The organism is Massilia sp. GER05 (genome assembly GCF_052056005.1).
Lineage (GTDB): Bacteria > Pseudomonadota > Gammaproteobacteria > Burkholderiales > Burkholderiaceae_D > Telluria > Telluria orientalis.
In genome coordinates, this window is record NZ_CP178858.1 from 4003656 (window position 1) to 4118998 (window position 115343).

92 protein-coding genes and 2 pseudogenes (2 of these 94 cut by a window edge) are annotated in these 115343 nt (G+C 68.6%); 49 read left to right on the plus strand and 45 right to left on the minus strand.

Going from position 1 to position 115343, the window contains the following annotated elements; translation table 11 throughout:
• The 4 genes from ACL58G_RS17865 to ACL58G_RS17880 form a co-directional block, all read left to right on the plus strand.
• Nucleotides 1-8: the end of a hypothetical protein gene (locus ACL58G_RS17865; protein WP_440962655.1), read on the plus strand. 358 nt of this gene lie to the left of the window's left edge; 8 of the gene's 366 nt are visible here — the last part of the coding sequence; its start codon lies beyond the left edge, outside the window; its stop codon occupies nt 6-8.
• Nucleotides 9-56: 48 nt separating this feature from the next.
• Nucleotides 57-1502 carry an FAD-dependent oxidoreductase gene (locus ACL58G_RS17870; RefSeq protein ID WP_440962656.1) on the plus strand — a complete coding sequence of 482 codons (1446 nt, stop codon included), beginning with the start codon at nt 57-59 and terminating at the stop codon, nt 1500-1502.
• A gap of 249 nt (nt 1503-1751) precedes the next feature.
• Complete coding sequence (locus ACL58G_RS17875; protein WP_371766803.1) at nt 1752-2570, plus strand: formate/nitrite transporter family protein; 819 nt, start codon at nt 1752-1754, stop codon at nt 2568-2570.
• Nucleotides 2571-2603: 33 nt separating this feature from the next.
• Complete coding sequence (locus ACL58G_RS17880) at nt 2604-4337, plus strand: protein kinase domain-containing protein (RefSeq protein WP_440962657.1); 1734 nt, start codon at nt 2604-2606, stop codon at nt 4335-4337.
• Here the strand turns inward: ACL58G_RS17880 and ACL58G_RS17885 are convergent.
• A complete protein-coding gene (locus ACL58G_RS17885; RefSeq protein ID WP_413385818.1) occupies nt 4334-4951 on the minus strand; it encodes a M17 family peptidase N-terminal domain-containing protein in 618 nt (205 codons plus the stop codon). The genes ACL58G_RS17880 and ACL58G_RS17885 overlap by 4 nt on opposite strands.
• A gap of 99 nt (nt 4952-5050) precedes the next feature.
• Between ACL58G_RS17885 and ACL58G_RS17890 the strand changes: the two genes are divergently transcribed.
• Complete coding sequence (locus ACL58G_RS17890; protein WP_413385819.1) at nt 5051-5977, plus strand: bile acid:sodium symporter family protein; 927 nt, start codon at nt 5051-5053, stop codon at nt 5975-5977.
• Nucleotides 5978-5990: 13 nt separating this feature from the next.
• Here ACL58G_RS17890 and ACL58G_RS17895 read toward each other — a convergent pair whose 3' ends face one another.
• On the minus strand, nt 5991-7364 hold the full coding sequence (locus ACL58G_RS17895; RefSeq protein WP_413385820.1) for an apolipoprotein N-acyltransferase: 1374 nt from the start codon (nt 7362-7364) through the stop codon (nt 5991-5993).
• Nucleotides 7361-7945 (minus strand): TetR/AcrR family transcriptional regulator, encoded by a 585-nt coding sequence (locus tag ACL58G_RS17900; protein WP_413385821.1) that lies wholly within the window; start codon nt 7943-7945, stop codon nt 7361-7363. Before ACL58G_RS17900 ends, ACL58G_RS17895 begins: the two co-directional genes overlap by 4 nt.
• A gap of 182 nt (nt 7946-8127) precedes the next feature.
• Between ACL58G_RS17900 and ACL58G_RS17905 the strand changes: the two genes are divergently transcribed.
• Both ACL58G_RS17905 and ACL58G_RS17910 read left to right on the plus strand, forming a co-directional pair.
• Nucleotides 8128-9375, plus strand: coding sequence for a b-glycosidase (locus ACL58G_RS17905; RefSeq protein WP_440962658.1), 1248 nt, complete (start codon nt 8128-8130; stop codon nt 9373-9375).
• Nucleotides 9376-9614: 239 nt separating this feature from the next.
• Nucleotides 9615-9899 (plus strand): annotated as a pseudogene (locus ACL58G_RS17910) (SDR family NAD(P)-dependent oxidoreductase); the annotation flags it as partial.
• Nucleotides 9900-10058: 159 nt separating this feature from the next.
• Here ACL58G_RS17910 and ACL58G_RS17915 read toward each other — a convergent pair.
• From ACL58G_RS17915 to ACL58G_RS17960, 10 genes are all read right to left on the minus strand, one after another.
• Entirely contained in the window at nt 10059-11057 is a 999-nt protein-coding gene (locus ACL58G_RS17915) for an aldo/keto reductase (RefSeq protein WP_413385824.1), read from the minus strand.
• Entirely contained in the window at nt 11054-12229 is a 1176-nt protein-coding gene (gene galK / locus ACL58G_RS17920) for a galactokinase (RefSeq protein ID WP_440962659.1), read from the minus strand. Before galK ends, ACL58G_RS17915 begins: the two co-directional genes overlap by 4 nt.
• Before the next feature lies 1 nt (nt 12230).
• On the minus strand, nt 12231-13289 hold the full coding sequence (locus ACL58G_RS17925) for a UDP-glucose--hexose-1-phosphate uridylyltransferase (protein ID WP_440962660.1): 1059 nt from the start codon (nt 13287-13289) through the stop codon (nt 12231-12233).
• Between the two features lie 238 nt (nt 13290-13527).
• Nucleotides 13528-14538 (minus strand): transporter, encoded by a 1011-nt coding sequence (locus ACL58G_RS17930; protein ID WP_440968062.1) that lies wholly within the window; start codon nt 14536-14538, stop codon nt 13528-13530.
• A 161-nt stretch (nt 14539-14699) separates the two neighbouring features.
• Nucleotides 14700-16550 (minus strand): glycoside hydrolase family 28 protein, encoded by a 1851-nt coding sequence (locus tag ACL58G_RS17935; protein ID WP_413385827.1) that lies wholly within the window; start codon nt 16548-16550, stop codon nt 14700-14702.
• A gap of 10 nt (nt 16551-16560) precedes the next feature.
• On the minus strand, nt 16561-19161 hold the full coding sequence (locus ACL58G_RS17940; RefSeq protein WP_413385828.1) for a pectinesterase family protein: 2601 nt from the start codon (nt 19159-19161) through the stop codon (nt 16561-16563).
• Complete coding sequence (locus ACL58G_RS17945; protein ID WP_413385829.1) at nt 19158-19943, minus strand: rhamnogalacturonan acetylesterase; 786 nt, start codon at nt 19941-19943, stop codon at nt 19158-19160. Before ACL58G_RS17945 ends, ACL58G_RS17940 begins: the two co-directional genes overlap by 4 nt.
• A gap of 5 nt (nt 19944-19948) precedes the next feature.
• The gene (locus tag ACL58G_RS17950; protein ID WP_413385830.1) at nt 19949-22663 is read right to left on the minus strand and encodes a TonB-dependent receptor plug domain-containing protein; all 2715 of its coding nucleotides are present in this window, start codon (nt 22661-22663) and stop codon (nt 19949-19951) included.
• Between the two features lie 238 nt (nt 22664-22901).
• Nucleotides 22902-24119, minus strand: coding sequence for a DUF4861 family protein (locus ACL58G_RS17955; protein ID WP_413385831.1), 1218 nt, complete (start codon nt 24117-24119; stop codon nt 22902-22904).
• Nucleotides 24120-24144: 25 nt separating this feature from the next.
• The gene (locus tag ACL58G_RS17960) at nt 24145-25359 is read right to left on the minus strand and encodes a glycoside hydrolase family 88/105 protein (protein ID WP_440962661.1); all 1215 of its coding nucleotides are present in this window, start codon (nt 25357-25359) and stop codon (nt 24145-24147) included.
• Between the two features lie 367 nt (nt 25360-25726).
• Here ACL58G_RS17960 and ACL58G_RS17965 point away from each other — a divergent pair, with 367 nt between their 5' ends.
• The gene (locus tag ACL58G_RS17965; protein WP_413385833.1) at nt 25727-26722 is read left to right on the plus strand and encodes an alpha/beta hydrolase fold domain-containing protein; all 996 of its coding nucleotides are present in this window, start codon (nt 25727-25729) and stop codon (nt 26720-26722) included.
• On the opposite strand, the gene ACL58G_RS17970 is transcribed toward ACL58G_RS17965, so the two are convergent.
• The 5 genes from ACL58G_RS17970 to ACL58G_RS17990 are packed head-to-tail and all read right to left on the minus strand — an operon-like array spanning nt 26676 to nt 31415.
• Nucleotides 26676-27884 (minus strand): M24 family metallopeptidase, encoded by a 1209-nt coding sequence (locus tag ACL58G_RS17970; RefSeq protein ID WP_413385834.1) that lies wholly within the window; start codon nt 27882-27884, stop codon nt 26676-26678. The two genes, ACL58G_RS17965 and ACL58G_RS17970, sit on opposite strands and share 47 nt — an antisense overlap.
• 13 nt (nt 27885-27897) lie before the next feature.
• Nucleotides 27898-29145, minus strand: coding sequence for an FAD-dependent oxidoreductase (locus tag ACL58G_RS17975; protein WP_440962662.1), 1248 nt, complete (start codon nt 29143-29145; stop codon nt 27898-27900).
• Entirely contained in the window at nt 29142-29405 is a 264-nt protein-coding gene (locus ACL58G_RS17980) for a 2Fe-2S iron-sulfur cluster-binding protein (protein ID WP_440962663.1), read from the minus strand. The genes ACL58G_RS17975 and ACL58G_RS17980 overlap by 4 nt, the downstream gene beginning before the upstream one ends.
• Nucleotides 29392-30522, minus strand: coding sequence for an NAD(P)/FAD-dependent oxidoreductase (locus ACL58G_RS17985; RefSeq protein WP_440962664.1), 1131 nt, complete (start codon nt 30520-30522; stop codon nt 29392-29394). Before ACL58G_RS17985 ends, ACL58G_RS17980 begins: the two co-directional genes overlap by 14 nt.
• Nucleotides 30519-31415 carry a dihydrodipicolinate synthase family protein gene (locus tag ACL58G_RS17990; protein ID WP_440962665.1) on the minus strand — a complete coding sequence of 299 codons (897 nt, stop codon included), beginning with the start codon at nt 31413-31415 and terminating at the stop codon, nt 30519-30521. Before ACL58G_RS17990 ends, ACL58G_RS17985 begins: the two co-directional genes overlap by 4 nt.
• Before the next feature lie 158 nt (nt 31416-31573).
• Here ACL58G_RS17990 and ACL58G_RS17995 point away from each other — a divergent pair, with 158 nt between their 5' ends.
• On the plus strand, nt 31574-32317 hold the full coding sequence (locus tag ACL58G_RS17995) for a helix-turn-helix domain-containing protein (protein ID WP_440962666.1): 744 nt from the start codon (nt 31574-31576) through the stop codon (nt 32315-32317).
• Here the strand turns inward: ACL58G_RS17995 and ACL58G_RS18000 are convergent.
• Nucleotides 32314-33246 carry a 4-hydroxyproline epimerase gene (locus ACL58G_RS18000; protein ID WP_440962667.1) on the minus strand — a complete coding sequence of 311 codons (933 nt, stop codon included), beginning with the start codon at nt 33244-33246 and terminating at the stop codon, nt 32314-32316. The genes ACL58G_RS17995 and ACL58G_RS18000 overlap by 4 nt on opposite strands.
• Nucleotides 33247-33454: 208 nt before the next feature.
• Here ACL58G_RS18000 and ACL58G_RS18005 point away from each other — a divergent pair, with 208 nt between their 5' ends.
• Together ACL58G_RS18005 and ACL58G_RS18010 are read left to right on the plus strand one after the other, a co-directional pair.
• Nucleotides 33455-34804 carry a methyl-accepting chemotaxis protein gene (locus ACL58G_RS18005; RefSeq protein WP_440962668.1) on the plus strand — a complete coding sequence of 450 codons (1350 nt, stop codon included), beginning with the start codon at nt 33455-33457 and terminating at the stop codon, nt 34802-34804.
• Nucleotides 34805-34874: 70 nt separating this feature from the next.
• Entirely contained in the window at nt 34875-35606 is a 732-nt protein-coding gene (locus tag ACL58G_RS18010; RefSeq protein ID WP_440962669.1) for a suppressor of fused domain protein, read from the plus strand.
• On the opposite strand, the gene ACL58G_RS18015 is transcribed toward ACL58G_RS18010, so the two are convergent.
• Together ACL58G_RS18015 and ACL58G_RS18020 are read right to left on the minus strand one after the other, a co-directional pair.
• Entirely contained in the window at nt 35601-36065 is a 465-nt protein-coding gene (locus tag ACL58G_RS18015; RefSeq protein WP_440962670.1) for a YaiI/YqxD family protein, read from the minus strand. The two genes, ACL58G_RS18010 and ACL58G_RS18015, sit on opposite strands and share 6 nt — an antisense overlap.
• A gap of 2 nt (nt 36066-36067) precedes the next feature.
• Nucleotides 36068-36757 carry a FadR/GntR family transcriptional regulator gene (locus tag ACL58G_RS18020; protein WP_413385849.1) on the minus strand — a complete coding sequence of 230 codons (690 nt, stop codon included), beginning with the start codon at nt 36755-36757 and terminating at the stop codon, nt 36068-36070.
• Between the two features lie 231 nt (nt 36758-36988).
• Here ACL58G_RS18020 and ACL58G_RS18025 point away from each other — a divergent pair, with 231 nt between their 5' ends.
• From ACL58G_RS18025 to ACL58G_RS18045, 5 genes are all read left to right on the plus strand, one after another.
• Nucleotides 36989-38305, plus strand: a complete 1317-nt coding sequence (locus tag ACL58G_RS18025; protein ID WP_413345120.1) for a DUF3422 family protein — start codon at nt 36989-36991, stop codon at nt 38303-38305.
• Nucleotides 38306-38308: 3 nt separating this feature from the next.
• Entirely contained in the window at nt 38309-39190 is an 882-nt protein-coding gene (locus ACL58G_RS18030) for a lysostaphin resistance A-like protein (protein ID WP_440962671.1), read from the plus strand.
• Nucleotides 39191-39288: 98 nt separating this feature from the next.
• A complete protein-coding gene (locus ACL58G_RS18035) occupies nt 39289-41484 on the plus strand; it encodes a DUF6600 domain-containing protein (protein WP_440962672.1) in 2196 nt (731 codons plus the stop codon).
• Nucleotides 41485-41591: 107 nt separating this feature from the next.
• Nucleotides 41592-42332: a sulfite exporter TauE/SafE family protein gene (locus ACL58G_RS18040; protein WP_413386004.1), complete on the plus strand. Its 741-nt coding sequence runs from the start codon at nt 41592-41594 to the stop codon at nt 42330-42332.
• A gap of 224 nt (nt 42333-42556) precedes the next feature.
• Nucleotides 42557-42736 (plus strand): hypothetical protein, encoded by a 180-nt coding sequence (locus ACL58G_RS18045; RefSeq protein ID WP_413385852.1) that lies wholly within the window; start codon nt 42557-42559, stop codon nt 42734-42736.
• An 11-nt stretch (nt 42737-42747) separates the two neighbouring features.
• Here ACL58G_RS18045 and ACL58G_RS18050 read toward each other — a convergent pair whose 3' ends face one another.
• The 6 genes from ACL58G_RS18050 to ACL58G_RS18075 form a co-directional block, all read right to left on the minus strand.
• Entirely contained in the window at nt 42748-45012 is a 2265-nt protein-coding gene (locus ACL58G_RS18050; protein ID WP_413385853.1) for an ATP-binding protein, read from the minus strand.
• Nucleotides 45013-45086: 74 nt separating this feature from the next.
• Nucleotides 45087-46502, minus strand: coding sequence for a sulfatase family protein (locus tag ACL58G_RS18055; protein WP_440962673.1), 1416 nt, complete (start codon nt 46500-46502; stop codon nt 45087-45089).
• A gap of 13 nt (nt 46503-46515) precedes the next feature.
• Entirely contained in the window at nt 46516-48897 is a 2382-nt protein-coding gene (locus tag ACL58G_RS18060) for a TonB-dependent receptor (RefSeq protein ID WP_440962674.1), read from the minus strand.
• A 93-nt stretch (nt 48898-48990) separates the two neighbouring features.
• A complete protein-coding gene (locus ACL58G_RS18065) occupies nt 48991-50418 on the minus strand; it encodes an arylsulfotransferase family protein (protein ID WP_440962675.1) in 1428 nt (475 codons plus the stop codon).
• Between the two features lie 308 nt (nt 50419-50726).
• On the minus strand, nt 50727-53003 hold the full coding sequence (locus ACL58G_RS18070; protein WP_440962676.1) for an ATP-binding protein: 2277 nt from the start codon (nt 53001-53003) through the stop codon (nt 50727-50729).
• Entirely contained in the window at nt 53000-55288 is a 2289-nt protein-coding gene (locus tag ACL58G_RS18075; protein WP_440962677.1) for an ATP-binding protein, read from the minus strand. Before ACL58G_RS18075 ends, ACL58G_RS18070 begins: the two co-directional genes overlap by 4 nt.
• Before the next feature lie 307 nt (nt 55289-55595).
• Here ACL58G_RS18075 and ACL58G_RS18080 point away from each other — a divergent pair, with 307 nt between their 5' ends.
• Together ACL58G_RS18080 and ACL58G_RS18085 are read left to right on the plus strand one after the other, a co-directional pair.
• Entirely contained in the window at nt 55596-56642 is a 1047-nt protein-coding gene (locus ACL58G_RS18080) for a hypothetical protein (RefSeq protein ID WP_440962678.1), read from the plus strand.
• Nucleotides 56643-56652: 10 nt separating this feature from the next.
• A complete protein-coding gene (locus ACL58G_RS18085) occupies nt 56653-57060 on the plus strand; it encodes a hypothetical protein (protein WP_440962679.1) in 408 nt (135 codons plus the stop codon).
• 15 nt (nt 57061-57075) lie between these two features.
• Here the strand turns inward: ACL58G_RS18085 and pcaCD are convergent, their stop codons facing one another.
• The 4 genes from pcaCD to pcaH all read right to left on the minus strand — a co-directional run bounded on the left by pcaCD (nt 57076) and on the right by pcaH (nt 61037).
• A complete protein-coding gene (gene pcaCD / locus ACL58G_RS18090; RefSeq protein WP_440962680.1) occupies nt 57076-58338 on the minus strand; it encodes a bifunctional 4-carboxymuconolactone decarboxylase/3-oxoadipate enol-lactonase PcaCD in 1263 nt (420 codons plus the stop codon).
• Entirely contained in the window at nt 58335-59696 is a 1362-nt protein-coding gene (gene pcaB / locus ACL58G_RS18095; protein ID WP_440962681.1) for a 3-carboxy-cis,cis-muconate cycloisomerase, read from the minus strand. Before pcaB ends, pcaCD begins: the two co-directional genes overlap by 4 nt.
• 106 nt (nt 59697-59802) lie before the next feature.
• A complete protein-coding gene (locus ACL58G_RS18100; protein WP_440962682.1) occupies nt 59803-60333 on the minus strand; it encodes a protocatechuate 3,4-dioxygenase in 531 nt (176 codons plus the stop codon).
• 11 nt (nt 60334-60344) lie between these two features.
• A complete protein-coding gene (gene pcaH, locus ACL58G_RS18105; protein WP_440962683.1) occupies nt 60345-61037 on the minus strand; it encodes a protocatechuate 3,4-dioxygenase subunit beta in 693 nt (230 codons plus the stop codon).
• Nucleotides 61038-61179: 142 nt separating this feature from the next.
• Here pcaH and ACL58G_RS18110 point away from each other — a divergent pair, with 142 nt between their 5' ends.
• A complete protein-coding gene (locus tag ACL58G_RS18110) occupies nt 61180-61944 on the plus strand; it encodes an IclR family transcriptional regulator domain-containing protein (protein ID WP_413385865.1) in 765 nt (254 codons plus the stop codon).
• Here the strand turns inward: ACL58G_RS18110 and ACL58G_RS18115 are convergent.
• Nucleotides 61941-62801, minus strand: coding sequence for a helix-turn-helix domain-containing protein (locus tag ACL58G_RS18115; protein WP_413385866.1), 861 nt, complete (start codon nt 62799-62801; stop codon nt 61941-61943). The two genes, ACL58G_RS18110 and ACL58G_RS18115, sit on opposite strands and share 4 nt — an antisense overlap.
• Before the next feature lie 99 nt (nt 62802-62900).
• Between ACL58G_RS18115 and ACL58G_RS18120 the strand changes: the two genes are divergently transcribed.
• A complete protein-coding gene (locus ACL58G_RS18120; protein ID WP_440962684.1) occupies nt 62901-64067 on the plus strand; it encodes a 4-hydroxybenzoate 3-monooxygenase in 1167 nt (388 codons plus the stop codon).
• Nucleotides 64068-64070: 3 nt separating this feature from the next.
• On the opposite strand, the gene ACL58G_RS18125 is transcribed toward ACL58G_RS18120, so the two are convergent.
• The 4 genes from ACL58G_RS18125 to ACL58G_RS18140 form a co-directional block, all read right to left on the minus strand.
• Nucleotides 64071-64202: a hypothetical protein gene (locus ACL58G_RS18125; RefSeq protein ID WP_440962685.1), complete on the minus strand. Its 132-nt coding sequence runs from the start codon at nt 64200-64202 to the stop codon at nt 64071-64073.
• A gap of 21 nt (nt 64203-64223) precedes the next feature.
• Nucleotides 64224-65105, minus strand: a complete 882-nt coding sequence (locus ACL58G_RS18130) for a nucleoside hydrolase (protein ID WP_440962686.1) — start codon at nt 65103-65105, stop codon at nt 64224-64226.
• Nucleotides 65102-68449, minus strand: coding sequence for a glycosyl hydrolase (locus ACL58G_RS18135; protein ID WP_440962687.1), 3348 nt, complete (start codon nt 68447-68449; stop codon nt 65102-65104). Before ACL58G_RS18135 ends, ACL58G_RS18130 begins: the two co-directional genes overlap by 4 nt.
• 80 nt (nt 68450-68529) lie before the next feature.
• Complete coding sequence (locus ACL58G_RS18140) at nt 68530-70839, minus strand: TonB-dependent receptor (protein WP_440962688.1); 2310 nt, start codon at nt 70837-70839, stop codon at nt 68530-68532.
• Nucleotides 70840-71077: 238 nt separating this feature from the next.
• Here ACL58G_RS18140 and ACL58G_RS18145 point away from each other — a divergent pair, with 238 nt between their 5' ends.
• From ACL58G_RS18145 to ACL58G_RS18195, 11 genes are all read left to right on the plus strand, one after another.
• Nucleotides 71078-72223 carry an MFS transporter gene (locus tag ACL58G_RS18145; protein WP_440962689.1) on the plus strand — a complete coding sequence of 382 codons (1146 nt, stop codon included), beginning with the start codon at nt 71078-71080 and terminating at the stop codon, nt 72221-72223.
• Nucleotides 72220-72654, plus strand: a complete 435-nt coding sequence (locus ACL58G_RS18150; RefSeq protein WP_440962690.1) for a GlcG/HbpS family heme-binding protein — start codon at nt 72220-72222, stop codon at nt 72652-72654. Before ACL58G_RS18145 ends, ACL58G_RS18150 begins: the two co-directional genes overlap by 4 nt.
• Complete coding sequence (locus ACL58G_RS18155) at nt 72651-73670, plus strand: amidohydrolase family protein (protein WP_440962691.1); 1020 nt, start codon at nt 72651-72653, stop codon at nt 73668-73670. The genes ACL58G_RS18150 and ACL58G_RS18155 overlap by 4 nt, the downstream gene beginning before the upstream one ends.
• A 12-nt stretch (nt 73671-73682) precedes the next feature.
• Nucleotides 73683-74576, plus strand: coding sequence for a VOC family protein (locus tag ACL58G_RS18160; protein ID WP_413385875.1), 894 nt, complete (start codon nt 73683-73685; stop codon nt 74574-74576).
• Between the two features lie 9 nt (nt 74577-74585).
• A complete protein-coding gene (locus ACL58G_RS18165) occupies nt 74586-75449 on the plus strand; it encodes a fumarylacetoacetate hydrolase family protein (RefSeq protein ID WP_440962692.1) in 864 nt (287 codons plus the stop codon).
• Nucleotides 75446-77002 (plus strand): bifunctional 3-(3-hydroxy-phenyl)propionate/3-hydroxycinnamic acid hydroxylase, encoded by a 1557-nt coding sequence (locus ACL58G_RS18170; RefSeq protein ID WP_440962693.1) that lies wholly within the window; start codon nt 75446-75448, stop codon nt 77000-77002. The genes ACL58G_RS18165 and ACL58G_RS18170 overlap by 4 nt, the downstream gene beginning before the upstream one ends.
• Before the next feature lie 20 nt (nt 77003-77022).
• The gene (locus ACL58G_RS18175; protein ID WP_440962694.1) at nt 77023-78360 is read left to right on the plus strand and encodes a glycoside hydrolase family 1 protein; all 1338 of its coding nucleotides are present in this window, start codon (nt 77023-77025) and stop codon (nt 78358-78360) included.
• Nucleotides 78361-78454: 94 nt separating this feature from the next.
• Nucleotides 78455-79696, plus strand: coding sequence for an amidohydrolase family protein (locus ACL58G_RS18180; protein ID WP_440962695.1), 1242 nt, complete (start codon nt 78455-78457; stop codon nt 79694-79696).
• 9 nt (nt 79697-79705) lie between these two features.
• Nucleotides 79706-80611 (plus strand): alpha/beta hydrolase, encoded by a 906-nt coding sequence (locus ACL58G_RS18185; protein ID WP_440962696.1) that lies wholly within the window; start codon nt 79706-79708, stop codon nt 80609-80611.
• A gap of 51 nt (nt 80612-80662) precedes the next feature.
• Nucleotides 80663-81637: a LysR family transcriptional regulator gene (locus ACL58G_RS18190; RefSeq protein WP_413385881.1), complete on the plus strand. Its 975-nt coding sequence runs from the start codon at nt 80663-80665 to the stop codon at nt 81635-81637.
• A 35-nt stretch (nt 81638-81672) separates the two neighbouring features.
• The gene (locus tag ACL58G_RS18195) at nt 81673-81972 is read left to right on the plus strand and encodes an antibiotic biosynthesis monooxygenase family protein (RefSeq protein WP_259449296.1); all 300 of its coding nucleotides are present in this window, start codon (nt 81673-81675) and stop codon (nt 81970-81972) included.
• A gap of 6 nt (nt 81973-81978) precedes the next feature.
• Here the strand turns inward: ACL58G_RS18195 and ACL58G_RS18200 are convergent, their stop codons facing one another.
• Nucleotides 81979-82794, minus strand: coding sequence for an IclR family transcriptional regulator domain-containing protein (locus ACL58G_RS18200; RefSeq protein ID WP_440962697.1), 816 nt, complete (start codon nt 82792-82794; stop codon nt 81979-81981).
• A 120-nt stretch (nt 82795-82914) separates the two neighbouring features.
• On the opposite strand from ACL58G_RS18200, the gene ACL58G_RS18205 reads away from it, so the two are divergent.
• The 3 genes and pseudogenes from ACL58G_RS18205 to pcaF all read left to right on the plus strand — a co-directional run bounded on the left by ACL58G_RS18205 (nt 82915) and on the right by pcaF (nt 85456).
• On the plus strand, nt 82915-83580 hold the full coding sequence (locus ACL58G_RS18205; RefSeq protein WP_440962698.1) for a 3-oxoacid CoA-transferase subunit A: 666 nt from the start codon (nt 82915-82917) through the stop codon (nt 83578-83580).
• Nucleotides 83577-84225, plus strand: a pseudogene (locus tag ACL58G_RS18210) (CoA transferase subunit B). Before ACL58G_RS18205 ends, ACL58G_RS18210 begins: the two are co-directional and overlap by 4 nt.
• 13 nt (nt 84226-84238) lie before the next feature.
• Entirely contained in the window at nt 84239-85456 is a 1218-nt protein-coding gene (gene pcaF, locus ACL58G_RS18215) for a 3-oxoadipyl-CoA thiolase (RefSeq protein ID WP_440962699.1), read from the plus strand.
• A gap of 219 nt (nt 85457-85675) precedes the next feature.
• Here the strand turns inward: pcaF and ACL58G_RS18220 are convergent, their stop codons facing one another.
• The 3 genes from ACL58G_RS18220 to ACL58G_RS18230 all read right to left on the minus strand — a co-directional run bounded on the left by ACL58G_RS18220 (nt 85676) and on the right by ACL58G_RS18230 (nt 90165).
• Nucleotides 85676-86803: an alpha/beta hydrolase-fold protein gene (locus ACL58G_RS18220; protein ID WP_440962700.1), complete on the minus strand. Its 1128-nt coding sequence runs from the start codon at nt 86801-86803 to the stop codon at nt 85676-85678.
• A gap of 17 nt (nt 86804-86820) precedes the next feature.
• Nucleotides 86821-89529, minus strand: a complete 2709-nt coding sequence (locus ACL58G_RS18225; protein WP_440962701.1) for a TonB-dependent receptor plug domain-containing protein — start codon at nt 89527-89529, stop codon at nt 86821-86823.
• A 132-nt stretch (nt 89530-89661) separates the two neighbouring features.
• Nucleotides 89662-90165 (minus strand): MarR family winged helix-turn-helix transcriptional regulator, encoded by a 504-nt coding sequence (locus ACL58G_RS18230; protein ID WP_413385889.1) that lies wholly within the window; start codon nt 90163-90165, stop codon nt 89662-89664.
• Between the two features lie 127 nt (nt 90166-90292).
• Between ACL58G_RS18230 and ACL58G_RS18235 the strand changes: the two genes are divergently transcribed.
• From ACL58G_RS18235 to ACL58G_RS18245, 3 genes are all read left to right on the plus strand, one after another.
• A complete protein-coding gene (locus ACL58G_RS18235; protein ID WP_440962702.1) occupies nt 90293-91324 on the plus strand; it encodes a Rieske 2Fe-2S domain-containing protein in 1032 nt (343 codons plus the stop codon).
• Complete coding sequence (locus ACL58G_RS18240; protein WP_440962703.1) at nt 91321-92268, plus strand: PDR/VanB family oxidoreductase; 948 nt, start codon at nt 91321-91323, stop codon at nt 92266-92268. The genes ACL58G_RS18235 and ACL58G_RS18240 overlap by 4 nt, the downstream gene beginning before the upstream one ends.
• Before the next feature lie 76 nt (nt 92269-92344).
• Nucleotides 92345-92848 carry a MarR family winged helix-turn-helix transcriptional regulator gene (locus ACL58G_RS18245; protein WP_413385892.1) on the plus strand — a complete coding sequence of 168 codons (504 nt, stop codon included), beginning with the start codon at nt 92345-92347 and terminating at the stop codon, nt 92846-92848.
• Between the two features lie 21 nt (nt 92849-92869).
• On the opposite strand, the gene ACL58G_RS18250 is transcribed toward ACL58G_RS18245, so the two are convergent.
• A complete protein-coding gene (locus ACL58G_RS18250) occupies nt 92870-94429 on the minus strand; it encodes an acyl CoA:acetate/3-ketoacid CoA transferase (RefSeq protein WP_440962704.1) in 1560 nt (519 codons plus the stop codon).
• 127 nt (nt 94430-94556) lie between these two features.
• Here ACL58G_RS18250 and ACL58G_RS18255 point away from each other — a divergent pair, with 127 nt between their 5' ends.
• From ACL58G_RS18255 to ACL58G_RS18270, 4 genes are read left to right on the plus strand one after another with little or no spacing between them, the layout of a single operon-like run.
• A complete protein-coding gene (locus ACL58G_RS18255) occupies nt 94557-95345 on the plus strand; it encodes a crotonase/enoyl-CoA hydratase family protein (RefSeq protein WP_413385894.1) in 789 nt (262 codons plus the stop codon).
• Nucleotides 95346-95373: 28 nt separating this feature from the next.
• Nucleotides 95374-97230: a feruloyl-CoA synthase gene (locus ACL58G_RS18260; RefSeq protein ID WP_440962705.1), complete on the plus strand. Its 1857-nt coding sequence runs from the start codon at nt 95374-95376 to the stop codon at nt 97228-97230.
• A complete protein-coding gene (locus ACL58G_RS18265) occupies nt 97227-98471 on the plus strand; it encodes a thiolase family protein (RefSeq protein WP_440962706.1) in 1245 nt (414 codons plus the stop codon). The genes ACL58G_RS18260 and ACL58G_RS18265 overlap by 4 nt, the downstream gene beginning before the upstream one ends.
• Before the next feature lie 10 nt (nt 98472-98481).
• Nucleotides 98482-99246 carry an SDR family NAD(P)-dependent oxidoreductase gene (locus tag ACL58G_RS18270; RefSeq protein ID WP_413385897.1) on the plus strand — a complete coding sequence of 255 codons (765 nt, stop codon included), beginning with the start codon at nt 98482-98484 and terminating at the stop codon, nt 99244-99246.
• On the opposite strand, the gene ACL58G_RS18275 is transcribed toward ACL58G_RS18270, so the two are convergent.
• On the minus strand, nt 99194-100156 hold the full coding sequence (locus ACL58G_RS18275) for a LysR family transcriptional regulator (RefSeq protein ID WP_440962707.1): 963 nt from the start codon (nt 100154-100156) through the stop codon (nt 99194-99196). The genes ACL58G_RS18270 and ACL58G_RS18275 overlap by 53 nt on opposite strands.
• 143 nt (nt 100157-100299) lie before the next feature.
• On the opposite strand from ACL58G_RS18275, the gene ACL58G_RS18280 reads away from it, so the two are divergent.
• The 8 genes from ACL58G_RS18280 (at nt 100300) to ACL58G_RS18315 (ending at nt 112338) form a co-directional block, all read left to right on the plus strand.
• Nucleotides 100300-102018 (plus strand): CocE/NonD family hydrolase, encoded by a 1719-nt coding sequence (locus tag ACL58G_RS18280; RefSeq protein WP_440962708.1) that lies wholly within the window; start codon nt 100300-100302, stop codon nt 102016-102018.
• Nucleotides 102015-103169 carry a CapA family protein gene (locus tag ACL58G_RS18285; protein ID WP_413385900.1) on the plus strand — a complete coding sequence of 385 codons (1155 nt, stop codon included), beginning with the start codon at nt 102015-102017 and terminating at the stop codon, nt 103167-103169. The genes ACL58G_RS18280 and ACL58G_RS18285 overlap by 4 nt, the downstream gene beginning before the upstream one ends.
• Nucleotides 103166-104257, plus strand: coding sequence for a 2-hydroxyacyl-CoA dehydratase (locus tag ACL58G_RS18290; RefSeq protein WP_440962709.1), 1092 nt, complete (start codon nt 103166-103168; stop codon nt 104255-104257). Before ACL58G_RS18285 ends, ACL58G_RS18290 begins: the two co-directional genes overlap by 4 nt.
• On the plus strand, nt 104254-105564 hold the full coding sequence (locus tag ACL58G_RS18295) for a 2-hydroxyacyl-CoA dehydratase (RefSeq protein WP_440962710.1): 1311 nt from the start codon (nt 104254-104256) through the stop codon (nt 105562-105564). Before ACL58G_RS18290 ends, ACL58G_RS18295 begins: the two co-directional genes overlap by 4 nt.
• Complete coding sequence (locus ACL58G_RS18300) at nt 105561-106811, plus strand: CaiB/BaiF CoA transferase family protein (RefSeq protein ID WP_440962711.1); 1251 nt, start codon at nt 105561-105563, stop codon at nt 106809-106811. The genes ACL58G_RS18295 and ACL58G_RS18300 overlap by 4 nt, the downstream gene beginning before the upstream one ends.
• A 25-nt stretch (nt 106812-106836) precedes the next feature.
• Nucleotides 106837-108084 (plus strand): MFS transporter, encoded by a 1248-nt coding sequence (locus tag ACL58G_RS18305; protein ID WP_413385904.1) that lies wholly within the window; start codon nt 106837-106839, stop codon nt 108082-108084.
• Nucleotides 108081-109460 carry a hypothetical protein gene (locus ACL58G_RS18310; protein WP_413385905.1) on the plus strand — a complete coding sequence of 460 codons (1380 nt, stop codon included), beginning with the start codon at nt 108081-108083 and terminating at the stop codon, nt 109458-109460. Before ACL58G_RS18305 ends, ACL58G_RS18310 begins: the two co-directional genes overlap by 4 nt.
• A 196-nt stretch (nt 109461-109656) precedes the next feature.
• A complete protein-coding gene (locus ACL58G_RS18315; protein ID WP_440962712.1) occupies nt 109657-112338 on the plus strand; it encodes a TonB-dependent receptor plug domain-containing protein in 2682 nt (893 codons plus the stop codon).
• A 54-nt stretch (nt 112339-112392) separates the two neighbouring features.
• Here ACL58G_RS18315 and ACL58G_RS18320 read toward each other — a convergent pair whose 3' ends face one another.
• The 3 genes from ACL58G_RS18320 to ACL58G_RS18330 form a co-directional block, all read right to left on the minus strand.
• A complete protein-coding gene (locus tag ACL58G_RS18320) occupies nt 112393-113502 on the minus strand; it encodes an alpha/beta fold hydrolase (protein WP_440962713.1) in 1110 nt (369 codons plus the stop codon).
• A gap of 187 nt (nt 113503-113689) precedes the next feature.
• On the minus strand, nt 113690-115159 hold the full coding sequence (gene zwf / locus ACL58G_RS18325; RefSeq protein WP_413385908.1) for a glucose-6-phosphate dehydrogenase: 1470 nt from the start codon (nt 115157-115159) through the stop codon (nt 113690-113692).
• A 50-nt stretch (nt 115160-115209) separates the two neighbouring features.
• On the minus strand, nt 115210-115343 hold the 3' portion of the coding sequence (locus tag ACL58G_RS18330) for a hypothetical protein (protein WP_413385909.1). Its footprint extends 13 nt past the window's final position; the window shows 134 of its 147 coding nt (coding positions 14-147); its start codon lies beyond the right edge, outside the window; it ends in the stop codon at nt 115210-115212.

Below are 115343 nucleotides of genomic sequence, written 5' to 3' on the forward strand. Positions count from 1 at the left end.
CGCATTGAAGAGGAAAAGAGCGCATTAACGGTCTCCATCGGAATACAGGTGAACCAATGCAGGCAAGCGACCACGACATCATCATCGTCGGCGCCGGCCCCACGGGCCTGATGCTGGCTGCCGAACTGGCATTGGCCGGCGTCGACGCCGCCATCGTCGAACGCAAGCCGGCGCAGGCCCGCGTGGGCGGCCGCGCCGGCGGGCTGCACGCGCGCACGCTCGAACTGCTCGACCAGCGCGGCATCGTCGACCGCTTCCTGGCCGCGGGCAAGACGCACCCGCGCGTCAGTTTCCACGCCGCCCTCGACATCAGCGATTTCCCGACGCGCCACAACTATCTGCTCGCGCTGGCGCAGGAACAGACCGAACGGCTGCTCGCCGCATGGGCCGATGAACTGGACGTGCGGATCTACCGCGACCGGGACGTGGACGGTATCGCATGCGACGACGACGGCGTCGACGTCACGACGGCGCAGGGCACGCGCCTGCGTGCGCGCTGGCTGGTCGGCTGCGACGGCGGCCGCAGCCGCATCCGCAAGCTGGCCGGCATCGGCTTCCCCGGCTGGGACGCGTCGACGAGCTGGATCATCGCAGAAGTGAAAATGCGCGAAAAGCCGGTGCTCGGCTTCCACGAGGACGCGTCCGGCCGCCATGCGATGTCCATGCTCGAAGATGGCGAGACGGTCGGCGTCGTGCTGGCCGGACGCGATCCGCAGGCGGCCGGCGAGCCGACGCTCGACGAACTCGCCGCGGGCCTGAACGCCATCTACGGGACCGATTTCGGCGTCCATTCTCCCACGTGGCTGTCCCGCTTCAACGACGCCGTGCGCCAGGCGGACGCCTATCGCAAGGACCGCATCCTGCTCGCGGGCGACGCCGCGCACATCCATCCGCCGCTGGGCGGGCAGGGCCTCAATCTCGGCGTGCAGGATGCCGTCAACCTCGGGTGGAAGCTGGCGCAGGTCGTGAAGGGTGTATCGCCGGCGGCGCTGCTCGATACCTATCAGGCCGAACGCCATCCCGCCGCAGCGCGCGTGCTGCGCAACACGATCGCGCAAGGTGTGCTGCGGCGCCCGGACGACCGCACGCCCGTGCTGGGCGAATTCGTCGCGGAGATGCTCGCGATGGACGAGCCGCGCAGGCGTTTCGGCGCGATGATCGCCGGCCTGGACATCCGCTACGACCTGGGCGCCGGCCACCCGCTGCTCGGGCGGCGCATGCCGGACCTGGACATCGTTACGGCGGCGGGACCGACCCGCGTCTACGCGCTGCTGCATGACGGGCGGCCGGTGCTGCTCGATTTCGGACTGTGCGCGATGGTCCACGGCGGCCGCGTGAAACGGATCGAGGCGACGTTCGATGGCGTGTGCGAACTGCCCGTCGTCGGCGCGGTGCCGCTGCCGGCCGCGATGCTGATCCGGCCCGATGGGTATGTGGCGTGGGCCGGCGATGGCGGCGCGGACGGCCTGCGCGCCGCGTGCGCGGCCTGGTTCGGCGCCTGACCGGGGCAAGGGCGCGCATCGCGCCACACGGCCTGCATCGTTCGTGTGCACGCACGGGGGTGTCCTCTCCAACAATGGTGCGCCACCGCACCAGCAGGCAGCACCGGCACGGTCGCGGTGCGCAGGTCCGTGAGAATCGCCCCGGTCTGATGCGGGCCCGCTTCTTGCATAACTCCCCATGACGGCGCAATCGACGCCGGATTACCGATCAACATTGCCGCGTCATCGCGGTTCCCTGGGGAGTATTTCATGGCGTACCTGGTGCCTTCAGAATTCGTGACCAAGATGGTCGACGCGGGCGAATCCAAGATCTATATGTCGACGCGCGATGCGCTGATCCGCGCCTACATGGCCGGCGCCATCCTCGCCCTGTCGGCGGTGTTCGCCGTCAGCTGCTCGGTGGCGACCGGCGTGCCGCTGATCGGCGCGCTGCTGTTCCCGGTGGGTTTCTGCATGCTGTACCTGCTCGGCTTCGACCTGCTGACCGGCGTGTTCGTCCTGACGCCGCTGGCGCTGATCGACCGGCGGCCCGGCGTCACGCTGCCGCGCGTGATCAAGCACTGGGGCATCGTCTTCGCCGGTAACTTCCTCGGCGCGTTCACGGTGGCCTTCCTGATGGCGTATATCTTCACGTTCGGCTTCCACACGGACGGCGGCGTGCTGGCCAAGACGATCGGCACCATCGGCGAAAAGCGCACGCTGGGCTATGCGGAATACGGCTTCGCCGGCATGGTCACCCTGTTCATCCGCGGCATGCTGTGCAACTGGATGGTGTCGACGGGCGTCGTGGGCGCCATGATCTCGACGACGGTCGGCGGCAAGGTCATCGCCATGTGGATGCCCGTGATGCTGTTCTTCGCGATGGCGTTCGAACACTCGGTCGTGAACATGTTCCTGTTCCCGTTCGGGATCCTGACGGGCGCGCACTTCACCTTCCTCGACTACCTGGTCTGGAACGAGATCCCGACCGTGCTGGGCAACCTCGTCGGCGGCCTCGCGTTCACCGGGCTGACGCTGTACTCGACGCACGTGAAGACGGCGCCGAAGCGCTCGTTCAACAAAGTCTGACGGCGCGCGCGCCGGCGTCCCGCTTTGCAGCCCATGATGCAGCCTTTGACGCTCTCCGTCGGCCAGCACAGTGACCGGGGCCGCAAGGCCGTCAACCAGGACTGCCACGGCGTGGTGATCCCGCGCGCGCCGCTCGCCTCGACGAAGGGGGCGGCGCTCGCGCTGGCGGACGGCATCAGCAGCAGCGCTGTGAGCCACGTCGCCAGCGCCACCGCCGTCGCGGCCTTCCTCGACGATTACTACGCGACGGCGGACGCCTGGTCGGTCCGGACGTCGGCCGAGAAGGTGCTCGCTGCCGTGAATGCGTGGCTGTATGCCCATACGCGGCAGGGCCAGGACCGCGCCGACCAGGACTGCGGCCATGTCTGCACGTTTTCCGCGCTCGTCATCAAGTCGAACACCGCCCACCTGTTCCACGTGGGCGACGCGCGCATCTACCGCGTCCACGCGGGCGCGCAGGGCGCCAGCCTGGAACAGCTGACGACCGACCATCGCGTGTGGGTGTCGCCCGAGCGCAGCTACCTGAGCCGCGCGCTGGGCGTGCAGGACCGTATCGAGATCGACTACCGCGCCGTGGCGCTGGAAGCCGGCGACCTGTTCATGCTGGCGACGGACGGCGTGTACGAGCACGTGTCGGGCGCCGACGTCCACGCCGCGTTGCAGGACGCGCCGGACCTGGACGCGGCCGCGAGCCGCCTCGTGCAGCGCGCGCTCGCCAACGGCAGCGCGGACAATCTCACCGTGCAGCTGGTGCGCATCGAATCGCTGCAGGCGCGCGAAGCCTCCGAACTGCTGCGCCAGATGGCGGACCTGCCGCTGCCGCCGCTGCTGGCCCCGCGCGCGGAACTCGACGGCTACCGCATCGTGCGCGAGGTGCACGGCAGCAGCCGCAGCCACGTGTACCTGGCCGAGGATCCGGACAGCGGCGCGCACGTCATCCTCAAGATGCCCTCCATCGATCTCGCCGGCGACCGCGCCTACATGGAGCGGTTCGTGATGGAAGAGTGGATCATGGGACGCGTGCGCAGCCCGCACGTCGTCAAGCCGGCGCCGGCGCGGCGCCGCAGCCATGTCTACGTCGCCGCCGAATACATCGAAGGCGTCACGCTGGCGCAGTGGCTGCGCAGCCAGCCGCGTCCCGGCCTGGACGCCGTGCGCCGCATCGTCGACCAGGTGGCGAAAGGCTTGCGCGCGTTCCACCGGCTCGAGATGCTGCACCAGGACGTCCGGCCGGAAAACGTCATGATCGATGCAGCCGGCAACGCGCGCATCATCGATTTTGGCTCGGTGAGCGTGGCCGGCGTCGTCGAGATGGCCTCCCATGACGAGGACTGGACGCTGCAGGGCGCCGCGCTGTACGCCGCACCGGAGTACTTCCTCGGCGAACGCGGCACCGTGCGCTCGGACGTGTTCGCGCTGGGCGTGCTCACGTACTTCATGCTGACGGGAGAGCTGCCGTACGGCGTCGGGATCCCGCGCGCGGCGGGGCGCGCGGCGCAGCGCCGGCTCGCGTACACGCCCGCGCGCGAGCACGATCCGTCGATTCCGGCCTGGGTCGACGCGGCGCTGCACAAGGCGCTGCAGATCGATCCGCGCCGGCGCTACGAGGACGTCGCCGAATTCGTGTACGACCTGCACCATCCGAACAGCGCCTTTGCCGAGCGGCGGCGCACCCCGCTGATCGAACGGAGTCCGCTGCTGTTCTGGAAGGCGGTGTCGTTCGGGCTGGGGGTGGCGCTGGTGGCGGACCTGGCGTTGCGGGGCTAGTGGCGGGCCAGCCGCGCGAACGCCTCCGCGAATGCCCGCCCCGCCGCCTCGGCACGTGGCGCCCCGACATCGAACGTGCAATGCCGCAGCGACGGTGCCGCCGCGAGGCCGGCCTGCGCCAGCATGTGCTCGGCCCGCAGCGCGCCCAGCATCCCGTCCAGCATGACGTTCTGCATGTCGAGCGACGCATTGTCCGTGTGGCCCGCATCGAGCACGCTGGGCGCGAACGCCATCGACACGGCGCCGTAGCGGATCGCCTCGCGCATCGCGACGCGGCAGGCGCGCCGCAGCATCTCGCCGTCCAGCCGCCCCGGATCGCCCATCCCGATCACCAGCACCGCGCGCGCCACCACGGCGGGCGGCGGCGACGTGATGAGCAGGGTCTCCAGCGGCTGGGCGCGGAATGCGCCCGTTGCGCGCAGGCGCGACAACTGGCCGCCGAGCGCCTGGTCCAGCGCGAGCAGGCCGCCGGCCATGCCGCCGCCGAGTTCATGCTCGAACATGCAGGCGACGCTGAAGTCGACGTCGGCGTGGGATGGGCCCCAGGCGACGACGTCGAACTGGACGCCGTCGGCGGTGCCGATCGGCAGGCGGGTGGGTGAGGTGTCGGTCACGATGGGGCCATGCTAACGCGATTCGCGCCGCCATGCACCGGCCAATGGTCAGGGTGGCGGACATATAATGGCGGGCCCATCAGATCAGGAGACCCCCGCGTGAACGCCATCGAAAAAGCCAGCGCCTTCGTCGGCAAGACCTTCTCGTTGTGGGTGCTCCTGTTCGCCGCCCTCGGTTTCTTCGCGCCGCAGCTGTTCGTAGGTTATAAAGGCTGGATCGCGCCGCTGCTGGGCATTGTCATGTTCGGCATGGGCCTGACCCTGTCGACGGAAGATTTTCGCGACGTGTTCCGGCGGCCGAAGGACGTCGCGATCGGCGTCGTCGGCCACTACCTCATCATGCCCGGCATCGCGTACGTGCTGGCCATCGCGCTGCGCCTGCCGCCGGAGATCGCGGTCGGCGTGATCCTCGTCGGCTGCTGCCCCAGCGGCACCGCGTCCAATGTGATGACGTTCCTGGCGCGCGGCGACGTGGCGCTGGGCGTATCGATTGGCGCGGTGTCCACCCTGATCGCGCCGTTCGCGACGCCGGCGCTCGTGTCGCTGCTGGCGGGCGCGTGGATGCACATTAATGCGGCCTCGCTGTTCATGGACATCGTGCAGGTCGTGATCGTGCCGATCGCGCTGGGCATCGTCGCCAGGACGCTGTTCCGCCGCCAGGCCGCGGCCAGCGTGAAGGCGCTGCCGCTCGTGTCCACGGTGGCGATCGTGCTGATCATCGCGATCATCGTCGCCCTGAACCAGAGCAAGCTGCTGACGAACGGCCTCTTGATGTTCGCCGCCGTCATCCTGCACAACCTGCTCGGCTTCGCGCTCGGCTATCTGTTCGCGCGGCTGTTCGGCATGGACCTCGCCAAGCGCAAGGCGGTGATGTTCGAGACCGGCATGCAGAACTCCGGCCTCGGCGCGGCGCTGGCGGCGGCGCATTTCAGCCCGCTGGCGGCCGTGCCGAGTGCCTTGTTCAGCGTGTGGCACAACCTGTCCGGCTCCGCGCTCGCCACGTGGTTTGCGCGCAGGAAAGAGTGACCCGGCGGTGCCGTCAGGCCGGCTTCCGCAGTGCGCCAGCACGAGCCGGTGTTCGTGGTCGTGCGCCGGCAACGATGACAAGCATTCCCGTGCCGGCGGCCAGTGCGACGCACAACCAGGCAAACCAGTCGCCCAGCCGTGTGTACGGCGTCGGTCCGGTTCCGAGCGGGACGTCCGCCGAGGCGACCGCTTTGCCGGGAGCGCCAACCTCTGCCACGGCGCGGACGCGGCCCCGATCATCGGACACCGTCGCGAGGCCGTGCGACGCGACGCGCAGCATGGCGAAGCCATTCTCGACGCCGCGCATGATCGCCTGCCGCGCGTGGATCCAGCCGTCGAGTGAAAAGTCGTTGGCCGGGACGATCATCAGGCGGATGCCGTCCCGGGCGTCGGCGCGGATCGTGCGCGGGAAATCCAGGTCTTTGCAAATCGCGGTCGCCAGGCCATTGCCGAGGATGCCGGGACCTTGGCCCGGCGTGAATACGGCTTCGCCCGGGAGGAGCAGATGCCGTTTTTCATAGACAATCGACGGCTTGCCGGGTACGAATGTGACAGCCATGTTGCGTTGTGGGTTTTGGTTGTGGGTGCCGGCTACGACGACTGTCGCGGTGTCGCGCGCCGCCAGCCGGACCGGTTCCAGCGCTTCGCTTTCGATGCCGGTTTCGGGCGTCACGATGACCTTGGCGCCGCGTGCGGCCAGTTCCCGGATCGCCGTCGCATACCGCGGGGCGATGTCCTCGTCGTTCGCACCGGCCGCCGGGACGATCCCCACGGCGGCAACGCGCACCGGCGTCGTCTGCGATGACGCGAGGCGCACATAACCGCTGGCGACGACCGCGATCGCCAGGGCCGTCCCGATCGTACCCGCGATACGTTCGCCCCGCAGTGCCAGGGCGATGGCATTCGCAAACAGGTACAGGACGAATGTGACTCCGTAGACGCCGGCAACCGACGCGACCTGGATCGCCGCAGGCCAGTGGACTTGCGTATATCCGATTGCACCCCAGGCGCCATGGGGCGAGATCGCGCCTGCGAGGAATTCGCAACTGGTCCAGAGCGCCGGAAAGGCGAATCCGATGGCCGCACCCGGCAATACATGCCGCGCCCGTCGCGCCAGGAGGATGGATGCACCCAGCAGCAGACCATTCCCGATCGCCATCACAACACCGTCGACGAGCACATAGGTGCCGTAAACCTGGAAGATGTAGACGGTTCCCATGGTGGATGCGAACAGTGACGCGGCCATCACCTGCCAGCGTGGCGCTTCGCGATACGCCAGCCACAGGAGCGGCGTCGGCGCGATCCAGGCCAGCATCCAGGTGTCGGCAATGCCGTAGGTGAAGTAATACAGGGCGCCGCTGAGCAGGGCGCAGGCGAAAGCAGTCATTCGTGGGTCTCCGGAGAATAGGAAAGGATGCAGTGATCAACGGCGCGCGCATAAGCCGCGCGGAATTCGTCTTCCGACACGAAGCGTCCCGCGCGGTACATGTCCACGAGACCCTGGCAAAGCGCGGACAGGGCAAGCACGATGTCCTCGGCCGAGGGCGCGTGCCGCCCGCGCGCGCGCATCCGTTCTGCCTGCTGGCGCGCCAGGTGTACCACCGGCGACCGGCCCTCGGCGAAGTCGTTCGGATATTGCCTGGCCCCGCTGGCGCGGAGCAGGAACGCGGCTTCGTAGCGGCGGGGTTCCGTCACTGCGAATTCGAGAAAGGCGGTGCTCAGCTGGCGTAGCCACGCCGCGGGATCCGGCTCGGCGATATGGGCGACACGCGCCTCCCATGCGACAAAGCCGTCGAGCATGAGTGCGTTCAGCAACGCGTCCTTGTCGGCAAAATGCTTGTAGATCGCCATCGGGGTGATGCCGACGGCGGCGGCGATACGGCGCATCGACAGACCGGCTTCGCCTTCTTCGTCGAAGAGCGCGCGGGCGGCCTGGAACAACCGGGTTTTCGTGGATTCGGAAGTCATGGTATACAGCGTATACCTCGATGCCAGCCCAGTCAATACGGGTGGTTAAAACAATTTATCCGCGCTCAAGAACGATGCTGTTTGCCCACAGGGACGACAAGTCGTCCCTCGGCAAGCGTGCACGGCCGGTTTGCGAGACCGGGATATACTCGCCTCCGCCCGAGAAACGAAAGGAGAGCGGCGTGGCACAGCGTCCCGGCATCTTTCCCACCTTCTTCCTGTCCGGTTTCGAATGCTCCACCTTCCTGTGGGGAAAGGAGCGCGTGCGCCGCAACCTGGTGGCGGAAACAGGCCATGACCGCCATGCGGCCGAAGACTACGAACGGCTGGCGCACCTCGGCATCGCCGTGGCGCGCGAAGGCATCCCGTGGCCGCTGGTCGACCAGGGCGGCCGCTACGATTTTTCGGGTCTCGACCCGTACATCGCCGCGATGAATGCATCCAAGGTCATCCCGATCTGGGACCTGTGCCACTACGGCTTCCCGGACGATCTCGATCCGTTCTCCGATGCCTTCGTCGACCGGTTCGCGGCGTATTGCCGGGCTGCGGCCGCATACGTCGTGCCGAAGGTGCGCGGCCCGCACTTCTTCACGCCCATCAACGAGATCACCTTCTTTTCGTTTTGCGCCGGCGAATGGGGCTGGGCCGCGCCGTACCGTTGTTCGCGCGATGACCGCATGCAGTTGCGGCTGGCGCTGTGCCGCGCCGCGATCGCGGGCGTGAAGGCGATCCGGGAGGTCGATCCGGACGCGCGCATGGTGCACGTGGATCCGCTGGTGCGCGTCGTCGCCCCGCGCGACCGTCCCGACCAGATCGAGGCTGCACGCCATGAGACGGAAGTCGACACCTTCCTCGCGTGGGATATTCTGTACGGCCGCGAGCATCCCGAGTTCGGCGGCGCGCCCGAGGTGCTGGACATCGTCGGCGCGAACTCGTATTCGTTCGGGCAGATGGAGTACCGCGAGCACGGCCCGCACGCGCCGCTGGCCCCGGACGACGACCGCATCGCGCCCCTGTGCGACATGCTGGAAACAGTGTGGCAACGCTACCGGCGGCCGATGATCATCGGCGAGACGAGCGGCCTTGGTCGCGGACGCGCGAGCTGGCTGCACGACGTGATGTGCGAATCGCTGGCGGCCGTGCGGCGCGGGATGGACCTGCAGGGCATCTGCCTGTTCCCGGGCATCGACATGCCCGACTGGCATACCGGCGAGTGGGTGCACAACGGAATCCACGACCTCGTCCCGAAAGACGGCGACCTGGAACGGGTGCCCGACCAGGCCTACGTCGACGAGTTGCGGCGTTGGCAGAAGGAGCTGAACCGGGTCACCGTGCTGGACGAGGATCCGTTCAGCGACCCGGTGGAACTGCAGGACGTGATCGACGCGGCGCACCGCCTCGACCTGAAGCCCGATAAGAATTGGTGCTGAGGATCGGGTGCCGAGGCGTCCGCCGCGACACCTGTCGAGCGCGATACGGATGGTGCTGCGACACGTGTCGCACGCGCGGCCCGCGATTCTTCGTTCTTCTCCCTGATGTTCCCGCCCGTGCCGGCACTGGCACGCTAGTTGCGTTCAGTCCGGCGGCAACATCGTTCGGGACCAACCAACAATGAGGAGACGGATATGTCGAATTCACTTCCGCTGGCCGGCCGCGCCGCCATCGTGACGGGCGGTGCGCGCTCACCCGGCGCGTGGACGTCACCGACGCCGCGCAGGTGCAGGCCATGGTCGACGAGGCCGTCGCGGCGTTCGGCGCGCTGGGCATCCTCGTCGACTGCGCAGGGGTCATCAATATCCGCCCGGTGGCGGACCTGACGGAGAAGGACTGGGTCGTCGTCATGGACGTCAACGCCCAAGGGACGTTCCTCGGATGCCGGGCCGCGCTGGGGCCAATGCGCACGCAGGGGTGGGGCCGCATCATCAACGTGGCGTCGATCGCGGGCAAGGAAGGTGGAGAACGTGACCGGCCAGTCCGTCAACGTCGACGGCGGCTTCACCTTCCACTAGCCGCCTCGCACCGCTTTCAGGAAGCCGGGACGGTACGGCGGTGCCGTCCTGTCGTTACCGCCGGCACGCCGTCGTCCCTGTGGCGGCGTGCCGTTTTTTTTCGGCTACTGCGAGGCCAGGATCGCCTCGACCGCCGCGATCTCGTCGCCCGCCAGCGGTGCCATCTCCACCGCGCGCACGGCATCCAGCACCTGCTGCGGCCTGCTGGCGCCGATCAGCACGGAGGCAATCGAAGGCTGGCGCCTTACCCAGCCCAGTGCGAGCTGCGCGAGCGTGCGCCCGCCCGCCTGCGCGACCTGGTTCAGCGCCTCGATGATGCGCAGGCGCTCCGGCGTGATGTGCTCCGGCTTCAGGAAGCCGACCTTGCCGGCCGCGCGCGAATCGGCCGGCAGCGTGCCGCCGAGGTAGCGGTCCGTCAGCAGGCCCTGGGCCAGCGGCGAGAACGCGATGCCGCCGATGCCTTCGCGCTCCAGCACGGGAAGCAGGTCCGCCTCCGGCTGGCGCACCAGCATGTTGTAGCGCATCTGGTGGATCACGAACGGCGTGCCCAGGCGGCGCAGTTCCGCCGCCGCGGCGGCCGTGCGCTCGCCGTTGTAGTTCGAGATGCCCGCATACAGCGCGCGGCCGCTGCGCACGATGTAGTCGAGCGCCGCCATCGTCTCTTCCAGCGGCGTGTCGGGATCGGGACGGTGGTGATAGAAGATGTCGACGTAGTCCAGGCCCATGCGCTTGAGGCTCTGGTCCAGGCTCGCGACGAGGTATTTGCGGCTGCCCCAGTCGCCGTACGGTCCGGGCCACATCGTGTAGCCGGCCTTCGTGCACACGACCATTTCGTCGCGGTACGGCTTCAGGTCCCGCGCGAGCAGGCGGCCGAAGTTTTCCTCGGCCGACCCGGGCGGCGGGCCATAGTTGTTGGCGAGGTCGAAGCACGTGACGCCGTTGTCGAACGCCGCGCGCACGATCCAGCGCTGGCGGTCGAAATCGTCATTGCCGCCGAAGTTGTGCCACAACCCCAGCGACACGGCGGACAGCCGCAGGCCGCTGCGGCCGCAATGCGGGTAGGGCATCGAACCATAGCGTCCGGCCGCCGCCTCGTACATCATGGATTGACTTTGCCCGCGCCGGCGGCCGGCTTGCAGACGTAGATCGTGGCCGGCTTGCCGTCCGGCGAGCGGTACTCGCGCTCGACGGCGGCACGGGCCGCGTCGACCAGCGCGTGCGGCACGACGGCCACCACGCAGCCGCCGAAGCCGCCGCCCGTCATGCGCACGCCGCCCTGGGTGCCGATGACGTTCTTGACGATGTCGACGAGGTTGTCGATGGCGGGCACGGTGATCTCGAAATCGTCGCGCATCGACGCGTGCGATGCCGCCATCAGTTCGCCCAGGCGTACCAGGTCGCCGGCCTGCAGCGCGTCGGCGGCGGCCAGCACGCGGTCGTCTTCCGTCACCACGTGGCGTGCGCGGCGCAGCACGACGGGGTCCAGTTCGCCCGCGCGGGCTTCCAGCGTGGCGAGGTCGAGGTCGCGCAGGGCCGGGATGCCGAAGTGGCGGGCGGCCGCTTCGCACTGCTCGCGGCGCACGTTGTAGGCGCTGTCCACGAGGCCGCGCGTCACGTTCGAATTGAAGATCATGATGGCGGCGTTGTCCGGCACCGGCACGGGCTTCACCTCCAGCGAGCGGCAGTCGATCATCAGGGCGTGGCCTTCGACGCCGCACGCGGAACTGATCTGGTCCATGTTGCCGCACTTGGTGCCGACGAAGTCGTTTTCCGACGCCTGCGCGATCAGCGCGATGTCGATCGGCGACAGCGCCTCGAAGCCGGGCAGGCTCGCGAACAGGCGGCCCACGGCGACCGACAGCGAGGCCGACGACGACAGGCCGGCGCCCTGCGGCACGTCGCCCGCGATCGCCATGTCCATGCCCTGCACGGGCAGGCCGCGCTTCACGAACTGCTCGACGACGCCGCGCACGTAGTTGGCCCACATCGGCTGGTCCACGCGGCCGATCGGGGCGTCGAGGTCGTATTCGTCGAGAGCGTCGCCGTAGTCGGCCGCCACGACGCGCACCTTGCGGTCGCCGCGCGGCTTGGCGGCGATGGCGGTGCGGTAGTCGATGGCGCACGGGAGCACGAGGCCGTCGTTGTAGTCGGTGTGCTCGCCGATCAGGTTGACGCGGCCCGGGGCCTGGACGAACAGCGTAGGGGCGGTGCCGAATGCGGTTTCGAAGGCGGCGGCGGTGCGGCTATTGCGTGAAATGAGGCGGTTATCTTGCATGTCAGGTCGTTTGGTTGGATTCGGTGTCGAGGTAGTGCACTTCGGATTGCGCGCGCAGGCGTTCGGCCGCCTGTTCGGGGGTCAGGTCGCGCTGGGCTTCGGCCAGCATCTCGAAGCCGACCATGAACTTGCGCACCGACGCGGAGCGGAGCAGCGGCGGGTAGAAGTGGGCGTGCAGCTGCCAGCCTTCCGCCTCTTCGTCTGGAATACCGTACGGGGCGCCGTGCCAGCCCATCGAGTACGGGAACGAGGTCTGGAACAGGTTGTCGTAGCGGGTGGTCAGGCGCTTCAGCAGCACGGCCAGGTCGGCGCGCTGGGCCGGCTGCAGCTCTTCCAGGCGGCGCACGGCGAAGCGGGGCAGGACCAGCGTCTCGAACGGCCACGCGGCCCAGTATGGGACGATGGCGACCCAGTGCTCGGTCTGGACGACCACGCGTTCCTGTGCGGCGATCTCGCGCTCGGCCACGTCCAGCAGCAGGCGGCGGCCCTGTTCGGCGTGGTAGGCCTTCTGCTGGCGGTCTTCGGCGGCCGGCAGGTTCGGGACATAGCTGGTCGCCCAGATCTGGCCGTGCGGGTGCGGGTTCGAGCAGCCCATCACGGCGCCCTTGTTCTCGAACACCTGGACCCAGCGGTATTTGGCGCCCAGCTCGGCGGCCTGTTCGCACCACGTGTCGATGACGCCTTCCAGCGCCGGCAGCGACAGCTGCGGCAGCGACTTCGCATGGTCGGGCGAGAAGCAGATCACGCGGCTCCTGCCGCGCGCGCTCATCGTCTGGAACAGCGGGTCCGTGCCCTCCGCGGCTTCCGGGGTGTCCGGCATCAGCGCGGCGAAGTCGTTCTCGAACACATAGGTGCCCGTGTAGTCGGGGTTCTTTTCGCCGTTGACGCGGGTATTGCCCGGGCACAGGTAGCAGGTCGGGTCGTGCGACGGCTTGGCCGAGCGGTCGACGGCTTCCTGTTGCCCCTGCCACGGACGCTTGGCGCGGTGCGGGGACACGAGGACCCAGTCGCCCTGCAGCGGGTTGTAACGGCGGTGCGGATGGTCGGATGGATTGAACATGGTCTTCTTCTGCGATTCGGAAATAGGATGCTCGAAAAGCCACGACCGGGCGGCGCGGCGCGCGTACCGGTGGAAGCAGAGGCTGGCGCCGGTGTCTGGGGCCATTCTACCGTCGGTCGCGCCGCGCACGGCTGCACAGGCGTGTGGGCTTTTCCTGAGGCAAGAAGCTTAACGTGATGCCGGGAAAGGAGTTATACCCAATGCAAGGGCAAATATCCTGTTTTTATATGGCAAAGGCTCAATGCGGCCGTTGCAATCGAAGCAACAGCCAGGCGATGGCCCCCGTGACGAGGGCGGTAAAGCCCAGCACGAGCCAGAACCCGTGCGGATGCTGGGACAGCGGCACGCCGCCCACGTTCATGCCCAGCAGGCCTGCGATCAGGTTGATCGGGAGGGCCATCACCGTCACGATGGTCAACAGGAACAGGCTGCGGTTATTGTCCTCGTTGACCCGGGCCGCGATCTCTTCCTGCAGCAGTTTGATTCGTTCGTGCAGTGCGGCCAGGTCGGACAGCACGACCGTGAATTCCTCGGTCGACTGGCGCAGCTCCTGGCGGTCTTCCGGCGCCACCCAGGCCGGAGGGCGCTGCAGCAGGCGGAAGAGGGCGGCCGGTTCCGGCGCCAGCAGCCGCTGCAGCCGGACGAGCACCCGCCGTAGCGCGCCCAGGTCTTCGCGCCGGCGCGTGAGGCGGCCGGCCAGCAGCTGGTCCTCGGCGGTGTCGACCCGCGCGACGGCATCGCGCACGATGTTGACGAGGACGTCGGCCTGGTCGCGCAGCAAATGCACCAGCAGCTCGACGCTCGACCGCAGCGGCGCGCCGTTCAGCACATCCTGGCGCAGGCGCTCGATGGATTCCAGCGGCTTGCGCCGGGCCGTGATCACGCCGTGCGGCGTCACGTGGACCCACAGCGTGGAGATCTCGGCCGTGTCGACCGAAAAATTATGCAGGACGTCGTTGACGACGGCGATCAGGGCGCCGTCCGCCATTTCGATGCGGGTGGAGCGCGAGCCCTGGTGCAGCGTCTCGTAGAATTCCTCGGGCAGGCCGGCGTGGGCGCGCAGCCAGCGCTCGCTGGCCGCATTCGACAGGTTGAAGTGCAGCCAGACGAACTGCCCGGGGACGGGGGCGTGCAACCAGGTCTCGGCGTCCTTCGCGTCGACGGACACCGCTTGCGCGGCGTCCTGCAACAGGAAGCCCCAGACCAGCCCCGTCACGTCGGAGCCGTAGTTGAACGCCGGTGTCGCCATCATCCATCCCATGCAAGCCAGAGGTGACGGCATTGTAGAGCATCTCGCTCCGTCGTTCCCGCGAAGGCGGGAACCCAAGTCGTACGCACGCCGCTTACGTTCAACGCGGGTGGTGCGCATGAAAAATTGGGCTCCCGCCTGCGCGGGAGCGACGATGGATATTACGCGGACAAGGTCGTGTCGTACCGCTTCCCGCCGATCATGACGTTCGCCAGCTTCAGCCCCCGCACGTTATATGTGTACCACGGATGCGCCGCGTTGACGGGCGTGCCGAAGTCGCAGTCCGTGATCGTCACATCGCGCACCGGCAGCACGGCCGGCGCCGGCGCCGGCCCGTTGTAGTCGGACGCCACCGGACCGAGGATGACGAACGCCTGGAAGCACGACGCGAGCGACCCGTCCTTCGTCTTCACGTTGCCCACCTTGACCTTCGAGATGTGCACGTTGCGCACCTCGGGCGGGCGCACGCGCACGTTGTCCGCGCGCGGCGTGTAGTCGCAGTCGAACGTGACGACGGCCCCGGCGGCCGTGGCCACCGTCCTCGAGGCGATCGGGGAGCCGGGCAGCGACGCATAGAACGACGGCGACGTCTGCACGCCGTTCGGGATGCTCACGTTGCGGACATAAAAATTGCGCAGGAAGCCGCCGCGGTTCATGTTGGTCTTCAGGCGGATCGCCGTGTTCAGCGGGTTCGTCGCCCAGTTCATGTTCTCGAACACGAGGTCCTGCGCGTACACGTTCTGGATGCCGCCCGCCATCTCGCTGCCCAGCGTGACGGCGCCGTGGCCGCTCTGCATCGTGCATTTCTGGATGACGATGTTCTGCGACGGGCCGTACTGCGTGTCGAGGTTCTTGCCCGCCTTGATGGCGATGCAGTCGTCGCCCGTGTTGAACTGGCAGCCTTCCACGAGCACCGTGTCGCACGCTTCCGGATCGAAGCCGTCGCTGTTCGGCCCCAGGCTGTTCGCATGCACCTTGCGGATCGTGAGGTTGCGGCACGCGACCGGGTGGTGCTGCCAGAACGGCGTGTGGATGACCTGGTAGCCTTCCAGCAGCACGTTCGTGCACCCGATCAGCTGGATCATCGGCGGACGCAGGTAGTGGCCCACGCCGAACACGCGCTTCGCCAAGGGCACGCCCGCTTCCGACAACGCGGGCAGGTACGCGTCGTCCGCGCGCCACTTGTCGCCTTCGCCCTGGATCAGCCGGCGCCTTTCCTCCGACAGCCCAGGGGCCACGTCGGCCAGCGACTTCGGATTCAGTTCGTTGACCTGGTTCTGCGCCAGTTTGCCGGGCACGTAGTTCGGCGACTTGTCCTGGGCGACGGAGTTGATCGTCGCGTTCTTGCCCTTCCACGTCCACCAGCAGTCGGCGCGGCCGGGGAACGGCACGCCGCCCTGGCCGTCGAGGATGGCCGTCCAGTCGTCGCCGGTGAGGGCGATGTTGTCCTGGTTGCGCGCATAGACCATGGGCGAATAGTTCAGGCAGTCGTTGCTCTGCCAGCGCGAGACGACCAGCTTGCCGTTCGGGCCGCAGTCGACGTCGCCGTATTTCGCGTAGTCGGCCGGATCGTTGCTGAAATAGACGTGCGCGCCGCTCGCGAGGTGCACGTTCACGTTCGACAGCAGCACGATCGGGCCCGCGCAGAACCAGTCGCCCTTCGGGATCACGACGCGGCCGCCGCCCTCGGCGTGGCATTTCTCGATGGCCGCCCTGAACGCGGCGTAGCAGTCGTGCGCGCCCGGCGCGGGCGTTGGCAGGTCGGCCTGGTCCTCGAACGACACCCACGCCTTCACGGGCACGAGCTTGCACGGCGCGGCGCCGAAATCGGTGACGAGATACTCCGCCTTGCGGAACTTGACGGGGTTGGCGAGGCGCTGCGCGATGCCGGCCGCTGCCTTCCACGGATCGGGAACGGCCGCCGCCAGCGCCCGCCCGGGCCCCGACAGTGCGAGTCCGGCGACGGTCGCGGTTTTCAAAAAGCCGCGGCGGGCGTCGAATGATTGCTTCATGGTGTCTCCGTCATTCAAGGATGTTGTCATATTCGCCGAGGTAGACGTCGGCGGGGACGGGCCGTTGGCCTGGCGGTGCGAACGGCGTGCCGGCCAGGTTGTCCCAGTAATCGTCCGAGCTGAATTGCGCGGGGCGGTGCGCCAGCGTGCCGTTGCGGTTCCATTCCGACCACGGCGTCGTCTTCTCGAAATGCGGGCCGATGCGCGAGCGCAGGATCACGGCCTTGCCGACCGTCTCCAGCGTGCGCCGGCGGATCGTGCCGTTCGGCGCCTTGTACACGTCCACGTCGCCCAGCCGGCACGTATAGCCCTCGACGGGGATGAAGCCGTACGGCGTGCAGCGCTCGTTATGGAACCATTGGCGGGCAAAGTAGAACTGCGTGTTCGCCGCGCCCGGCGCATCGCTCGTGAAGCGGCAGCCGTCGAACACGAAACCGTACTTCGCGCGGCGGTTCGTGTCCGGCGCGGCCACGTACGACGCGGCGCGGCCGCCGATGGCGTGGATGTCGCAGTCCTTGAAGACCGCGATGGTGTCGCCGAAGATGAAGTCGACGTCGCCTTCGATGTGCGTGTCGTGGAAAAAGCTGCGCACCGTTGCCGTGCCGTCCTGCGAGCTGAGGAACAGCGTGTCCTGCAGGCCGAGCAGGCGCACGCGCTCGAACTGCGCCTTGTCGGCGCCGTCGACGCGCAGCGCGACGGCCTGGTGGTGCACGCGGCTGCCGCCCGTCGTGTCGGGGCAGTTGTCGCCTTTGCACTCCGCATGCGCGACCGCACCGTCGCGGTTGTACGCGTTCTCGATCGTCAGGTTGCGGGCCTGGAAGCCGTTCGCGCGCACCCACACGGTCGCCGAGCCCGTCGTCTGCAGGGCGGGCAAATCCTTCAGCGCGTCGACCATCGCCCGCACGCCTGGCGCCGCGTGCTCGAATTCGGCGGCGTAGCGGCTGCGGTAGGCAGCGCCCGTCGTCGAGGCGTCCAGCGCGGCGCTGATGCGCACGGCCTGCGGGTCGGCGCCGGCGCCATCCAGGGTAATCGGCGGGGCGCCCGGCGGCACGTAGACGAGTTCCTGGTACGTGCCGGGGGCGATGCGGATGACGATGCGGCGCGTACCGCCCGCCGCCACGGCGCGGTCGACGGCCGCTTGCACGGTGGCGAAACGGGTCGCTCCGTCCGCCGGTGCGCGCGCATCGACCGTGTAGTCGGCATGCAGTGGCGCGCCGGTCGCGAGCGGATCGGCCAGCGGATCCCACGGCTCGATGCGTTCGTCGCCGACGGGGCCCACGTACTTCAGCACCTCGCGGTAGTCGTAGGCGCGCGCCTGCTCGGCCGTCAGCTGCGGGCGCCCGGAACGGACCGCCGGCTCGGGAAACGGCAGGAACCGCCCGGCGCAATCGGCGGCGGCGCCGAACGCGCCCTGCACGCGCGCATGTTCCCGTTTGATGTCCGACCCGGCGGCGATCGCCACGTCCTTCAAGTCCAGCACGAGCGGATGCGCGTCGTCATATCCCTGCAGCAGGATGCGCCCCGGGGTCGTGCTGCGCACCCGCTCCATGCGGATGGCGGCGTAGTCGGGGATGAGCGCACCCGGTTGCGCCGGCTGTTCGTAATGCGTCGTGATCTCGATGGGAGAGCGGATGCCGCGCAGGCACACGTCGCGGTAGACGATGCCGTGGACTCTACCGCCGCGCATGTCGTTGCTCTTGATACGCAGGCCGGACGTGGTTCCGTCCATCGCCAGGTCGTCGACGAGGACGCGGCGCACGCCGCCGTTCGTCTCGCTGCCGATGGACATGCCGTGGCCGCTGTAGAAGCGGTTGTGCAGGATCGAGACGTTCTCGGTCGGCCCGTTGCCGCCGGCCTTGATCGCCACGTTGTCGTCGCCGGTGCGGATGATGCTGTGCGCGATGGTCACGTTGCGCGACGAGATCGGGTCGATGCCGTCCGTGTTGCGCGCGTCGTGGGGCGTGTCGATGACGACGCCCCACGCGGTGAAGCCGTCCACGTTGTTCAGCGTGACGTGGAAGTTTGGGGAATTTTTCAGCGTGATGCGATACAGGGTGACGTCGCGCGCCTTGTCGGCCTGGATCAGGCGCGGCACGTTCTGGCGGGTCTTCTCCTTTTGCGCGCGGCGGGCGATCTGCCACCAGGTCTCGTCCTTGCCCGCGATGCGCTGTCCGCCCTGGCCGTCGATGGTGCCGGTGCCCATGATGCCGGCGCCGCGCACGCCGTCGAGCAGGATGAACGGCCGGCAGCCGCGGCCCGATGCATCGTTCGTGCCGCACGTGCCGGCGCCGCGGTCGAACAGGCGCGGGTCCGTGCTGGCGTACAGCGTGGCGCCTTTGTCGACGAGCAGTGTGACGCCGTCGCGCAGTTGCAGTGGCCCGGCCACGAAGCTGCGCTTGTCGTTACTGGCCGCGAGCACCACGGCGTGGCCGGGCGCGCACTTGTCGATGGCCGCCTGGATGCGCGCGGCATCGTCGCGGCCCGCGTTCGTGGTCGCGCCGATCAGGACCGCGCAGGCCGGCGGGACGACCGGCTCGCGCACGTCGCGCGTGTCCTGTGCGTGCGCCTGCGCGCCGGCGAGCGCGCAGGCGAGCAGGGCGAAGCGCCTCAACGCTTGCCCCCGTCCCTGAAGTAGGCCGCCGTCTCCGGCCGCGCCGCCACCAGCTCGCGCTCGACCATCCGCGCAAAGAAGTCCGCGCCCTTGGTGCCGAGGTGCGTGCGGTCGAACGCCGTCTTCGCGGCGCCGGCCGGTTCGACCTTGTTCGGATCCGCAGGCATCCCGTAGCCCGGCGGACGCGGAACGACCGCCAGCGTATCCGCTTCATCCTGGCCCATGGCCTGGACGGCGGCCACGCTATCCCGGTTCAGGTCCAGCAGCACGGCGTGTTCCTGCGCGGCCGCGCGCCGAGTCGCCTCGGCCCACGGCGCCAGGTCATTGCCGAGATACGCGCCCTTGAACGTGCGCCGGGTCAGCGGCGTGACGAGCACCGGCACGCCGCCCAGGTCCCGCGTCTCCCGCGCATAGCGCGCCATGTTGACGGGGAACTGGGTGACGAGGTCGGTCGAGCGCCCCGGCTTGCCCGGCTGGTCGTTGTGGCCGAACTGCACGAGCACGTAGGTGGCCTTGAACGACGCGCCGTCCTTCAGCATGCGCTGGACTTCGTCCCAGCGGCCCTCGGCGCGGAAGCTGCTGGTACTGCGGCCGCCCCGCGCGAGGTTCACGCAAGTGACGTCCGGCGTGAAGCGCGCGCAGAAGGCGTCGCCGTAGCCGCTCTTCGTGGCCATCGTGGAGTCGCCGACGAGGATCACGCGGATAGGCGCGTCGGCGGCGCTGGCCTGGCCGGCCAGGATGAGGCCGGCCAGGACGATACGTTTCAGTAGTGTCGCTTGCATTGCGATTACTCGAAATCGTAGCTGACGCGCAGGTTCCACGAGCGACCGATCGGATTCGCGACGCTGCTCAGGTAACCGCTGCTGTAGATCGTGTTGTTGGTGATGGGCGGGGCCTTGTCGAACAGGTTGGTGACGCCGGCCGTGATGCGCACCTGCTTCTGCACGCGGATCGAGCCGGTCAGGTTCCACGTCGAGAACGACGGGATATCGCGGTAGTACGCCGACGTGACGGCGGTGTTGGCGTCGCGGTAATGGCTGTTGAAGTTGTTCGTCAGCTGCGCCGAGTAATCGCCGCTCTGCCACGACAGGCGCAGGTTGTGCTTCCAGCGGAACGTGATGATCGGGTAGCTCGACGTGGTGCCGTTGCTGGCCCAGCCGAACTGGCCGACGTTGGACATCCACGGGCCGTTCGGCACGAGCTGGTTGTCGAAGCGGGTCAGGTAGGTGCCGTCGATGGCGGCGCCGAACGTTCCGAAGCGGTTGCGCGCGATCTCCCAGTGGGCCGACACGTCGACGCCGCCCGCGATCTGGCCACCCAGGTTCATCGTCGTGTTGTTGATGTAGGCGAGCGAGCCGTCCGCATTACGCACGAACAGGTTCTTGTAGTCGGCGTAGTTCGTGAAGTAGACGTTCTCCGGCAGGTTGGCCAGCATGTCCTTCATGTTAACCTGCCAGTAGTCGAGCGACGCGGTGAACGAGTGGGACGGTTCGAACACGACGCCCAGCGTGCCTCCCTTGGAGCGCTCCGGCTTCAGCTGCGAGTTCGAACCGGTCAGCTTGTTCAACTTGGCGTTGCAGACATCGGCGGCATCCACGCCGGGCACCGCCGTGCCGGTACCCGGCATGGTGATGGACGGGCCCGGGCACAGGACCGGATCGTCCCAGCGTCCCGCCGTCGTCGTGTTGGCGACGGTGGTGCGGTAGCCATAGCGGTCGAACAGTGTCGGCGCGCGGAAGCCCGTGTTGGCCGAGCCCCGGAACATGATGGTCTTGGTCGGCTGCCAGCGGAAGCTGATCTTGGGCGTGAAGGTCGAGCCGACGTCGCTGTATTTGTCGACCCGCACGGCGCCGTTCAGCGTCAGGGTCTTGGTGACGGGGGCGTCCACCTCGCTGTACACGCCGATGATGTTGCGTGCGCTTTCTCCGTGCGCCGGGACGACCTTCGCATAGGTGATGTCGGCGGCCGGTGCCAGCTTGGTGTCCTCGTTGGTATCGCGGTGGATGTCGGCGCCGATCGCGATCGCGAGGTCGCCGCCGGCGAGGGCCATCAGCGATTTGCTGATGTTGCCGTCGATGCCATAGTAAGAGCTCTTCGAGCTGCGGTTCTGCATGCCGTCCGCGGCGATCGAGTCGAGATAGTCGAGGCCCGCCTGATCCTGCAGGCCGAACGGGTTCAGCGTTCCGTTCGCCAGGCCGTTGATCAGGCCGATGCCCGAGAAGTAGCCCGACTGGAAATAGCCTTTGCGCTGGGACAGCCCGTAGCTCATGCCGGCCCGGTAGTCCCAGGTGCCGACATGGCCGTCGGCGGAAACCAGCAGCCGCTGGTTGATCTGGTTGTCCCGGGTCACGGCCGGCCCGCGGTCGGCCACCGCCCAGGACACGGTCAGCGGCTGGTTGGTGATGCCGGCGACGGCCGGCACTCCGCCGCTGCCGCCCGGATACCATTTGCTGCTCGATGGCAGGATCGCCTTTGCGCTCCCGACGGCGACCGCCTGCGTCGGGTTCTTGTAGCCGAAGATCGATTCGTCGCCGCGGGTGTATTCGACGGTAACGGTGTTGTCGGCGTCGATCCGCTTGGTCGCTCGCGCGTACATCGTCAGCTGTTTGTTCGGGTGCAGGGCCGAGCCATAGGTGTCGTCGTCCAGTACACACGTGCTCTTCGCGCCCTGGACCGAATAGGGGCTCAGGCAGCCGCTCGCGTAATACGGGTTGGCGGCGTTCTTGTTGGCCGAACTCGTGAAGTTGGCGGGTGTCGCGTACCCGCCGGAGGCGGCGCTGCGCGGCAGGCCGATCGCCGCCATCGCCGCGTCGTCCGGAATGAAGCCGGTGCGGTCCGACAGCTTCAGGCGGCTGCGCTGGTGGAAGTCGACGGTGCCGTAGATGTTCCAGCCGTCGCGCGCGAGGTTGCCCTTGCCGAACGTGGCCTGGATGCGCTGCTCGTCGCCGCCGCCGCGGCGCTGCGGCTGCACGAGCTGCACGGTGACGTTGCCGCCCTCGACTTCGCGCTTGGTGATGAAGTTGACGACGCCGCCGATCGCGTCCGAACCGTAGATCGACGACGCGCCGTCGCGCAGGATCTCGACGCGTTGCAGCGCGCTGATCGGGATGACGTCGAGGTTGGCGTAGCCGTCGGCGATGGCCTCGTTGGCGAGGCGGCGGCCGTTCAGCAGCACGAGGGTGCGGTTCACGCCCAGGCCGCGCAGGTTGATGTTGGTGCCCGAGCCGGCGTTGGACGGCTGCAGCGACGCCGACTGCGGCAGCGCCATCATCACGTCGGCCAGCGTGGTCATGCCCTGCTTGACCAGTTCCTCGGCCTTGATGGTCGTGACGGGCAGCGCTTCCTCAGTGGCCATGCGCTTGATGCTGGAGCCGGTGACTTCGACGCGCTGGATCGGCGCGTCGCTTTGCTGTGCCTGCGCCTGCTGGGCGAGCGAGAGGACCGCGAGCGCGATCGAGGACATGACGAAATGGCGGGGCGGGGTGCTGCGGGGGTATTTCATGAAGCTGTCTCCTGTTTTTATGTCGATGACGTGTCGGCGTCCGCAGGGGGGAGCGGCGCCGATGGTTGCTTCTTACAAAACCAGCCTGGCGAGGTCGAGCCACATGTGCGTTGCGTGCGGCCCTGTGTTGGAATCAATTCTAGATTGGTCTGACCACAAGATCAATGTGGCCAGACCAGATTATGAGGAGTATGTGCTGGAAAAGCAACACATATGATGACTGATCTCGGTTTCGATCTCAGTTTGCGCCGGCTTTCAGCGCGATGCGGACGGGGTGCGCGGCACGGTTGGCCTCTGCCGCCACGTAGGCCTGCCACGCCGCCTTGGACGTGATGCGGCCGGCGCGGTCCCACGCGGCGCCGACCCAGTAGCGCAGCGGCTTGCCCGATTCCACGCGGGCCAGCACGAGGTCGTTCAGCGCGTCCTGCGCGAAGCCGGTCGACGCGGGCAGCACGACGGCCGTGCCGAACGCGCCGTTCGAGGCCTGCTCGACCCATTGCAGCAGCGCGTGGTTCGCATCGTCTTTCACGAGCGCGATGCGCGGTTCCTGCTTCCGGTCGGACGGCGTCTTGTTGAGACCCACGGCGACCGTCAGCGCGGACGGTCCGCTGAACGTGAACGTGCTGTCGATCTGGTCGAGCTGGTGGCCGGCGTCGACGGTGAAGCGCTTGGTTTCCGTGATCTGGGTGCCGGCCGCATTCCACGCGGCGTACGACAACTCGAACACGGCGCGGATCGGGCCATTGGCCAGCACCTTCCAGCCGGCCCAGTTGCCGCTCGTATAAAGCTGTTTGCCGTCCCACACGCCCGTACCGCCGGCCCCGCGCGAGCGGCCGACGTTGTACATGTCCATGCCTTCGCCTTCGTCCTTGTGGTAGTGGTCGTGGCCCTTGTTGTACCAGCGGTCGACGATGGGATAGTCCACGCGCTTGAACCAGATATCGAGGCCGCTCGTCTCCAGCACTTCCTTGCCGCTGCCCGGCGCGGCCGGTGCGGCGAGGGCGGGGCCGTAGGTGCGGTGGCCGATGACGTCGTTCTCCCACGCGAAATCGTCCAGGCGTTCCGGCACGTAGCGCGCGAACGCCTTCGGTGCGAACGGCGGCGTGAGCGCGTCGTTCTTTTCGACGACGAACGTCGCCGTCTTTTCGCCGGGCTTGAAGTCGTGCTGGAACAGCAGTTCGCCGTACGCCGCGCCGACGCCGTGCGGGTCCTTGGCCAGCGGCGCCACGTTCGTCACCTGGTAGGGCAGCAGGTGGCCGGCCGCGTCCTTCACGGCGAGGTGCTGGATCAGCGCGCCGGGCAGCGCGGCGTTCACGTCCTGCCACGGGATGACGATCGTCTCGGATGGACGCGCGGCGTCGAGGTCGTGGGTCACGGTAACGGTGAGGCGGTCGGCAGCGCCGGCGCTCGCGGACAGCACGAGGCCTGCGGCGCAAAACATTGTTTTCGCTTGCATGTTCCAGGCTTTCATCGAAGAGGTGTCAGGGATGTTCGCGGTAGCTGGTCTGCCCGCCGTCCTTCGGCACGTAGTGATACGTGCGGACGCGGAACTGGATGTCGATTGCCGGGTTGTTCAGCAGCCGGATCATCTCCGCGCCGGCCAGCAGCATCGGACCGTAGCCGTGCATCGCCGCCGTGCTGGTGGGGCGGTTGTAATAATAGACCTGGTCGCTCGCGAACGTCGTGCCCACGCATGTGCCTTCCACGCGGCCCTGGGCATCGATGCGCGCGGACAGCGCGTTCCAGCCGGCCTGCGCGATCGAGCCGTACGTCGTCGGGCTGATCCAGCCTTCGTTGACGGCATGCGCGAGCACGTACACGAACATGGCGCTGGCCGACGTCTCCAGGTACGAGTCGTCGCGGTCGATCATCTGGTGCCACATGCCCGCGCCGGACTGGCGTTCGGCGATGCCGCGCAGCGTTCTTTTCAGCTGCGCCATCACCTTCGGATAGCCCGGGTGGTCCTTCGGCAGCACGTCGAGGACGTCCGACATGGCCAGCACCGCCCAGCCGTTCGCGCGCGCCCAGTAGAAGCGCGGGGCGTCGGGATTGTTGGCGTTCCAGCCGTGCGTGTACAGGTTGCGCTGCGGGTCGAACAGGTAGTCCGTCATCTGCAGGACGTTCTTCACGGCGTCGTCGAAGTACGCGCGGTCGCCCGTCATGCGGCCCAGTTCGGCCAGCGCGGGGATCCCCATGTACATGTCGTCGGCCCACAGCGACGCGGCCTGCGGGCGCTGGCGCGCGAGGGTGCCGTCCGGGAGGCGGAACTGGCGCTTGGCCACCCAGTCGCCGCACACCTTGATCTGCGCGGAGAGGTCGGGGCCGATGCCGGCCTGGCGCGCGCGCATCATCGCGGCGCACATCGAACCGGCGTCGTCGAGCGCGCGCGGATCGAGGAAGTGCGCGAAGCTGTTGGCGCGCTCGAGGTGGAAGCGCTGTTCCTGCGCGCGGAAGTAGGGGAGGCGGTCGGCGAAGAATTGCAGGTGGCGCTGCGTGAGGGCGGCATAGCGCCTGTCGCCCGTCGCGGCCGTGGCCTTCAGCAGGCCGGCATGCACGACGCCCATCTCGTAGGCCTGCAGGCCGAAGTCGGCGTCGCCCTTTTCGACGACGGCGTCCGCGACGGGCGTGCGGAAATCCGTGACCGGCGCGCCGCTGCCCTTGTGCACGATGCGGGTCGGCGTTCTGGCTGTCGACATAGCCGCGGATGCGCTGCAGCGACGCCGCGATCTCGGCGACGACCGGCTTCTTGTACGGCACCGGATACGTGCCTTCGGCCGCGTCGTTCGGGTTCTTGTTGTCTGGGTTACGATAAGGCCCCTCGGCATGCGCAGGGGCGGCAAGGCACGCGAAAGCGGCCAGGAAGGCGAGCAATCTGGATGGCGGCACCGTGTAGTCTCCGGTCGTTTTTTATATGGTGGACGTTTTCCGTCCTTTATTTGGCCAGACCATTCTAGGTTGGTCTGGCCACTTTTGCAAGGTGGACTAGCCGGGGTGTGTTGTTGGGTGGCATACTGGACTTCCCACGACGAGGCGGAGGCCAGGATGCGCAGGACGATACGTTGGATGGGTACGGCGTTGCTGCTGGCCGCATGCGCGGCGCGGCCCGTGAACACGCCCTTGCCGGAGAGCTACACGGCCGAGACGACGTACGCGAAGCTGGCGCCTCGATATCCGTTCATCCGCATCGCGAGCCGCGCGGTGCCGCCTTCAGTGCGGGCCGTCACGGACGTCACCTATGTACGCCGCAGACATGGCGACCTGAGGCACGACCTGAAACTGGACCTGTACCTGCCCGCGGCGGCGGGCACGGCGCCGCGCCCGGCCATCGTCTTCGTGCACGGCGGCGGCTGGCGCGCGGGCGTGCGCGCGAACTTCGCGCCGATGGCGATCCGCATGGCGGAGCGGGGCTATGCGGCGGCCACCATCAGCTATCGCCTGGCGCCGGAAGCGCCATACCCGGCCGCGATCCACGACGCAAAGGCAGCCGTGCGCTGGGTGCGCGCGCACGCGGCGGACTACGGCATCGATCCGGGCCGCATCGCCATCGCGGGCGGCTCGGCCGGTGGCCAGATCGCGGCGCTGACGGGCGTGACGAACGGAGAATCCCGCTTCGATCCGGACGGAGGAAAGGTGTCGAGCGACGTGCAGGCGATCGTCAACATCGACGGCCTGTCGGATTTCACATCGGAAGAAGCGCGCAAATACGAAGACGACCCGGCGAAGCAGCCTTCGTCCGCCGGCGCGTGGTTCGGCGGCCGCTACGCGGAGAAGGCGGCGCTGTGGCGCGACGCGTCGCCGCTGTATCACGTGAAGGCGGGCACGCCGCCCATGCTGTTCATCGTCAGCGCGCAGCGGCGTTTCAGCCTCGGGCGGGAAGAGATGGCCGGGAAACTGCGGGTGCTGGGCGTGCCGAACCGGGTCGTGCCCGTGCCCGACACGCCCCACAGCTTTTGGCTGTTCGATCCGTGGCTGGCGCCGACGGTGGAGGCGGCGGATGCGTTCCTGAAGGAGGTCATCCCGCCCCGAACGGATTCTCCAGGCTCGCCGCCGGCTGCGTGAACCACTTCGGTCCGTTCGCCGTCATGTAGAAATGGTCTTCCAGGCGGACGCCGAATTCGCCCGGCACGCAGATCATCGGCTCATTGGAGAAGCACATGCCCGGCTCCAGCGCCCGGGTCTCGCCGCCGACGAGGTAGGGGCCTTCGTGGATGTCGAGACCGATGCCGTGGCCCGTGCGGTGCGGCAGGCCGGGCAGCTTGTAGCCGGGGCCGAAGCCGTTGGCCTCGAGCGCGCGGCGCGCGGCCTTGTCGACCTCTTCGCACGGCATGCCCGGCTGGGCCGCATCGAACGCCGCCCGCTGCGCCGCCTTTTCCGCGTTCCAGACGAAGCGCTGGCGCTCGGACGGTTCGCCGAACACGTACGTGCGCGTGATGTCGGAGATGTAGTTGTGGACCTTGCAGCCCGTGTCGATCAGCACCGTGTCGCCCCGTTGCAGGGTCTGCACGTAGCTGACGCCGTGCGGGTACGCCGTCGCCGCGCCGAACAGCACGATGCAGAAATAGGAGCCGCTCGCGCCGACCTTGCGGTGCGCGAGATGGATGAATTCCTCGACTTCCTGCGTCGTGATCCCTTCGTGCAGGATGGACGCCGCCGCCACGTGCACGGCCATCGTCATGTCCATCGCGCGCTGGATCAGCGCGATCTCCGCGTCCGACTTGCGGCTGCGGCAGTGCGACGTGACCGGGTGCGCGTTCCGCAGGGTGTAGCCATCGGTCGCGGCGCGGATCGCGTCGAACAGGAACAGCGGCGTGCCGTCGTCGATGGCGAGCACGCTGCCGGCCCCGATCCCGCGCTGTTCCAGCACGGCGCGCAGGCGCGCGGCGGGACGCTCGTGCTCGTCCCAGACGGCGATGTCGCCGTCGACGACCATGAAATCGCGGATCGTGCTTTCCTCGAACGCGGGCGCGATGTAGACGGGGCCGCCCTGCGCCGGCAGGATGGCGCCCACCATGCGTTCGCTGGGGCTCCATCTCGTGCCCGTGAAATAGGTCAGGTTGCTGCCGGCGTTGAGGTAGACGGCGTCGACGCCTTGCGCCGCCATGAACGCCTGCGCACGTTCGATGCGCCCCCGGTGCTCGGCCAGCGCGATGGGCACGGCGCCCGCGGTCATGTCGTCCAAGGCGTCGAGCGCTGCCTGCTTGTCGGTGCCACCAATATTCATGTTTTTCATTACCTCATTCAAAGTCCGACAGCGCCCGCGCGGTCGCGGGCATGATGGGTGTCCGGGCATCCTCGTGGGACCACCCGAACAGGAAGGCGCACGCCGCGCCGCAGGTCTTGCCCTGGCATGGCCCCATGCCGACGCGGGTCGCCAGTTTCGCTTCGCGCCAGTCGCGGTGCGGCAGCAGGCGGGCCTGGGTCACGTCCTCGCAGCGGCACACGATCGTCTCCGGGCCGCACATCGCCCGCAGCGACTCGTCCGGCGCGAACGTGCGCGCCAGCAGCGCCGCGAACGCGTGCGATGCGCGCCGCAGCGGCAGGTCGCGCCCGGACGGGGGCAGGCCCAGCGCGGCCAGCGCCGCGATGCGGCCCTCGGCGACGGCCTTGTCGACGCCGCCGATGCCCGTGCATTCGCCCGCGGCCCAGACGTCCGTGCGGCTCGTCCGCTGCGCATCGTCGACGCGGATCGCGCCGTCGACGACGTCGCACCGGAGTGCGCGCGCGAGGTCCGTGTTCGGGACGAGGCCGAAACCCGCAGCGAGGAAGTCGCAGGCATACTCGACTTCCTTGCCGCCGGCCCGGACGACCGCCGAGCGCACCGTGCCTTCTCCGTGCGCCGCGACGAGCGTGGCGCCCGTCACGTACGGGATGCCCCGCAGTTCGGCGAACAGCGACGCCGCCTGCAGGAACTTTTTCCCGTGCCGCGGCAGCAGTCCGAGCCCGAAGGCCGACAGGCGCGACCACGGCTGGTGTTCGACGATCGCGGCCACGTGCGCACCCGCGCGCAGCGCCGTCGACGCCGCCGCCAGCAGCAGCGGCCCCGTGCCGGCGACCACGACGCGGCGTCCGCACACCGGCATGCCGCCCTTGATCAGCGCCTGCAGCCCGCCCACGCTCGTGACGCCCGGCAGCGTCCAGCCGGGGAACGGCAGCGACAGTTCGCGGCTGCCCGAACACAGCACGAGGCGCTCGAACGGGACGGCGGCGCCGCGTCCGCCCGTCTCCACGAGCAGCGTGCTGGCGTCCACGCTGCCGATGACCTGGGTCCCCTGCATCACGGTGCAATCCGGGTGGCCGCGCAGGGCAGTCCACGCGCTGCGTGCGCGGGCGTCGGTCCAGCGCGCGGGGCCGCCGCGCCAGATCTGGCCGCCCGGCGCATGATTGTCGTCGATCAGGCAGATCCTTGCGCCGGCGTCGAGGGCGGTCCGTGCCGCGGACAGTCCCGCCGGACCGCTGCCGACGATGTGCAATACGGTCTTCACCAGTCGCCTCCCGTGTCGATGGTCATGCCGTCCGCGCAGATCGTCCTGCACGCCAGCTGGTTGGCGCAGCCGTCGACGGTCACGCGGCATTCCTGGCACTGGCCGATGCCGCAGAACGCGAACCGGGGCTGTCCCGTGACCGAACGCCGCGTGCACAGCGACCGGGCGGCGACGAGCGCCGCGACGACGGTGACGCCGCTCGGGACGGTGACCGCGACGCCGTCGACCAGCACGCGGCTCAGGGAATCAGGCGGGGACATGGGCGAACCTCGACGGTGAATAAGGGGCGGCGGCGATGGAAGCGGGCCGGCCCAGCATCAGGTCCGCCAGCAGTTGCGCGGTGCCGAACGCGGTGGTGACGCCGAGACCTTCGTGGCCCGCGGCAAGCCACACGCGATCAAGCGTCGGATGGCGGCCGATGACGGGCCGCCCGTCGTAGGTCGCGGGCCGCATGCCGGTCCAGCTGCGGATGATTTTCATGTCCGCGAGACAGGGCAGCAGCGCGATGGCCGAACGCAGCACGCGCGCCAGCACGCGCGGATCGACGTCCGCATGCGCGATCCCGTCCTGGCGGCAGGATCCGATCAGCCATTGGCCCGTGATGCGCGGCTGGACATTCGCCGCGACGGCGAGGGCGTCGCCGCCGGCTTCCGTTTGGCCCTCGGTTTGCCCATAATCCATGCTCACGACCTGGTGCGACAGCCGCCGCGGGTAGCGCGCCGTGATGGCGAGATGGCCCTTGCGCGGGAAGATCGGAATGTCCGGCAGCAGCCGCGTGACGGCGGTCCCCGTCGCGACGACGACGTCGCCCGCGGCGATGCGTTCGCCGTCGGCCAGCGTGACGCTGCCGTCGTCGACGCGGGCGACGGCCGTGCCGAAGCGCGTCCGCCCGCCCAGCGCGACGAGCGTGCCGGCGAGGTTGCGCGCGACGGCGGGCGGGTACACGACGCCGTCGCGCGCGACGCGCACGCCGCCCGCGAGGCCCGCGCGCAACGCGGGTTCCGCGCGCGCGAGCTGGACACCGGACAGTTCGGCCGCATCCCAGCCGCGCCGCGCCAGGCGCCCGGCGCGGACGCGCGCCTGGGCCATCTGGGCATCGTCCTCGGCGACCCACAGGGTGCCGCAGCGGACGTGTTCCGCGAGGCCGGCGCGGGTGGACAGGTACTCGTCCCAGCGCGCCAGCGACAGCAGGCACAGGTCGAGTTCATCGTCCGTCTCGTCGAGCGCGACGAGGTGGCCCATGCCGGCCGCCGTCACGCCGTTGCCTGGGTGGTTCGCATCGACGAGCAGCACGTCGCGCCCGAGCGCCTGCAGCTCCGCCGCGCAGGCCGCGCCGACGATGCCGGCGCCGACGACGATCACGTCCGGATGCTTCACGCCAGCGCGGGCAGGGCGGGGCGGTTGGCGATGGCGGCGCGGATCGTCTGCTCCACCTTCGCGCGGCGCTCGCCGGCCAGCGGCAGGCGCGGCGCGCGCACGCGCTCGTTCGAACCGATCGCGATCGCTTCCGCGAGCTTGATGTTCTGGACGAGGTAAGTCGACACGTCCAGGTCCAGCAGGGGGCGGAACCAGCGGTAGATGCGCAGCGCCTCGTCGTAGCGCCTGGCCTGGACCAGGCGCCAGATCGCCACGGTCTCCTCGGGGAACGCGAGGCCCACGCCGGCGACCCAGCCCTGCGCGCCCACCGTCAGCGCTTCGAACGCGAGGTTGTCGACACCGGTCAACAGGTCGAAGCGGTCGCCGAAACGGTTGATGATGTCGGTGCTGCGGCGGATGTCGTCCGACGATTCCTTGACGGCGACGAAACGGGGATCGTCCGCCAGTTCTTCCATGATCTCGACGGTCACGTCGACGCGGTAGGCGAGGCGGTTCGAATAGATCATGACCGGCAGGTCGCCGGCCTGCGCGATGGCGCGCAGCGTGGCTACCGTCTCGCGCGGGTCCGTGTGGTAGATCGTGCTCGGGACGACCATCAGGCCGTCCGCGCCCGCCCTGGCCGCCTTCTGCGCCAGCGCGCATGCATCCCGCGTGGACGCTTCCGCGACCGTCAGCAGCGCGGGCTTCGTGCCGGCCGCTTCCTTGCAGAGTTTCAGGACGTCGATGCGTTCGTCGTGCGACAGCATCGGTCCCTCGCCCAGCGAACCGCAGGCGATGAGGCCATCCACGCCGGCGTCCATCTGGATGCGGAAGCAGCGCAGCATTTCGTCATGGTCGAGCGCACCGTCCTCGTCGAACTTGGTGGTGACGGCGGGAAGAACACCTTTCCACATGGGGTTAGTCTCCTTTGCTTGAAAGGTCTCATGCTAGGCCTGTTTGGCGGCGGGGTCTTGCGTGAAGCGCTCGCCGGGGAAGCCGAAATCGGCACAGCGCCCGGCCGCCGTTTGCCATGCCGGCGCAAGCCGCCTATATTGGCGTCGGGGAGGACAATATGATCGACGACACTACCATCCGGGCCATCGACACCATCGGCATGCAGGCCGTGGAAGCGATCTTCGACGCGCTCGGCGACGTCGCATTCTTCGTCAAGGACCGGGACGGCCGTTATGTGAGCATCAACCGCACCATGGTGCGGCGCTGCGGAGTTCGGCACAAGAAGGATGTGCTCGGCAAGACGGCGCTGGAACTGTTCCCGCGCGCGCTGGCCGAGACGTATCTCGCGCAGGACCGGCAAGTCATCGCCAGCGGGACGGCAATCGACAAGCAGCTCGAACTGCACATCTACCCCGGCCGCAGCCGCGGGTGGTGCATCACGAAGAAGATACCGCTGTTCGGCAAGGATGGCGGCGTCGTCGGCCTGATCGGCACGTCGCAGGACCTCGGTTTGCTGGACGACCTGCACCCGGCGTACCGGCAGATCGCGCGGATCGCGCAGCACATCAGCGACAACTATCGGGAGAATATCTCGCTGAAGGCGCTGGCGGAGGAAGCGGGGCTGTCGCTGTCGCGCGTGGAACGGCTGTTCCAGAAAGTGTTCCAGCATTCGCCGCGGCAGCTGCTCGTGCAATGCCGGCTGGCGGCCGCGCGCACCCTGATCGAACAGGATCCGGGCGCGAAGATCGCGGAGATCGCGTACGAATGCGGCTACACGGACCACAGCGCGTTCAGCCGCCAGTTCAAGTCGTACGTGGGCATGAGCCCGACCGAGTACGGGCGGCAGATGAAGCAGGACTAGACGGGAATGCCCCATGCGAATGGGTCGCCTTCGTCGAACAGCAGCGTCGACTCGGCGCTGACCCAGGCCGTGCCGCGGATCGTCGGCGCGACGGTATCGCCCGCGCGGCGGTAGCTGCCTTCGAACACGCTGCCGATGATGCTCTCCTGGCGCCACACGGCGCCCTGTTCCAGATCGCAATCCGCGGCCAGGCAAGCCAGTTTCGCGCTGGTGCCCGTGCCGCAGGGCGAGCGGTCGTACGCCTTGCCGGGGCACAGCACGAAGTTGCGGCTGTCGGCGTTGAGAGATGGGGCGAACAGTTCCACGTGGTCGATCGGCGCGCCGCCGTCTCCCGCGATGCCTTGCGCGGCCAGCGCTGCCATGACGGCTTGCGCGAACGCCTTCAGCGCCGGGATGTTGGCCGGGGCGATGTGGAGCGCATGGTGCTTGATGAGGAAGAACCAGTTGCCGCCCCACGCGACGTCGCCGCGCACGGTGCCATGGCCCGCGACATCGACGTGGACGTCCTTGCGCGTCCGGTACGACGGCACGTTGTCGATGCTCACGGAACCGTCCGCGTGCAGCTCGGCCGTCACGACGCCGACGGGCGTATCGATGCGGTGGCGTCCGGCCGTGATGCGGCCGAGGTAGGCCAGCGACACGACGAGGCCGATCGTGCCATGTCCGCACATGCCCAGGTACCCGACGTTATTGAAAAAGATGACGCCCGCCGCGCAGTCGGGCGCATGCGGTTCGCACAGCAGCGCGCCCACGAGGACGTCCGAACCGCGCGGTTCGCACACGGTGCCCGTGCGGATGTGGTCGTGGTCGGCGCGCATCCGCGCGAGCCGTTCGGACAGCGGGCCGTTGCCCAGGTCCGGGCCGCCGTCGACGATGAGCCGGGTCGGTTCGCCGCCGGTGTGCGAGTCGATGATCGAGATTTTTTTCATGCCTGGAAGGCTAAACCCGGTCCGGCGGCGGGTCTTGTTGTTTTTCCGCGTCTTGATGAGGGAAAGCGGCACATCGTTTGGGGCCAGTCATGGCGTTGTGACAATCTGCAAGAATCCAATAAAAATTTCCCAATATCATTGAACGTTGCTGCGTCAATAGACCAGCAAAATCAATGTGTTACGGATAAATAACTAGGAAAGTCACAAAATGCATCCGACCTCATCCGGCGCCAGGGCCGACCACGCCAACAACGCCGACAAACTGTTCCTCGCCGTCCTGTGGGCGCTTGCCGCCACGTCGCTGGCGCTGGGGCTCGTGTACGACTCGCTGCTACTGGCCGTCGCCGCCGGCCTGCCGCTCGCCCTCGTGCCGAGCGCGCTGATCGCGGCCGCGCCGGGCAGCCTCGCCGCGCGGCTGTCCGTCGCGGTCGCGCTGATGCTGTTCTGCGCGCTGAACATCCACCAGGCACACGGCATGACGGAGCTGCATTTCGGAATCTTCGTCCTGCTCGCCTTCCTCGTCTGCTACCAGGACTGGCGCGTCATCATCGCCGCCGCGGGCACGGCCGCCGTCCACCACCTCACGTTCAACTATCTGCAGGAATGGGGCTATCCGACGCTGTGCTTCACGCATCCGGGCATCGGCATCGTGCTGCTGCACGCCGCGTACGTCGTCGTCGAGGCGGCCGTGTTGTCGTACCTGGCCGTCCGCCTGCAGCGCGAGACGACGGCCGTCGCGGCGAGCGCCGGCACCCTGCACGCCACCTTGCGGGCGATGCGCAGCAGCGCGGACCAGGTGGCGCGCGACATGGACCTGATCACGCAGACGTCCAGCGCGGTGGCGGCGGGCAGCGCCGGCCTGTCCGCGCGCGCTGCGGCGCAGGCCGCGCGGCTGGAACAGGCCGCGGCCGCGGTCGACCACCTGACGGCCACCGTCAAGCGCAACGTCGACCACGCGGCGCTGGCCGACGAGCTGGTGGCGTCGGCCTCCGCGCTGGCCGTGAAGGGCGGCGACGTCGTCGCGGACGTCGTGCAGACGATGGAAGCTATCCGCTCCAGTTCGCGCGAAGTGCAGGACATCGTCAACGTCATCGACGGCATCGCCTTCCAGACCAACATCCTCGCGCTGAACGCGGCCGTCGAGGCGGCGCGCGCGGGCGAGCAGGGGCGCGGTTTCGCCGTCGTGGCGGGCGAAGTGCGGAGCCTCGCCCAGCGCAGCGCGCAGGCGGCCAAGGAAGTCCGCCAACTGATCGGCGACTCCGTCGTGCGCGTGGACGCGGGCGGCCGGCTGGTGGACGAAGCGGGGCAGGCGATGCACCAGATCGTCGGCTCGGTACAGCGCGTGGCCGGCATCATGACCGCGATCTCGGGCGCGAGCCAGGAACAGCGCGACGGCATCGAGCAGGTGCGCGATTCGATCCGCGAAATCGAGCTGACGACGCGGCAGACGGCCGAGCTGGTCGGGCAGAGCGCGGATGCGGCCGAGACGATGTGCGCGCACGCGTCGTCGGTGGCGCGGGCGGTGGACACGCTGCGGCAACCGGAAGCGGCCGCGTAAGTGGAAATGCGCGCATTTTCGCGGCGTCAGCGCTGCTAGACTCGTCGGGTCAGCATTCGAGGGGGCCGCGATGAGCGCATACCGAGCCAGCAACGTCGTGTCCTTGCACGGCGATCCGATCTACCACCACACGGAAAGCACGCCGTGGACGCCGCCGCAGGGCGAGATTTGCCTGCAGCAGATTTCGGACCACATCGACCGCCACCTCGGGCCCGTCGATTGCGTGTTCCATGAACTGGTGTCCGACACGGTGCACATCGACGTCCATATCGTGAAGCCGACGGAGGCCTACCCGTTCATCCGGCTGGTCACGTCCGGCATGAGCGACCTGCCGATGGCGACGCCGCCGGACGCCGACGTCCCGCGCCACGCCGAGCTGATGATCACGCTCCCGCCGGACTGGAAGCTGGACAAGGAATCGTTCGAGGACGAGCGCTGGTACTGGCCCGTCCGGCTGCTCAAGACGCTGGCCCGGCTGCCGCACAAGTACGACACGTGGCTGGGCTGGGGCCACACGGTGCCGAACGGCGACCCGGCGGAGCCGTACGCGGCGGACGTCCGGTTCGACGGCTGCATCCTGCTGCCGTCGATCAGCGTGCCGGACGGCTTCCACCGGCTGCGTATCGACGCCGCCAAGGAGATCGCGTTCTTCGCGGTCATCCCGCTCTACAAGGAGGAACTGGCGCTGAAGCTGCGTGCCGGCGCCGAGAAACTGCTGGAGCGCTTCGACAAGAAGCACATCGACGACATGATCGATGCGCGCCGGCCGAACGCGGGCAAGAAGCTGTTCGGCTTTCTATGAGGCGGGGCCGGGCCGCGCGCGCTTCGCCAGTTCGCGGTCGAGCGCATTCGCGAACCGCTGCCGGTCCGCCTGGCTGAACGCGGCTGGTCCGCCCGTGTCGACGCCGCTGCTGCGCAATTCGTCCATGAACGCGCGCATCGTGAGCTGCTGCGCGATGGTGTCCTTCGTGTACCACTCGCCGCGCGGATTCAATGGCAGGCCGCCCTTGTCCAGCACGAGGGCGGCGAGGGGAATGTCGCCCGTAACCACGATATCGCCGGGCTGCACGCGCGCCACGATTTCGGCGTCGGCCGCGTCCGCGCCGGCAGGCACCTGCAGCGCGCGGATGAAGCGCGAGCCGGGCACGCGGATCAACTGGTTGGCCACGAGCGTGACGTTCAGCTGTACGCGGTCGGCCACGCGGAACAGGATGTCCTTGATGACGGCCGGGCAGGCATCGGCGTCGACCCAGATCTCCATGCTCAGCCGCGCGAGAAGGTGCGCGTCACGCGGTCGAGGTGCGCGCGCATGGCCGAGCGGGCGCCGGCCACGTCGTGCGAGGCGATGGCGGCCAGGATCGCGCGGTGGTCGAGGAGCGTCAGCTGGCGCAGTTCCTCGGTCTGGAAGTGCTCCGTCAGCTTGTGCCAGAGGCTGCCGCGCTGGGCCCACAGGTATTCGATCACGCCGACGAGGGCGCTGTTGCCGGCCGCGCGCGCGATCGCGAGGTGGAAATTGCGGTCGGCCGATTCGTTCTCGCCCAGGTTGTCCTGGTTCTGCTCCATCTGCTCGACGGCGACGAGGATCGCATCGACGGCCGCCGGCGTCGCATTCTTCGCGGCCAGCGCCGCGACCTCGACCTCGATCATGCGGCGCGCGGCGAGCACCTCGAACGGACCGGGACCGGCCGCCGGGCGCGCGGTCGGCAACGCCGCCTGTTCGCTGACGTACACGCCGGAGCCGCCGCGCACTTCGACGACGCCGCCCAGTTCCAGCGCGATCAGCGCTTCGCGCAGCGAGGTGCGCGAGACGCCCAGCTTCGTGGCCAGGTCGCGCTCGGCGGGCAGGCGCTCGCCCGGCTTGACGTTCTCTTCCCGGATCAGCGCTTCGATCCGGCTCGACACCACGCGATACAGTCGCGGCTCGGTCGCAATCGCATCGGGTGGCGCGGGCATTTTTCTCATTGTGTCAGTCCAGGAAAAAGTGGAGGCGATTGCCAAGATCGCATCTTAGTTTGGTCGGGATAATGTTGCAAGTGGTCGGACCAAAACGGTCATTTGGGCTGACTGCGTTGGTGGTTTTGCCGCGTGCTGAACTTTATTCGGTCAAGGTTGGGGTCGGCGCCGTTCCAGCGCTGTGCATACGCATGTACAATGGGAAATATTGCCGAGCCGACGAATCGAACCATGACGACCGCATATCCAAGCCTGAGCCACGCCCAGCGCATTCCGCTGGCCGCCGAAATCCATTCGCGTCCCTTCCTCCGGCTGGAAGCGCCCGAAGCCATCACCCACCTCGCCGTGTACCGCGCCAACGAGGCCGGATCGCGCAGCGAGCACGGTCCCAACCAGCATGCACTGCTCGCCGCGCTGTGCGGGCATTTCGGCGTCGCGGCGCCGAACGTGACGGCCAATCACTTCTATCACGACTTCGGCCGTTTCCGCCTCAAGTGGGAACGCCACACGGAGTTCGCCACGTACACGTTTACGGAAAAGATCGCGCCCGGGCTGCCGCTCGCCGAGGCGTTCGCGCGCATGCCGCTCGCGCACCTGCCGCAGGCGTGGATCCTCGGCCTGCACGGCCGCCTGATGTCCGCCGCGCACGTGCTGCTGGAGCGCGGCGCCGCCGATCCGGCCACGCTGCAGGACGGCTTCGCCAGCAACAACCTGGTCGGCTCGCGCGTCATGCAGGGCGGCGAGGTGTGGACGGATTTCGCGATCCAGTCCGACGGCTTCTCGCGCTTCGTGCTGCGCGACGTGGAGATGCGCGCGCAGCAGGCCGGCCGCCTCGCGCAGCGCGTGCTGGAGATCGACACCTACCGCATGATGGCGCTCCTCGGCCTGCCGGCCGCGCGCACCGTGTCCAACGCGCTGGACGATATCGAGGCCGAACTGGCCACGCTGGCCGAGCGCATGGTCGCGGGCGAGGCGGTCGCCGGCGACCAGGACCTGCTGGCACAGATCACGAAGCTCGCGGCGCGCCTGGAAAAGCTTTCGCTCGACAACGGTTACCGCTTCTCGGCATCGAAAGCGTACTACCGCCTCGTGAAGGCGCGCATCGAGGAATTGCGCGAGGCCCGCATCGAAGGCGTGCCGACCGTGGAGGAATTCATGGACCGCCGCCTGACGCCGGCGATGAACACGTGCGAATCGACGGCCGCGCGCCAGGAAGCGCTGGCGCGCCGCATCGCCAACGTCAACGACCTGCTGCGCACCCGCGTCTCCATCGTCCAGGAAAACCAGAACCGGCAAATCCTGCAATCGATGGACCGCCGCGCCGCCCAGCAACTGCGCCTGCAGCAGGCCGTCGAGGGCTTGTCGGTCGCGGCGATCTCGTACTACGTCGTGGGCCTGCTCGGCTATGCGGGCAAGGGCCTCAAGAGTCTCGGCATGCCGGTCAATCCGGACCTGCTCACGGGCGCGCTGGTGCCCGTCGTGGCGGGCCTCGTATGGCTCAGCCTGCGCCGCATGCACAAGCAGATGCACAAACGTTCGCACGGCTGATCCATGGCGGGCGCTCCCGGTCTCATGGCGGCGTGCGCTGCGCTGGCGTTGGCCGTACTGGCGTTGTGGGTGCCGGCGCCCGCAGTGCGGGGGAATCGCGACTGGGCGTGGTGCGCGGGCGTGCTGCTGGCGTGCGCGGTCGCGAAGGCCGCCGGGGTGCTCGACGCGATCGGCCTCGCCGTCACCTTGTTCTACCTCGCGCTGGCGTTCGGCGCGCGCGCGGCCGGCCGGGCTTCGGTCCGCATCCCGCTGCTCGTGCTGACGGGCGTGTGCGCTCTGCTGCTGGCGCTGCACCGGCTGCCGGGCTTTCACAATCCGCTGCTGGTCGACCATGCGCAGGTGTCGGCCGGCGCGCCGCCGTTCACGCTGTACGCGAACTTCGACAAGGCCATCGCCGGCATCGTGCTGATGGGCGTGTTCTGCGCGCCGATCCGCGCGCGTGCCGACTGGCTGCCGATGCTGCGCCGTACGCTGCCCGTGCTGGCGGCGACGCTCGTCGTCGTCCTCGGTGCGGGCCTGCTGCTCGGCGTGGTGCGGCCGGACGTCAAATGGCTGCCGTGGACCTCCTGGTTCCTCGTCAATAACCTCTTGATCACCTGCGTGACGGAGGAGGCCTTCTTCCGCGGCTACCTGCTCGGCGGCCTGGCGCGCGGCATGGAGGGAAGGCGTTACGGCGTGGCCGTCGCGGTGGTCGTATCGACTTTGCTGTTCGGGCTAGCGCACGCCGCCGGCGGCCCGCTGCTCGTGCTGTTCGCGACGCTGGCGGGCTTCGGCTATGCCGCCGCGTACCTGCGTTCCGGGCGCATCGAAGGCGCGATCCTCACGCACTTCGCGCTGAACGCCGTCCACTTCATCGCGTTCACGTATCCGGCCCTCGTGCGCTGAGCTGCATTGCAACTTCTGTAACACGGTGTGACAGCGTACCGTGCGCGCGCGGCGCCGGGACTATGATCGGGCATCATTCCCACGTTGTACCGACGATCATGAGCGCTTCGAACTTCCTCCGGCCGGCCATCGCCTTCGGCCTGCTCCTCGGCGCGGCGACGGCCTCCGCGCAAACGCAGGATCCGCCCGCGCGCGTGGGCCGCATCGCCTACCTCGCCGGCCCCGTCAGCTTGTCTCCCGCCGGTGCCACCGACTGGGCGCAGGCGCCGCTCAACCGGCCCCTCGTCGCGGGCGACCGCCTGTGGACGGACGCCGGCGGGCGCGACGAAGCCCAGTTCGGCGCCGCCGTCGCGCGCATGGACGCGGGCACCTTGCTGACCGTGCTCGCGGCCGATGAACGCACGACGCAACTGCAGGTGTCGCAGGGCCGCATCGACCTGCATGTGCGCCGCCTGGCGCCGGGCGAGACCGCCGAGGTGGATACGCCGAATCTCGCCTTCGTCGCGCGCGAGGCCGGCGACTACCGGCTCGCCGTCGCGCCGGACGGCAGCACGACGGACGTGACGGTGCTGAACGGCGCCGGCGACGTGTACGGCGACGGCACGTCGCTGTCGCTCGCGCCGGGGCAGGGCTATCGCTTCGGCGGCCAGGACCTGGACAACTACGTGCTGCTCCCGGCCGCGCCGCCGGATGAATTCGACCGCTGGGCGCTGGCGCGCGACCAGCGCTACGAGCGCGCCATCGCACGCCGCTACGTGCCGCAGGGCGTCGTCGGCTTCGAAGACCTCGACGACTACGGCAGCTGGCGCACCATGCCCGACTACGGCACCGTGTGGGTACCGGACCGCGCGCCCCGCAACTGGGCGCCGTATCACGCGGGACACTGGGCGTGGATCGATCCGTGGGGCTGGACGTGGATCGATGACCAGCCTTACGGTTACGCCGTGTCGCACTACGGCCGCTGGATTCGCACGCCCGACACGTGGGCCTGGGTGCCGGCGCCCGCGCGCGCGCAACCCGTGTACGCTCCTGCGCTGGTGGCGTTCGTCGGGACCGTGCTGGCGTTCGGCGGCCGCTCCGATCCCGGCGTCGGCTGGTTCCCGCTCGCGCCGCACGAGCCATACCGGCCGCCGTACCACGCGAGCCCGACGTACATCACGAACGTCAACGTGACCAATACCGTGATCCGGCAGACGACCATCGTCGACAACATCACGAACATCAACTACCGCAACCGCGGCGTGCCCGGCGCGATCGTGGCGATGCCCGCGCGGCAGTTCGCGCAGGCCGCGCCGACGGCGCGCGCCGGCCTGCTGCTGCCGCCCGGCGTGGCCCGTGCCGCGCCGGTGCTGGCGGCGCCGCAGGCGCGGCCTCTGCCGCAAAGCCGGATCGGCACGGCCCCCGGTCGCCTGCCGCCGGGATCCGTGCTGCAGCGCGTCGCGGTGACGCGGGCGTTGCCGGCGCACGGCTTCGGGCACGGGCCTGGCCCGGCGGCGCGTCCGGATGCGCGCGTGGCCGGGCACGGGCCGGTGCCGCTGCGCGTGCTGCGTCCCGCGCTCGGCAAGCCGGTGACGCCGCAGCCGGCGCGTGGTCCCGTGCCTGGCGCCGCGCCGGCCGGGCACCTGATGGCGCAGGGTGGACGGCCGGCTGGCCATGGGCCGCAAACGGCCGCCGTGCCGCTGCCCGGGCCGGCCGGCCGACCCGTCCACGAAGCACCGCCGCTCGCCGTGCGCCCGCCAGTCGCGCCGCCGGATGTGCACGGCCCGCGGAACACCGCGCAACTGGCCGCGCGTGGCGGTAGCGGCGCAGGCGCGACGGCGGCGGAGGCGGGCCGTCCGCAGCCGCCGCACGCGGGCCGGGGCGGGCTCGCGGACGAGCCGCGCGTTGCCGCACATGGCGTGACGGCGCAACCGCAGGCGCCGCGCCCGATGCATGGCGGCGAACCGCAGCAGGCAATCCGGCATGCTCCGCCGGCGCACGGTCCGGCACCGCAACCGGTAGTGCACGACGCGCCGCGCGCGCCCGTGCCGCAGCGGGTGGCGCTGCAGGCGCCGCATCCCCAGCCGGCCGCGCGCCCGCAGCCGCCTGCGCAGCATGCGCAGCCCGCACCGCATCCGCATCCGCAGCCTGCATCCCATCCGCAGCCGGCACCGCGACCGCAGCCGCCAGCGCCGCCCGCACCGAAGCCCTCGCCGCACCAGCAACCGGCGCCGCAGCCGCACGCGGCCCCCGCCCACGGCCCGGACAAGGGCGGCGACCACGGTCACAAGAACGGCGAGAAGGGCGGCCACTGACGTCGGCAAGGGGCGCGGTGTAAGATGGGCTTCCGTCCAGCTCACCGCCGCGCCATGCCGACACCACACCGCCCAGCCAACGACCATCGATACGGAGCCGCACCATGATGCTGCTGCTCGTCTTCCTGGCCGGGCTGTGGGCCGGCGTGCAGAACGCGTTGGCGGGCGGCGGCTCGTTCGTCACCTTGCCGGCGCTGATCGTGTCCGGCATGTCGCCGCTCGCCGCGAACATCACGTCCACCGTCGCGCTGTTCCCCGCGCAGATCACGTCCGGATACGCCGGCCGCAAGCTGGTCAGCGGCGCGGGCGGCCTGCCGTTCTGGGCGCTGTTCGTGTTGAGCATCGCCGGCGGCGCGGCGGGTGGATTGCTGTTGCTGCACACGTCGCCGGCCGTGTTCGCGCGGCTCGTGCCGTGGCTCGTGCTGTTCGCGACGGCCCTGTTCACGTGGGGGAGCTTCTTCCGCAAGCCCGGCGCGGCGGGCGCCGTGCACCTCGGACCCGCGGCGACGGCGGTCGCGCAATTCCTGATCGCCGTCTACGGCGGCTATTTCGGCGGCGGCATCGGCATCCTGATGCTGGCCGCGCTGACGATGGCGGGCCTCGCCGCGCGCAATGCCGGCGCCACGAAAAACGTGCTCGCCGGCGTGATGAATGCGTCGGCCGTCGTCCTGTTCCTGACGTCGGCCGACCTGCACTGGCTGCAGTGCGGCGTGCTGGCGGCGGGGGCCGTCATCGGCGGCTTGCTGGGCGCATGGGCGCTGCACCGCGTGAACGAGAAGGCGTTGCGCGTCGCCATCGTGTGCATCGGCATCGCGCTCACCGTCGGCCTGTTCCTGAAACCCATTTGACAGGCACGTCGAAAAACCCGCTGCGCGTTGCACTGTCGTCCTGCGATGCTCGCTGTACTACTCGTACAGCTGCGCTTCTCGGACAACATTGCTGCCGCTCGCGACGGTTTTTCGAGGTGCCTTGAGCACGCCTTCGGCGTGCGCTGGACACGGCCACCTGCTTGGTCTACAGTGGAATCATGCGGTATCGCCATGAATGATTCCGCCAGGAAGGTAGGTGCGCCATGCTGGATTTACTCTATGGGCTCGAACCGGATCTTGCGTTGCACGCGATCGTGCTGGCATTCGGTTGCGCGACGTTTTTCCTGATCCTGTTGTGGCGGCGTTGCCCCAACTGTACCTGGCAGGAGTGGTCCAGCGAGTTGCTGGGCCGCGACGACAGGGACGATGCCGATCACGAGTGATCGGACCGGCGTCACACCGGCGGCACCGTGTCTTCGGTCCGGTAGCGCGCCACGAAGGCCGCCAGGTTCTTCGAATGGTAGCCCTGCGCCAGCACGTGCAGTCGCGCCGCGAACGGGGCATAGGCCGGATCGAGCGCCTGCAGGTGGTCGGCCCGCTCCCGGACTTCGCGCATGCTGCCGATGCGCACCAGTTGCCACAGGATGTCGATTTCCTCGGCCGGCGGGACGACGAATCCGGCCTGTGCGTCCGGTTCGGGCCCTCGTTGCTCGCTGATCCAGTGCAGCGATAGCAGTGTGCCGATGGTGTCGAGCAGGATCTCGAGGTTCACCGGTTTGCCGAGGAACGCATTGGCGCCGGCCTCGCGGGATTTCCGTTCGTCGTCCGGACTGACGCTGGCCGTCACGGCGACGATCGGTATCTCGCCCCATCCCGGCATCCGACGGATTCGCCGCGTTGTCTCGTTGCCGTCGATGACGGGCATCATGACGTCCATCACGATCAGGTCGGGCTTGAAGCTGTCGAGCAGCACCAGGCACTCCAGTCCGTTCGACGCCGCGGCCACGACGAACCCGGTCTCCTGCAGCAGGTCCACCAGCATCGCGCGGTTCTGCGGCACGTCGTCGACGATCAGCAAGCGCTTGCGCTCGCCCTGGTAACCGACGATGTGGTCCAGCGACGGCACGACGGCCGGGGTGCCGGCCGCGGCCGGTACGGCGAGTTCGAACGAGAACGTGCTGCCCTTGGCGGGCTCGCTGGCCACCTGGATGGTGCCGCCCATCAGGCGCACCAGTTGCTGGCTGATGGCCAGGCCCAGGCCCGTGCCGGCCGCGTGCCGCTGCGCGTCGCCCACTTGTTCGAAGGGCTGGAACAGACGTGCGAGCTGCTGCGCGCTCATGCCGATGCCGCTGTCGGCGACTTCGAAGTGCAGCCGCACGCAGGCATCGTCCCTGGGGACGGAAGGCGCGCGCAGCACCCGCAGCGCGACTGAACCGCGATCGGTGAACTTCACCGCGTTGCCCAGCAGGTTGAGCAGCACCTGGCGCAAGCGTGTCTCGTCGATCGTCACGGCTTCCGGCAGGTCGGCCGCCGGTTCGTAGTGGAACGACAGGCCTTTTTCCTCCGCCTTGACCCGCATGATGTCGACGACCACCTGCAGGAACGCGCCGAGATGCATGGCGGCCGGATGCAGGACCATTTTGCCCGCCTCGACCCGTGCCAGGTCCAGTATGTCGTTGATCAGGGTGAGCAGGTGCTGGCCGCTCTCGTGGATGGTGGCGAGGCCCGCGGCCTGTCGTTCGTTCAGCGGGAGCCGTTCGCGCTTGAGCAATTGCGCGTAGCCGATGATGGCGTTGAGCGGCGTGCGCAGTTCGTGACTCATCTGCGCGAGAAAGTTACTGCGCTGGCGCGCGAGGCCGACCGCCTCGGCCAGCGCCGCCTCGCGGGCCGCCTCCGCCGCCTTGCGTTCGCGGTCGACGGCAGCCAGTTGTTCCAGGCGCAGCCGGGTCACGGAGAGACTGGAGCGGAAGTGCAGCAGGCCGAGCGACAAGCCGAGAATGCCGCACGCGATCCAGGCAATGACCAGCCCCGTCAGCAGGGTTGTCTTGGAGATCCATTTGCCGGTGAACCTGATCGACCGTACCTCGACCGTGATCGTCTGATCCTTCGGAACGTTGTCGGTCGCGACTTCCAGCGCCGTGACATGGTCGAGGCGGACATAGCTCTTGGACAGGGGTATCTCGCGCGAGCTGCGCCACCAGTCCGCCGTGCGCAGCGCATTCATCGGGATCGTAAACCTGGGCTGTGTCGGCAACTGGAGCTGCACTTCGTTGAACCGTTGCGAGTTCCATTCGTTGACCGAGGAAATATCGGGCTCGAAGTTCATCAGATGCACCTTGATGAGATGCCGGCCTCGTCCCGAATAGCGCACGTCGAACGACATCGTGTCGTATCGGGACATGTCGATCCCCTTGACGGGGTCGCCCAACTGGAACTGCAGGCTGCAGAACGGATACATGGCGGCCGATCCCAGGTGGCAGCGCATCACGATGGCGTCCGGGGTGATCGACAGCGAGCCGACCGAATTGCCGTTCGCGTCGATGCCGCGGGTCTTGTCCCTGTCGTCGACCACCTTGACGTCATGCGGATGCTGCGGGGAGATCTCGAGGGTGCTGGTCATGCCGTAGTGCTGCCAGACCAGTAACAGCGGCGTCGCCAGCAACAGCAGGATGACCAGGGAATAACTGATCTTGGTCGGGAACGAGAGCGACAGTTTCATGTGCACACCCCCGGCAGCGGGACGAGACGTTTCAGTATACACCGAAGCATTGTGCGCCTGTCATGATTTTCAGATCAGTCCGAACCGTCCGCGTGGTAGTGGTCGGCCTGCACCTTCCCGTTCACGCCGTGCGTGCGCACGTCGGGCGTGATCGGCAGCATGCTCGCGTTCCAGCTCTCCCATTCCCCCTTCAGCTTGTCGAATACGTCCGGATGGCGCTGCGCCAGGTTGGCGCGCTCGCGCTGGTCATTGGCCACGTCGAACAGGAAGTCGTTGCCGTTCAGGCGCAGGTATTTCCAGTTGCCCGAACGGACGGCGCGCTGGGCGTTCGCCTTGTAGCGCCAGAACAGCGTCCGCTCGCCGGGCGCGCGCTGGCCCGTCAGCACGGGCAGCAGGTCCTGGCCGTCGGGCGGGTAGGCCGGATCGGGCGCGCCGCCGGCCACGGCGAGCAGCGTCGGCAGCCAGTCCATGCTGATCGCGACCTGGTCCGTCGTCTTGCCGGCGCCAAGGCGGCGCGGCCAGCGGACGATCGCGGGCACGCGGATGCCGCCTTCCAGCAGTTCCGTCTTCTGGCCGCTGAACGGCCACGTCTTCGAGAAGCGCTCGCCGCCATTGTCGCTCGTGAAGATGACGATCGTGTCGTCGGCGAGGCCCTTGTGCCGTAGCGCGTCGAGCACGCGGCCGATCGCGGTATCGAGCCCCGTCACCATCTTGCCGTACGTGACCAGGTCGCCGCCGTCGTAGTGGAAGATGTTGCCGATGTCGCGCGACACGGCTTCGTCGCCCGGACCTTCCCACGGCCAGTGCGGCGCCGTGAAGTGCAGCGACAGGAAGAACGGCTGCTTCCCATCCTGCTGGCCGATGTATTCCGTGGCGCGGTCAGCGAGCAGGTCGGTGTAATAGCCGACCTTGTGCACGGGGACTTCGCCTTCGTACAGGTCTTCCGGCACCTCGGGGCCGACGCCCGGCTTGTGCGTGAAGTAGTCGATGGCGCCGCCGTAGTTGCCGAAGAAGACGTCGTAGCCGCTCTTGAGGGGACCGAACACGGGCAGGTAGCCCAGGTGCCACTTGCCGAACAGCGCGGTGCGGTAGCCCGCCTTCTTCAGCAGCGACGGCAGCGTGGGGTGCTGCGGCGGCAGGCCGATGGTCTTCGACGCTCCGGCGATCGGCTCTTCCAGCCCGCCGCGCAGGCGGTACTGGTAGCGGCCCGTGATCAGGCCGAAACGCGTGGCGGAGCACACGGCGGAATTGGCGTAGGCCTGCGTGAAGCGCACGCCCTGCGCGGCCAGGCGGTCGAGGTTCGGCGTGGCGAAATCCGTGTTGCCGTAGACGCCCAGGTCGGCGTAACCCAGGTCGTCCGCGAGGATGAACACGATGTTCGGCTTCCGGTCCTTGCGGTCGGCCGCGAACAGTGCCTGCGGGGCGAGGGCGAGGGCGAGGGCGGGGAGGCCCTTGATGACGGCGCGGCGTTTCTGGTCGGTTTTGCTCATGATGGTTCCTTGCCTAGAAATCGAGACGGGCCGTCGCGCCGATCGTGCGCGGCGTGCCGATGACGGCGTTGTACGAGCCGAACGTGCCGTTCCACATGCTCGTGTAATACTGGCGGTCGAACAGGTTGCGGGCCCACAGCTGCACGTCCCACGCGTGCTCGCCGTTCGAGCGCACGCCGGCGGACAGGTTGGCGAGGCCGTACGCCGGGATGCGCGAATACTTCGACGCGTCCAGCGTGCCGTAGGTCGACGAGCGGTACGACACGTTGCCGTTCACATAGGCGCGCCACACGTCATCCAGCGGAAGCTCCCAGCGCGCGCCCACGTTCGCGGTGCGGCGCGGCGCGTTGACGAGGGCGTCGCGGCCGGACAAATCGCACGACACGGCATTCACTTCCGGTGCGCACGGCGCATTCTTGTACGTCAGGTAGCGCGGGTCGTTGAACGACACGTTCGCCTGGATGTGCAGGGTACGGACGGGAATCGCGAGGGCCTCGAACTCGATGCCGCGGGTGCGCACGTCGCCGGCGTTCGTCAGGTACGACGTCCGTGTCGCCGGGTCGTAGGCATTGCTCTGGTAGCCGTGGACGACGGTCGCGAACAGGTTCGCGTTCAGCTGCAGGCGACGGCTCAGCAGCGTGCTTTTCACGCCCAGTTCGGCCGCGTTGGCGCGTTCGGCGCCGACCAGCAGCGACGCCGCGCCGGCCGCGCCGGGCACCTGCAGGTTGATGCCGCCGGACTTCTCCCCGTGCGACAGGCTGGCGTACAACAGGACGTCGTCCCACGCTTTGTAGCCGGCCGAGAGCAGCGCGCTGGGGCTGGACTGGTGCAGCGCCAGCGGACCGGAATCGTAAGCGCCGTAGCGCGCGTTGCGCACGGTGAGGGCAGGGCCGGTGACCGTCGGGCCGACGGGCGCGTACCGGATGACGCGCACGCGCTTGTCCTCGTACGTGCCGCGCAGGCCGGCCGTCAGGTCCCAGCGGTCGGTCGCATGCCACGTGGCCTGGCCGAACAGCGCGTAGCTGTTCACGCGCAGCGTGCCCGGCGAGTTGCTGGTGACGTCGTTCCACGCGCCGGCCGGATTGCCGTTGAAGCGGTCGGCGAGGGGACCGTTGACGGCGAACGCGTTGTTCTCCAGCTCCTGGTAGTAATAGTAGGCACCGGCGACCGTGTCGACCGCGCCCGGGCTGCTTCCCCAGCGCAGCTCCTGCGTGAACTGGCGGTGCTTCGCGGACTGGCCCACGTTCAGGGTCACCGGCACGTCGAGGCCGTCGTCGTTGTGCGGCACGAAGTTCCAGGTGCGCCACGCGCTGATCGAGGTGATGCGGCCGGCGTTGGCGAGGTTCCAGTTGGCTTCCGCCGATACGCCGCCCTGGTGCACGTTCACGTGCGAGCCGTTGTCGAGGGTGACCGCGCGATCTTCCGGATCCGTGACAGGATGCCCGCCGACGAGGGCCGCCTGCGCGAGATACTTGCCCGTCGCGCCGGCGTTATAAAAAATCAGCGTGCCGTTGTTCGAGTCTTCCTCGTTGTAGTCGGCGATGACGCGCAGGCTGAAGTCCTTGCCCGGTTCATACAGGGCCTGTGCGCGCAGGCCCTGGCGCAGGCCACCCTGCACGCGGGTGCCGTTGTAGCGGTTGCGGATATAGCCGTCGTCCTGCGTGCGGTACACGGACAGGCGCGCCGCCAGGGCGTCCGTCACGGGACGGTTCAGCACCAGCTTGCCCTGCACGTAGCCATAGCTGCCGGCCGAGAGTTCCGCCTGCGATTCGACGTCGTGCGTTGGCTTGCGCGACGAGATGTTCACGACGCCTGCCGTCGTGTTCTTGCCGAACAGCGTGCCCTGCGGACCGCGCAGCAGTTCCAGCTGTTCGATGTCGAGCGCGTCGAACGCCGCCATGCCGGGGCGGGCGAGGTAGACGTTGTCGAGGTACAGGCCCACGCTGCCTTCCAGACCGTCGCTGGCGGGGTTGTTGCCGAGCCCACGCACCGCAAAGCTCATCTGGCGGGCGTGGACGTAGTTGATCGTCGTGCTGGGCAGCAGTTGCTGCAGGTCCTGGGCGCGGTAGACGCGGTTCGCTTCCAGCTCGTCGCCGTTCAGAACCGTCATCGGCGTCGGCACGCTCTGCGCGCTTTCGACGCGGCGGCGGGTGGAGACGAGCACCGTCTGGATCGTGTCGGACAGCGGTTGCGTGGCGGCGGGATCGGGGCCCGCATCGGCGGCGGCGACGAGCACCGGCGCGACGGCGGCATTCGGCCCCGGGTTTGGTCCCGATTCCTGCGCCCACACGCATCCGGCGCACATCATCATGGCCGCCGCCGCGATGGTGGTGCGTGAAACGGCCGGCGCCCCGTGGCGCCTGGTCTTGTGCTGAGCTGCGGATGCGTAAAACACGTAGTTCTCCTTGAACGTCATGAAAATCGGGATGAGCGAAGCCGCTGCGGCGCGCGGGGAACGCGGCGCAGGCGTTACAAAAAGTGAAAGGGGTTAGCGCGTGCTGGCGACGGTGTCGAGCGGACGCTCACTGCGCGGCGTACCGGCTGGCACCCAGTCGTACGGCACCGGCTGGGCGCGATAGACCCAGTTCGTGCGCACCGTGCGTCCGCTGCCGCCGACGGCGGAATCGCCGTAGAACGGGCTGACGTACTCCCACACGATCTCGCCCTGCGGCGTGACCTGGAAGATGCGGCCGTTCATGCCTTCGTCGATGAGGGTGTTCCCGTTCGGCAGGCGGCGCGCGCTGCTGATGAAGGCGCTGTAGAAGCTCCACTGCGTCTGCTTCGAGTCCACCGCGGTGTACTCCCACACGATCTCTTGCTTCACCGGGTCGATCTCCAGCACGCGCGAGTGCGGGAAGATGCCGGGGCTGACGATCGGGTAGCCGGCCTCGCCCTGGTTGTCGAACACGAGCAGGTTGCCGGCGCCGGGCAGGCCGGGCGCGATCAGGTGCGGGTCGTGCTGGCCGATCAGCTGGTCGACGGGCCGCGGCAGCTTGCCGCCCGTGGGCGCGAAATCGGGGCCGAGGCGCCACACGACCTTGCCGGTCTTCCTGTCGATGATGGCGACGATGTTCGCCTGGCGCGAACTGATGATCACGTTGTCCGGCGCGAAGCGCGCGTCGCCGCCGTCGAACCATTTGTTCGGGCCCAGCGCGCGAGCGCTGTTCGTGTGCAGGTAGTCGACCGCTTTGGCGCCTTCGCGCGGCGCGGCGTTGCGCACCTGGTCGAGCGCGGCTTTCGAAAAGCCGAATTCGTCGAGGTGGTCGGACGCCGTCCAGCGCCACACGATCTTCCCTTGCGGGTCGACTTCGTACAGCACGTCGTCCAGCACCTGCGGCGCCTTGAAACCCTTCACGTCATGCACGAGGTTCGCCAGCACGAGCGTGTTGCCGTTGGCGAGACGCTCCCAGTCGTGGTGCTGCTTCGCCGCGCCGCCCGGCGCAGCGTTTGTCGTCGTGTCGGCGCCGCCGTATGCCGCCTGCGCGGCCGCACCCCAGCGCCAGACGACCTTGCCGTCCCAATCCAGCTCGCCGATCGCGGCATTGCCGAGGCCATTGCCCGCGGTCTGCACGCCCGGCAGCTGCGCCAGTTGCAGCAACACGCGGCCGCGCGCGCCGCCGGCTTTGGACGGTTCCACCAGCACGGGCGGAAAGCCTTCCTGCGCCCACTGGTGGACCTCGTTGCCGTTCATGTCGATCAAATGCGTCTTCTTGTCCTGGCCCGAGAACAGCACGTAGCCGTTCCACGCCTTCTGCGGTTCGTAGCGGGTGACGCCCGTCGGGAACACGCTGGGCGCGGCGAAGGCGGCCGCCACCGGCAGCATGCAGAGGGCCAGCAGGGCGCACGTTTGCAGGCGGCGTGCCTGTTGCTGTCGTCGTTGGAGGCGGGCCAGGCGGCGCTTGGTGTTGGCGGTCATGACGTCCCTTTCGTTATGGATGAGTCGAAACATCTTACGAAGGGAAGTCCCGATGCAGAACGAATATGTTGACATATCCATATCCCGGCGAGCGTTCTAACGATATGCGGTTTTTGTAGCAGTCCGCTGCCGCGGAGCCAACAACCTGGTGCATAAGGTTCTGTTCGCGTTAAGTCGACGAACTCGAATCCTCGCTGTCGGTGAAGCCCCGTGCGAGGTCAGTACGATCAGCACGTTCATGATCTTATCCCTTGCTTAAGGGATACAGCAGGTGTCGGGTTGGGCGCGTTCATGCGCACACGGCAACCCTACGCCGACCGGTCGTCCAGTACTTTTTCGGAATTGTTCCGGAAGCGCGCCACGAACGCGACCAGTTGCTTCGAATGGTAGCCCTGCGCCAGCGTGTCCAGGCGGTTCGCGAACGGCGCATAGGCCGGATCGAGCCCGCGCAGGTAGGCAGCCCGTTCGCGGATCTTGCGCATGTTGCCGATCTGTGCCAGCTGCCACAGCGCCTCGATCTCGTCGGCCGGCGGGACGGCCAGCGTGGCGTCCTCGCCGCCCTCGGGCGCCGGCAGTCCGGTGGTCCACTTCAGCGCCAGCAGCGTACCGATGGTCCGCAGCAGGAGGTCGTGGTCGACCGGCTTGGCGAGGAAGGCGCTGGCGCCGGCGTCGCGGCTCTTGCGTTCGTCGTCCGGGCTGGCGCTGGCCGTCACGGCAATGATCGGCACGTCGCCCCAGCCCGGCATGTGACGGATCTGACGCGTCGTCTCGTTCCCGTCCATCGCCGGCATCATGACGTCCATCAGGATCAGGTCCGGCTTGAAGCTGTCGAGCAGGACCAGGCTTTCGAGTCCGGTCGATGCCGCGGCGACGATGAAGCCGGTGTCCTGTAGCAGGTCCAGCAGCATGGCGCGGTTCTGCGGCACGTCGTCCACGACCAGCAGCCGCCTGCGCTCGCCCTCGTAGCCCACCAGGGCCTCGTGCGGTGCCGCGGCGGCCGGAGAGGCGGCGGCCACGGGCACGTCGATCTCGAACGAGAACGTGCTGCCTTTGCCGGGCGCGCTGGCGACGGCTATCCTGCCGCCCATGAGCTGCACCAGTTGCTGGCTGATGGCCAGGCCCAGGCCCGTGCCGCCTTCGCGCCGCTGCGCCGTCGCCACCTGTTCGAAGGGCTGGAAGATGCGCGCCAGCTGTTGGGCGTTCATGCCGATGCCGCTGTCGGCCACCTCGAAGCGCAGCCGCGCCAGGTCCGGCGCACCGGACGGCGCGGCCGGCAGCACCCGCAGCGCGACCTTGCCGTGGTCGGTGAATTTCACCGCATTGCCCAGCAGGTTGAGCAGCACCTGGCGCAAGCGCGTCTCGTCGACCGTCACCGCGGCCGGCAGGCCGGGCGCGAGCTCGCAGTTGAACGCCAGGCCCTTCTCCTCGGCCTTCACGCGCATGATGTTCGCCAGCACCTTGAGAAACGTGTCGAGATGGACGGCGCCCGGGTGCAGCACCATCTTGCCGGCTTCGACCCGCGCGAGGTCGAGGATGTCGTTGATCAGCGTGAGCAGATGCTGGCCGCTCTCGCGGATGGTCGCCAGGCCGGCCGATTGGCGTTCGGTGAGGTCGTGGCAATCGCGTCCCAGCAGCTGGGCGTAGCCGATGATGGCGTTGAGCGGCGTGCGCAATTCGTGGCTCATCTGCGCGAGGAACTGGCTGCGCTGGCGCGCCAGTGCGACGGCCTCCGCCAGCGCGGTCTCGCGCGCGGCCGCGGCTTCCTTGCGTTCCCGGTCGATGGCGGCCAGCTGCTCGAGGCGCGTCCTGCTGGCCTGCATGCCGGACCGGAAATGCAGCAGGCCGAGCGACAGCCCGAGCATGCCGCAGCCCGTCCATGCGGCCATCAGCCAGCCGAGCAGCGTCGTCCTGGAGATCCATTTCCCGCGAAATTCGATCCTGCGGACTTCGACCGTGATGGTGTGGCCGGCGGCGCTGGCGTCGTCGGCCTGCAGTTCCACGGTCGTGACGTGGTCGAGGCGGACAAAGCTCTTCGATAGCGGGATCCGGCGCGCGAAGTGCCACCAGTCGGCGGTGCGCAAGGCATGCAGCGGGATCGTGACTTCGGACTGGGCCGGAATATCGATCAGCGCCTCGTTGAAGCGCTGCGCATCCCACTGGCCCGGCACGTAGAATTCCGGTTCGAAATTCAGCAGGTGAAGCTTGACGACATGCCGGCCGTGGCCCGTATAGCGCACGTCGAGCGTGACCGTATCGTAGCGGGACAGGTCGATGCCCTGGTCCGGGTCGCCCAGCCGGAACCGGATGGCGCAATTCGGATACCTGGCCGCCTTCCCCATCTTGCAACGCAGGATGTAGGCATCCTTCGTGACGGCCAGCGACGCGACCGAATTGCCCGGCGCGGGGTTCCCGCGCGGCAGGACGCGATCGTCGGTCACCGTGGCGTCATACGGATGCTGCGGGGAGATCTCGAGGGCGCGCGTCATGCCATAGTGCTGCCAGGCCAGCAGGACCGGGGTCGCCAGCACCAGGAGGATGACCAGGGCGTAACCGATCCTGGTCGCACGGGAGAGCCACTGGATCATGTTCGCATCGACTGGAAATCGTCCTGCCGGCGGGCCGCGTCCCCGGTCCGGAAGCGCGCCACGAAGGCCGCCAGCTGTTTCGAATGGTAGCCCTGCGCCAGCGTGTCCAGGCGGTTCGCGAACGGCGCATAGGCCGGATCGAGCCCGCGCAGGTAGGCGGCCCGTTCGCGGATCTCGCGCATGCTGCCGATCTGCGCCAGCTGCCACAGCGCCTCGATCTCGTCGGCCGGCGGGACGGTCAGCGCGGCGTCGTCGCCGGCCTCGGGCGCCGGGTGGCCGGCGATCCACTGCAGCGCCAGCAGCCTGCCGATGGTGCGCAGCAGGAGGTCGTGGTCGACCGGCTTGGCGATCAGGGCGTCGGCACCGGCGTCGCGGCTCTTGCGTTCGTCGTCCGGGCTGGCGCTGGCCGTCACCGCGATGATCGGGACGTTGCCCCAGCCCGGCATGTGACGGATCTGCCGCGTCGTTTCGTTCCCGTCCATCACCGGCATCATGACGTCCATCAGGATCAGGTCCGGCTTGAAGCTGTCCAGCAGCACCAGGCATTCGAGGCCGTTCGCCGCGGCGGCGACGAGGAAGCCGGTCTCCTGCAGCAGGTCCTGCAGCATCGCGCGGTTCTGCGGCACGTCGTCCACGACCAGCACCCGCTTGCGCTCGCCCTCGTAGCCGATCACGGTGTCGTGCGGCGCCACGACCACCGGCGCGGCGGCGGCCACCGGCACGTCGATCTCGAACGAGAACGTGCTGCCCTTGCCGGGCGCGCTGACCACGTCGATATGGCCGCCCATGAGCTGCACCAGTTGCTGGCTGATGGCCAAGCCCAGGCCCGTGCCGCCTTCGCGCCGCTGCGCGGCCGCCACCTGTTCGAACGGCTGGAAGATGCGTCCGAGCTGTTGCGTGTCCATGCCGATGCCGCTGTCGGCCACCTCGAAGCGCAGCCGCGCGCTGTCCGGCGCACTGGACGGCGCGGCCGGCAGCACCCGCAGCGACACCTTGCCGGTGTCGGTGAATTTCACGGCATTGCCCAGCAGGTTGAGCAGTACCTGGCGCAACCGCGTCTCGTCGATCGTCACCGCGGCCGGCAGGCCGGGTGCGAGCTCGTAGCTGAATCCCAGGCCTTTCTCTTCCGCCTTGACGCGCATGATGTTCGCCAGCACTTGCAGGAACGTCTCGAGATGGACGGCGGCCGGATGCAGCACCATCTTGCCGGCTTCGACCCGCGCGAGGTCGAGGATGTCGTTGATGAGCGTAAGCAGATGCTGGCCGCTCTCGTGGATCGTGGCCAGGCCCGAGGCCAGCCGTTCGGACAGGTGGTCGCGGTCGCGTCCCAGCAAGTCGGCATAGCCGATGATGGCGTTGAGCGGCGTGCGCAATTCGTGGCTCATCTGCGCGAGGAACTGGCTGCGCTGGCGCGCCAGCGCGACGGCCTCCGCCAGCGCCGTCTCGCGGGCCGCTTCGGCTTCCTTGCGCTCGCGGTCGATGGCGGCCAGTTGCTCCACGCGTGTCTTGTTGGCCCGCAGGCCGGACCGGTAGTGCAGCAGACCCAGCGACAAGCCGATGACGCCGCACACGATCCACACGAATACCAGCCAAGTCATCAGCGTCGCCCGCGAGATCCATTTGCCGCGGAACTCGATCTTCCGCAGCTCGACCGTGACGACTTGTCCCGTGTCCTGATAATTGTCCGTCGCCAATTCCACGGTCGTGACGTGGTCGAGGCGGACATAGCTTTTCGACAGCGGGATCTGGCGCGAGAAGTGCCACCAGTCGGCGGTGCGCACGGCATTCATCGGCGCCGTGAATTCTGGCTGGGCGGGTACGTTGATCAGCAGTTCGTTGAACCGCTGCGAATTCCAGTCCTCCAGCGTGGAAAACTCCGGTTCGAAGTTCATCAGGTGGAGCTTGAGGACGTGCCAGCCCCGGCCCGTATAGCGCAGGTCGAACGCGATCGTGTCGTAGCCGGACATGTCGATGCCCTTGACCGGGTCGCCCATCTGGAATTGCAGCTTGCAGAACGGGTAGGTCGCGGCGGCGCCCAGATAGCAGCGCATGACGAACGCATCCTTCGTGACGGTCAGCGACGCGACCGAATTGCCGTTCGCGCTGTTGCCGCGCGTGTTGTCGCGGTCGTCCGTCACCCTGGCGCCATGCGGATGCTGCGGGGAGATCTCGAGGGTGCGCGTCATCCCGAAATGCTGCCAGACCAGCAGGATGGCTGTCGCCACCACCAGGAGAATGACCAGGACGTAACCGATCCTGGTCGAACGGGAGAGCCACTGAGTCATGTGCGTACCGATTCGAAATCGGACGGGAATGACTCAGTATAGTGCGACGTTATATCTTTGCAACATGTTGACGAATGTCGTTGTCGCGCGCGCGCCGACCTGACCACATGTGTATTGAGCGCAACGTTCTGTGATCAATCCTTTAAGCATTTAACGTGTTTGCAGTGGAATGATGTTTGCCATACAGAAATATGTCGTCAGCATATATCCCGCTACGCGACCTCATCCGCGAGCACGATCCGGTCCTCCCGGCCACCCTCGGGCGCACGCATCGGATATCAACCCAGCAATAACATTCCCAATCATCATGAAAAGCAAACACTTTGCAACCCTGCTGCTCGTGCCGGCGGTCTTGTCGACCGCCCATGCGCAGAACGGCGAGACCTCGCCGGTCCGTGTCAGCGGCTTCGGCACCGGCGCCCTGACGTGGACGGACACCAACGACGCGCAATTCGCGCGCGCCAACCAGGCCAGCGGTGCCGGCACGTCCCCGCGCACGGGCGTGGATTCCAACCTGGGCATCCAGGTCGACGCGAACATCAACGACTGGCTGTCGCTCACGGGCCAGGGGCTGGTGCGGAAATTCGGCGAAGACGACTACGGCGCCGATGCGACGCTCGCCTTCGCCAAATTCAGGCTGTCCGACACGCTGAACGTGCGCGTCGGCCGCGTGCCGCTGGCCATCTTCATGGTCTCGGACTATCGCAACGTGGGCTATGCCAACACGATGGTGCGGCCGTCGCTGGAGGTGTATTCGCAGGTGCCGATGGACAGCCTCGACGGCGCCGACCTGAGCTGGCAGCAGAACATCGGCCCGGCCACGCTGACCACGCAACTCGCGTACGGCGATTCCTCCATCACGATGGCGGGCGGCGACGGCAAGGCCAAGGTCACGAACGGCAGCGTCGTGAACGTCATCTACGAACAGGGGCCGTTCACGCTGCGTGTCGGCCGCAACGACGGCAAACTGACGCTCGACCAGGGTTTCTTCCATTTGCCGAAGACCAAGGTGTCATTCACGGCCGTCGGCTTCGCCATGGATGCGAACAACGTCGTCGTGCAGTCGGAATACACGCAGGCGCGCGGCGTCGGCGAAGGCAGCGACGGCTGGTATGCGATGGGCGGCTACCGGTTCGGCAAACTGTTGCCGTACTACAGCCACGGCAAGCAGACCGGCGCATCCGCGCAGAAGACCGACAGCGTCGGCCTGCGCTGGGACGCGTTCCGCTCGGCCGACATCAAGTTCCAGGTCGACCGCGTCGATCCGGAAGGTCCCGGCCTGTTCATCCAGCCCAGGCGCGGCTTCCGTGGCCCCGTCACCGTCGGCACGGTTGCCGTCGACTTCGTTTTCTGAGGAGACCGCAATGAACCACATGATCCGTTCCTTCGTTCTCGCCGCCGTCCTCGGGACCGCCCTGCCGGCCATGGCCGAAGTCGTCGTCGTCGTGAACCCGTCCGCGCCGCAAGCGTCCATGACCAGGGATGAAGTCGCACAGTACTTCCTCGGCAAATCCACGGCCCTGGCGCCGGTCGACCAGCCGGAAAGCGCGCCGATCCGCGCGGAGTTCTACAAGAAGGTCGCCGACAAGGACATGTCGCAGGTGAAGGCGCTGTGGTCCAAGCTCGTCTTCACCGGCAAGGCGACGATGCCGAAGGAAGTCGGCGGCAGCGCCGACGTCAGGAGGGCCGTGGCCGCGAACCCGAAGGCCATCGGCTACATGGAGAAAAGCGCCGTCGACGCGACCGTGAAGGTCATCTACACGGCGCCTTGAAGCTCACCTGCGACATCACAGACAGTCGACGAACGCGGTGACGGCGGCGGCGAACGCGCCCGCCTGTTCGATGGCACCCAGGTGCGATGCTCCGGTCAGCACCTGCAGGCGCGCATCGGGAATGCCGTCCGCCAGCGTGCGTGCCATCCCGACGGGCGTGCCCTGGTCCAGTTCACCGGCCAGCACGAGCGTCGGCACGGCGATCTGCCCGAGGCGCGCCGTCGTGTCGACGCCGCCCACGGCCGCGCAGCAGCCGATATAGCCCTGGACATCCGTCGTGACGAGGCGCTGGCGGAACCTTGCGACCGTTGCAGGATGGGCCGAACGGAAGCCTTCGTGGAAGTAGCGGCCCATCACGGCGTCCGCGATGGCGTCGATCCCGCGTTCCTGCACGGTCGCGATGCGCTGGCGCCAGAGGTCGCGCGCCGCGTCCGGATAGCCCGACGTCGTATGCGCCAGCACGAGCGCGCCGACGAGCGACGGGTGGCGCAGCGCCAGCTCCTGGCCCGCCATGCCGCCCATCGACAGGCCGATCCACACGACCGGGCCCGTGTCCAGTTCGCGCAGCAGGCGCGCCGCGTCGTCCGCGAGGTCGGCCATCGAATACGCACCCGCCGGCGCATCGGAACTGCCGTGGCCGCGGTGGTCGTAGGCGATGACGCGGCAGTCGGCGGCCAGCCGGTTGGCCAGCGCGTCCCACATCGTCAGGTCGCAGCCGAGCGCGTGGCTCAGCACGACCGTGTGCCGGGGGCGCCTGCCGTTGCGCGGCGCGCGCACGCTGTAGTGCAGGGCGGGGCGGCTGTCCGTGCGGCCTTCGCGGCCGACGCCGGGGTGCACGCTCTCCAGCGGCGCTGCCGGTTCCAGCAAATAGCCGATCTGCGGACCGACGTCGCGCAGGATCGCCGCCGCATGGGCGAACGCCGTGTTCGCGGCGGGCACGCCGGCATAGATCGCGGACTGCATCAGCACTTCCTTCAACTCGTCGGGCGTCAATCGGCTGTCGGCATCGCCCAGCAGCGCGGCGCGCACGTGCAGCTCGTATTCCTCCCAGCGGCCGAGCGCGATGGTGATGGCGAGGACGATCGTGCGGCGGGTCTTGCGCGGCAGGCCGGGACGGTCCCAGATGTCGTGCCACGCATAACGGGTGATGAAATTCTGGAAGTCGGCGGTGAAGGTGTTGGCGTTCGCGAGCGAACGCTCGACCCAGGCGTCGCCGAGGACGGCGCGGCGCTGGTCCAGGCCGCGCAGCAGGTCGTGGTCGAGGGGATCGAAGCTCATGCTATATCTTTCCTGAGTGCGGCCAGGCGTTCGCGCGCGAGGCGTTGGGCGGGTTCGATGGCGGCGACCGGGTCGAACAGGGCGTCGAGCTCATTGATATCGAGTGAGCCGAGCGCCGGATCGGCGGCGATGTCGTCGCGTGCCACGTCGCGCAGGTGGCGGCCATCCGCGACGGCCGTCTGGGTCATCTTCTCGACGGCCGCATGCGCGGCGGGACGGCCGATCGCGCCCGCGAGCCGGATCGACAGCGCTTCGGCGGCGACGAGGCCCCGCAGCGCGTCGATGTTGGCGCGCATGCGGGCCGTGTCCACCGTGAGGCCGGCAAAGGCATCGTTCAGCGCCCGCAGCGCGCCGTGGGCGGACAGGAACAGCGTGGGCCACTCGGCCAGTTCCGCCTGCCAGTTGCCGAGGCCGCGCTCGTGCTGCTGGCCCATGGCGGCGAGGAGCGTCGCGGCATGCTGCGGCGTGCGCGTGGCGGCGGCCAGCGCGATCATCGACGACACCGGGTTGCGCTTGTGCGGCATCGCCGACGAGCCGCCGCGCCCGCCGCCCGACGGTTCCGCCAGTTCTCCCACTTCGCCCTGCGCCATCAGCGCGAGGTCCGCCGCGATCTTGCCGAGGCTGCCGGTCAGCAGCGCGACCTCCAGGCCGAGCCGCACCCATTCGTCGCGCTGCGTGTGCCATGTCGCGGCCGGCGTCTTCAGGTCCAGCGCCTGCGCCATGCGGTGCGCGACGGCGGGACCGCGTTCGCCCATCACGGCCAGCGTGCCGACGGCGCCGCCTAGCTGCAGCTGCAGGGCGTCGCCCGCCGCCGCGCGCAGGCGCGCGCGGGCGCGCACGAGCGGCGCGAGCCAGCCCGCGACCTTGAAGCCGAAGCCCGTCACCTGCGCGGGCTGCAGCAGCGTGCGCGCCAGCACGGGCGTCGCCAGATGCGATTCGCCCAGCGCCAGCAGGCGGCGGCACAGCGCGGCGAGATCGGCGTCGAGCAGGCGCAGCGCGGTGCGCGTGACGAGCACCATGGCGCTGTCCTGCACGTCCTGGCTCGTGCTGCCCCAGTGGACGAGGGTCGACGCGTCCCTGTCCGTCCCGGCCACGAGGCGCGTCAGTTCCTTCACGAGCGGCACGGCCAGGGTGCCGGAGCGGCGGCCGGCCGTGACGAGGGCCGGGATGTCGAAGCGGTCCGCGCGGCACGCGGCGGCGATGGCTTGCGCGGCGGGGCGGGGCAGCAGGCCTTCGTCGGCCTGCGCGGCGGCCAGCGCCGCTTCGAAGTCGAGCATCGCCTGGACGAGGGCCGCGTCGTCGAACGCGGCGATCATGTCCGGGGTGCTCAGCAGGGTGTCGAAGAGTGATACAGCCAAGTTGTCTCCCAGTGGCAGGGTGGGCTCTCCGAGCCCACGGGGGCGTTCGCGCCATGGCGGCGGCGCGCGTGGGCACGGGGTGCCCACCCGACGGTGTCGTCAGCGTTCAGGTGTAGTCGAAGAATACGGTTTCTTTGGCCGTCTGCATCCAGATATCCCACCGATACGTGCCGTCGCCGTCCTTGCGCGCGATGAGCGTGCCGCGCCGTTCGGCCGGCACCTGCGCCAGGATAGCCGATTCCGCCAGCGTCGCGTCGTCTTCGAGGAACACGGCCGTGAACTGGTGCTTCGTGAGTCCGCGCGCGAACACGGTCACGTACGCGACCGGTTCGCCGGCCGGGCGCTCCGGCACCGACAGGCGCAGGCTGAATTCGCCCGCCGTGCCCGTCGGCGTGCGGCGGAAGCCCGGGATCTCCTGCGTGCTTTCCACGGCCGCGGCTTCCGGCAGCCACGCTTCGATCTGCGCGTCGTCGATCGGATTGCCGTCGCCGTCGTACAGGACGCCGTGCAGCACGATCGTCGGCGCGCTCGTCTCCAGACGCCCGGCGGCGCAGAAGTCCACCGCCCACTGCCAGCCTTCGTGCGAGAACGGGCCGATGGTCTGCGAGGTCGTGATTTTGTAAGCGCTGTTGCTCATTGTGGTTCCTTTCAGAGTCCAAACGGCGTGGCGCCGCGGCCGCGCAGGACGATGTCGAATTCGTAGCCCAGCATCTCGTCGCCCACCGTGTGGTCGAGCGAGAAGCGCGAGACGAGGCGCTGGCGCGCCGCGTCGTCGGGGATGCTGTTGAAGATCGGGTCGTACGGGAACAGCGGGTCGTTCGGGAAGTACATCTGCGTGACGAGGCGCTGGGCGTACACGTTGCCGAACAGCGAGAAGTGGATGTGCGCCGGGCGCCACGCCTTGTCGTGGTTCTTCCACGGGTACGGACCGGGTTTGATCGAGACGAACCGGTAGCGGCCGTCGTCGTCCGTCATCATCTTGCCGAAGCCGAAGAAGTTCGGGTCGAGCGGCGCGTCGTGGTTGTCGCGCTGGTGCCAGTAGCGGCCCGCCGAATTGGCCTGCCACACCTCGATCAGCGAATTGCGCACCGGTTTGCCGTCCTCGTCGACGACGCGTCCCGTCACGACGATCTTTTCGCCCAGCGGGGCTGTCCCACCGCGGCGCGTCAGGTCGGCGTCGTGCGGCAGCAGGATGCGCGGGGCAGGGGCGATGTTGCGGCTGGTGGCGACCGGCGCATCGATGCGCAGCGCCGGCTGCCGCGGGCCGCGCTTGACGGTCGATTTATACGCGGGATGGATGAGCTCCGGCCACACGCCGGGTTGCACGTCGTCGAATTTCACGTTATCTCCTGATGTCGGAAGGTTGTGCGAGCCGATCCATCGTAGAAAAACGACCGTCGCCCGACAAGACGGCCACGTCGTCCGGCTTCCGCTATTCGCACGCTTTGTGCGATACTCGCACAAATCCTTGAATTTCTATACGATGGACCAGCAACCCGCCAAACGCGACATGGTCGCGGGCCTCGACAAGGGCCTGCAAGTGATCGAGGCGTTCGACCAGGAGCGTTCGCGCCTGACGATCGCCGAGGTGGCCGAACGCACGGGCCTCACGCGCGCGGCCGCGCGGCGCTATCTGCTCACGCTGACCGCGCTGGGCTATATGCGGCACGAGAACAAGCAGTTCACGCTGACGCCCAAGATCCTGCGCCTCGGCCAGTCCTACCTGCATTCGGCGCGGCTGCCGCGCATCGCGCAACCGCTGCTGTACCGGCTCGCGTACGCGCTGGGCGAGGCGGCGTCCGTCGGGGTGCTGGACCACGATGATCTCGTGTGCGTGGCGGCTGTCAGCGCGGGCCAGCTGATTTCGGCGACCTTGCAGCCGGGCACGCGCGTGCCGGCGTACTGCACGGCGAACGGGCGCATGCTGCTCGCGAGCCTGCCCGAGGACCAGGCCGGGCGCTTCCTCGCGCGCGCGACGCCGGAGCCCATCACGTCGCACACGATCGTCGACCGCGCGCGGCTGGTCGAGGAGATCGCGCGGGCGCGCGAGCGGGGCTATGCGGTCGTCGACCAGGAACTGGAACTGGGCCTGCGCACGATCGCGGTGCCCGTCAGGAACTTCCGCGGCGACGTCGTGGCCGCAATGAACATCAGCGTGCACGCGGGCCGCATGAGCGTGGCGCAGATGGTCGAGCGCTGCCTGCCGACCCTCATCCAGTACCAGGTCGAGCTCAACGCCTTGCTCTAGCCGGCGCGCCGTTCGCGGTATGCCTTCGGCGTCATCCCCGCGTGCCGCTTGAAGGCGCGGCTGAAGTACGCGGGGTCCTGGAACCCCAGTTCGTAGGCGATGCTGGCCACGCTCGACGGCGCATAGGTCAGCTTGCGGCAGGCTTCCAGCATCAGGCGGTCCTGCACGATGTCGAACGCGGATTTGCCCGCCAGCTTCAGGCACAGGCGGTTCAGGCGGACGGGCGTCACGCGCAGCAGGTCGGCGTAGTGCGCGACGGGGGCGCCATCCTTGTAGTGCTGCTCGACGGCCGCGCGGAATGCCGCGAACAGGCGGAACTCGCCGTGCCCGGACATGCTCGCCGCACTCTGTTCCGCATGCGTGCGCGCCAGCAGCAACAGCACGCTGCGCGCCAGCCACTCCAGCATCAGCGCATTGCCATGCTGCGGCCAAGCCGCTTCCTCGACCATGTTGCGCAGCAGCGCCTCGATGCGCGCGCGCGGCTGGCGCGCCAGCGCGAGCGACAAGGGTTCCACGAACAGCGGCGCGAACAACTCGCCGTGGTGGTCCGGCGTGGCGAACAGCACGTTCTGGTCCACGGTCAGCACATAGCCCTGCGCCCCTTCCGCGAAGTCGAAGCCATGCACGACGGACGGGTGCACCGTGATCGCGACGGGTCCTTTACGTTCCCACACCGCTTCGTCGATCGCGGCGCGCACGCTCCCCTTCAGTAGAAAAAGTACCTGGAACAGGCCGGGGTGCGTATGGCGCTCGATGTGCCAGTCGTGCAGGCGGCTGCGCGTCTCGATCAGTTCGACGTGTACGGCTTCCGCGGGCGTCTGCTCGCCGTACAGGGCGAAGCGGGGAAATGTGGCCATGTCAAAAAAGTACAAGGAATCGATAACTTCATCCATTCTAAACGCGGCTGCGCGCCACTAGCATGGACGTCGACAAGAATTTTTTACAAGGAGACGAATATGCGTACCCAGGTCGCCATCATCGGCGCCGGCCCGGCCGGACTGTTGCTCTCTCACCTGCTGCACCAGCAGGGCATCGAATCGGTCGTGCTCGAAACCCGTACCCGCGACGAGATCGAATCGACGATCCGCGCCGGGGTGCTGGAGCAGGGCACGATGGACATCCTCAACGAGACGGGCGTCGGCGCCCGCATGCGCGCGGAGGGCGCGCTGCACCACGGCTTCGAACTCGCGTTCGACGGCCGCCGCCACCGCATCGACCTGACCGAATTGACGGGCAAGGCGATCACCGTCTACGCCCAGCACGAAGTCATCAAGGACCTCGTCGCCGCCCGCCTTGAGGCCGGCGCGCAGATGCTCTTCGGCGTGCGCGACGTGGCGCCGCACGGCGTCGACACGGACCGGCCGTACGTCACGTTCACGCGCGACGGGACGGAAGAACGCATCGAGGCCGATTTCATCGCCGGCTGCGACGGCTTCCACGGCGTGACGCGTCCCGCGCTGCCGCAGGACGGCCGCAACGATTACCAGCGCGTGTATCCGTTCGGCTGGTTCGGCATCCTCGTCGAGGCGCCGCCGTCGGCCCCGGAACTGATCTATGCGCGCCACGAGCGGGGCTTCGCCCTCGTCAGCACGCGCTCGCCGACGGTCCAGCGCATGTACTTCCAGTGCGACCCGAAGGACAACGTCGACAACTGGTCGGACGACCGCATCTGGGCCGAGCTGCATGCGCGCCTGGAAAACCGCGACGGCTGGCAGGTCACGGAAGGGAAGATCTTCCAGAAGAACATCGTCGCGATGCGCAGCTTCGTCTCGACGCCGATGCAGTCGGGCCGGTTGTTCCTGGCCGGCGACGCCGCCCACATCGTTCCGCCGACGGGCGCCAAGGGCATGAACCTCGCCGTGTCCGACGTGCGCCTGCTGGCGGCCGGCCTGGACGCGTTCTACCGCCGGGGCAGCACCGGACTGCTCGACCGCTACACGGACGACGCGCTGAAACGCATCTGGCGCGCCGAATACTTCTCGTGGTGGATGACGAGCATGCTGCACACGTTCGCGGACGCGTCGCCGTTCCAGCGCGAGGTGCAGCGCGCGGAGCTCGAGAACGTCGTGAACTCGCGCGCGCTGGCGACGGCGCTGGCGGAGAACTACGTAGGCGCGTTCTGACGACTAAGGCACCAGCTTCGACGCCCGCACCCACCGGGTGAAATGCTCGATCCGGATGCCGGCACCGGCGCCCGTCGTGCGCATGCCGAAGCCGTAGTCGCCGGCGCCGTGGATAATCGGGGTGGGATGGCGCATCTCGTCGCCCTGTCGTTGGCGTCAGGCGCGTCTTGCGTGCGCCCGCAGCAGGGCGGTGAAATCGGCGAAGTTGAGTTGCGGGTCGAGCGAATGCGCCATGCGGATCTCGCGGCCCCCGACCGTGCGCGTGGTGAAGGGCGTCGCGGCGGGATCGAACGCCGTCGCGGTAACGAGGGGACTGTCGCCGAACGTCAGCGTTCCGCCGAGGCGCACGAACGGCGGCAGGTGGCGGTACTGGTCGACGAGCCAGCGCGCGAGCGGCGACACCGGCGCGACCTCGGCATTCAGGATCGCGACCGATACCTGGAAGCGCCGGTATTCCTCGGCGGGGATCTGCAGGACCGGAATCCGCGTTTCCTCGAGCACGAAGCGGGCCGCGGCGACGTCGGTCGCCAGGTTGTATTCGGCGCCGTCGTCCCCGGCAGCCGTCCCGCCGATCCACACGAGGCGCATGCGTCCCGCGATCGCCGGCTGCAGGCGCAGCGCGGCCGCCACGTTCGTCAGCGGACCGCCGCACGCGAGGACGAGCGGCAGCGGATCGTCGCGCAGGGCCGCGTCGACGATCGCCTGCGCGGCGCCGTCCGCCACGACCGGCGGACGCAGGCCGGGCCCGGCCAGCCGCAGCAGCGCGCGTGCGCGCCGCGCCCCGTTCTGCGCCGTGCGCTCCGGATCGAGACCGGCCATGCGCGCCAGCCTGGGGTCCAGCGCCGACGCCGTCACGAGCACGGTGCGCGTCGCCGGTGCCAGCAACTGGTGCGCCAGCGCGACGAGGCCGTCCGGATCGCCGGCGAAGTCGTTGTCGACGATGACGCGGGCCAGAGGACGCTGGACGATGCCCGGCCGGCCCAGGGCCTGCGCGAGCGGGAGGGCCGCGAGGCAGCCCAGCAGGTGGCGCCGCTTCACTGGCGCACCTTCAGCGTGACGGGCCCGATCAGGCCGGACGGCCGCAGCGGCGCGTCGGCCTTGTACGTGGGCGCGGTCGTGAACGTGACCTTCGTGGCGCCCGGTTGCGCGTCGCCGATCAGGCGGTTCACCCACAGGTTGGCGACGCGGACCTCGACCGTGTTGGCGCCGGCCGCGACGAGGTTGCCCACGTCGACTTCGTACGGCGGCTTCCACGCAATGCCCGCGGGCTTGCCGTTGACGAGGACTTGCGCGACGTCGCCGACCTGCCCCAGGTCGAGCTTGAGCGGCGCGCCCGGCGTCACCCCAGCCGGCAGCGTGAAGGTGTGCGTATAGACCGACGTTCCCGAGAAGTACCTGACTTGCGGATCGGCGCTGGCGGCGAGCGACCCGGTCGTGCCGTGCGTGACCGCGGCCGGCGCCGCGAGGCCGTCGAAGCGGATCGCCCAGTCCCCGGCCAGCGTGGCGGCCTCGGACCACGACGGGGTCTTGATGGTGACGGCCGGCGCGGCGGCTGGCCGGCGGAACACGACGAACACGGAATCGTTCGCGCCCAGCGCCAGCGGCACGACGGTCGCGCCCCGGTCCGTACGGTAGCTCGCGGGTTCCGTACGGCCCGTGTCCGCATGCCAGAATTCGGCCGCCTTGCCGCGCACGTTGAAGCGGGCTTCCGTGTTCACGGTCTTGCCGGAACGGTTGGTGACGAAGTACACGTCGCCGTCGGCCAGCTTGCGGTGGACGAACAGCAGCGGCGTATCGGTGCCCCGGACGCTGAAGTCCGGCTTCCGGCCGGCCTGCGCCAGCGCGGCTTCCACGTCGCGGCCGGCAACGACGCGGCCCTTGCCGACGCGGGTGACGGGCGCGCCGCTCCACATCTGCCTGACGAGCGACGCGAACGCGGCCGGATCGTCGGCCAGGCCGGGCGTGGCGACGGGCGCGGTGCCGACGATCGTCGCGCCCTGCGCCGCCAGCGCGTGCAGCCGGCGCAGCGTGGCGACGGTCATGCGCGCGCTCGACCCGCCCAGGTACAGCACGCGGTAGCGCGCGCCGCTGGCCGACACGAGGTCGCCGTCCTTCACCGACAGCCGCTGCACCAGGGCGTCCGCGTTGACGAAGTCGTAGGCGTAGCGGCGCGGTGCGTCCGCCGGCTGGCCGTGCTTGTACAGTGCGACGAGCGGTGCTTCCTCGCCGTAGAAATAGGCGACGTCCGCGTAGAAACGGCCCTGCTGCAGCATCCAGCTGCTGCGCGCCATGTAGTCGACCCATGGCCGCGCCATGCCGGCCCACGTTTCGTTGCGGTTGAAATACTGGCCGAAGATGGCCAGCGACAGGCCGGGCTTCTGGTCGTCGCCCAGCGGCTGGTGCACCGACGTGTGGATGACCGGGAGATTCACGCCGCTGGCGAATTCCATGTCGATCATCGGGCGCAGGTCGCTCGGCGCGAACGCCCACGGCGCCATCGCGCTCGTCATGGATTCCGCGGCGACGAGGTTCTGGCCGTAGACGTGCGACACCGAGGCGGCGCCGCGCATGTCGGCGACCGCGGTCGGGTTGGGGCCGAACTCGGGGCGGTACGTCCACATCGCGGCCATCGGGACGTTCGCGTGGCTGCGCATCGCCATGTCGTCGCCCAGCGTGACGCGCGCGCTTTCCAGCGCTTCGCCGTACACCTTCAGGCCGTGTTCGCGCGCGACGGCCGCCACGGTGCCATAGTGTTCGCCGGCCATCAGGTCGGCGAGGGTGCGGCGCCAGTCGTACAGGAAGGCGTCGGTGCGGGCGCGGGTGCCGATGACGACGCCCGTCAGCGCCGGCAGCCACGGGCGCGCGTCGTAGCCGCGCAGGCGCTGGAACTGTTCCAGCAGGCGCGGCGTCCAGTTCGACGATCCGACTTCGATCGAGTCCGTCACGATGGCGCGCACGCCTTGCGCGCCGACGAGGTCCTTGCCGGCCGCCTGCTCGTACTTTGCCAGATAGGTGTCCAGGTAGCGTCGCACCGCGTCGCCGTCGTACTTGTCGACCTCGAGGCCCGTCGCTTCCTTCGTGGCCGGGTGGTTTTCGGTCCCCGTGAGCGACCACGCGAGGCGCACGATCTTCCAGGTCCCGGGCGGCGGCGTCCAGTCCAGCGTGCCGTCGGCGCGCACCTTGCCGGTGAGGTCGACGATGGCGGCCGGATCGACGCCGGCCTCGCGCGGGTCGAGACCCGCGTCCAGCGCGAAATAGTCGTCGGCCGTCGCGAAGCCGGCCTTGGCCTCGAACTGATTGACCTTCGGCTCGCCCGACAGGACCAGTTGCGCGAGGCGCAGTCCCTTCGCCTGGCCGATCGCGCCGAACGGCCCCGTGTCGGCGCCCGCCACGGGCATGAACTGGGGATTCGGCACGGGCGGCTTCGCGGCGACCACGACGCGGAAACGGGCCGCCGTCACCGGCGCGAACCCGGCGCTGGCGGGCACCCCGGCCAGCGCCAGGTCCGCGACCTTGCGCCAGCTCGTCCCGTCGGCGCTCGCTTCCAGCGCGGCCTGGTACGCCGAGCCCTCGAACATCGATCCCGCGCCCGGCGCGAAGATCGTGGCGGAGCGGATGGTCTGGGGTGTCGGATAGTCCAACGTGACGATGACCGGGCGGTCGGCCGTGGGCGCCGCGAGTTCGGCCGCCGCCTCTTCGGTCGCCGCCGCCAGCTTGCGCGCGTCGAGGGCCAGGTCGCCGGCGCGGATGGCAGGGAGCGGGAGTGCGGCCGCGTCGGCCGGATACGCATAGACGGCGATGTCGCCGCCCGTGCGCGCGAGCGCCGCGGGGCTCGGCCGCTGGCCCATGATGTCGGGCTGGACGAACAGGTCCTGGAACGGTCCCGTCGTGCGCGGCGCGGCGGGCAGGGGCAATGCCGGCGGCTTGCCGCCGTCGACGGTCATCTCGCTCCATACCAGCTTCTTCATGCCGTCCTCCGGCCGTACCCACGGGCCGCCCGTCTCGCTCCAGCCGGGCGACGCGGCGATGCCGAACTCCAGGCCATGGCGTTCCGCCTCCTGCGCGGCGAAGCGGAACGCGTCCGCCCATTCGGGACTCATGTACGGCAGGCGCTTCGGCACCAGTTGGGGCGTCATCATCTCGGCGTCGAAGTTCTGCAGGCCGCCGAGGCCCGACTTCGCCATCCAGTCGATGTCCTTGGCGATGCCGTCCTTGGTGATGTTCCCGTTCAGCCAGTGCCACCACACGCGGGGGCGGGCGCTTTGCGGGGGATTGTCGAAGCCGGATGCGACCGGGTCGGCGGCCGCCCATGCGGGTGCGGACAGGCAGGCGAGGGCGGCGGCGACGGCGATCAGGCGCAGGGGTTGAATGTGTGCGGACATGGCGTGGTTCGTCGTGGGTCTTCCATCAATGGGAACGCGGCCGGACGCCGGGCGTCGCGGCCGCGCGGGTCATCATGCGGTCAGAAACGGTAGTCCAGCGTCACGCCGACGCGGCGGAACGAATTCTCGCCGAGGCTGTAGGCGAAGCCGGAGCCAGCGCCCTTGCCGGGCAGCGGGTAGATGATGGCGTTCGGCACGCGCTTGTCGCCCAGGTTGCGGTCGTACACCTCGATGCCCCATTTGTCGTCAGGGGAACGCAGCGCGACGCGCAGCGACGCGGTGGAATGGCCGCCGTACGCGCATTCGGCGTCGAGCGAATTGCAGAGCCGCACGCGGCTCTTGTAGACGATGTCGCCGCCCAGCTTGAGTTCATAGTCGCCCGGCAGCGTCCAGCTGTAGTCGCCGTTCAGCGTCGCCTTGTTGCGCGGCGAGTACAGCAGGCGCTGGCCGCCGACGTTGGTGTTGTCGAACGTGAAACCGCCCGGGTACGCGGTGTCGAGGATCATCGCGACCGAGAGACCCAGCTGCAGTTCCGGCAGCGGACGCGCGCGGATGTCGGCCTCGACACCCTTGCTCGTCACGCTCGGCACGTTCAGCGGGATGCAGGAGAGAGCGCCGACGGCCGTCAGGGTGCAGTTCTGCTCCTGGAAATCCTTGATCTTCGTGTGGAACGCGGCCACGTCCACGTCCAGGCGGCGGTTCAGGAACGACATCTTCGAGCCCACTTCGACGCTGGTCGGCAGTTCGGGCCTGACGATGTTGCCGGCGAAGCTGCCGGGCGCCGTCGCGACGTTGATCGGGGTGTCGTTGTCGACCTGCGGGCCCTTGTAGCCGCGGCTCAGGGTCGCATACAGGTTGGTGGTCTTCGACAGCGCGTGCTGCAGGCCGATCTTGCCGGACACGTTGGATTGCCGTGCGCTGCCGCTGGCCGCCTTGACCGTGGCCGGCAACGTGAAGCCGTCGAACGCCACGACGCTGGACTGGGACTCGTCCGCCTTGACGGTGTCGCGGGTGAAGCGCAGGCCGGCGATGATGCCGGTGGCGTCGGTCACGTGGTAGGTCGCCTGGCCGAACAGGGCCTTCGTGGTCAGGCGCGCGTGCTGGACCGCGTCGGTCGCGATCGAGCGCGGCAGGGGCGGCGACGGCAGGAAGGTGCTCGGCAGGATCGCCGTCGTGGAATCCTTGAAGTTGTTCGAATCGGCGTAGAACAGGCCGCCGACATATTCGAGCTGCCGCTTGCCCGGCGACGCGATGCGCAACTCCTGCGAGAACTGGCGGGCATCCTGGTGCGGGGTGAAGTTGTAGACCTTGTCGTAAGTGTTCGACATGCCGATGTTGACGCTGTCCGGGCCCTGCTTGCGCGTGCGGTAGGCGGTGATCGACGTCAGCGTGTCGCCGCTGCCCAGGGTCCAGTCGACCTGGCCGGACAGGCCGCGTACCCGGGTGTGCTGGATTTCCGCGCCGTCCGGGCAGACCTGGTTGTTGGTCTTCGAGACCGTCACGCCGCACGATGCGAATTCCGCGGCCGGGTGGTGGTCGCCCGCCGTGTTGGTGGCGTAGGCCACCGACGGCGCGAAGAACACGGCGTTCTCGTTGCGCTGGTTCGACGCGTCCGCGATCAGGTTGACCGCCACGTCGCGGTTCGGCTTGAGCAGGTAGCGCAGGCGCGCGCCGCCGTTGGTCGTGACGCTGTCCTTGTCCGTGAGGACGTTGTGGTAGACGCCCTTGTTACGCTCGCCGACCGCGGAGATGCGCAGCGCCGAGATGTCGTTCAGCGGGACGTTGCCGGTGGCGCGCAGGGCTTCGCCATGCTTGCCCTTGAACTCGAACTGCACGCTGCCGCCATGGTCGCCGATGATCGGCTCCTGGGTCGACATATTGAGGACGCCGGCCGACGCGTTCTTGCCGAACAGCGTGCCCTGCGGGCCACGCAGCACTTCGACGCGTGCCAGGTCGAACATCAGGCCGCTGGCGGTGGCGCCCTGCGGTACGCCGTCGACGACGACGCCCACCGAGCTCTCGGCCGATTGCGTGAACACGGCGGTGCCGATGCCGCGGATCGACGCGCTGCCGCCCGCGCCGCCGGTCGACTGGTCGCCGAATTCGAGCGATGCGGCCGTCTTGGCGAGGTCGCCGATGTCCTTGACGCCGGCGCGCTCCAGCTGCGCGGCGTTGACGACCGTAATGGCAACGGGGACTTCCTTGATGCTCTGGCTGCGCTTTTGCGCGGTGACGACGACGGTCTCGATGCCTTTCTCGATCTTCGCCGCGGCTACCGGGCTGGCGCCGCTGTCGCCGGTCTGGGCGTGGGCCGGGTTCCAGATCGCGGCCAGGCTCATGGACAGGATGGTCAGCGAACCGATCGCCGACGGAGTACGGGGTGCGTGCATGTTGTCTCCTAGTGTGGCCAGTCGATGCCGGCCATGTTGTATTCAGGCGAATCGAGTATAGGTACGGTCCTCGGCCATTCCAAAGCCGTATTCCGTGATACCTGCTATCGACGTTGGCGGGTGATGATCAAATGGCTGATCGATCGGATTCGCTGATACGTCCTATCGAAACTCTGGTCTTCGGGATGCCCGCGCGCGCTGCTATCGTTTTCATACAAAAAAAGCGAGGAGACATCCCATGCACACTTCCCCCGAGGCGGGCCGCGGCCGCGCCGCGCTCATGCTGTGCCATTTCGCTGGCATGGTCGACCTGGTCGCGCTGCCCGTGTGGGTCGGCACGCTCGCCCAGCATCACGGTTTCGATCTTGAACACGCGGGCATGATCGTCACGGCGTTCCTGCTGGGCGCGGTCGGCGCGAGCCTCGTGGCGGCGCCGCTGTATATAAGGTTGCCGCGCGCCGCCTGCGCATTCGGCGGCTACGCCATCGCGGCGCTGGCCTTTCTCGCCGCGTCGCGGGTGGCCGGTTTCGGCGCGCTCGTGCTGCTCCACCTCGTCGCCGGCATCGCGACGGGCACCGCCTTGTCGGTCACGCACGGCACCATCGGCCGCAGCGCCAATCCGCACCGGCTGTTCGCCATGGCCGGGACGGCGCTGGGCATCGGTGCGGTGATCTTCTATGCCGCCGTGCCACCCGCCGTCGCCGCGCATGGCGGGCCGGCACTGTTCCTCGTGTTCGCCGGCCTGATGGGCGCGGCGGCGCTGGCGTGTGCTTTCGGTTTTCCGAATGTTGCGACCGGCGGTCGTGCGCCGTTGGCGGCGCCGCTGCCCCGCGCGGCCTGGTGCGCGATCCTCGGCGTGGGCTGCCTGGCGCTGAACCAGGCGCTCACGTTCAGCATGCTGGACCGCATCGGCGTACTGCGCGGCTTCGGGCAGGACAAGGTGAACGGCGTGCTCGTCGTGTGCGGCCTCGTCAACCTGCTGCCGGCCGCCGTCGCCGGCATGCTGCAGAAGCGCCTCAATCCCGTGCGGGTGGCCATCGTCGCCGCGCCGCTGCAGGCCGCGCTGGCGCTCGTCGTCACGCTGTCCGCCGACTTCCTGCCGTATGCGCTGGCCGGCGCCATCTACCCCGCCGTGCTGATCTTCACCCACACCTTCCTGTTCGGGCTGATCGCCCGGCTGGACCCGAGCGGCCGCGCGCTCGCATCAACGCCCGCGATGATGATGACCGGTTCCGCGATCGGCCCCGCGCTGGCCGGCTCGGTCGCGATGCGTGCCGGTTTCGGCGGACAGGCGCTGCTCGCGGTGCTGGTCGGTACCGCCGCCACACTGTGCTTCGCCCTCGTCGCGCGCCGCGCCCACCCATCACTGAAGGAGGCAACTTGAACCCAACCGCCCAACTGACCCTGGCCCGCGCGAACGCGATCCTCGAAGCCGCCGTCGCGGCCGCGCGTGCCGACGGCCTGCCGCCGGTGGCCGTCGCCGTGCTCGACGCATCCGGCCACCTGGTCGCCGCGCAGCGTGAAGACGGTGCCACACCGCTGCGCGTCGACATCGCCATCGGCAAGGCCTACGCGGCCGCCGGCATGGGCGTCGCCAGCCGCGTGCTGCACCAGCGCGCGCAGGACAACCCCGTGTTCTTCAACGCGCTCGCATCGTCCAGCCAGGGCCGCTTTATTCCGCAGGCCGGCGCCGTCGCGATCCGCGCCGCGGACGGCACCTTGCTGGGTGCAGTCGGCGCGAGCGGCGGGACCGGTGCGCAGGACGAGGCGATCTGCGCGGCGGGCGTGAACGCGGCGGGACTGGTGGCCGCATGAGGGAAACGCATACCCCAGGCTGCGCGTGCGGGATCGACGTGCACGCGCACGTAATTCCGCACGACCTGCCGCGCTACGTGGGCAACCGCCTGCCGCCCGACTGGCCGTCGATGGCGCCGGCGCATGCGTGCCACCGCCACGTCGTCATCCAGGGCAGCGTGTACCGCACCGTGTCCGAGCGCGCGTGGAGCGCCAGCCGCCGCATCGAGGACATGGAGACGATGGGGCTCGCCGTGCAGGCCATCTCGCCGATGCCGGAACTGCTGTCGTACTGGATGGAGCCGCACGCCGCGGCCCAGCTGCTGCGCTACATGAACGAACAGATCGCGAACATGGCCGCGCTGTCCGGCGGACGCCTCGTCGGCATGGGCGCCGTGCCGCTGCAAGACCTCGACCTCGCGCTGGCGGAACTGGACCACGTCGCCGACAAGCTCGGTTTCAAGGCCATCGAAGTGGGCAGCAATATCAACGGCAAGGCGATCGGCAGCCCGGAATTCGAGCCGTTCTTCGCCGCGTGCGCGGAGAAGGGCGTCGCCGTGTTCGTGCATGCGTTGAAACCGGCCGGCGCCGACCGCCTCGTCGGCCCGGACAAGCTGCTGCCCGCGCTCGCGTATCCGACCGACGTGGGCCTGGCCGCCGCTTCCGTGCTGACCTCGAACCTGATCGGCCGGCATCCGGATTTGAAAATCGCGTTCAGCCACGGCGGCGGCACGCTCGCGTCGCTGCTGCCGCGCCTCGAACAGGCACGCCAGGTGTTTCCCGCGCTACGCGACACGATGCCGGAGAGCCCGTCGGACCAGGCGCGCCGGTTGTTCTACGACACGCTCGTGTTCGATGCGCCCACGCTGCGCCACCTGCTCGACCGCTTCGGCGCCTCGCAACTGATGATCGGCACGGATTACCCGTTCGCTTTCCACGACGCGCGCCCCGTCGACAGCATCGCCGCGGCCGTGGTCGATGCGGACGTGCGCGCCCAACTCGTCACCCATAACGCGGCCCGTTTCCTCGGGCTTTAACAAGGAGTCAACATGCCCGCATCCCCCGCCGGCCAGCTGCGCAGCATCGCCATCGGCGTCACCGACCTCGATGCCGCCGAGCGCTTTTACAACGATACGTGGCATTTGCAGACCGTTGCGAAGACCGCGGATGCCGTCTACCTTCGCGGTGCCGGCCCGTTCCACCACATCCTCGCGCTGCACCGCGGCGACAAGCCCGATGTCCGCAACGTGACGTTCAGCGTGGCGGCGCGCGCCGATCTCGATGCCATCGCGGCGCGCACGCCGGCGGCGGGCGGCAGCGTGCTGTCCGGACCTGCCGACGTCGACGAGCCGGGCGGCGGCACGGCCGTCATGATCGCGGACCCGCAGGGGCGCATCCTGCGCTTCGTGCACGGCGACGAGCGCCAGGCGGCGAACACGCACGCCGACGCTCCGAGCCGCATCACGCACGTCGTGTTCAACAGCGCGGACGTGGCCGCGGCCCAGCGCTTTTACGAAGAGGCGCTCGGCTTCCGGCTGTCCGACCGCACGAAGATCATGGCCTTCATGCGCTGCAACAGCGACCACCACAGCATCGCACTTGCGGACAGCAATGCGGACACGCTGAACCACATCGCTTTCGTCATGCCGGACCTGGACGCCGTCATGCGTGGCGCCGGCCGCATGCGCGACGCCGGCTGGCCCATCGAATGGGGCGTCGGCCGCCATGGCCCGGGCAACAACGTCTTTGCCTACTTCGTCGGCCCGGACGATTTCGTCATCGAATACACGGCCGACGTGCTGCAGGTCGACGACTCGTACAAAGTCGGCGGGCCGTCCGACTGGCAATGGCCGCCGGGCCGCTTCGACCAGTGGGGCGTGTCGCAGCCGCCGTCGGACCGAATCAAGCAGGCGCAGAGAACCATCCGATTCATCGAACAATAAGGAGCAGCAGTGAAATTCATCACCTACCGCAACGGTAAAGAAAACCGCCTGGCCGTCGTCGACGGCGACCAGATCGTCGATATCAACCGCGCCGTGCCGGAGGTCTCCGCCGACGTACGCGCCGCGCTCGCGGACGGCGTGGATCTCGTCGCGTCCGGCCGCCGCGCGCTCGATTCGACCGCCGAGCGCCAGCCGCTGGCCGCCGTCGCGCTGGCGCCCGTCGTGCCGGAACCCGGCAAGACGGTCTGCCTCGGCCTGAACTACTACGACCACGCCGCCGAGAGCGGCCGCGAGAAGCCCGTGTACCCGTGGTTCTTCCTGCGCGGGACGACATCGCTGCTGGCGCATGGCGAAGCGTCGCCGCGCCCGCGCGTGTCGGAAAAATTCGACTACGAGGCCGAGCTGGCCGTCGTCATCGGCAAGCGCGCCCGCCACGTCAGGCGCGAGGATGCGCTGGACCATGTGTTCGGCTACGCGTGCTTCAACGACATCTCCGTGCGCGATTATCAAAAGCGCACGCCGCAGTGGACCATCGGGAAGAACTTCGACCGCACGGGCGCGCTGGGTCCCGTGCTCGTCTCCGCCGACGAACTGCCGGCCGGCGGCGTGGGCCTGTCGATCCAGTCGCGCCTGAACGGCCAGGTCATGCAGGACGCGAACACGAAGGACATGATCTGGGACGTGGCCGAGACCATCGCGCTGCTGACCGAATGCCTGACCCTGGAGCCGGGCGACGTGATCGCGATGGGCACGCCGGCCGGCGTCGGCCAGTCGCGCACGCCGCCAGTGTGGATGAAGGCGGGCGACACGATCGAGGTCGAGATCGAGGGCGTGGGCCTGCTCGTCAACACGATCGAGGACGAGCAGCCATGAACGGCGAGTATGACGTCGTCGTCGTCGGTTTCGGCCCGTCCGGCGCCGTCGCGGCCGCGCTGCTGGGCCAGGCCGGCGTGCGCACGCTCGTCGTGGACCGCAGCATTGACGTCTATCCGAAGCCGCGCGCCATCGCCCTCGACCACGAGATCATGCGCGTGTTCCAGAATCTCGGCCTCGCGGATGCCGTGTCGCCGCACTGCGAGCCGTTCACGCCGTCCGAGTACTACGGCGTCGACGGGCGCCTGATCAAGCGTCTCGCCACCGTGGAACCGCCGTACCCGCTGGGGCACACGCCGTCGATGGTGTTCACGCAGCCGCCCGTGGAAGCGGCGCTGCGCCGCCACGTGCAGGCGCTGCCCGCCGTCGACGTCGTGCTGGGCCGGCGCTTCACCGGCGTCGAGCAGGATGCGATTGGTACCACCGTGCACTTCGACGAGGGCTCGGTGCGCGCCCGCTACGTGATCGGCTGCGACGGCGCCTCGAGCTCCGTGCGCGACGCCATCGGCATCAGGCTGGAAGATCTCGAGTTCGACGAACCGTGGCTGGTCGTCGACGTGCAGGTCAACGAGAGGGGCCTCGCCAAGCTGCCGTCGACCAGCGTGCAGTATTGCGAACCGGCGCGGCCGTGCACGTACGTGATCGGACCGGGCAACCACCGCCGCTGGGAAATCTCGCTGCTGCCGGGCGAGGATCCCGCATACATGGCGACGGAGGAGGGCGCGTGGAGCGTGCTGCAAAGGTGGATCGGCCCGGACGACGCGACCCTGTGGCGCCAGGCCAGCTACCGCTTCCATGCGCTGGTGGCGCGCGAGTGGCGCGCGGGCCGCGTGTTCATCGCGGGCGACGCCGCGCACCAGCAGCCGCCATTCCTGGGACAGGGCATGTGCCAGGGGATTCGCGACGTCGTCAACCTCGCGTGGAAGCTGCGCGCGGTGCTGGGCGGCGACGCGCCGGACAGCCTGCTCGACACTTACACGGTGGAGCGCCGCGAACACGTGCGCCGGCTCACCACGCGCATCAAGGAGATCGGCGCCGTCATCTGCGAACGCGATCCCGCCCGTGCGCAGGCTCGCGACACGGCCCTGATCGACGCGGCCGGCGGCACCATCCGCACCGTGCCGCGCCAGGACATCATCCCGCCGCTGATGGAAGGTCTGCTGGCGTCCGGCGGATACATCGGCTCGGGCACGGGCACGCTGTTCCCGCAGCCGCGCGTGAACGGACCCGCCGGGCCGGCGCTGCTGGACGAGCTGGCGGGCACCGGCTGGCGCATCGTGACCGACTTGCGCACCGCGCAGCTGCCGCCTGGCCTGCTCGCGCTGGCGGAGCGCGTCGGCATGTTGATCAGCATTCCGTCCGACACCGCCGGCTTTTCGAGCGGGCCGCACCGCATGCAGGCGGATGAACTGGACGGCGTGTTGGCGCGCTGGTTCGCGCGCCACGGCTGCCATGCGGCCGTCGTCCGGCCGGACCACTACGTGTACGGTGTCGCGAGCGACGGTGCGGGACTGTACGACCTCGTCGCCGGACTCACGAATACCTTGCAATAAACCATAACAAAGGAGACAACATGAATCACGATGCACGCCGCCGTACTCTGCTTGGACTGGGCACGGCACTCGCCGGCGCCGCGCTGCTACCTTCGGTCGCAAGCGCAGCCACCGCGCGGGGAACGTTCCCCAAAGGCTTCCTGTGGGGCGCCGCCATCGCGGGCCACCAGGCGGAAGGCGACAACGTCGCGAGCGACGCATGGCTGCTGGAAAACATCCAGCCGACGGAGTTCAAGGAGCCGTCGGGTTCCGCCGTGGATCACTACCGCCTGTACGACCAGGACATCGCGACCTTGGCAAGCCTCGGCCTGAACACGTTCCGCTTCTCGATCGAGTGGGCGCGCGTGGAGCCCGTCGAGGGGATGTTCTCGGTGGCCGCGCTGGAGCATTACCGCGACGTGCTGCAATCTTGCCGCAGGCACAAGGTGAAGGCAATGGTCAGCTTCAACCACTTCGTCACGCCCGCATGGTTCGCGGCGCGCGGCGGCTGGGAGGCGGACGGTTCGGCGCAGCTGTACGCCCGCTATTGCGACAAGGTCGCGCGCCACCTGGGTGACCTGATCGACATTGCGACCACGTTCAACGAGCCGAACCTGCCGCGCCTGTTGTTCGGCATTCCCGGACCGCTGTCCGGCATGGCCGACAACCCGCGCATGAAGGAAATGCTGGCGAAGGCCGGCCAGCTGGCGGGCACGGGTAAATGGTCGTCGTGGATCTTCGGCGATTTCGCGAAGATCGAGGCCGGCCTGCTGAAGGGCCATGCGGCGGGTTACCAGGCCATCAAGGCCGTGCGCCCGCAACTGCCCGTCGGCTTCTCGATCGCGATCGCGGACGACCAGGCCGTCGACGGCGGCGAGGCCATGCGTGACCGCAAGCGCGCCATCGCGTACGAGCCGTGGTTCCGCGCGATCGCCGAACACGGGGATTTCATCGGCGTACAGACCTATACGCGCGAATTGATCGGGCCCGACGGCGTGCGGCCGCCGCCGAAGGATGCGACGTTCACGTCGGCGCACATGGAGTATTACCCCGAAGCGCTAGAGGCGACGATCCGCTATACGGCGCAGCACGTGAAAGTTCCGATCTACGTGACGGAAAATGGCATGTCGACGGACGACGACACGCAGCGCATCGCCTACATCCGCACGGCCGTGGGTGGGGTCGCGAACTGTCTCAAGGACGGCATTCCCGTCAAGAGCTACATCCACTGGTCGCTGCTCGACAACTTCGAGTGGATCTTCGGCTACGGGCCGCACTACGGGCTGATCGGCGTCGACCGCGCGACGATGAAGCGCACGGTGAAACCGAGCGCGCGCGTGCTCGGAAAGATCGCGCAGGCGAACGGCGTTTCGGCATGAAAGGGCGATAGCAGGTATCGCCAAAATGGGCTTTGGCCGGATGGGGTCCGGCCGCTACGCTAAGCCTATCGAATGAACTACAGGGAGACAAAACGTGGGCGGTATCATTTTTGAAAACGTAAGGATCTTCGACGGCAGCCAGATGCGCCCGGGGACCGGCGCGGTGCGCGTGGAGGGCAACCGCATCGCCGAAGTGGCGGACGGTACGCGCTGCATCGCGCCGCTTGCCGGCGACCGCGTCATCGACGGCAAGCAGGGCACCTTGATGCCAGGCCTCGTCGAAGCGCATGCGCATCTGTCGTGGCCCAGCTCCGTCGAGCGCTTCGTGCCCGGCATGGCATTGCCGCCGGAAGACCTCGTGCTGACGACGGCCCGCAACGCGCGCATCCTGCTCGACCACGGCTTCACGAGCGCCTATTCGGCCGGGGCGCTCTCCAAGTCCGTCGAGACGGTGCTGAACACCTTCATCACGAGCGGCGGCATGCCGGGGCCCCGGCTCGTCGCGTCGTCGATCGAGCGCGAGCCGCCGACCATCGAGGAACTCGACCCGGGCAAGGTCGCGGAGCACGGCCGCGGGCCCGACGCCGTGCGCGCCTTCGTGAAGGACTGCGCCTCCATCGGCGCCAAGTCCGTCAAGTTCCTGCTGTCCGGCGAGGATGCGCTGAAACCGGGCGCATCGCAACAGCTGATGTACACGCAGGAAGAGGCCGATGCGGCCGGCGAGCAGGCGCGCGAATCCGGCGTGTGGCTCGCATGTCACGCGCAAGCGTCCGACGCCGTCAAGATGGGCCTGCGCGCCGGTTTCCGCGTGCTGTACCACTGCACGTACGCCGACGAGGACGCGCTGGACATGCTCGAAGCGCGCCGCGACGACGTCTTCATCGCGCCGGCCATCGGCATCATCCAGGCGACCCTGGACGCCGCGCCGCCGCCGCACTTCGACATGAGCCACATGAAGAAAAGCGCGGCCGAGGTGCTGGACCTGCAGAGAAAGCTCGTGCCGGAACTGCGCCGGCGCGGCCTGCGCGTGCTGCCGGGCGGCGACTACGGCTTCCCGTTCAACCCGAACGGCCGCAACGCGCGCGACCTGGAATTGTTCGTGAACCTGCTGGGCTATACGCCGGAAGAGGCGCTGTCCGCCGCGACCCTGCTGGGCGGCGAGTTGATGGGCATGGGCGACGAGCTGGGACAGGTGAAACCCGGCTTCCTCGCCGACCTGCTGCTAGTCGACGGCGATCCGACGCAGAACGTGACGATCCTGCAGGACCGCAAGCGCCTGCGCGCCATCATGAAGGATGGGCGCTTCCACAAGGATCCGGCGCTGGCCGCGCTGTAAGGAGGTCGAATGACGTTGAGCGACAAGCATCGGGAGATCCTGCGTGCAGTCCGCGCGGCCGGCCCCGTGATCGATCCGCCGGCCGCGAAGGCCCTGTATGCGCCCCTGCTGGCGGACATGCCGCGCGGCGCGGAACCGCTGCGCGACATCGTCTACGGCGTCGACGAGCGTCACCGGCTGGACGTGTACCCGGCCGTCGGCGCAACGGGGCCGGCGCCCGTCGTCGTGTTCCTGCACGGCGGAGGCTTCATTCGTGGCGACAAGGCGGACCGGGAAGCCGTCGGCCACTATTTTTCCCGGCACGGCGTCGCGGCCGTGTTGCCGAATTACCGGCTCGGCCCGCGCCACCGGTGGCCGGCCGGGGCCGAGGACGTGTCGTCGGTACTGGCCTGGGCGCGGGCCAACGTCGCGCAGTACGGCGGCGATCCCGATCACATCGTGCTCGCGGGTGAATCGGCCGGCGCGGCGCACGTGGCGGCGGCCACCCTCATCAAACGCTTCCACCCGGCCGAAGGCCTGAAGATCGCGGGCGCGTTCCTCGCGTCGGGCGTGTACAACGCCGAGCTGGAATTCCTGGCACGGGCGCAGCTTGGCATCGCGACGCCGGATCCGCGCAACGAGGCCTACTTCGGCACGGATTTCGCGGCGTACCGCGCGATGTCGACCGTGGAGCTGGTCGATGCGGCACCGTTCCCGCTCGCGATCACGTATGCGGAACTGGACCCGATCCAGATGCAGGCGCAGGCGGGCGAGTTGTTCGCGCGGCTCGTCACGCGCCACGGTTTCCAGCCGCGAATCGGGGTCGTCGCGAGCCACAATCACCTCAGCCAGGTCTATGCGATCAACAGCGGCGACGACGCGCTGGCCGCGCCCTTGCTGGCCTTTGTGCGTGACAGGCGCATGAAAACTCCATAAAGTAAAGGATCAAACGGCCGCACGAGCCATACGATAACAAGGAGACAACCGATGCGTTTCAACCGCCTGGACCTGAACCTGCTGCTGGCGCTCGACGCGCTGCTGGAGGAACAGAACATCACCCGCGCGGCGGCGCGCGTGAACGTCAGCCAATCCGCGATGAGCGGCATGCTGGCGCGCCTGCGCGAATTCTTCGAAGACGATTTATTGGCCGCCGTCGGCCGCAACATGGAGCTGACGGTGCTGGGGCGCCAGCTCGTCGGGCCGGTGCGCGACCTGATCCTGCACGTGCACGCGACGGTCGGCATTCGCGTGTCTTTCGATCCGGCGCGCGAGACGCGCTGCATGAAGATCATGGTGTCCGATTATGCGACCGAGGTCTTCCTGAACCAAGTGGTGGCGCGCGTGCTGCGCGACGCGCCCAACATGACGTTGGAACTGGTGCCGCTCGCGGACGACGCGGCGGAAAAGCTGCGCCGCGGCGAAAACGACTTCCTCATCATCCCGCGCAACTTTCTCGACCCCGAGCATCCGCAGCGCACGCTGTTCGAAGACCATTACTGCGCCGTGATCTGGGAAGGAAACACGCATGTCGGCGACGTCCTCGACGCCGCCACGTACGAGCGCCTCTCGCATATCGCGCCGATGCTGGGCCGTCCCCGCTCGCCGACGATGGAGGAGTTGCTGCTGCAGGCGCAGGGCGTCAAGCGCCGCATCCGCGTGATCACCAGCGATTTCTACAGCATGGCGACGGCGCTCGTCGGCACGGATCTCGTCGCGACGATGCACACGCGCCTCGCGCTCGCGTGCGCGCGCCGGCTGCCGATCCGCGTGCTGCCGCTGCCGTACGAGCTGCCGCCGCTGGCGGAATGCCTGCAATGGCACCGCTTCCAGGAAAACGACCCGTGCCACATCTGGCTGCGCGGCGTGATGCTGGAGATCGCGCGCGGCCTGTCGACCAATGCCGAGCTGCCGATGGCGCCGTTCAGCTTCAACGCCATCGAGACGGCGCGCGGAGTGGCATAATCGTCGTCACCCCAACCTCCACCGAAAGGAAGCATATGGTCGTCGAAAGCGCCGAAATCCTGGTCAAGGCCGGCATGGAAGAACAATTCGAGGCAGGCGTGCGCGCCGCCGCGCCGCTGTTCCAGCGGGCCCGCGGCTGTACAAGCATGCGCCTGCAGCGGGGCGTGGAGAATCCGCGCGCCTACCGCCTGCTCGTGGACTGGAACACGGTCGAGGACCACATGGTCCACTTCCGCGAGAGCGACGATTTCCAGGAATGGCGCCGCCTCGTCGGCCACTGCTTCGACGGCGCGCCGGTGGTCACGCACTACGCGGCGGCCGTCGACGGCTTCTGACAGCCGTCAGGGCAGCAGCATCGCGAGTTCCTGCGCGCCGTGGCGCAGCACCGGCAGGAACTCTTCCACCATGCGCTCCGGCGTCACGCGCGCCGCGTGCGCACCCACGTTCAGCGCCGCCAGCACGCGGCCCGACGCGCCGCGCACCGGCACGGCGATCGAGCGCAATCCCATTTCCAGTTCTTCGTTGTTGACGGCATAGCCGTCGCGGCGCACCTGCGCGAGGATGTCGCGCAGCTTGCCGGCATCCGTCACCGTGCGTTCCGTCATCGGCATCAACGTCGTGCGCGCGAGATAGGCGTCCAGCTCGTCCTGCGGCAGGTGCGCCAGGAGTACCCGGCCCAGCGAGCTGCAATACGCCGGCAGGCGGCTGCCGGCGGCGAGCGAGACCGACATCACGCGCGACGTCGCCGCGCGCGCCACGTACAGCACCTGGTCTTCTTCCAGCACGGCGAGCGAGCTCGATTCGCCGAGCGCCTTGCTGACGCCGTTCAGGCACGGTTGCGCGGCGGCCGTCAGCGGCGTCGACGACAGATACGAATACCCCAGGGTCAGCACTTTCGGGCGCAGGCTGAAATTGTTCAGTTCCGCATCCACGTAGCCGAGCTGGCGCAGCGTGTGCAGGCAGCGGCGCACGGCCGCGCGCGGGATGCCCGTCTGCTGGCTGATCTGGGCGATGGTCTGCGGCTTGCGCGAGTCGGCGAACGCGCGCAGCACGGCGAGGCCGCGCGCGAGCGACGTCATGAAGTCGGGATCGGCGAGGGCGTCGATCTCTTCCGCGATGGTGAGCGGGGCGGCTGGGGTGGATGGTGTGGATGACATGCCGGGATTTTAATCGATGAAAGGAAGCGCTTGACTGGCGGCGCGGCCGAGGCGTACACTTTTTGTGCGGTAGACGAGCATGTGTTCGATAATCGCACATCAGAGACAAGGTGACAACCCATGATCGACAAAACCTGTGACTCGCTGGAGCGGGCCGTGGCCGACATCCACGACGGCGCCACCGTCATGATCGGCGGCTTCGGCAACGCCGGCATGCCGTCCGCGCTCATCGACGCGCTGATCGCCCACGGCGCCCGCGAGCTGACCATCGTGAACAACAACGCCGGCAACGGCGACACGGGCCTGGCCGCCCTCATCAAGGAAAAGCGCGTGAAGAAGATCGTGTGCTCGTTCCCGCGCCAAGCCGATTCCTGGCATTTCGACGCGCTGTACCGCGCCGGCGAGATCGAGCTGGAACTGACGCCGCAGGGCAACCTGGCCGAGCGCATCCGCGCCGCCGGCGCCGGCATCGGCGGCTTCTTCACGCCCACCGGCTACGGCACCCTGCTGGCCGAGGGCAAGGAAACCCGCGTCATCGACGGCAGGCACTATGTGTTCGAGACCCCGATCCACGCCGATTTCGCGCTGATCAAGGCCCTGCGCGGCGACCGCTGGGGCAATCTCGTGTACCGCAAGACCGCTCGCAACTTCGGTCCGATCATGGCGATGGCCGCAAAGACCACCATTGCGCAGGTCGCCGAGATCGTGCCGCTCGGCGAACTCGATCCGGAAGCGATCGTCACCCCCGGCATCTTCGTCCAGCGCGTCGTCAAGGAGGCCGCATGAACACCCGATACACCCGCGACCAGATGGCCGCGCGCGTCGCGCAAGACATCCCGGAAGGCGCCTACGTCAACCTGGGCATCGGCCTGCCCACGAAGGTCGCCAACTACCTGCCGGCGGAGAAGGAGATCTTCCTGCACAGCGAGAACGGCCTGCTCGGCATGGGGCCGGCGCCCGCTCCGGGCGAGGAAGACGAGGACCTGATCAACGCCGGCAAGCAGCCGGTGACCTTGCTGACGGGCGGCGCCTATTTCCACCACGCGGACTCGTTCGCGATGATGCGCGGCGGCCACCTGGACATCTGCGTGCTGGGCGCCTTCCAGGTGTCGCACACGGGCGACCTGGCCAACTGGCACACGGGCGCGCCGGACGCGATTCCCGCCGTCGGCGGCGCCATGGACCTCGCGATCGGTGCGAAGCAGGTGTTCGTCATGATGGAACACCAGAACGAAGACGGGCGAAAGCAAGATCGTCGAGCGCTGCACGTATCCGCTGACGGGCATCGGCTGCGTCAGCCGCATCTACACCGATCTCGCCGTGCTGGACGTCACGCCCGAGGGCCTGCGCGTGCGCGAGATGGCGCCGGGCCTGACCCTGGCCGACCTGCAGGCCGTCACCGCCGCGCCGCTGCTGGCGCCCAACGCATAACAGGAGAATGACCATGACCGATGCATTTATCGTCGACGCCATCCGCACCCCCATCGGCCGCTACGGCGGCGCATTGAAGGACGTGCGCGCGGACGACCTGGGCGCCATCCCCATCCGCGAACTCATGCGCCGCAATCCGGACGTCGACTGGTCCGCCGTCGACGACGTGATCTACGGCTGCGCCAACCAGGCCGGCGAGGACAATCGCAACGTGGCGCGCATGGCCGCGCTGCTGGCCGGCTTGCCGCAAGAGGTTCCAGGCTCCACCGTGAACCGCCTGTGCGGTTCGGGCCTGGATGCCGTCGGCAGTGCCGCGCGCGCCATCAAGAGCGGCGAGGCGCGCCTGATGATCGCGGGCGGCGTCGAGTCGATGACGCGCGCGCCGTTCGTGATGGGCAAGGCGGAATCCGCGTTCTCCCGCAACGCGAACATCTACGACACGACGATCGGCTGGCGCTTCCCGAACCCGCTGATGCACAAGCTGTACGGCACGGATGCGATGCCGGAGACGGCGGAAAACGTGGCCGACGACTACAGGATTTCGCGCGCGGACCAGGACGCGTTCGCGCTCGCCAGCCAGGCGAAGGCGGCCCGTGCGCAACAGGACGGGACGTTCGAGCAGGAGATCGTGCCCGTGCCGATCCCTCAAAAGAAGGGTGATCCGGTGCGATTCGCGCGGGACGAGCACCCGCGCGAGACGAGCCTGGAAACGCTGGCGAAGCTGAAACCGGTCGTGCGCCCGGATGGCACGGTCACTGCCGGTAACGCATCCGGTGTGAACGACGGCGCGTGCGCGCTGCTGCTGGCGAATGCGCAAGCGGCCGCGCAGTACGGCTTGACACCGCGCGCCCGCATCGTGGGCATGGCGACGGCCGGCGTGGCGCCCCGCGTGATGGGCATCGGCCCCGCGCCCGCCGTGCGGAAGCTGCTGGCGCAGACGGGCATGACGCTGGACCAGTTCGACGTGATCGAGCTGAACGAAGCGTTCGCGGCGCAGGGCCTCGCCGTGCTGCGCCTGCTCGGCCTGCGCGACGACGACCCGCGCGTGAATCCGAACGGCGGCGCGATCGCCCTCGGCCATCCGCTCGGGATGAGTGGCGCGCGGCTCGTCACCGCGGCCACGTACCAGCTGGAGCGGACCGGCGGCCGCTTTGCCCTGTGCACGATGTGCATCGGCGTGGGGCAGGGCATCGCGCTCGCGATCGAGCGTGTGCAGGCATCGCCCCGGTAGGGTGGGCACCCCGTGCCCACGCGTGGGCGGAGGCCGCCCACCCTACCCACGACGTGCCTCGGCGTGGGCAGGGGATCGCGCTCGCGATCGAGCGTGTGCAGGCATCGCCCCGGTAGGGTGGGCACCCCGTGCCCACGCGTGGGCGGAGGCCGCCCACCCTACCCACGACGTGCCTCAGCGTGGGCAGGGGATCGCGCTCGCGATCAGGCGCGTTCAAGATCAGTCGCGGAACAGCAAAGGCGCGAAGCGGGCCAGGTACGACCGCCAGTTGGCGTACGTGTGCCCGCCTTCCGTTTCGAGTTCCTGGTAGCGCATGCCGTGCGCGGCGAACATCCTGAGCATCGCCTTCGAATTGTCGCGGGCGATGTCGGTCTTGCCGTAGCCGACCCACATCAGGCGTTCCGTCTTCGCGGCCTTGTCCATGTCCTTGCCGTGCAGGCGCTCGACGTCGGGCCGCATTTCGGGGAACCACCCGGAGCTGAAGATGCCCACCCACGGGAACTTGTCGACGTACGCCAGTGCGATGTTGCCGGTCTGGACCCCGCCCATCGACAGGCCCGCGATTGCCCGGTCGCGGGCGCGCGGCGACGCCGCGTAATGCGATTCCACGTACGGGATGATGGTTTCCACCAGGTCGCGCGTGAACGGGTCGTTGTGCACGTCCGCGCTCATCGCGGTCATCGCGCCGGCGATGCTGCCGTCGGCCGACGGCACGTGCCCGGCCGGCATCACGACGATCATCGGCTTTGCCTTGCCCGCGGCGATGAGGTTGTCCAGGATGAAGCCGGCGCGTCCGACCGTGCTCCAGTTCTCGTCCGAGTCGCCGCCGCCGTGCAGCAGGTACAGCACGGGATACGGGCCCTTGGCGGGCGCGTACCCGGGCGGCGTGTACACGTGCATCCGGCGCGGCACCGGGAACACCGGGCTGCGGTAATGCACGACGGCGACGGCACCGTGCGGCACCGGCTGCGCGTCCTCGACGGCGATCCCGGGCACGTGCAGCAGGCTTTGCACGCGCGTCTGGCTGCGCGTCGCTTCCGTGTTGCGCGGGTCGACGACGTCGACGCCGCCCACGCGGAACGTGTAGCGATAGGTGCCCGGCGCGATGCCCGGTACGGCCAGCGACCAGACGCCGTCCGCCCCCTTCGCCAGCGGCATCGCTTTTCCGTACTCGAGCATTTCGCCCGTCAGCTGCACGGCGTCCGCGTCGGGCGCATACACGCTGAACACGGCCCGGCCGTCCGCTACCCGCGGCGAGACGAGCGTGTCGTTCGGCGAGGCCGCGTGCGCCAGGGTGACCGGCAGCAGCGCCGCGGCGAGGAGGGTGCGTATGGGTTGTCGAAGCATGAGGGTCTCCGTGAGTTTCAGAAGTGCTTGTTGAGCGAGAGCGACACGATGCGTCCCACCGGGTTGGTCAGGGTCGGGTCGAAACCGCCGCCGCCGTTGCTGCTCTGCGCGATGTTGACGAACGGCGGGCGACGGTCGAACAGGTTGTTCACGTTCAGCGCCAAGGTCGTGTCCTTCAGGAAGCCGGCATCGAACCGGTAGGCGACCTGCGCGTCGACGGTGGTGCTGCTGGACACCTCCTGCAGCGGCGCCGCGAGGTTGTTGTCGTAGGCGTTCTGGTAGTTCACGTACACGTTGGCGTTCCATGCATCGAGGTTCCAGGTCGACGATAATCGGGTCTTGAAGCGCAGCGGATTATAGATCCGGTTCAGCTGGTCGACGAGCGGGGCGCCGGATGTCACCGCCACCTGGTACTTCGTGAAATAGGTGCCGCTCGCGCCGAAGCCGAAATCGCCGAGGTCCCCGGCCGGCACGCGCGTGCTGGCCGTGAAGTCGAAGCCGCGCGCGAGCGACTTGCCCAGGTTGTTGGCGCTGCCGTCGACGTACAGCGTCCAGTGTTCGGGCAGCACGCCGAAGGCCGGGTATTGCGCCTTCATCTGCGCCACCATGGCGGCCGACGGATTGCGCACGATGATCCCGGTGCCGGCGAACTGCGCTTCCCGGTTCAGCAACGTCAGGTCGGACAAATAGCTCGTCACCTGGTTCTCGTACTTGATGTCGAAGTACGTCAGCCCGAGCTTCGTATTGTGGCCGAACGCCGGTTCCCAGTCGACGCCGAGCGATTTCGTGGTCGCCGTTTCCGGCTGCAGGTTCGGATTCGACGCCGACCGCGCGACGCCCACGCGCAACGCGCCGCCGTTGGCCGGGTCGGAATAGTTTTGCACGAACAGCGCGCCGCGGCCGTTGTTGACGGGCGTGTTCACCTCGGCCAGCAGCGGCGCACGGAACGACGTGCCGTAGCTGCCGTGCACGACGACGCCTTTCACGGGCGCCCAGTTGAAGCCGACCTTCGGGTTGTTCGTGCTGCCGACGTCGCTGTAGCGGTCGGTGCGGCCGGCGATGTCCAGGTCGAGCCGGTAGATGCCGGGCATGGCGTTGGCGGCGCCGACCAGCGGTACCGCCAGCTCCGCGTACAGCGATTTGATGTTGCGTCCCAGTCCCATGCTGCTGGCGATGGGCGCGTCGGTCGTGCCGAACGTCGAGCCGACGTCGGTGCGCAGGCGCTGGTATTCGAAGCCCGCCGCGGCGCGCACGTCGCCGCCGGGGATGGCGAACAGGGGACCGTCGGCCTTGACCTGCGCATTCTGGAAGATCGTCTGGCCGGGCGCGATGAACAGGCCGTTCGCGATTTGCGCGAGGGTGGCCGGGTTGTTCGGGCCGCCGAACACGTTCAGCGCCGTCGCCGGATTCGTGTCCGCCAGCGCGGCCGCGACGGCGCCGCTGTTCAGGCCATGCACGGTCGCGGACTGGTCGTTGTTCTTGCCCCACGTGTAGAGGGCACCGGCCTTCCAGCCGGCGGCCAGCGTCTTGTCGATGCCGATCGTGGCTTCGAACGAGCGCGAATAGCCGGTCGCGGTGTCCGGCGCCAGCTGGCCGGCGAACGACAGCGCCACGTCTTCCGACGTGCCGGCCGGCGCGCCCGCGGGCCGCACATAGAACGGGTTGGTGCTCGGGACGGTGACGGTCGACGACGGCGAACCGGGCCGCATGCGGTACGTGCGGCGCGTGGCGAAGCCGTCCGCGTACAGCGCGTAGCCGTTGCCGAGGTCCTGGTTGAACGTGAAGGTGGCGCTGTTGCGCTCCTGGCGCGGCAGGATGTCGGCGTACTGCAGGTTGTCGCACTTGTTGACGGTGCCGGCGGCCAGGTCGCCCGCGTTCGCCGGCGCGACGCCGCCGGACGGAATCGCGTAGGACGTGCCGCCGATGAGGATGTTCCCCGGTGCGCATTGCGTGGAGCGGAAGTCGCCGCCGCCGCGGGCGCGCAGGTCGCCCCGGAAGAAATCGCGATCGCGGCCGTTCAGCGCCGTATGGACATCGTTCTGCACGGTGGCGACGACCTGGCCGCCGCGCCACCGGTGTCCGAGCAGTGCGCCGGCCTGGTGCTCGCGGTAGCCGTCCGCCGTGCCATAGCGCACGAAGCCTTCCGCGCCTTCGACGTTGCGGCGCAGGATCAGGTTGACGACGCCGGCCACCGCGTCCGAACCGTAGATGGCCGAGGCGCCGTCCGCGACGATCTCGACGCGCTGCAGCGCCAGCATCGGAATGATCGACGGATCGATGCCGGAACCCGTGGTCCCCTGCGGCACGACGCGGTGGCCGTTGACGAGCGACAGCGTGGCATACGGACCGATGCCGCGCAGGTTGACCGACGAGCCGTACGTGATGTTGCCGGCGCCGCCCGCCTGGCCGCGCGACGATTCGGACACGCCGAGGTTGAACACCTGCGGCACTTCCTGCAGCAGGCCGGCGGTGCTGACGGCGCCCGACGCCTCGATGTCGCCGCGCGTGAGCGATACCACCGTCGAGCCGACCGGCGCCACGCCGCGGATGCGGCTGCCGGTCACGACGACCTGCTCCGGCTGCTCGCCGTTGTCCGGCGCCGCGGACGCCGTTTGCGCCTGCGCGCCCGCAGCCATGGCGGCGCAGGCGCAGAAGACCGCGAACGCGACGCCGGACCGGCGGGGAAAGGTGTGCGTGGACTTGATCGTGCGTACCGCGTTGGCCATCCTGTGTCTCCGATTAAAGTTATGAAATATACTAATTGCATTCTATAACTAAAAATCGGGGGTTGTAAAGTTGGTTACGGCGCGGTCCGCGGACGGGTGCGCCGGTGCTCGAAGTGATGGAAGTGCCGGTCCTTACACGTCGTCGGAGGCGGTGGGCAGTGCCAGGGGCGCGCGGCTTTGTTCGTTGTTGCCGTTGACGAGTTTGGCCAGCAGGTGCATGAACACGTCCTGTTCGCGCGCGCTCAGGGGCGCCAGCATCCGGTCGCGCAGGCGCTGGGCGCCCGGCTCCAGCGCGGCCAGCAGGCGCGCGCCGGCGGGCGTGATCGTCAGGGCGCGCTGGCGCCGGTTGTGCGGAATCACCTTGCGTTCCAGCAGCCCCTTTTCTTCGAGCCGGGCGCAGACGGTGGCACCGGTCGAGGTGTCGATGGCGGCGAGGCCCGCCAGCGAGACCTGGTCGATGCCGGGATGATCGGCCAGCCGGCTCAGGATCGCATACTGGACCGGCGTCAGTTCGCCGCCCATTTCGTCATGGAAGAGGGACACCGAAATCTGCTGGGCGCGGCGCAGCAAATGGCCGGGGTGCTGGTACAGGTCGAGCGACGATCCGTGATCGTCGGGCACGCGTTTGCTTGGCATGTTGAGGGCCGCTTCTGGTGCGGCGCATCATCGAAATAATCCGGATCACCAGTTTACTTCGGCATCGATGCGCGCGATACTTTTTAAAACATTCAGTGTACTGAATATCAAACGACAAGGAGACGAGATGTTCCCCAGGAATGCGTGGTACGTGGCGTGCACGCCCGACGAGATCGACGGCAAGCCTCTCGGTCGCCAGATCTGCGGCGAAAAGATGGTGTTTTACCGGGGCGAGGGCGGCAAGGTCGCCGCGGTCGAGGATTTCTGCCCGCACCGGGGCGCGCCGCTGTCGCTGGGCTTCCTGCGCGATGGCCACCTGGTATGCGGCTACCACGGCCTGCAGATGGGCTGCGACGGCAAGGCGGTGAGCATGCCGGGCCAACGCGTGCGCGGGTTTCCCTGCATCCGCAGCTATGCGGTCGAGGAGCGCTACGGCTTCATCTGGGTCTGGCCGGGCGACAGGGCGCTGGCCGATCCGGCCGCGATCCACCATCTCGAGTGGGCGGACAATCCGGAATGGGCCTACGGCGGCGGGCTGTATCACATCGGCTGCGATTACCGCCTGATGATCGATAACCTGATGGACCTGACGCACGAGACCTACGTGCACGCGTCCAGCATCGGCCAGAAGGAAATCGACGAGGCGCCCGTCACGACGAAGGTCGACGGCGAACAGGTGGTGACGAGCCGCTTCATGGAGAACATCATGCCGCCCCCGTTCTGGCAGGCCGCGCTGCGCGGCAACGGCCTCGCGGACGACGTGCCGGTCGACCGCTGGCAGATCTGCCGCTTCAATGCGCCGAGCCATGTGATGATCGAGGTGGGCGTCGCCCATGCCGGCAAGGGCGGCTATCACGCCGACCCGGCGCACAAGGCGTCGTCCATCGTGGTCGACTTCATCACGCCGGAAACGGAGACGTCGCACTGGTATTTCTGGGGCATGGCGCGTAATTTCAGGCCGCAGGACGAGGCGCTGACCGAGACCATTCGCGCAGGACAGGGCAAGATCTTCAGCGAAGACCGCGCCATGCTCGAACTCCAGCAGCAGAATATCCTGCGCCATCCGGAGCGCAAGCTCCTGATGCTCAACATCGACGCCGGCGGCGTGCAGTCGCGCCGCATCATCGACGCCTGGCTGGCACGGGAGGCGGTAGCATGAGTGACCTCCAGGTACGCGTCGCAAGAAAAAACCGGGAAGCCGCGGCCATCTACAGCTACGAACTCGTGCCGATCGATGGTGCCGCGCTGCCAGGGTTCACGGCCGGTGCGCACATCGACGTCCATCTGCCGAACGGCCTCGTGCGCCAGTACTCGCTGTGCAACGCGCCCGGCGAGACGCACCGCTACCTCATCGCCGTGCTGCGCGATACCGCTTCGCGCGGCGGCTCGCAATCCATGCATGACGACGTCGACGAAGGCACGCTACTGACGATCAGCGCGCCGAAGAACCATTTTCCGCTGGTCGAGGCAGAGCGCTCGCTGCTGCTGGCGGGCGGCATCGGCGTCACGCCGATCCTGGCGATGGCCGAAACGCTGGCGGGCGAGCGGGCGCCGTTCGAACTGCACTATTGCGTGCGCGCGCCGGAACGCGCCGTCTTCCTGGAGCGCATGCGCGGCGCCGGATTCGCCGGGCAGGTCCATGTTCACTGCGACGCCGACCAGGCGCTCGACCTGGCCACGCTGCTGGCAGCGCCGGAACCCGGCACGCATCTTTACGTTTGCGGCCCGCAGGGCTTCATCGACCACGTGTTGGGCAGCGCACGTGCCCTCGGCTGGCCCGCGGCGCAGCTGCACGTCGAGTATTTCGGCGCGGCCGCCGTCGACACGGACGGCGACCGGCCGTTCGACGTGCGGCTCGCATCGAGCGGCCGGGTCGTGACGATCCCCGCGGGCCGGACGGTGCTGAAGGTGCTGGCCGAGCAGGGCGTGGACATCCCGTATTCATGCGAGGAGGGTGTGTGCGGCACCTGCCTGACGCGGGTGCTGGACGGCGTGCCGGACCACCGCGACCTGTACCTGACCGACGGGGAGCGCGCGGCCAACGACCAGTTCACGCCTTGCTGTTCGCGCGCCCGGACCCCGCTGCTCGTGCTGGACCTCTAGCGTCCACCCGGCCACGGCGTTTATTGTGCGATGCATTTTTACTTTATAATGATTTTCTTTTGCAACGTTCATGCCGATGGCCACTCGCCAAAACGCCAAACTCGTCACCGCCGTCCAGGAAGCCGCGGGACAGCCGCTCGACCAGAGCCTCCTTCTGAGCCTGGTCGGCTATAACTGCCGCCGCGCCTATCTGACCATCGTTCCGCATTTCGAGGAACGGATGAAGAAGTTCAACCTGCGCGCGGTCGATTTTTCCGTCCTGAGCCTGCTGCACGCGAATCCGAACATCACCCAGAAGCGCCTGTCGAAGGCCGTGAACGTGTCGCCGCCGAACCTGGCGATCCTGCTGGACAAGCTGGAAGAGCGCGGCCTGCTGGTCCGCCAGCGCAATCCGCTGGACAAGCGTTCACAGACCCTGGTACTGACGCCGGAAGGCACGCGGCTGTGCGCCAAGGCCGAGAAGACGGTGTCGGAACTGGAGCTGGAAGCGACCGCCATGCTGACCGACGCCGAGCGCGCCGAGCTGGTCAAGCTGCTGCAAAAGATCTTCCTGCACGACGAGGACGACGCGCAGGCCTGAGCCCGCGCGTTTTTTGCGCGTTCAGCGCGCGGCGAGTGCCTGCGCCAGGCCGCCCCACACCGGCATGAACAGGCGCGCGTCCATCGTGCCCACGTCGCGCACGATCGGCGCAAAGCCCATGTGCGCCAGCACGTCCCGCTCGAGATCGACCCCGGGCGCGATTTCCGTCAGTTCCAGTCCGTCCGCCGTCAACTGGAACACGGCCCGTTCCGTCACGAACAGCACATCCTGGCCGCGCTGCGCGGCGTCATGGCCGTTGAACGTGATCTGCTCGACCTGCTCGATGAACTTGCGCGAGCGGCCTTCCTGCACGATGCGCAGGCGGCCGTCTTCCACCGCCACGTCCAGCCCGCCCGCCGTGAAGGTCCCACAGAAGACCAGCTTGCGCGTCGAGCGCGTGATGTTGATGAAACCCCCGCAACCCACCGGCCGGCCGTTGAACATGCTGACGTTGACGTTGCCGTGGACATCGGTCTGGGCGAGGCCGAGGAAGCTGGCATCGAGGCCGCCGCCGTCGTAGAAATCGAACTGCGCCGACTGGTCGATGATGGATTCGGCATTGTAGGCGAGGGCGAAATCGCCGCCCTGGGCGGGAATGCCGCCGTTGACCCCGCTCTCGATGCTGAGGGTGAGCAGGTCCGACACGCCTTCCTCCGCCGCGATGGACGGAATGCCGGCCGGGATGCCGATGCCGAGATTCGTGATCGCGCCGGGCGTCAGTTCCAGCGCCGCGCGGCGCGCGATCACCTTGCGTTCGTCGAGCGGCATCGGCACCAGCGAGCGCACGGGCACGCGCACGTCGCCGCACAGCGCCGGACTGAACACGGTGCTGATCGACTGCATGTGTGATTCCGGCTTGGCCGTCACGACGTAATCGATCAGGTAGCCCGGCACTTTCACCCGCTTCGGATGCAGGCTGCCTTCCTGCACCACCTGTTCCACCTGCGCGATCACGATGCCGCCGCAGGCCCGGGCCGCCTGGGCGATCTGCAGCTGCTCCAGGTGCACGCCTTCCTTGTCCAGCGTGAGGTTGCCCTTTTCGTCCGCGACGGTGCCGCGGATGATCGCCACGTCGATCCGCGGGCAGGGGTAGTGCAGCCATTCCTCGCCGGCGAATTCGGTCAGGCGCACCAGGTCCTCGGCCGCACTGGGATTCAGCTTGCCGCCCTGCTGGCGCGGGTCGACGAAGGTGCCGAGCCCCACCTTGGTCAGCAGGCCCGGCGTGCGCGCCGCCATGTGCCGCGTCAGGTGCGACAGCGAGCCTTGCGGGAAGTTATAGGCCTCCACTTCGTTCGCAAAGATCATCCCCATCAATTCCTTGCCGGTCTGGCCGAAGTGGCCCGCCACCGTGCGCCGGATCATGCCCTTGTGGGCGAAATGCACCATGCCGCCGGTGCCGCCGTTGCCGATCGCGCCGCAGGCCCAGGTGGTGAGGTTGCGCGGATGGCCCTCGGCCAGGAAGCGCCGCTCGAGCGCGATCAGGACTTCTTCGGCCAGTCCCATCATGGCCAGTCCGCCCAGGAAGATGGTGGATTCGTCGCGAACCAGGGCGGCGGCGCCGTCGGCGCTGATGACTTGCATGGCTGTCTCCATATAGAGTTTCGATGTAATGGTTATCGATCATAAACAATTTGCTTGCAGGCTGCAATAAATTCGTTATAGGAGATAACCATTACGACTCAACAGATTCATTTGGAAAGCCAGGACAATGAGCCAGAAACCGGATACCCCATTGCTAAGCATCGAAACGGTCGGCGCCGTGGCAAAGATCACGCTGTGCCGTTCGGCCAAGCGCAACGCACTCAGCGACGACCTGGTGCGCGAGCTGCGGCTGTGCTTCGAATCCCTCCCGGACACCGTCCGCGCCGCCGTGCTGCTGGGCGACGGCCCGGCGTTCTGCGCGGGGCTGGACCTGTCCGAGGTCCGTGAAAACAATACGACGCAGGCCGTGTTCCACTCCCGCATGTGGCATGCGGCGTTCGAGGCCATCGGCTTCGGCCGCGTGCCCGTGGTCGCGCTGCTGCACGGCGCCGTCGTGGGCGGCGGCCTGGAACTGGCCAGCGCGTGCCACGTGCGGGTCGCGGAATCCTCCGCGTTCTACGCGCTGCCGGAAGGTTCACGCGGGCTGTTCGTCGGTGGCGGCGGCTCGGTGCGCATCGCGCGCCTGATCGGCGTGGCGCGCATGACGGACCTGATGCTCACCGGCCGCGTGCTGGACGCCGCCGAGGGTCATGCCGCCGGCATCAGCCACTACCTCGTCGAGCCGGGCGAGGGCCTGGCCAAGGCGATGGCGCTGGCCGAGAAAATCGCCGGCAATTCGCCGATGACCAATTACGGCGTGATGCACGTGCTGCCGCGCATTGCCGACCAGTCGATCCAGGATGGCCTGATGACGGAAGCGCTGATGGCGTCGGTCGCGGCCAGCGACCCGGAAACGCGCCAGCGCCTGGCCGCCTTCCTCGATGCCAAGACCAACAAGGTCCGCCAGACCGGCTGATCCGACAACCCATCCACAAGGAGACATCATGGCGAACCAGGCTCGCTACCGCCCGGTGCATTTCGCCCGGGCCGCGGTGGAAGTGCGGGAAACGCCGGACGCGGTCCATGTCCGTGCGCGCGCACCGCTGCAGGCGTATGCGGCACGCACCACCGATCGTCTGCTGCACTGGGCGGAGACGGCGCCCGACCGCAGCTACATGGCGCGCAAGGAGGCTGGCGCCTGGCGCCACCTGAGCTACCGCGCCGCTTGCGACAGTGCCCGCGCGCTCGGCGAAGCCCTGCTGCAGCGGGGGCTGTCGGCCGAGCGCCCGGTGCTGGTCCTGTCCGGGAACGACCTGGAACACGCGCAGCTGGCACTCGCCTGCCAGTACGCCGGCGTGCCCTATGCGCCCGTGTCGCCGGCCTACTCGCTGCAGTCGCAGGACTTCGGCAAGCTGCGCCACGTGGTCGAGCTGCTGCGCCCCGGGCTCGTCTTCGCCTGCGACGGCAACGCCTACGCGGCGGCGATCCTGGCCGCGGTGCCGGCGGAGACGGAGCTGGTGCTCGTCCAGGGCGCCGTCCCCGGCCGCGCCGCGACGCCGTTCGCCAGCCTGCGCGCGACGCCGCCCACCGCGGCGGTGGACGCGGCCCGCGCGGCGACCGGGCCCGACACGATCGTGAAATTCCTGTTCACGTCCGGCTCCACGCGGATGCCGAAGGCGGTCATCACCACGCAGCGCATGCTGTGCGCCAACCAGCAGATGCTGCTGCAGTGCTGGCCGTTCCTGGCCGAGGAGCCGCCCGTGCTGCTCGACTGGCTGCCCTGGAACCATACGTTCGGCGGCAGCAAGGACGTCAACCTGGTCCTGTTCAATGGCGGCACGCTGTACATCGACGACGGCAAGCCGACCCCGCAGCACATCGGCATCACGCTCGAGAACCTGCGCGACGTGGCGCCGACCATGTACTTCAACGTGCCCAAAGGCTGGGAAGAGGTCGCGCACGCACTGGCGCGCGACCCGGACCTGCGCAAGCGCTTCTACAGCCGCCTGAAACTGCAGTTCTATGCCGGCGCCGCGCTGTCGCAGCCGGTGTGGGACCAGCTGCACGCGAGCGCGGAACAGGAATGCGGCGAACGTATCGTCATGACGACGGGCCTGGGCATGACCGAGACGGCGCCGTGCGCGATGTTCGTGCTCGACAACGAGGCGCATGCGGGCGAGCTGGGCACGCCGTGTCCCGGCATGGAGGTCAAGCTGGTGCGGGAAGGGGACAAGCTGGAAGTGCGCTACCGCGGCCCGAACGTCACGCCCGGCTACTGGCGTGCGCCGGAGGAGAGCGCCGCCGCGTTCGACGAGGAAGGCTTCCTGCGTTCGGGCGATGCGGTCAAGTGGCGCGACCCGGCGCGGCCGGACCTGGGCCTGCTGTTCGACGGCCGCGTGGCCGAGGACTTCAAGCTGGCCACCGGCACCTGGGTCAGCGTGGGGCCCCTCCGGGAGCGTGCCATCCGGGCCGGTGCACCTTATTTGCAGGATGCCGTCGTCACGGGGCACGACCGCAACGAGCTGGGCCTGATGATCATCCCGCGCCTGCCGCTGTGTCGCGAACTCGCGGGCCTGCCGGAATCCGCACCGGTCGCCGACGTGCTGGCCGCGCCGCCCGTGCTGGCCTTCTTCCATCACCTGGTGCAGACGCTGCACGACGGCGGCAGCGGCAGCGCCACGCGCGTGCGGCGCGCCTGCCTCCTGCACGACGTGCCGAACATCGACCGCGGCGAAATCACGGACAAGGGATCGATCAACCAGCGCGCGGTGCTGACCCATCGCGCCGCGCTGGTGGAGGCCCTGTACGCCGGCACCGCGCCGTCCTTCATCCAACCCAACGATAGCGGGAAACCGACATGAGCCTTTACTCCGCCTACGACGATATCTGGATCCTCGACGGCGTGCGCACGCCCTTCGTGGATTATTGCACCGGCTTTTCGGCCGTCTCGCCGACCGATCTCGGCATCAAGGTGGCGCGCGCCGTGCTGGAACGCGCCGGCGTGAACCCGGCACAGGTCGGCTCCGTCCTGTCCGGGAACATGGCGCCCGGCGACTGCTTCCAATACATGATCGCGCGCCACATCGGCCTGTACGCCGGCGTGCCGCAGCAGGTCACGGCGCTGAACGTGCAGCGCATTTGCGGCACCGGCTTCGAGCTGTTCCGCCAGGCTGCGGACCAGATCAAGCTGGGCTACGCGGACACCGCGCTGGTCGTCGGCACCGAAAACATGACGCGTAACCCGATCGCGGCCTTCGGCCACCGCACCGGCTTCAGGCTGGGCGCGCCCGTCGAGTTCCAGGATTACATGTGGGAGGCCCTGATCGATCCGGCGCCCGGCATCACGATGCCGCAGACGGCGGAAAACCTCGCGGTGCGCTACGACGTCAAGCGCGAGGAAGTGGACGCCTACGCCTCGCGCAGTTTTTCTCGCGCGGTCGCCGCCCAGGCGCGCGGCTTTCACGGGGGCGAGATCGTCCCGGTCGTCAACGAGGCCTTCGACCTGGAAGGCTATGCGCGGCGCACCCTCCGCCTGACCGGCAAACAGAAGGAACTGACCATCGACACGCACGTCCGGCCATCGTCGGTCGAGGTGCTGGCGGGCCTGCGCCCGCTCTACCCGGGCGGCGTACAGACCGCCGGTAACAGCGCGGCGCTGGTCGACGGCGCCGGTGCCGCCATCGTCGCCAGCGGGGAGGTCATGCGCGGCCGCAGCCGCCCGCCGCTGGCGCGCCTGCTGGCCTGCGGCGTCGCCGGCGTGCCGCCGGAGATCATGGGCATCGGCCCCGCGCCGGCGATCCGCCTGCTGCTGGAGCGGAGCGGCCTGCGCCTGGACCAGGTCGGGCTGTTCGAGATCAACGAGGCGCAGGGCGCGCAAGTGCTCGCGGTCGCGCGCGAGCTCGGGCTCGACGAGGAGCGCCTGAACGTGAACGGCGGCGCGATCGCGCTCGGGCACCCGCTCGCCGCCACCGGCATGCGCCTGACCATCACGCTCGCGCGCGCCCTGCGCGAGACCGGCCGCCGCTACGGCGTGGCGTCGGCCTGCATCGGCGGCGGGCAGGGCATCGCGCTGCTGCTCGAGAACCCGGATTCGGACAACTGAAGGAGAGACTATGCAACTGGCAGGACAGGCCGCCCTCGTGACGGGCGGCGCATCGGGCCTCGGCGCCCAGACCGTGCGCGAACTGGCGGCGCAGGGCGCCCGGGTGGCGATCCTCGACGTGAATATCGAGGCCGCGCGGGCGCTGGCGCGGGAGGTCGGCGGACTCGCGCTACACTGCGACATCTGCGACAGCGCCAGCGTGGAAGCGGCCCTACGGGCGGCGGCCGACGCGCATGGCGGCGCGCGCATCCTGGTCAACTGCGCGGGCGTCGGCGGCGCGCGCCGCCTCGTCGGGCGCGACGGTAGCCCGATGCCGCTGGAGGACTTCAGCCGCATCGTCCAGGTCAACCTGATCGGCACGTTCAACGTCGTGCGCCTCGCCGCGGCCGCGATGGTCGGGACGGAACCGCTGGAAGACGGCGAGCGCGGGGTCATCATCCTGACCTCGTCGGTGGCCGCGTACGACGGCCAGGTGGGCCAGGAAGCCTACGCGGCGTCGAAAGGCGGCCTGACGTCGCTGACCCTGCCGCTGGCGCGCGACCTGGCGCAGTTCGGCGTGCGCGTCGTGACTATCGCCCCGGGGCTGTTCATGACGCCCTTGCTGTACAAGCTGCCGGAAGAGGTGCAGCAGTCGCTGGCCGCATCCATTCCCTTCCCGAAGCGGCTGGGCAAGGCGGAGGAATATGCGCGCCTCGCCGCCCACGTCGTCACGAATCTGTCGCTCAACGGCGAGGTGATCCGCCTCGACGGGGCGCTGCGTCTGCCGCCACGCTGAGCGCGGCGCGGCGAAAACATTCGATCAGGTGCTCGACCGGGGCGGACAGCACCCGGTCGGCGCGCCGCACGATCACCAGCTCGCGCGCCAGCGGCATGCGGGCCGGCAGCGCCGCCAGGCCAGCCTGGAGCGCTTCCTCCCGGTGCAGCCGCGGCACCAGCGTCACGCCGAGGCCCGCGCCCACCAGCGCCAGCGCGGTGCGGATCTGCTCGACGACGAAGCGCGGACGCAAGGTCACGCCGGCCTGCAGCGCCGCGTGTTCCACGTCCCGCTGCAGCCGGCCCGTGCCGCCCAGGATCAGCGGGACGTCCGCCAGATCGCCCCAGCCGGCCGATTTGCGCGCCGCCAGCGCGCTTTCGGGCCGGCACACCACCACGAACGGATCGTGCAGCAGCGATTCCGTCACCAGATCCCCTGGCTCGGTGGGCCGTGCGGCCACGCCGAAATCCACCACCCGGTCCTGCACCCAGGCCGCCGCCTTCGCGCTGGGGATGTCGTGCAGGCTGACCTGGAAGTCCGGATAGTCGCGGTAGAACAGTGTCAGCGCCTGCGCCGCCAGGCCGGACGCCACCGACGGCACGACCGCCAGCGAGGTGCTGCCGCGGTGCGTATTGGCGGCGTCGCCGATGCCGCGCATCGCATGCTCGAAATTGCGTACGAGGTCTTCCGCCACCACGGCGAGGCGTTCGCCCTGGACGGTCAGGCGCAGCGAGCGGCTGCTGCGGTCGAACAGGGACAGTCCCAGCTGCTGTTCGATCTTCGCCACGGTCGCCGACAGCGACGGCTGCGAGATCCCGAGCCGCCGGGCGGCCGCGGAAAAGCTCGCGCAACGGCTCGCCATCGCGAACACCTCCAGCTGGCGGATCGTCAGGTTCGTGCAGGCGCCGGTTTCCGCTTTACTATCGATCATATTTATGAATAAATGGGATAGATAAACAATACATAGAGTACACCTTAAGCCGCGTCGGAGGAACCTGGAAAAACATGCTTGCCTTTCGATGAGATTACTTATAAAGTATAAGCATTAAAAATCAAAAGCAGCAGGAGACAGCAATGCCACCAACGATGCGCCGCGCACTGCAGGGAATAGTCTGCGCGCTGGTATTGACGGCCGGGACGGCCGGCGCCGCCGGGTTCGGCGCGCCGCTGCCGCCCGCCGTCCACGAGGTCGAGCGCAGCTCGTTCTACATCCCGATGTCGGACGGCACCCGCCTGGCCGCCGACGTGTACCGGCCGAAGACGCCGGGGCGCTACCCGGTCATCCTGCACGCCAGCGCGGCGCGCAGCCGCCCGTCCGAGACGGACGACCGTTCGGGCGCGGGCGGGTTTTCCACGCAGATGATCAACCTGGCCCGCTACGGCTACGTGTTCGTGGTCGTCGAGCGGCGCGGCCTGGGCGCCTCGTTCGGCACGCGGCGCGGCTACCACGACCGCACCGAGGCGCGCGACGCCTACGACCTGACCGCCTGGGCCGCCACCCAACCCTGGTCGCAGGGCGCGGTCGGCGTGTTCGGCTGCTCCAACACGGGCGACGCCGCAATGCACTTCCTGACCACGAAGACCCACCCGGCCCTGAAGGCGGTGTTTGCGGGCTGCTTCAACTGGGACAAATACAGCGGCGGGCGACGCGGCGGCGTACTGGCCAACTGGGGGACCGGTCCGCAGTCCAGCGTCGAGCAGGACCTGCGCACCGCGATCCCGGTCGACGGCGACGCCACGCGCACCCTGCTGCACGAGGCGGTGCGGGATCATGCGCGCAACACGCCGCTGCTGGACCTGTGGTCGGGCATGCCGAACCGCGACGACGTCTCGCCACTGACCGGCACGCCGTTCTGGGAAGAGGGCAGTATCGCCACGTACGGCGACGCGGTGCGCAAATCCGGCGTGCCGGTCTATATCCAGGGCGGCTGGCAGGACGACTTCCGCGCCCAGGCGTTCATCGCGCTGGCCAACCTGACGCAGCCGGCGAAACTGATCGTCGGCGACTGGGGCCATTGCCACAGCAAGGACTTTTCGATGGCCGCCGAGGCGTTGCGCTGGTTCGACCACTGGCTCAAGGGCGCCGACAACGGCATCATGCAGGAGCCGCGCATCCATTACGAAACGGTGAACGCGGGGTGGCGCACGGCCGACGCGTGGCCCGTGCCCGCCAGCCATCCGGCGAAAGCCTTCCTCGGCGCGGGCAGCCTGGGCATGCGCGAACCGGAACCGGGCAAGCAGTCGTTCAAGGTCGACTACCAGCCTGTCTGCGCGCGCGGCACGGGCCTCGGTCCGACCTGCCCGCAGGACGACAAGGGCCTGACGTTCACGAGCGCGCCGCTGGCGGCCGACATGGAACTGACGGGCCACCCGGTCGCCGACCTGTGGCTGTCGGCCAGCGTGGACGATGGTCCCCTGTTTGCCTACCTCGAGGACATCGCGCCGGACGGCGCCATCGCCATGGTCAGCGAAGGCCGGCTGCAGGCGCGCCACCGCAAGCTGGCGCCGGCACCGTTCGCGCTGCCGGGCATTCCCTGGCACAGCTTCGCCAGGACGGACGTGGAGAAACTGGTGCCAGGGCAGGCCGCGCGCTTCGTGTTCGACCTGCTGCCCGTGTCGTGGGTGTTCAAGGCCGGGCACCGCTACCGCCTGACCGTCACCGGCGCCGACCCGCGCGAAAAACTGCGCAAGACGTATGCGCCGGCGCCGACGTGGACCGTGTGGTTCGACCGCGCGCATCCGTCGCAGCTGGTGCTGCCCTTGGTGTCGTCGCCTTCGGGGGCGTCGTCATGAACGACCTTTCCCTGCTGATGGTCGGCGACCTGGTGCTGGACGAACCCGATCCGGACCGCTTCTTCGACAATGCGCGCGCCGTGCTGCGCGGCGCCGACCTCGTGGTCGGGCACGTGGAGACGCCGTACACGCTGCGCGGCAAGGAACAATCCGGCGACGTGCCGGCGGAAGCGGGCGACCCGGCCAAACTCGCGAGCCTCGCGCGGGCGGGCTTCCACGCGGCCAGCCTCGCCGGCAACCATATCTACGACCAGGGCGAAGAGGGCGTGGCCGACACCATCGCCGGCCTGTACGCGCACGAGATCGCGCCGTTCGGGGCCGGCGTGGATCTCGCGGGCGCACGGCTGCCCGCCATCCTCGAGCGGGGCGGGCTGCGCTTCGGCTTCCTGGCCTATAACTGCGTCGGACCGCGCCTGTCGTGGGCCGGCCCGGACAAGGGCGGCTGCGCGTACGTCCAGGTGATCTCGCACTACGAACCGGAAGGCGCCAATCCGGGCGGTCCGCCGCAGGCATTCACGTTCCCGGTCCCGGCGACGCTGGACGCCATGCAGGCCGACATCGTGGCGCTGCGCCGGCAGGTTGACATCGTGGTGGTCTCGCTGCACAAGGGGCTCGTGCACACGCCGGCGCAGCTGGCGATGTACGAACGCCCGGTGGCGCGCGCCGCGATCGAGGCGGGTGCCGACATCGTCGTGGGCCACCATCCGCACATTGCGCGCGGCATCGAATTCTACAAGGGTAGGCCGATCTTCCATGGCCTCGGCAATTTCGTCACCGTGACGCGCGCACTGAACGTGGAAGGCAACGACCACCCGGCGCGCCTCGCGTGGGCCGAGCGGCGCCGCAAGCTGTTCGGTTTCGTGCCCGATCCGGGCATGCCGTGCTATCCGTTCCATCCGGAGTCGCGCAACACCATGATCGCGGATTGCCGCATCGGGCCGGACGGCCAGGTGAGCGCGGGCTTCCGGCCGTGCTGGATCGGAGACGACGGCGCGCCCCGTGTACTCGGCAACGAGGCGCAAGGGCAGGCGGTGGCCGCCTACCTGGCCGATATCGGCCGCGCGGCCGGCATGGACACGGTGTTCCGCTGGGAGGGCGAACGCGTCGTCGTCGCCCCGGGCGGCAAGGATCCGATGGGAGAGATGGCATGAGCGCGGCCGACATCCTGAAAAGCGCATGCGCCCAGCCGTTCGCCGCGGCGCATGCGGCAAAGGGGCAGGGGCGACGCGTCGTCGCGTACCTCGGCACCTCCGTCCCGGTGGAATTGATCCGCGCCGGCGGCGCGTTCGCGTTCCAGCTGGCCGGCGATCCGTCGCTGCCGGCGCCGTTGTCCGACCTGTACCTGGACGACGAATACGACGGCGAGATCCGTTCGCTGTTCGACCGGATCGGCGGGGGCGGCTGCGACGTGGCCGACCTGGTCGTGATCCCGCGCGCGTCGAACGGCCTGCTGTACCTGTATTACAGCCTGCTCGAACTGCGCCGGCTGGAGCCGCAACGGCGCTTTCCCGAACTGCTGCTGTACGACGTGCTGAACACGCCGAACTGGGCGACGGCGCGCTACGTGCTGGACCGCACCCGCGCGCTGCATGCGCGGCTGGGCGGTTCGGTCGACGACGTGCGCGCCGCGATCGCCCTCGGCAACGAACAGCGGCGCGCGCTGCACGCGCTGAACGCGCGCCGGCGCGCCGGTCGGCTGCGCGGCAGCACGTGGTGGACTGCGTTGCGCGCAGCGCGCGTGATGGAACCGCAGGCCTGGCTCGATGCGGTGCGCGCGCTCGGCGACGAGGCGGCACCGGCGCGGCGCCTGCTGCTGAAGGGCCATGGCCAGGACACGCCGGTCCTGTACGCGCTGGCGGAGTCGCTCGGCGCGAACATCGTGGCCGACGACCACCTCGGCGGCGAGCGCACCGTGCAATGGCTCGTCGACGAGACGGCGGAACCGCTGGCCGCGCTGGCCGGACACTATCAGTCGCGCGTGCCCACCATCCGCTCGTATCCCCAGGCGGCGGAGGATGCCGCGTGGCTGGCGCTGCTGGCCGAGAGCGGGACGCAGGGCGTGCTGTTCTACCACGAGGAATTCGACGACACGTTCGGCTGGGACACGCCGTGCCAGGTCGACCGTCTCGCCGCGCTCGGCCTGCCGCACGCGCTGCTGGCGCGCCAGTCCTACCACGCGCCGGACCGGGACGCGCAGCGCGCCGTCCTGGCCGGCCTGATCGAAAGCATACGCCCATGAGCCGTCCCGTCCCCACCCGCCTCGCGTCGACGCTGGCGGCCAACGCACACCAGAAGGAAGAATTTCAGGCGTTCCGCCGCCGCGTGCTCGAAGACGGCGAACCGTACGTCATCTCGGACGCGGTGGCGCCGGCCGAGATCCTGCATGCGATGGACATCCACGTGACGCCCGTCGTCTGGTACTCGGCCATCATCGCGGCCAAGCAGCTGTCGCCGTATTACTTCGAGCAGATGGATGCGCGCGGTTTCCACGACCGCCTGCCGCGCTATACGAGCCTGCCGCTGATGAGCACCCTGGACGGCGATCCGGAGCGGGCGCCGTACGGCGGCCTGCCGAAGCCGATGATGATCCTGTCCCGCTTTCGCGACGACTACGGCCAGCGCATCGGCGAACTGTGGTCGCGTGCCTACGGCGGCGTGCCCGTGTTCGGCCTGGACGCCAGCTCCAGCACGGCGCTGGGCCCGCGCTGGTGGGAGCGCGGCCTGCGCGACTGGGAAACCCTGTACGAGCCGCACCGCCTCGACTTCCAGGTCGAGCAGCTGGAAGGACTGATCCGGACGGCCGAGACGCTGTCCGGCCGCAGCTTCGAACCGCTCGAGTTCATGCGCCAGATGCACCGCATTAACGAGGCGGGCGAGATCGTGGCCGACATCCGCGACATGCTGGCCCGTGCGCGTCCGCTGCCGGTGCCGCTGACGGAGCAGCTGGCCAACGTGATGGCGCCGACGTGGGACCGGGGCAGCGCCTGGTCCGTGTCCCACCTGAAGGCGTTCCGCGACGAACTGCGCACGCTGATCGCGCAGGGCGCGGCGGCGTGCCCGGACGAGCGCCTGCGCCTGCTCTGGGTCGGCAACGGCCTGTGGTTCAACACGGGCTTCTACCGCGCGTTCGAGGAAAAGTACGGCGCCGTGTTCGTGTGGACCATGTACTCGAACTTCCTGTCGGACGGCTACCGCCGCTATTTCCGGGACGACCCGGCGCACGCGTTGCGCGCGCTGGCCTCGCGCCACATCAGCATGAACGAGCAGCTGCACGTGCCGCCGTGGATGGGCGACTGGATCGTCGAACAGGCGCGCGCCTACGGGGCCGACGGCGCCGTGATGCTGGTGCCGAAGCACGACCGCATGGGCTCCCTCGGCTCGCGCCTGACGAAAGTCGCGCTCGAACGGGCCGGCATCCCGGTCGTGGAGCTGCACGCCAACATGGTCGACGCCCGGATGTGGGACGACGCGGCCATGCGGAAGAAGGTTGAAGATTTCATAGAGCAGCGCCTGTTGCGCGGTTCGACAACAACGGAGACAGCATGAGCGAAGACACGACGCTCCCCCGCCCGCTCGAGGGCATCACGATCCTGGACCTGACGACCGCGCTGGCGGGGCCGTACGCGACCCTGATCCTGGCCGGCCTCGGCGCCCGCGTGATCAAGGTGGAGAACCCGCGCAATCCGGATTCGGCGCGCACCAACTCGCCGTATCTGGGACGCGAAGGCCTGAAGGTCACGCGCGAGCACGACGACGACCTGTCGCTGGCGATGCTCGAGCGCGGCCGCAACAAGGAAGCGGTGACCCTCAACATGAAGCACCCCGAGGGCCGCGCGCTGTTCCTCGACCTGGTGAAACATGCGGATGCCGTGGTCGAGAACTACAGCGCCGGCGTGGCCGACCGCCTCGGCATCGGCTACCGGGCGTGCGCGGAAGTCAATCCGCGCATCGTGTTCACGTCGATCAGCGGCTTCGGCGCGAACGTGCAGCCGCGCCAGAACAAGGCCATGGACAACATCGTGCAGGCGATGAGCGGCATGATGCTGGCGTCGGGGAATCCGGGCGATCCGCCGGTGCGCACTGGCATCCCGTTCGGCGACCTGTCCGCGCCGCTGTTCGCGGCGATCGGCACGCTGGCCGCGCTGATGCAGGCGCGCGCCACGGGCCGGGGCCAGCACGTCGACGTGTCGCTGCTGGGTGCCCTGTCGTCGCTGGTTGCCGCCGAGCCGTTCGAGATCATGGCGAAACTCGGGCATCCGACCCGCGCCGGCAATTTCATGGCGCGCCTCGCCCCGTTCGGCGTGTTCCCCACGTCCGACGGCTACATCGCGATCTGCGCGCCGAAGGACGATTTCGTGTCCGGCCTGTTCAAGGCGATGGACCGGCCCGACCTGATGCGGGATGCGCGCTTCGCCACCCGCGACGCACGCGTGCGCAACCACGTCGAGCTGCACGACATGGTGAGCGCGTTCACCCGCACCATGACGACCGACGCGGCGGCCGAACGGCTGACCGACTTCGACGTGCCGAACGGCCCCGTGCGCGAGCCGGCCGAGGCCTTGCGCGATCCCACGCTGCTGGCGCGCGGCGAGACGGCGAAGCTGCAGCATCCGGTCTATGGCGCGGTGGAGGACATCGTCGTCGGCGGCCTGCCGATCCGCATGTCGGGCGCGTTCACGGGATTCGACAAGCCGGCCGTGACGCTCGGCGCCAGCAACGGCGACGTGTACGGGCAGATGCTGGGCCTGGACGACGAACGCATCGCCGCCCTGGCGCGCGACGGCGTGATCTGATGAATAAAAACGGAGGAGACACACCATGATGGCCGACGATACCGTACCCAGGCTCGCCCCGCAGGCGCGCTGGGTCGTGTTCTACCTTGCCGTCGTCTTCGCGATGATGACGATGCAGATGTCCAGCCTGGGCTTCGCGCCCCTGCTGCCCGCGATCCAGAAGGACTTCGCGATGAGTTTCAGCCAGGTCGGCACTTTTACCGGCGTGTACGGCCTGGTGGCCCTGGTCGTCAGCATCCCGGCCGGCATGCTGGCCAAGCACTACGGCGAAAAGCGCGTGATGTGCGCCGGACTCGCCATTCTCGCCCTGGGTTTGCTCGGCCTGTCGCTGGCCGAAAACTTCGGCGAGGCGATCACCGCGCGCGCCGTGTGGATCTTCGGCTACCGCCTCGCTTTCGTCTGCGTGATGACGGCGATCGCGCTGACCGCGCCGGCGCATCTGAAGGGCAGGGCGATGGGCGTGCTGGGCGCCATGTCCTCGCTCGCGACGGTGCTCGGCGCGCCGTTCTGCGCGGAGATCGCCGTGAGCCTCGGCTGGCGCCACGCGATCATGGCGTTCGGCGGCATGGCGCTGCTCGGCCTCCTGGTGTTCGCGGGCTTTTACCGCCAGCGTCCCGAGGTGGTGCAGGCGGGGCGCGCCGCCCAGGGTGACCGCCAGGGCGCATTCTCGGCCTTCCGCATCCCCATCGTCTGGACGATTCCGCTGCTCGGCCTGTCGAACATGGGCGGTTTCGCCGCGACGTTCTTCCTGCCGGCCGCGCTGAAGGCGCAGTTCGGGATGGATGCGGCCGGATCGGCCCAGGTGATCAGCATCGCCTACATCTGCGCGATCGTCGTGAACCCGCTGTGCGGCTGGCTGTCCGACCGTTTGAACCGCTGGCTCGTCCTGGCCGGCATGATGGCGCTGAGCATCCCGGCCTCGCTCGCGATGATGTCGGATAACGTGCTGGTGTTCGAAGTCGCGGCGGCCACGCTGATCGCCTGCGGCCTCGCCACGACCAACCAGCTGTACCCGACAGTGGCGGAACTGATGCGGGGCCGCGACGTCGGCCCGCTGATGGGCATCACGGCGCTCGGCGGCGGCATCTTCGGCTACCTGGGCCCGCAGGCACTGGGCTGGCTGCGCGACTGGTCGGGCGGTTTCACGGCCGGCTGGTGGACGCTGGCCGGCGTGGCCGCCTTTTCCACCTGCCTGATGCTGTTCCTGAAAAACTACGCCGACCGCAACAATGCCCGCCTTGCGGCGCACGCGGCACGGGAGGTCACCGTATGAAGCGCATTCTCCTGGCAACCTGCGTGGCGCTGGCCTGCGCCGCCCACGCCGCCACGCCGCACACGAGTACCGAGGGCAAGCTGAAGGACGGCACGCCGTACCGCATCGACATGCCGCAGCACTGGAACGGCGCGGTGCTGATCGGCCTCGATTACGCGAGCCGGCCGCCCGGACCCGACGCCGACGCTCTGCTGGCGGAGGGCTATGCACTGGCCGGCACCACGCGCCAGGTCAGCGGCTGGGCCATCCACCGCGCCGCCGCCAACGCGGTCGAGACGCTCGACCTGGTCGAGGCCAGATATGGCAAGGCGGCGCTGCCGATCGAGTTCGGCCAGTCGCAGGGCGGCCACACGGCGGCCGTCTCGGTGCAGGCGTATCCGCAGCGCTGGCGCGGCGCGCTCGTCCAATGCGGCGGCCTGTCGGGGGCGATCGGCCAGTGGCAGGGCAAGCTCGATGGGCTGTTCGTCGCGAAGGCGCTGCTGGCGCCGGATTCCAGCCTGCCGGTGACCGGCATCCCCGACGACTGGCAGACGACCGCGCTGCCGGCATGGACCGCGATGCTCGCGGAAGCCGAGAAGACGCCCGCCGGCCGGGCGCGCATCGCCCTGGCGGCGCGCGTGGCGCAACTGCCGGAGTGGTCGATTCCCGCCAACGCGGAACCCGTGCCGGACGATCCGCAGGCACGGGCGCGCGGCCTCGCCGACAGCCTCGTGCGCGGCCTGGTGCGCCAGGCGCTCGGCAGCCGCAACCAGATCGAGAAGCTCGCCGGGGGGAACATCAGCGCCAACGCGGGCGTCGACTACGGCGCGCTGCTGGCGGCGGCCGACGGCGATGGCCTCGTGCGCGGGCTGTATCGCGACGCCGGCCTGTCGCTGGACGCCGACCTCGCCACGCTCGCGAAGACGCCGCGGCTGACGGCCGATCCGAAGGCGCTCGCGTATTTCGCGACGGGGACGTTCGACGGCGACATCGCCGTGCCGGTGCTGACCATGACCGGGATCGGCGACGCCATTTCGCCGACGGCGGCGCAGCAGGCCTACCAGGACGCGGTCGACCGGGCGGGAAAGGGCGAGCTTCTGCGGCAGACGTACACGCACAGCGCGGGCCATTGCGGCTTCACGCCGGCGGAGACAGTGGCGGGCGTGCATGCGCTGGTCACGCGCATCAAGAGCGGGCGCTGGCCGGATACGTCGGCGCCCGGCATGGCGGCGCTGGCGCGCGCGACCGGCCTAGGCGAGGCGCGCTTCATTCCGTACGCGCCACCGGCTTTCCTGCGTCCCTATACGGCCTGCACGCTGCAGGCTACCCTGAAGTCCGCAGGCCTGCAGCCGTTCGCGCTGCCGGGCCAGACCCTGCCGCATTGCGTGGCGCCCTGAGCGCCACCTCATCGACGGCGCCGTCGGCTGTGCGCTGACGGCGCCGTCCTTTCATTCCCGATTTCCCGCGACACCCGGCGCACGCACGCGTACGCATACACATTCGCCGCGCAGAAATTTTGCGCCCGGTGTTTACTTTTCCGACAAAATGGTTTTATAGTAGAACGAATATAAAACATAACTAAACGGAGACACCATGACTCGCTCGTACCGCAAGACCCGTCAGTTCCGCATGACCGCCGTCGCGTTCGCGACCTTCTGCCTGGCAGCAGGCATCCCGGAGGCCGCGCTCGCGCAAGCGACGCCGGCCGCCGCCGCACCCGAAAAGGTGCAGCAGATCGTCGTCACGGGCACCAGCATCCGCGGCGTCGGCGCCGTCGGTTCGCCGTCGCTGTCGATGAACCGCGAAGCCATCTCCGCCAGCGGCGCCAAGGACAGCAGCGAGATCGCCCGCCTGCTGCCCCAGGTGATCAACCTGGGCGCGGACGAGAGCCGCCTGGGCGGCGCGCAGGACGCGGCGGCCAACACCACGCGCACGTCCGGCATCAACCTGCGCGGCATCGGCAACGAGGCCACGCTGCTGCTGGTGAACGGGCGCCGCGTTGCGTCGAGCGGCGTGATCAAGTCGCTCGCGGATCCGAACCAGATCCCGGCGGCCGCGATCCAGCGCATGGAAGTGGTGCTGGACGGCGCGTCGGCGATCTACGGCTCGGACGCCGTGGCCGGTGTCGTGAACATCATCACGCGCAGCAACGTGGACGCGATCGAGACCATGCTGCGCTACGGCAGGGCGGATGGCATGAACCAGAAGATCTTCAGCCAGACGCTGGGCAAGACGTGGGACGCCGGCAGCGTGTTCGTCGCCTACGAGCACAACGATCGCAGCAGCCTGGCCGCGAACGCGCGGCCATTCTTCTCGAACGATCTGCGTCCGTACGGCGGCACCGACCAGCGCTCCACCCAGGCCGTGCCGGGCAACGTGCTGATCGGCCGGAACATCTATGCGATCCCGGCCGGCCAGAACGGCATCGGCCTGACGCCGTCGCAGCTGGTCCAGGGCAGCGGCAACCGCTACGATGCGGGCACGGTGGGCGATTTCCTGCCGAACCAGAAGCGCGACACGCTGTATGCCAACGCCTATCACAAGGTCAACGACCGGCTGGAAGTGTTCTACGAGGGCCTGTACTCGCAGCGCGACTACCGCCAGCGCACCGCGCCGCTGGGCGCCAATCTGAACGTGCCGGCCACCAGTCCGTACTATGTGCGCCCGGCGGGCGCGCCGGCCGGCACGGGCGAAACGGTGGCCTACCGCTTCCTGTTCGACGACCAGGACCTGAACATCGGCGGGCGCGAGAACAACAGCCAGAACGCGATCGGGCTGACCTACGACTTCGACAATGGCTGGGAGATCAACAGTTCCTACTCGTACGGGAAGAACGACGCCTGGGTCCACCGCAATGGCCTGATCAACACCGGCAACGTCGGCCGCGCCATCGCCGCCGGCACCATCAATCCGTTCAGCGCCCTGGCCGGCGCCAACCCGGGCTTCGCCGATTTCGCCGCGCACCGCGACCAGACCGCGACCAACAAGGACAGCACGTTGATGTTCAAGGTCGACGGCCCGATCGCCCGCCTGAGTGCCGGCAATGCCCGCCTCGCGGTGGGCAGCGAACTGCGCCACGTCAGCTTCGACCAGGGCCTGTGGCAGAACGTGACGACGCCGACGACGGCGCCGCGCCATTCGGAACTCCGGAACAGCCGCAGCGTGAAGTCGCTGTATTCCGAGCTGTACGTGCCGCTCGTCGGCGGTCCTACCGCCACGCCGTGGGTGAAGCGGCTCGAACTGTCGGTGGCCGGCCGCTACGAGCGCTATTCCGATTTCGGCAGCACCACCAATCCGAAGGTCGGCGTGACCTGGGCGGTGAACGACAAGGTCAGCTTCAATACCACCTACGGCACGTCGTTCCGCGCGCCGTCGCTGGTCGATAATCTCGGCTCCTATACGAACCTGTCGCTCACCAACATCTTCGTCCAGGACATCAGCGATCCGACCGCCCCGGGCGGCGTGCGCCACGGTATCTACGTCAATGGCGGCAATCCCGGCCTGAAGCCCGAGAAGGCGCGCACCTGGTCGTTCGGCGCCGACATCAAGCCGGTACGCGGCATGACCATCTCGGCCAGCTACTACAAGATCGACTACACGGACCGCATCGACACGATCCAGGCCAACAGCGCGCTGGCCAACGAGGCCTTGTACGCGAACTACATCATCCGCAATCCGTCCGCGACCCTCGTCAATTCCTATTTCGGCAGCCCGAACCTGCAAAGCCCGCCGGAGAATCCGGCCAATATCGGCGTCATCATCGACGGCCGGCGCAGCAATCTCGGCTCGCTCCGGCAGCACGGCATCGATCTCGACAGCCGCTACGTCATGAAGACCGGCTCGGGCGACTGGATGGTCGGCCTGAACGTGGCCAAGATCCTGAAACTGGAGCGCTCCAGCGCGCCCGGCCTGCCGTTCACGGACGTGCTCGACACGTTCGGCAATCCGGTCAGCCTGCGCATGCGCGCGTCGGCTGGCTGGAAATCCGGCGCCGTGTCCGCGAACATGTTCGCCAACTACATCGGCAGCTACACCAATACGGCGCTCGTGCCGAACACCGAGGTGCCGAGCATGACCACGTTCGACGCCACGTTGACCTATGCGGTCGACAAGGGCGTGGGCTACGGCTTCGGCGGCACCGTGCTGGCGTTGAGCGCTCAGAACCTGTTCGACCGCGCGCCGCCGGTGGTGCTGAACGGTACCAGCTCCTGGGACTCGCAGAACGCGTCGGCGATCGGACGGTTCGTGTCGATCTCGCTGACGAAGAGCTGGTGATTGGCCCGAAGGGCGTCCGGCCAGATGGGCTCGGGGAGCCCATCCTACGTGTCGTCAGGTCTTCGCGGCGTCCTTCCCGTCCAGCCAGTCGAAGATTTGGGGCCAGAGGCGCGCATGCGCGCTGCGCCCCACGAGCACGCCCACGTGCTGCAGGTTGACGCCCACGTCGCCCTCGTAGTGCAGCAGTTGCTTGCGGGGGCTGGCCGTTGCTTCGTGGAACGGCACCAGCGCATCGGGTGGAATCAGCTTGCTGCGCGGGTCGACGACGGACAGGAGCGGCGCCGTCAGGTCGCGCGGGCCGATCGTGCGGTTGCCGAGCGCGAGCTTGCCCTGCATGAAGGCATCGTGCCGGTACAGCGACTCGACGATCTCCGTGAACAGCCGGCCCGGCAGCGGGAACTCGTCGTGCGTCCAGCGTTCCACGCGCATGTGCGTGACGAGCGCCTGCGGGTCCGTCATCGACAGCATGCGGTCCGTCCAGCGCTCCCACTGGAATGCCTGCGGCTCGGCCATCGCGCTCATCATGTTGAGGAAGACGCCGGGCACTTGGCGGAACGTGTCCGCGATGGGGCGCGCGTGCGGCGTCGCGTCGATCAGGCGCGCGAAGCAGCTCGAGGCGGGCGTGAAGTGCAGCGGCGATTCGAGCAGGATCGTCGCGCGCACGGCCTCGGGGTGCAGGCAGCTGTGGATGGCGGCAAGGATGCCGCCCAGCGAGTGCCCCGCGACGACGACATGGTCGGGCCCGCCGTCGGCCGCGATGGCCCGGCGGCAGGCCGCCAGGAGGTGGTCGCCGTAGTCGTCGAGGCCGAAGTGGTCGTGCGTGTCGGGCAGCGCCACCCATTCGGCCAGGTAGACGCGGTAGCCGCGCTCCAGGAAGCGCCGCACGACACTGATGTCGGGCGCCAGGTCCCAGATGTAAGGGCGCTTGATGGGGGCCGGCACGATCAGCACGGCCGGGCTGCCGTTCGGGGCGATGTCGGCCGGGGCGCCGTAGCGGCGCACGTTCAGGCCGGGTTCCGTGTGCAGGACCGTCGACGGCGTCTGCTGCGGGCCGTAGCCCACCCGTTCCAGCATCTCGCCGCGCGCCTTGCGGCTGCGGTCCATGTTCTTGAGGGCCTGCGCACCGAGCGCGCCCATCGCGGTGTTCCAGTTGCTTGCCTGCATGGCGATTCGTCCGAGGTCAGAGTGGAAGACACCGCACTCTACGCCACCAATCCGCAGGCTCCAATCGCGTCAGACCGGAAAGTCACGCGCGTTTGCGGAGCGCTAAACTGGAAACGTGCACGATGCTAGCGGGCTATTGTGCACGATTAAAACGGAGGGCGGCGCACGGGCGCGCCGCCCGACACGCCTACTCGACCCAGCTGTGGCCGTCGCGCGCGAGCAGTGCGAACGACTCCGCCGGACCCCACGAGCCGGCCGCGTACGGATGCGGCTTCTCGTCCAGGGTCTGCCAGCCTTCGATGATCGGATCGGCCCATTCCCACGCCGCTTCCAACTCGTCGCGGCGCATGAAGTGGGTGAGGCGGCCGCGCACGACGTCGATCAGCAGGCGCTCGTACGCTTCCGCGCGGCGCTGCTGGAACGCCGACTGCAGGTCGAGGTTCAGCGCGACCTGCTGCATCTCCATGCCGCTGCCGGGCTGCTTGGCCATGAGCTGCAGCTTGATCGCTTCTTCCGGCTGCAGTTCGATGACGAGGCGGTTGGCGATGGCGCCGGCGGTCTGCGGGAACAGGGGGAACGGCGGGTTCGCGAACTCGACGACGATCTTCGACGAGCGGCGCGCCATGCGCTTGCCGGTGCGCAGGTAGAACGGCACCTTGGACCAGCGCCACGTGTCGATGAAGGCGCGCAGGGCGACGAAGGTCTCCGTCTTGCTGTCCTGCGGGACGTTCTTTTCTTCGTGGTAGCCCGGCACTTCCTGGTTGCCGGAGACGCCGCGGATGTACTGGCCGCGGATGGTGTCGCGCGCGATGTCCGCCAGCGACAGGCGGCGCAGCGAGCGCAGCACCTTCAGCTTTTCGTCGCGCACGGCATCCGGCGACAGCGAGGTCGGCGGTTCCATCGCGACGATGCACAGCAGTTGCAGCAGGTGGTTCTGCACCATGTCGCGCATCGCGCCGGCGCCATCGTAGAAGCCGGCGCGGCTGCCGACGCCCACTTCCTCGGCCACGGTGATCTGCACGCTGGAAATGTTCGGCGCGCGCCACAGCGGTTCCAGGATCGAGTTACCGAAGCGCAGCACCATCAGGTTCTGCACGGTTTCCTTGCCCAGGTAGTGGTCGATGCGGTAGATCTGCGATTCTTCGAAGTGACGGCCGACGTCTTCGTTGATGGCGATGGCCGAGGCCAGGTCCGTGCCCAGCGGCTTTTCCAGCACGACGCGGGCATTGGCGTCGACGAGGTTGCTGGCGGCGAGCTTGTCGCAGATGGTCGTGAACAGCGACGGCGCCGTCGACAGGTAGAACACGCGCTGGGCGCCGGCGCGCGAGGCTTGCGCGAGGGCCGAGAAGTCGGGCGCGGCCTGCACGTCCAGACGGACGTACTCGAGCAGTTTGAGGAAGCCGTCCCACGTCTTCTCGTTGAAGTTGCTGGCCGCGATGAACGAGCGCGAGTTCGCCTCGATATGGGCGAGGTAGGCTTCGCGGGTGAAGTCCTGGCGGCCGGTGGACAGGATGCGCGTCGTCGACGGCAGATTGCCGTGCAGGAAGGCCATGTACAGGGCCGGCAGCAGCTTGCGCATGGCAAGGTCGCCCATGCCGCCGAAGATGATCATGTCGAGGGGGAGGCCGTTGTCTGCTTCTGTCGAGTGGGTCTGCATGTTGTTCTGGATCTTGGAAGTTGAGGTGGTTGCCGGCGGCGCGTGCGGCGTCATCCCGGCGGGGACGCGGCCGGGCCGGGCAGGGCGGTACGGTTGCGCAGCGCGGCTCCCGCGGTCGGGGCGGCCTGCGTGCGCCTTGTGGGCGCCGGGCGCGCCGGCTTGTGGCCGGGCGGCGGCGCCGACG

Bases quoted from the DNA above. Each gene is read 5' to 3' on its own strand.
- ACL58G_RS17870 (WP_440962656.1), top strand. From the start codon at position 57: ATGCAGGCAAGCGACCACGACATCATCATCGTCGGCGCCGGCCCCACG.
- ACL58G_RS17875 (WP_371766803.1), top strand. From the start codon at position 1,752: ATGGCGTACCTGGTGCCTTCAGAATTCGTGACCAAGATGGTCGACGCG.
- ACL58G_RS17880 (WP_440962657.1), top strand. From the start codon at position 2,604: ATGATGCAGCCTTTGACGCTCTCCGTCGGCCAGCACAGTGACCGGGGC.
- ACL58G_RS17895 (WP_413385820.1), bottom strand. From the start codon at position 7,364: ATGACTGCTTTCGCCTGCGCCCTGCTCAGCGGCGCCCTGTATTACTTC.
- ACL58G_RS17900 (WP_413385821.1), bottom strand. From the start codon at position 7,945: ATGACTTCCGAATCCACGAAAACCCGGTTGTTCCAGGCCGCCCGCGCG.
- ACL58G_RS17915 (WP_413385824.1), bottom strand. From the start codon at position 11,057: ATGATGTACGAGGCGGCGGCCGGACGCTATGGTTCGATGCCCTACCCG.
- galK (WP_440962659.1), bottom strand. From the start codon at position 12,229: ATGCAAGATAACCGCCTCATTTCACGCAATAGCCGCACCGCCGCCGCC.
- ACL58G_RS17925 (WP_440962660.1), bottom strand. From the start codon at position 13,289: ATGTTCAATCCATCCGACCATCCGCACCGCCGTTACAACCCGCTGCAG.
- ACL58G_RS17930 (WP_440968062.1), bottom strand. From the start codon at position 14,538: ATGGCGACACCGGCGTTCAACTACGGCTCCGACGTGACGGGGCTGGTC.
- ACL58G_RS17935 (WP_413385827.1), bottom strand. From the start codon at position 16,550: ATGAAGCAATCATTCGACGCCCGCCGCGGCTTTTTGAAAACCGCGACC.
- ACL58G_RS17945 (WP_413385829.1), bottom strand. From the start codon at position 19,943: ATGCAAGCGACACTACTGAAACGTATCGTCCTGGCCGGCCTCATCCTG.
- ACL58G_RS17950 (WP_413385830.1), bottom strand. From the start codon at position 22,663: ATGAAATACCCCCGCAGCACCCCGCCCCGCCATTTCGTCATGTCCTCG.
- ACL58G_RS17955 (WP_413385831.1), bottom strand. From the start codon at position 24,119: ATGCAAGCGAAAACAATGTTTTGCGCCGCAGGCCTCGTGCTGTCCGCG.
- ACL58G_RS17960 (WP_440962661.1), bottom strand. From the start codon at position 25,359: ATGTCGACAGCCAGAACGCCGACCCGCATCGTGCACAAGGGCAGCGGC.
- ACL58G_RS17965 (WP_413385833.1), top strand. From the start codon at position 25,727: ATGGGTACGGCGTTGCTGCTGGCCGCATGCGCGGCGCGGCCCGTGAAC.
- ACL58G_RS17970 (WP_413385834.1), bottom strand. From the start codon at position 27,884: ATGAATATTGGTGGCACCGACAAGCAGGCAGCGCTCGACGCCTTGGAC.
- ACL58G_RS17980 (WP_440962663.1), bottom strand. From the start codon at position 29,405: ATGTCCCCGCCTGATTCCCTGAGCCGCGTGCTGGTCGACGGCGTCGCG.
- ACL58G_RS17990 (WP_440962665.1), bottom strand. From the start codon at position 31,415: ATGTGGAAAGGTGTTCTTCCCGCCGTCACCACCAAGTTCGACGAGGAC.
- ACL58G_RS17995 (WP_440962666.1), top strand. From the start codon at position 31,574: ATGATCGACGACACTACCATCCGGGCCATCGACACCATCGGCATGCAG.
- ACL58G_RS18000 (WP_440962667.1), bottom strand. From the start codon at position 33,246: ATGAAAAAAATCTCGATCATCGACTCGCACACCGGCGGCGAACCGACC.
- ACL58G_RS18005 (WP_440962668.1), top strand. From the start codon at position 33,455: ATGCATCCGACCTCATCCGGCGCCAGGGCCGACCACGCCAACAACGCC.
- ACL58G_RS18010 (WP_440962669.1), top strand. From the start codon at position 34,875: ATGAGCGCATACCGAGCCAGCAACGTCGTGTCCTTGCACGGCGATCCG.
- ACL58G_RS18015 (WP_440962670.1), bottom strand. From the start codon at position 36,065: ATGGAGATCTGGGTCGACGCCGATGCCTGCCCGGCCGTCATCAAGGAC.
- ACL58G_RS18020 (WP_413385849.1), bottom strand. From the start codon at position 36,757: ATGCCCGCGCCACCCGATGCGATTGCGACCGAGCCGCGACTGTATCGC.
- ACL58G_RS18025 (WP_413345120.1), top strand. From the start codon at position 36,989: ATGACGACCGCATATCCAAGCCTGAGCCACGCCCAGCGCATTCCGCTG.
- ACL58G_RS18030 (WP_440962671.1), top strand. From the start codon at position 38,309: ATGGCGGGCGCTCCCGGTCTCATGGCGGCGTGCGCTGCGCTGGCGTTG.
- ACL58G_RS18035 (WP_440962672.1), top strand. From the start codon at position 39,289: ATGAGCGCTTCGAACTTCCTCCGGCCGGCCATCGCCTTCGGCCTGCTC.
- ACL58G_RS18040 (WP_413386004.1), top strand. From the start codon at position 41,592: ATGCTGCTGCTCGTCTTCCTGGCCGGGCTGTGGGCCGGCGTGCAGAAC.
- ACL58G_RS18045 (WP_413385852.1), top strand. From the start codon at position 42,557: ATGCTGGATTTACTCTATGGGCTCGAACCGGATCTTGCGTTGCACGCG.
- ACL58G_RS18050 (WP_413385853.1), bottom strand. From the start codon at position 45,012: ATGAAACTGTCGCTCTCGTTCCCGACCAAGATCAGTTATTCCCTGGTC.
- ACL58G_RS18055 (WP_440962673.1), bottom strand. From the start codon at position 46,502: ATGAGCAAAACCGACCAGAAACGCCGCGCCGTCATCAAGGGCCTCCCC.
- ACL58G_RS18065 (WP_440962675.1), bottom strand. From the start codon at position 50,418: ATGACCGCCAACACCAAGCGCCGCCTGGCCCGCCTCCAACGACGACAG.
- ACL58G_RS18070 (WP_440962676.1), bottom strand. From the start codon at position 53,003: ATGATCCAGTGGCTCTCCCGTGCGACCAGGATCGGTTACGCCCTGGTC.
- ACL58G_RS18075 (WP_440962677.1), bottom strand. From the start codon at position 55,288: ATGACTCAGTGGCTCTCCCGTTCGACCAGGATCGGTTACGTCCTGGTC.
- ACL58G_RS18080 (WP_440962678.1), top strand. From the start codon at position 55,596: ATGAAAAGCAAACACTTTGCAACCCTGCTGCTCGTGCCGGCGGTCTTG.
- ACL58G_RS18085 (WP_440962679.1), top strand. From the start codon at position 56,653: ATGAACCACATGATCCGTTCCTTCGTTCTCGCCGCCGTCCTCGGGACC.
- pcaCD (WP_440962680.1), bottom strand. From the start codon at position 58,338: ATGAGCTTCGATCCCCTCGACCACGACCTGCTGCGCGGCCTGGACCAG.
- ACL58G_RS18100 (WP_440962682.1), bottom strand. From the start codon at position 60,333: ATGAGCAACAGCGCTTACAAAATCACGACCTCGCAGACCATCGGCCCG.
- ACL58G_RS18110 (WP_413385865.1), top strand. From the start codon at position 61,180: ATGGACCAGCAACCCGCCAAACGCGACATGGTCGCGGGCCTCGACAAG.
- ACL58G_RS18115 (WP_413385866.1), bottom strand. From the start codon at position 62,801: ATGGCCACATTTCCCCGCTTCGCCCTGTACGGCGAGCAGACGCCCGCG.
- ACL58G_RS18120 (WP_440962684.1), top strand. From the start codon at position 62,901: ATGCGTACCCAGGTCGCCATCATCGGCGCCGGCCCGGCCGGACTGTTG.
- ACL58G_RS18125 (WP_440962685.1), bottom strand. From the start codon at position 64,202: ATGCGCCATCCCACCCCGATTATCCACGGCGCCGGCGACTACGGCTTC.
- ACL58G_RS18135 (WP_440962687.1), bottom strand. From the start codon at position 68,449: ATGTCCGCACACATTCAACCCCTGCGCCTGATCGCCGTCGCCGCCGCC.
- ACL58G_RS18140 (WP_440962688.1), bottom strand. From the start codon at position 70,839: ATGCACGCACCCCGTACTCCGTCGGCGATCGGTTCGCTGACCATCCTG.
- ACL58G_RS18145 (WP_440962689.1), top strand. From the start codon at position 71,078: ATGCACACTTCCCCCGAGGCGGGCCGCGGCCGCGCCGCGCTCATGCTG.
- ACL58G_RS18155 (WP_440962691.1), top strand. From the start codon at position 72,651: ATGAGGGAAACGCATACCCCAGGCTGCGCGTGCGGGATCGACGTGCAC.
- ACL58G_RS18160 (WP_413385875.1), top strand. From the start codon at position 73,683: ATGCCCGCATCCCCCGCCGGCCAGCTGCGCAGCATCGCCATCGGCGTC.
- ACL58G_RS18170 (WP_440962693.1), top strand. From the start codon at position 75,446: ATGAACGGCGAGTATGACGTCGTCGTCGTCGGTTTCGGCCCGTCCGGC.
- ACL58G_RS18175 (WP_440962694.1), top strand. From the start codon at position 77,023: ATGAATCACGATGCACGCCGCCGTACTCTGCTTGGACTGGGCACGGCA.
- ACL58G_RS18185 (WP_440962696.1), top strand. From the start codon at position 79,706: ATGACGTTGAGCGACAAGCATCGGGAGATCCTGCGTGCAGTCCGCGCG.
- ACL58G_RS18190 (WP_413385881.1), top strand. From the start codon at position 80,663: ATGCGTTTCAACCGCCTGGACCTGAACCTGCTGCTGGCGCTCGACGCG.
- ACL58G_RS18195 (WP_259449296.1), top strand. From the start codon at position 81,673: ATGGTCGTCGAAAGCGCCGAAATCCTGGTCAAGGCCGGCATGGAAGAA.
- ACL58G_RS18200 (WP_440962697.1), bottom strand. From the start codon at position 82,794: ATGTCATCCACACCATCCACCCCAGCCGCCCCGCTCACCATCGCGGAA.
- ACL58G_RS18205 (WP_440962698.1), top strand. From the start codon at position 82,915: ATGATCGACAAAACCTGTGACTCGCTGGAGCGGGCCGTGGCCGACATC.
- pcaF (WP_440962699.1), top strand. From the start codon at position 84,239: ATGACCGATGCATTTATCGTCGACGCCATCCGCACCCCCATCGGCCGC.
- ACL58G_RS18220 (WP_440962700.1), bottom strand. From the start codon at position 86,803: ATGCTTCGACAACCCATACGCACCCTCCTCGCCGCGGCGCTGCTGCCG.
- ACL58G_RS18225 (WP_440962701.1), bottom strand. From the start codon at position 89,529: ATGGCCAACGCGGTACGCACGATCAAGTCCACGCACACCTTTCCCCGC.
- ACL58G_RS18230 (WP_413385889.1), bottom strand. From the start codon at position 90,165: ATGCCAAGCAAACGCGTGCCCGACGATCACGGATCGTCGCTCGACCTG.
- ACL58G_RS18235 (WP_440962702.1), top strand. From the start codon at position 90,293: ATGTTCCCCAGGAATGCGTGGTACGTGGCGTGCACGCCCGACGAGATC.
- ACL58G_RS18240 (WP_440962703.1), top strand. From the start codon at position 91,321: ATGAGTGACCTCCAGGTACGCGTCGCAAGAAAAAACCGGGAAGCCGCG.
- ACL58G_RS18245 (WP_413385892.1), top strand. From the start codon at position 92,345: ATGGCCACTCGCCAAAACGCCAAACTCGTCACCGCCGTCCAGGAAGCC.
- ACL58G_RS18250 (WP_440962704.1), bottom strand. From the start codon at position 94,429: ATGCAAGTCATCAGCGCCGACGGCGCCGCCGCCCTGGTTCGCGACGAA.
- ACL58G_RS18255 (WP_413385894.1), top strand. From the start codon at position 94,557: ATGAGCCAGAAACCGGATACCCCATTGCTAAGCATCGAAACGGTCGGC.
- ACL58G_RS18260 (WP_440962705.1), top strand. From the start codon at position 95,374: ATGGCGAACCAGGCTCGCTACCGCCCGGTGCATTTCGCCCGGGCCGCG.
- ACL58G_RS18265 (WP_440962706.1), top strand. From the start codon at position 97,227: ATGAGCCTTTACTCCGCCTACGACGATATCTGGATCCTCGACGGCGTG.
- ACL58G_RS18270 (WP_413385897.1), top strand. From the start codon at position 98,482: ATGCAACTGGCAGGACAGGCCGCCCTCGTGACGGGCGGCGCATCGGGC.
- ACL58G_RS18275 (WP_440962707.1), bottom strand. From the start codon at position 100,156: ATGATCGATAGTAAAGCGGAAACCGGCGCCTGCACGAACCTGACGATC.
- ACL58G_RS18280 (WP_440962708.1), top strand. From the start codon at position 100,300: ATGCCACCAACGATGCGCCGCGCACTGCAGGGAATAGTCTGCGCGCTG.
- ACL58G_RS18285 (WP_413385900.1), top strand. From the start codon at position 102,015: ATGAACGACCTTTCCCTGCTGATGGTCGGCGACCTGGTGCTGGACGAA.
- ACL58G_RS18290 (WP_440962709.1), top strand. From the start codon at position 103,166: ATGAGCGCGGCCGACATCCTGAAAAGCGCATGCGCCCAGCCGTTCGCC.
- ACL58G_RS18295 (WP_440962710.1), top strand. From the start codon at position 104,254: ATGAGCCGTCCCGTCCCCACCCGCCTCGCGTCGACGCTGGCGGCCAAC.
- ACL58G_RS18300 (WP_440962711.1), top strand. From the start codon at position 105,561: ATGAGCGAAGACACGACGCTCCCCCGCCCGCTCGAGGGCATCACGATC.
- ACL58G_RS18305 (WP_413385904.1), top strand. From the start codon at position 106,837: ATGATGGCCGACGATACCGTACCCAGGCTCGCCCCGCAGGCGCGCTGG.
- ACL58G_RS18310 (WP_413385905.1), top strand. From the start codon at position 108,081: ATGAAGCGCATTCTCCTGGCAACCTGCGTGGCGCTGGCCTGCGCCGCC.
- ACL58G_RS18315 (WP_440962712.1), top strand. From the start codon at position 109,657: ATGACTCGCTCGTACCGCAAGACCCGTCAGTTCCGCATGACCGCCGTC.
- ACL58G_RS18320 (WP_440962713.1), bottom strand. From the start codon at position 113,502: ATGCAGGCAAGCAACTGGAACACCGCGATGGGCGCGCTCGGTGCGCAG.
- zwf (WP_413385908.1), bottom strand. From the start codon at position 115,159: ATGCAGACCCACTCGACAGAAGCAGACAACGGCCTCCCCCTCGACATG.